This is a genomic window from Streptomyces sp. NPDC057486 (genome assembly GCF_042802415.1).
GTDB lineage: Bacteria > Actinomycetota > Actinomycetes > Streptomycetales > Streptomycetaceae > Streptomyces > Streptomyces yanii.
The window spans coordinates 1-111,988 of record NZ_JBHVEE010000009.1 but is presented as its reverse complement, the minus strand read 5'-3'; the positions used below and the strand labels follow the sequence as shown (position 1 = coordinate 111,988).

102 protein-coding genes and 7 pseudogenes (1 of these 109 cut by a window edge) are annotated in these 111,988 nt (G+C 70.0%); 50 read left to right on the top strand and 59 right to left on the bottom strand.

Annotation, left to right across the window (positions count from 1 at the left end):
* Together ACFU6I_RS07345 and ACFU6I_RS07340 are read right to left on the bottom strand one after the other, a co-directional pair.
* Window positions 1-358: the 5' portion of a hypothetical protein gene (locus ACFU6I_RS07345; protein ID WP_384362633.1), read on the bottom strand. It extends 5 nt beyond the left edge of the window; 358 of the gene's 363 nt are visible here — the first part of the coding sequence; its start codon is at window positions 356-358; the stop codon falls past the left edge of the window.
* A gap of 63 nt (window positions 359-421) precedes the next feature.
* Window positions 422-1,174, bottom strand: coding sequence for a LytTR family DNA-binding domain-containing protein (locus tag ACFU6I_RS07340; protein ID WP_345518603.1), 753 nt, complete (start codon window positions 1,172-1,174; stop codon window positions 422-424).
* Window positions 1,175-1,246: 72 nt separating this feature from the next.
* Between ACFU6I_RS07340 and ACFU6I_RS07335 the strand changes: the two genes are divergently transcribed.
* Entirely contained in the window at window positions 1,247-1,912 is a 666-nt protein-coding gene (locus tag ACFU6I_RS07335; protein ID WP_384362631.1) for an anti-sigma factor family protein, read from the top strand.
* Here the strand turns inward: ACFU6I_RS07335 and ACFU6I_RS07330 are convergent.
* The 9 genes from ACFU6I_RS07330 to ACFU6I_RS07290 form a co-directional block, all read right to left on the bottom strand.
* On the bottom strand, window positions 1,905-2,765 hold the full coding sequence (locus ACFU6I_RS07330) for an Fpg/Nei family DNA glycosylase (RefSeq protein WP_384362629.1): 861 nt from the start codon (window positions 2,763-2,765) through the stop codon (window positions 1,905-1,907). The genes ACFU6I_RS07335 and ACFU6I_RS07330 overlap by 8 nt on opposite strands.
* A 42-nt stretch (window positions 2,766-2,807) precedes the next feature.
* Window positions 2,808-3,662, bottom strand: coding sequence for an amidohydrolase family protein (locus tag ACFU6I_RS07325; RefSeq protein WP_384362627.1), 855 nt, complete (start codon window positions 3,660-3,662; stop codon window positions 2,808-2,810).
* 1 nt (window position 3,663) lies between these two features.
* Entirely contained in the window at window positions 3,664-3,975 is a 312-nt protein-coding gene (locus tag ACFU6I_RS07320; protein WP_266978273.1) for an L-rhamnose mutarotase, read from the bottom strand.
* Entirely contained in the window at window positions 3,972-4,961 is a 990-nt protein-coding gene (locus ACFU6I_RS07315; RefSeq protein ID WP_384362667.1) for an aldo/keto reductase, read from the bottom strand. Before ACFU6I_RS07315 ends, ACFU6I_RS07320 begins: the two co-directional genes overlap by 4 nt.
* Before the next feature lie 124 nt (window positions 4,962-5,085).
* Entirely contained in the window at window positions 5,086-6,492 is a 1,407-nt protein-coding gene (locus tag ACFU6I_RS07310) for a wax ester/triacylglycerol synthase family O-acyltransferase (protein ID WP_384362625.1), read from the bottom strand.
* A 160-nt stretch (window positions 6,493-6,652) separates the two neighbouring features.
* A complete protein-coding gene (locus ACFU6I_RS07305; RefSeq protein WP_384362623.1) occupies window positions 6,653-8,719 on the bottom strand; it encodes a SpoIIE family protein phosphatase in 2,067 nt (688 codons plus the stop codon).
* 110 nt (window positions 8,720-8,829) lie between these two features.
* A complete protein-coding gene (locus tag ACFU6I_RS07300) occupies window positions 8,830-9,543 on the bottom strand; it encodes an FAD:protein FMN transferase (protein WP_384362665.1) in 714 nt (237 codons plus the stop codon).
* A gap of 34 nt (window positions 9,544-9,577) precedes the next feature.
* On the bottom strand, window positions 9,578-10,018 hold the full coding sequence (locus ACFU6I_RS07295; protein ID WP_345518587.1) for an FMN-binding protein: 441 nt from the start codon (window positions 10,016-10,018) through the stop codon (window positions 9,578-9,580).
* A gap of 23 nt (window positions 10,019-10,041) precedes the next feature.
* Window positions 10,042-11,394: a ferric reductase-like transmembrane domain-containing protein gene (locus ACFU6I_RS07290; RefSeq protein WP_384362620.1), complete on the bottom strand. Its 1,353-nt coding sequence runs from the start codon at window positions 11,392-11,394 to the stop codon at window positions 10,042-10,044.
* Window positions 11,395-11,590: 196 nt separating this feature from the next.
* On the opposite strand from ACFU6I_RS07290, the gene ACFU6I_RS07285 reads away from it, so the two are divergent.
* Window positions 11,591-12,325: a response regulator transcription factor gene (locus ACFU6I_RS07285; protein WP_384362618.1), complete on the top strand. Its 735-nt coding sequence runs from the start codon at window positions 11,591-11,593 to the stop codon at window positions 12,323-12,325.
* Window positions 12,322-13,746, top strand: a complete 1,425-nt coding sequence (locus tag ACFU6I_RS07280) for a sensor histidine kinase (protein WP_384362617.1) — start codon at window positions 12,322-12,324, stop codon at window positions 13,744-13,746. Before ACFU6I_RS07285 ends, ACFU6I_RS07280 begins: the two co-directional genes overlap by 4 nt.
* Before the next feature lie 25 nt (window positions 13,747-13,771).
* Here the strand turns inward: ACFU6I_RS07280 and ACFU6I_RS07275 are convergent, their stop codons facing one another.
* Complete coding sequence (locus ACFU6I_RS07275; RefSeq protein WP_384362615.1) at window positions 13,772-14,224, bottom strand: hypothetical protein; 453 nt, start codon at window positions 14,222-14,224, stop codon at window positions 13,772-13,774.
* Window positions 14,225-14,356: 132 nt separating this feature from the next.
* Between ACFU6I_RS07275 and ACFU6I_RS07270 the strand changes: the two genes are divergently transcribed.
* From ACFU6I_RS07270 to ACFU6I_RS07260, 3 genes are read left to right on the top strand one after another with little or no spacing between them, the layout of a single operon-like run.
* The gene (locus ACFU6I_RS07270) at window positions 14,357-15,271 is read left to right on the top strand and encodes a YndJ family protein (RefSeq protein WP_384362613.1); all 915 of its coding nucleotides are present in this window, start codon (window positions 14,357-14,359) and stop codon (window positions 15,269-15,271) included.
* On the top strand, window positions 15,268-15,777 hold the full coding sequence (locus tag ACFU6I_RS07265) for a DUF1990 family protein (protein ID WP_384362611.1): 510 nt from the start codon (window positions 15,268-15,270) through the stop codon (window positions 15,775-15,777). Before ACFU6I_RS07270 ends, ACFU6I_RS07265 begins: the two co-directional genes overlap by 4 nt.
* Window positions 15,778-15,814: 37 nt before the next feature.
* On the top strand, window positions 15,815-17,251 hold the full coding sequence (locus ACFU6I_RS07260) for a lipase maturation factor family protein (protein ID WP_384362609.1): 1,437 nt from the start codon (window positions 15,815-15,817) through the stop codon (window positions 17,249-17,251).
* Window positions 17,252-17,404: 153 nt separating this feature from the next.
* Here ACFU6I_RS07260 and ACFU6I_RS07255 read toward each other — a convergent pair whose 3' ends face one another.
* Window positions 17,405-17,578, bottom strand: a complete 174-nt coding sequence (locus ACFU6I_RS07255) for a hypothetical protein (RefSeq protein WP_266978285.1) — start codon at window positions 17,576-17,578, stop codon at window positions 17,405-17,407.
* Between the two features lie 276 nt (window positions 17,579-17,854).
* On the bottom strand, window positions 17,855-19,339 hold the full coding sequence (locus ACFU6I_RS07250; RefSeq protein WP_384362607.1) for an SDR family NAD(P)-dependent oxidoreductase: 1,485 nt from the start codon (window positions 19,337-19,339) through the stop codon (window positions 17,855-17,857).
* Between the two features lie 404 nt (window positions 19,340-19,743).
* Between ACFU6I_RS07250 and ACFU6I_RS07245 the strand changes: the two genes are divergently transcribed.
* From ACFU6I_RS07245 to ACFU6I_RS07225, 5 genes are all read left to right on the top strand, one after another.
* Window positions 19,744-20,634: an RNA polymerase sigma factor SigF gene (locus ACFU6I_RS07245; protein ID WP_384362605.1), complete on the top strand. Its 891-nt coding sequence runs from the start codon at window positions 19,744-19,746 to the stop codon at window positions 20,632-20,634.
* Window positions 20,635-20,978: 344 nt separating this feature from the next.
* On the top strand, window positions 20,979-22,232 hold the full coding sequence (locus tag ACFU6I_RS07240) for a PP2C family protein-serine/threonine phosphatase (protein ID WP_384362603.1): 1,254 nt from the start codon (window positions 20,979-20,981) through the stop codon (window positions 22,230-22,232).
* On the top strand, window positions 22,225-23,853 hold the full coding sequence (locus ACFU6I_RS07235; RefSeq protein WP_384362601.1) for a CHASE3 domain-containing protein: 1,629 nt from the start codon (window positions 22,225-22,227) through the stop codon (window positions 23,851-23,853). Before ACFU6I_RS07240 ends, ACFU6I_RS07235 begins: the two co-directional genes overlap by 8 nt.
* Window positions 23,850-24,293, top strand: coding sequence for a response regulator (locus ACFU6I_RS07230; RefSeq protein ID WP_384031166.1), 444 nt, complete (start codon window positions 23,850-23,852; stop codon window positions 24,291-24,293). The genes ACFU6I_RS07235 and ACFU6I_RS07230 overlap by 4 nt, the downstream gene beginning before the upstream one ends.
* 99 nt (window positions 24,294-24,392) lie before the next feature.
* Window positions 24,393-24,848 carry an ATP-binding protein gene (locus ACFU6I_RS07225; RefSeq protein WP_384362599.1) on the top strand — a complete coding sequence of 152 codons (456 nt, stop codon included), beginning with the start codon at window positions 24,393-24,395 and terminating at the stop codon, window positions 24,846-24,848.
* Window positions 24,849-24,908: 60 nt separating this feature from the next.
* Here ACFU6I_RS07225 and ACFU6I_RS07220 read toward each other — a convergent pair whose 3' ends face one another.
* Complete coding sequence (locus ACFU6I_RS07220) at window positions 24,909-26,072, bottom strand: PP2C family protein-serine/threonine phosphatase (protein WP_384362597.1); 1,164 nt, start codon at window positions 26,070-26,072, stop codon at window positions 24,909-24,911.
* Between the two features lie 80 nt (window positions 26,073-26,152).
* On the opposite strand from ACFU6I_RS07220, the gene ACFU6I_RS07215 reads away from it, so the two are divergent.
* Together ACFU6I_RS07215 and ACFU6I_RS07210 are read left to right on the top strand one after the other, a co-directional pair.
* The gene (locus tag ACFU6I_RS07215; RefSeq protein WP_384362595.1) at window positions 26,153-26,665 is read left to right on the top strand and encodes a MarR family winged helix-turn-helix transcriptional regulator; all 513 of its coding nucleotides are present in this window, start codon (window positions 26,153-26,155) and stop codon (window positions 26,663-26,665) included.
* Window positions 26,666-26,923: 258 nt separating this feature from the next.
* A complete protein-coding gene (locus tag ACFU6I_RS07210) occupies window positions 26,924-27,256 on the top strand; it encodes an STAS domain-containing protein (RefSeq protein ID WP_384362593.1) in 333 nt (110 codons plus the stop codon).
* Window positions 27,257-27,575: 319 nt separating this feature from the next.
* On the opposite strand, the gene ACFU6I_RS07205 is transcribed toward ACFU6I_RS07210, so the two are convergent.
* Entirely contained in the window at window positions 27,576-28,310 is a 735-nt protein-coding gene (locus tag ACFU6I_RS07205; RefSeq protein ID WP_384362591.1) for a (2Fe-2S)-binding protein, read from the bottom strand.
* Window positions 28,311-28,520: 210 nt separating this feature from the next.
* Here ACFU6I_RS07205 and ACFU6I_RS07200 point away from each other — a divergent pair, with 210 nt between their 5' ends.
* Window positions 28,521-29,753 (top strand): DMT family transporter, encoded by a 1,233-nt coding sequence (locus ACFU6I_RS07200; RefSeq protein ID WP_384362589.1) that lies wholly within the window; start codon window positions 28,521-28,523, stop codon window positions 29,751-29,753.
* On the opposite strand, the gene ACFU6I_RS07195 is transcribed toward ACFU6I_RS07200, so the two are convergent.
* Complete coding sequence (locus ACFU6I_RS07195) at window positions 29,723-31,024, bottom strand: transglycosylase family protein (RefSeq protein ID WP_384362587.1); 1,302 nt, start codon at window positions 31,022-31,024, stop codon at window positions 29,723-29,725. The two genes, ACFU6I_RS07200 and ACFU6I_RS07195, sit on opposite strands and share 31 nt — an antisense overlap.
* Window positions 31,025-31,715: 691 nt before the next feature.
* Here ACFU6I_RS07195 and gndA point away from each other — a divergent pair.
* The 3 genes from gndA to ACFU6I_RS07180 all read left to right on the top strand — a co-directional run bounded on the left by gndA (window position 31,716) and on the right by ACFU6I_RS07180 (window position 35,173).
* Entirely contained in the window at window positions 31,716-33,158 is a 1,443-nt protein-coding gene (gene gndA / locus ACFU6I_RS07190; protein ID WP_384362585.1) for an NADP-dependent phosphogluconate dehydrogenase, read from the top strand.
* A 144-nt stretch (window positions 33,159-33,302) separates the two neighbouring features.
* Window positions 33,303-34,376 (top strand): Dyp-type peroxidase, encoded by a 1,074-nt coding sequence (locus ACFU6I_RS07185; RefSeq protein WP_384362583.1) that lies wholly within the window; start codon window positions 33,303-33,305, stop codon window positions 34,374-34,376.
* A complete protein-coding gene (locus ACFU6I_RS07180; protein ID WP_384362581.1) occupies window positions 34,376-35,173 on the top strand; it encodes a family 1 encapsulin nanocompartment shell protein in 798 nt (265 codons plus the stop codon). The genes ACFU6I_RS07185 and ACFU6I_RS07180 overlap by 1 nt, the downstream gene beginning before the upstream one ends.
* 28 nt (window positions 35,174-35,201) lie before the next feature.
* Here the strand turns inward: ACFU6I_RS07180 and ACFU6I_RS07175 are convergent, their stop codons facing one another.
* Window positions 35,202-36,611: a M64 family metallopeptidase gene (locus ACFU6I_RS07175; RefSeq protein WP_384362579.1), complete on the bottom strand. Its 1,410-nt coding sequence runs from the start codon at window positions 36,609-36,611 to the stop codon at window positions 35,202-35,204.
* A 256-nt stretch (window positions 36,612-36,867) separates the two neighbouring features.
* Between ACFU6I_RS07175 and ACFU6I_RS07170 the strand changes: the two genes are divergently transcribed.
* Both ACFU6I_RS07170 and ACFU6I_RS07165 read left to right on the top strand, forming a co-directional pair.
* Entirely contained in the window at window positions 36,868-38,514 is a 1,647-nt protein-coding gene (locus tag ACFU6I_RS07170) for a PucR family transcriptional regulator (protein WP_384362577.1), read from the top strand.
* 120 nt (window positions 38,515-38,634) lie between these two features.
* The gene (locus ACFU6I_RS07165) at window positions 38,635-40,017 is read left to right on the top strand and encodes a diaminopimelate decarboxylase (RefSeq protein ID WP_384362575.1); all 1,383 of its coding nucleotides are present in this window, start codon (window positions 38,635-38,637) and stop codon (window positions 40,015-40,017) included.
* 345 nt (window positions 40,018-40,362) lie between these two features.
* Here ACFU6I_RS07165 and ACFU6I_RS07160 read toward each other — a convergent pair whose 3' ends face one another.
* Genes ACFU6I_RS07160 through panD form a run of 3 tightly spaced genes read right to left on the bottom strand, consistent with a single transcriptional unit; the run spans window position 40,363 to window position 41,801 of the window.
* On the bottom strand, window positions 40,363-40,995 hold the full coding sequence (locus ACFU6I_RS07160; protein WP_384362573.1) for an arylsulfatase: 633 nt from the start codon (window positions 40,993-40,995) through the stop codon (window positions 40,363-40,365).
* The gene (locus ACFU6I_RS07155) at window positions 40,995-41,348 is read right to left on the bottom strand and encodes a GNAT family N-acetyltransferase (protein ID WP_384362571.1); all 354 of its coding nucleotides are present in this window, start codon (window positions 41,346-41,348) and stop codon (window positions 40,995-40,997) included. Before ACFU6I_RS07155 ends, ACFU6I_RS07160 begins: the two co-directional genes overlap by 1 nt.
* A gap of 27 nt (window positions 41,349-41,375) precedes the next feature.
* Window positions 41,376-41,801, bottom strand: coding sequence for an aspartate 1-decarboxylase (panD, locus tag ACFU6I_RS07150; RefSeq protein ID WP_266978321.1), 426 nt, complete (start codon window positions 41,799-41,801; stop codon window positions 41,376-41,378).
* Between the two features lie 671 nt (window positions 41,802-42,472).
* Between panD and ACFU6I_RS07145 the strand changes: the two genes are divergently transcribed.
* Window positions 42,473-44,173, top strand: a complete 1,701-nt coding sequence (locus tag ACFU6I_RS07145; RefSeq protein ID WP_384362569.1) for a GAF domain-containing protein — start codon at window positions 42,473-42,475, stop codon at window positions 44,171-44,173.
* Window positions 44,174-44,190: 17 nt separating this feature from the next.
* Here the strand turns inward: ACFU6I_RS07145 and ACFU6I_RS07140 are convergent, their stop codons facing one another.
* From ACFU6I_RS07140 to ACFU6I_RS07130, 3 genes are all read right to left on the bottom strand, one after another.
* On the bottom strand, window positions 44,191-44,334 hold the full coding sequence (locus tag ACFU6I_RS07140; protein ID WP_384362567.1) for a hypothetical protein: 144 nt from the start codon (window positions 44,332-44,334) through the stop codon (window positions 44,191-44,193).
* Between the two features lie 426 nt (window positions 44,335-44,760).
* Window positions 44,761-45,666, bottom strand: coding sequence for a universal stress protein (locus tag ACFU6I_RS07135; protein WP_384362565.1), 906 nt, complete (start codon window positions 45,664-45,666; stop codon window positions 44,761-44,763).
* Between the two features lie 160 nt (window positions 45,667-45,826).
* A complete protein-coding gene (locus ACFU6I_RS07130) occupies window positions 45,827-46,447 on the bottom strand; it encodes a hypothetical protein (RefSeq protein ID WP_384362563.1) in 621 nt (206 codons plus the stop codon).
* Between the two features lie 245 nt (window positions 46,448-46,692).
* On the opposite strand from ACFU6I_RS07130, the gene ACFU6I_RS07125 reads away from it, so the two are divergent.
* Complete coding sequence (locus ACFU6I_RS07125; protein ID WP_384362561.1) at window positions 46,693-48,411, top strand: SulP family inorganic anion transporter; 1,719 nt, start codon at window positions 46,693-46,695, stop codon at window positions 48,409-48,411.
* 93 nt (window positions 48,412-48,504) lie between these two features.
* Here the strand turns inward: ACFU6I_RS07125 and ACFU6I_RS07120 are convergent.
* Both ACFU6I_RS07120 and ACFU6I_RS07115 read right to left on the bottom strand, forming a co-directional pair.
* A pseudogene (locus ACFU6I_RS07120) lies at window positions 48,505-48,930 on the bottom strand (histidine kinase); the annotation flags it as partial.
* Between the two features lie 159 nt (window positions 48,931-49,089).
* Complete coding sequence (locus tag ACFU6I_RS07115) at window positions 49,090-49,782, bottom strand: response regulator transcription factor (protein ID WP_345514555.1); 693 nt, start codon at window positions 49,780-49,782, stop codon at window positions 49,090-49,092.
* 373 nt (window positions 49,783-50,155) lie between these two features.
* Between ACFU6I_RS07115 and ACFU6I_RS07110 the strand changes: the two genes are divergently transcribed.
* The 3 genes from ACFU6I_RS07110 to ACFU6I_RS07100 all read left to right on the top strand — a co-directional run bounded on the left by ACFU6I_RS07110 (window position 50,156) and on the right by ACFU6I_RS07100 (window position 52,165).
* Entirely contained in the window at window positions 50,156-50,554 is a 399-nt protein-coding gene (locus ACFU6I_RS07110) for a hypothetical protein (RefSeq protein WP_384362559.1), read from the top strand.
* A 196-nt stretch (window positions 50,555-50,750) separates the two neighbouring features.
* Entirely contained in the window at window positions 50,751-51,359 is a 609-nt protein-coding gene (locus ACFU6I_RS07105; protein WP_384362557.1) for a CBS domain-containing protein, read from the top strand.
* A gap of 338 nt (window positions 51,360-51,697) precedes the next feature.
* Window positions 51,698-52,165 (top strand): pyridoxamine 5'-phosphate oxidase family protein, encoded by a 468-nt coding sequence (locus tag ACFU6I_RS07100; protein WP_384362555.1) that lies wholly within the window; start codon window positions 51,698-51,700, stop codon window positions 52,163-52,165.
* Window positions 52,166-52,239: 74 nt separating this feature from the next.
* On the opposite strand, the gene ACFU6I_RS07095 is transcribed toward ACFU6I_RS07100, so the two are convergent.
* Both ACFU6I_RS07095 and ACFU6I_RS07090 read right to left on the bottom strand, forming a co-directional pair.
* Complete coding sequence (locus tag ACFU6I_RS07095; protein WP_384362553.1) at window positions 52,240-53,295, bottom strand: cytochrome D1 domain-containing protein; 1,056 nt, start codon at window positions 53,293-53,295, stop codon at window positions 52,240-52,242.
* An 85-nt stretch (window positions 53,296-53,380) separates the two neighbouring features.
* On the bottom strand, window positions 53,381-54,505 hold the full coding sequence (locus tag ACFU6I_RS07090) for a Dyp-type peroxidase (protein ID WP_384362551.1): 1,125 nt from the start codon (window positions 54,503-54,505) through the stop codon (window positions 53,381-53,383).
* A gap of 986 nt (window positions 54,506-55,491) precedes the next feature.
* Here ACFU6I_RS07090 and ACFU6I_RS07085 point away from each other — a divergent pair.
* The 5 genes from ACFU6I_RS07085 to ACFU6I_RS07065 all read left to right on the top strand — a co-directional run bounded on the left by ACFU6I_RS07085 (window position 55,492) and on the right by ACFU6I_RS07065 (window position 62,972).
* On the top strand, window positions 55,492-55,869 hold the full coding sequence (locus tag ACFU6I_RS07085) for a hypothetical protein (protein ID WP_384362549.1): 378 nt from the start codon (window positions 55,492-55,494) through the stop codon (window positions 55,867-55,869).
* A gap of 305 nt (window positions 55,870-56,174) precedes the next feature.
* On the top strand, window positions 56,175-57,212 hold the full coding sequence (locus ACFU6I_RS07080; RefSeq protein ID WP_384362663.1) for an alpha/beta fold hydrolase: 1,038 nt from the start codon (window positions 56,175-56,177) through the stop codon (window positions 57,210-57,212).
* Between the two features lie 232 nt (window positions 57,213-57,444).
* Window positions 57,445-58,875 carry a selenium-binding protein SBP56-related protein gene (locus ACFU6I_RS07075; protein ID WP_384362547.1) on the top strand — a complete coding sequence of 477 codons (1,431 nt, stop codon included), beginning with the start codon at window positions 57,445-57,447 and terminating at the stop codon, window positions 58,873-58,875.
* Between the two features lie 771 nt (window positions 58,876-59,646).
* A complete protein-coding gene (gene secY / locus ACFU6I_RS07070) occupies window positions 59,647-60,957 on the top strand; it encodes a preprotein translocase subunit SecY (protein ID WP_384362545.1) in 1,311 nt (436 codons plus the stop codon).
* Between the two features lie 140 nt (window positions 60,958-61,097).
* Window positions 61,098-62,972, top strand: a complete 1,875-nt coding sequence (locus ACFU6I_RS07065) for a glycoside hydrolase family 15 protein (protein ID WP_384362543.1) — start codon at window positions 61,098-61,100, stop codon at window positions 62,970-62,972.
* 110 nt (window positions 62,973-63,082) lie between these two features.
* Here the strand turns inward: ACFU6I_RS07065 and ACFU6I_RS07060 are convergent, their stop codons facing one another.
* Window positions 63,083-64,084 (bottom strand): helix-turn-helix domain-containing protein, encoded by a 1,002-nt coding sequence (locus ACFU6I_RS07060; RefSeq protein WP_384362541.1) that lies wholly within the window; start codon window positions 64,082-64,084, stop codon window positions 63,083-63,085.
* A 154-nt stretch (window positions 64,085-64,238) separates the two neighbouring features.
* Between ACFU6I_RS07060 and ACFU6I_RS07055 the strand changes: the two are divergent.
* The 5 genes and pseudogenes from ACFU6I_RS07055 to ACFU6I_RS07035 all read left to right on the top strand — a co-directional run.
* Window positions 64,239-64,392 (top strand): annotated as a pseudogene (locus ACFU6I_RS07055) (AraC family transcriptional regulator); the annotation flags it as partial.
* A 52-nt stretch (window positions 64,393-64,444) separates the two neighbouring features.
* On the top strand, window positions 64,445-64,861 hold the full coding sequence (locus ACFU6I_RS07050) for a VOC family protein (RefSeq protein ID WP_384362539.1): 417 nt from the start codon (window positions 64,445-64,447) through the stop codon (window positions 64,859-64,861).
* Entirely contained in the window at window positions 64,858-64,983 is a 126-nt protein-coding gene (locus tag ACFU6I_RS07045; RefSeq protein WP_384362537.1) for a hypothetical protein, read from the top strand. Before ACFU6I_RS07050 ends, ACFU6I_RS07045 begins: the two co-directional genes overlap by 4 nt.
* 250 nt (window positions 64,984-65,233) lie before the next feature.
* Window positions 65,234-67,618 carry an ATP-binding cassette domain-containing protein gene (locus ACFU6I_RS07040; RefSeq protein WP_384362535.1) on the top strand — a complete coding sequence of 795 codons (2,385 nt, stop codon included), beginning with the start codon at window positions 65,234-65,236 and terminating at the stop codon, window positions 67,616-67,618.
* A gap of 78 nt (window positions 67,619-67,696) precedes the next feature.
* Window positions 67,697-67,849: pseudogene (locus tag ACFU6I_RS07035) on the top strand (VOC family protein); the annotation flags it as partial.
* 871 nt (window positions 67,850-68,720) lie between these two features.
* On the opposite strand, the pseudogene ACFU6I_RS07030 reads toward ACFU6I_RS07035, so the two are convergent.
* From ACFU6I_RS07030 to ACFU6I_RS07005, 6 genes and pseudogenes are all read right to left on the bottom strand, one after another.
* Window positions 68,721-68,879 (bottom strand): annotated as a pseudogene (locus ACFU6I_RS07030) (transposase); the annotation flags it as partial.
* A gap of 93 nt (window positions 68,880-68,972) precedes the next feature.
* Window positions 68,973-69,335, bottom strand: a complete 363-nt coding sequence (locus tag ACFU6I_RS07025) for a DUF1330 domain-containing protein (RefSeq protein WP_384362533.1) — start codon at window positions 69,333-69,335, stop codon at window positions 68,973-68,975.
* A gap of 1,107 nt (window positions 69,336-70,442) precedes the next feature.
* Window positions 70,443-71,015: a hypothetical protein gene (locus ACFU6I_RS07020; protein ID WP_384362531.1), complete on the bottom strand. Its 573-nt coding sequence runs from the start codon at window positions 71,013-71,015 to the stop codon at window positions 70,443-70,445.
* A gap of 999 nt (window positions 71,016-72,014) precedes the next feature.
* On the bottom strand, window positions 72,015-72,692 hold the full coding sequence (locus ACFU6I_RS07015) for a hypothetical protein (protein WP_384362529.1): 678 nt from the start codon (window positions 72,690-72,692) through the stop codon (window positions 72,015-72,017).
* A gap of 204 nt (window positions 72,693-72,896) precedes the next feature.
* Window positions 72,897-73,103 carry a DUF5988 family protein gene (locus ACFU6I_RS07010; RefSeq protein ID WP_384362527.1) on the bottom strand — a complete coding sequence of 69 codons (207 nt, stop codon included), beginning with the start codon at window positions 73,101-73,103 and terminating at the stop codon, window positions 72,897-72,899.
* 317 nt (window positions 73,104-73,420) lie between these two features.
* Entirely contained in the window at window positions 73,421-74,512 is a 1,092-nt protein-coding gene (locus ACFU6I_RS07005) for a PP2C family protein-serine/threonine phosphatase (RefSeq protein WP_384362525.1), read from the bottom strand.
* A gap of 92 nt (window positions 74,513-74,604) precedes the next feature.
* Here ACFU6I_RS07005 and ACFU6I_RS07000 point away from each other — a divergent pair.
* Window positions 74,605-75,001 (top strand): annotated as a pseudogene (locus ACFU6I_RS07000) (DUF427 domain-containing protein); the annotation flags it as partial.
* A 159-nt stretch (window positions 75,002-75,160) separates the two neighbouring features.
* Here the strand turns inward: ACFU6I_RS07000 and ACFU6I_RS06995 are convergent.
* From ACFU6I_RS06995 to ACFU6I_RS06915, 17 genes are all read right to left on the bottom strand, one after another.
* The gene (locus ACFU6I_RS06995) at window positions 75,161-75,349 is read right to left on the bottom strand and encodes an antitoxin (RefSeq protein WP_384362523.1); all 189 of its coding nucleotides are present in this window, start codon (window positions 75,347-75,349) and stop codon (window positions 75,161-75,163) included.
* 94 nt (window positions 75,350-75,443) lie between these two features.
* Window positions 75,444-76,541, bottom strand: coding sequence for a hydrogenase expression/formation protein HypE (gene hypE / locus ACFU6I_RS06990; RefSeq protein ID WP_384362661.1), 1,098 nt, complete (start codon window positions 76,539-76,541; stop codon window positions 75,444-75,446).
* 13 nt (window positions 76,542-76,554) lie between these two features.
* Window positions 76,555-77,679: a hydrogenase formation protein HypD gene (hypD, locus tag ACFU6I_RS06985; RefSeq protein ID WP_384362521.1), complete on the bottom strand. Its 1,125-nt coding sequence runs from the start codon at window positions 77,677-77,679 to the stop codon at window positions 76,555-76,557.
* A complete protein-coding gene (locus ACFU6I_RS06980) occupies window positions 77,676-77,996 on the bottom strand; it encodes a HypC/HybG/HupF family hydrogenase formation chaperone (RefSeq protein WP_384362519.1) in 321 nt (106 codons plus the stop codon). The genes hypD and ACFU6I_RS06980 overlap by 4 nt, the downstream gene beginning before the upstream one ends.
* A gap of 48 nt (window positions 77,997-78,044) precedes the next feature.
* Window positions 78,045-80,450, bottom strand: coding sequence for a carbamoyltransferase HypF (gene hypF / locus ACFU6I_RS06975; protein ID WP_384362517.1), 2,406 nt, complete (start codon window positions 80,448-80,450; stop codon window positions 78,045-78,047).
* Window positions 80,447-81,355 carry a hydrogenase nickel incorporation protein HypB gene (hypB, locus tag ACFU6I_RS06970; RefSeq protein WP_384362515.1) on the bottom strand — a complete coding sequence of 303 codons (909 nt, stop codon included), beginning with the start codon at window positions 81,353-81,355 and terminating at the stop codon, window positions 80,447-80,449. Before hypB ends, hypF begins: the two co-directional genes overlap by 4 nt.
* Window positions 81,356-81,358: 3 nt before the next feature.
* The gene (hypA, locus tag ACFU6I_RS06965) at window positions 81,359-81,751 is read right to left on the bottom strand and encodes a hydrogenase maturation nickel metallochaperone HypA (protein ID WP_384362513.1); all 393 of its coding nucleotides are present in this window, start codon (window positions 81,749-81,751) and stop codon (window positions 81,359-81,361) included.
* Window positions 81,752-81,879: 128 nt separating this feature from the next.
* The gene (locus ACFU6I_RS06960) at window positions 81,880-81,984 is read right to left on the bottom strand and encodes a DUF6893 family small protein (protein WP_376336220.1); all 105 of its coding nucleotides are present in this window, start codon (window positions 81,982-81,984) and stop codon (window positions 81,880-81,882) included.
* A complete protein-coding gene (locus ACFU6I_RS06955) occupies window positions 81,981-82,550 on the bottom strand; it encodes a hydrogenase maturation protease (protein ID WP_384362511.1) in 570 nt (189 codons plus the stop codon). The genes ACFU6I_RS06960 and ACFU6I_RS06955 overlap by 4 nt, the downstream gene beginning before the upstream one ends.
* Entirely contained in the window at window positions 82,547-83,968 is a 1,422-nt protein-coding gene (locus tag ACFU6I_RS06950; RefSeq protein ID WP_384362659.1) for a hypothetical protein, read from the bottom strand. Before ACFU6I_RS06950 ends, ACFU6I_RS06955 begins: the two co-directional genes overlap by 4 nt.
* 23 nt (window positions 83,969-83,991) lie before the next feature.
* Window positions 83,992-84,702 (bottom strand): DUF6084 family protein, encoded by a 711-nt coding sequence (locus ACFU6I_RS06945; protein WP_384362509.1) that lies wholly within the window; start codon window positions 84,700-84,702, stop codon window positions 83,992-83,994.
* Window positions 84,699-85,370: a DUF5947 family protein gene (locus ACFU6I_RS06940; RefSeq protein ID WP_384362507.1), complete on the bottom strand. Its 672-nt coding sequence runs from the start codon at window positions 85,368-85,370 to the stop codon at window positions 84,699-84,701. The genes ACFU6I_RS06945 and ACFU6I_RS06940 overlap by 4 nt, the downstream gene beginning before the upstream one ends.
* Window positions 85,367-85,981, bottom strand: coding sequence for a hypothetical protein (locus tag ACFU6I_RS06935; protein WP_384362505.1), 615 nt, complete (start codon window positions 85,979-85,981; stop codon window positions 85,367-85,369). Before ACFU6I_RS06935 ends, ACFU6I_RS06940 begins: the two co-directional genes overlap by 4 nt.
* A complete protein-coding gene (locus ACFU6I_RS06930; RefSeq protein ID WP_384362657.1) occupies window positions 85,978-87,762 on the bottom strand; it encodes a nickel-dependent hydrogenase large subunit in 1,785 nt (594 codons plus the stop codon). Before ACFU6I_RS06930 ends, ACFU6I_RS06935 begins: the two co-directional genes overlap by 4 nt.
* A gap of 112 nt (window positions 87,763-87,874) precedes the next feature.
* A complete protein-coding gene (locus tag ACFU6I_RS06925; RefSeq protein ID WP_384362503.1) occupies window positions 87,875-88,960 on the bottom strand; it encodes a hydrogenase expression protein HypE in 1,086 nt (361 codons plus the stop codon).
* 59 nt (window positions 88,961-89,019) lie between these two features.
* Window positions 89,020-90,804 (bottom strand): enoyl-CoA hydratase-related protein, encoded by a 1,785-nt coding sequence (locus tag ACFU6I_RS06920; protein WP_384362501.1) that lies wholly within the window; start codon window positions 90,802-90,804, stop codon window positions 89,020-89,022.
* Window positions 90,805-90,995: 191 nt separating this feature from the next.
* A complete protein-coding gene (locus ACFU6I_RS06915) occupies window positions 90,996-91,520 on the bottom strand; it encodes a DoxX family protein (protein ID WP_384362499.1) in 525 nt (174 codons plus the stop codon).
* A gap of 207 nt (window positions 91,521-91,727) precedes the next feature.
* Here ACFU6I_RS06915 and ACFU6I_RS06910 point away from each other — a divergent pair, with 207 nt between their 5' ends.
* The 6 genes from ACFU6I_RS06910 to ACFU6I_RS06885 all read left to right on the top strand — a co-directional run bounded on the left by ACFU6I_RS06910 (window position 91,728) and on the right by ACFU6I_RS06885 (window position 97,941).
* Complete coding sequence (locus ACFU6I_RS06910; RefSeq protein ID WP_384362497.1) at window positions 91,728-93,743, top strand: FAD-dependent oxidoreductase; 2,016 nt, start codon at window positions 91,728-91,730, stop codon at window positions 93,741-93,743.
* Between the two features lie 28 nt (window positions 93,744-93,771).
* Entirely contained in the window at window positions 93,772-94,326 is a 555-nt protein-coding gene (locus ACFU6I_RS06905) for a PadR family transcriptional regulator (RefSeq protein ID WP_266978420.1), read from the top strand.
* Window positions 94,327-94,603: 277 nt separating this feature from the next.
* A complete protein-coding gene (locus ACFU6I_RS06900) occupies window positions 94,604-94,894 on the top strand; it encodes a lactococcin 972 family bacteriocin (protein ID WP_384362495.1) in 291 nt (96 codons plus the stop codon).
* 137 nt (window positions 94,895-95,031) lie between these two features.
* Window positions 95,032-97,122 carry a bacteriocin-associated integral membrane family protein gene (locus tag ACFU6I_RS06895; RefSeq protein ID WP_384362493.1) on the top strand — a complete coding sequence of 697 codons (2,091 nt, stop codon included), beginning with the start codon at window positions 95,032-95,034 and terminating at the stop codon, window positions 97,120-97,122.
* Window positions 97,123-97,150: 28 nt separating this feature from the next.
* A complete protein-coding gene (locus ACFU6I_RS06890) occupies window positions 97,151-97,819 on the top strand; it encodes an ABC transporter ATP-binding protein (RefSeq protein ID WP_384362491.1) in 669 nt (222 codons plus the stop codon).
* Window positions 97,816-97,941, top strand: a complete 126-nt coding sequence (locus ACFU6I_RS06885; protein WP_384362489.1) for a hypothetical protein — start codon at window positions 97,816-97,818, stop codon at window positions 97,939-97,941. The genes ACFU6I_RS06890 and ACFU6I_RS06885 overlap by 4 nt, the downstream gene beginning before the upstream one ends.
* A 54-nt stretch (window positions 97,942-97,995) precedes the next feature.
* Here ACFU6I_RS06885 and ACFU6I_RS06880 read toward each other — a convergent pair whose 3' ends face one another.
* Together ACFU6I_RS06880 and ACFU6I_RS06875 are read right to left on the bottom strand one after the other, a co-directional pair.
* Complete coding sequence (locus tag ACFU6I_RS06880; protein ID WP_384362487.1) at window positions 97,996-99,045, bottom strand: hypothetical protein; 1,050 nt, start codon at window positions 99,043-99,045, stop codon at window positions 97,996-97,998.
* Window positions 99,042-99,905: a phosphatase PAP2 family protein gene (locus ACFU6I_RS06875; protein ID WP_384362485.1), complete on the bottom strand. Its 864-nt coding sequence runs from the start codon at window positions 99,903-99,905 to the stop codon at window positions 99,042-99,044. Before ACFU6I_RS06875 ends, ACFU6I_RS06880 begins: the two co-directional genes overlap by 4 nt.
* A gap of 165 nt (window positions 99,906-100,070) precedes the next feature.
* Here ACFU6I_RS06875 and ACFU6I_RS06870 point away from each other — a divergent pair, with 165 nt between their 5' ends.
* The 3 genes from ACFU6I_RS06870 (at window position 100,071) to ACFU6I_RS06860 (ending at window position 102,928) form a co-directional block, all read left to right on the top strand.
* Entirely contained in the window at window positions 100,071-100,700 is a 630-nt protein-coding gene (locus tag ACFU6I_RS06870; RefSeq protein ID WP_384362483.1) for a TetR/AcrR family transcriptional regulator, read from the top strand.
* 318 nt (window positions 100,701-101,018) lie between these two features.
* Window positions 101,019-102,032 (top strand): SPFH domain-containing protein, encoded by a 1,014-nt coding sequence (locus ACFU6I_RS06865; protein ID WP_384362481.1) that lies wholly within the window; start codon window positions 101,019-101,021, stop codon window positions 102,030-102,032.
* Window positions 102,029-102,928, top strand: a complete 900-nt coding sequence (locus ACFU6I_RS06860) for a hypothetical protein (RefSeq protein WP_384362479.1) — start codon at window positions 102,029-102,031, stop codon at window positions 102,926-102,928. The genes ACFU6I_RS06865 and ACFU6I_RS06860 overlap by 4 nt, the downstream gene beginning before the upstream one ends.
* Window positions 102,929-103,731: 803 nt before the next feature.
* Here the strand turns inward: ACFU6I_RS06860 and ACFU6I_RS06855 are convergent.
* Window positions 103,732-104,049: a hypothetical protein gene (locus ACFU6I_RS06855; protein WP_384362477.1), complete on the bottom strand. Its 318-nt coding sequence runs from the start codon at window positions 104,047-104,049 to the stop codon at window positions 103,732-103,734.
* 582 nt (window positions 104,050-104,631) lie between these two features.
* On the opposite strand from ACFU6I_RS06855, the gene ACFU6I_RS06850 reads away from it, so the two are divergent.
* Entirely contained in the window at window positions 104,632-105,135 is a 504-nt protein-coding gene (locus ACFU6I_RS06850; RefSeq protein WP_384362475.1) for an NUDIX hydrolase, read from the top strand.
* Window positions 105,136-105,328: 193 nt separating this feature from the next.
* On the opposite strand, the gene ACFU6I_RS06845 is transcribed toward ACFU6I_RS06850, so the two are convergent.
* Window positions 105,329-105,505: a hypothetical protein gene (locus tag ACFU6I_RS06845; RefSeq protein ID WP_384362473.1), complete on the bottom strand. Its 177-nt coding sequence runs from the start codon at window positions 105,503-105,505 to the stop codon at window positions 105,329-105,331.
* 156 nt (window positions 105,506-105,661) lie between these two features.
* On the opposite strand from ACFU6I_RS06845, the gene ACFU6I_RS06840 reads away from it, so the two are divergent.
* Window positions 105,662-106,324 carry a response regulator transcription factor gene (locus ACFU6I_RS06840; RefSeq protein ID WP_384362655.1) on the top strand — a complete coding sequence of 221 codons (663 nt, stop codon included), beginning with the start codon at window positions 105,662-105,664 and terminating at the stop codon, window positions 106,322-106,324.
* Window positions 106,321-107,184, top strand: a pseudogene (locus tag ACFU6I_RS06835) (sensor histidine kinase); the annotation flags it as partial. The gene ACFU6I_RS06840 and the pseudogene ACFU6I_RS06835, both read left to right, overlap by 4 nt.
* Before the next feature lie 239 nt (window positions 107,185-107,423).
* Here the strand turns inward: ACFU6I_RS06835 and ACFU6I_RS06830 are convergent.
* From ACFU6I_RS06830 to ACFU6I_RS06820, 3 genes are all read right to left on the bottom strand, one after another.
* The gene (locus ACFU6I_RS06830) at window positions 107,424-107,570 is read right to left on the bottom strand and encodes a hypothetical protein (protein ID WP_384362471.1); all 147 of its coding nucleotides are present in this window, start codon (window positions 107,568-107,570) and stop codon (window positions 107,424-107,426) included.
* A gap of 100 nt (window positions 107,571-107,670) precedes the next feature.
* Window positions 107,671-108,480 carry a hypothetical protein gene (locus tag ACFU6I_RS06825; protein ID WP_384362469.1) on the bottom strand — a complete coding sequence of 270 codons (810 nt, stop codon included), beginning with the start codon at window positions 108,478-108,480 and terminating at the stop codon, window positions 107,671-107,673.
* 270 nt (window positions 108,481-108,750) lie between these two features.
* On the bottom strand, window positions 108,751-109,149 hold the full coding sequence (locus tag ACFU6I_RS06820; protein WP_384362467.1) for an HAD family hydrolase: 399 nt from the start codon (window positions 109,147-109,149) through the stop codon (window positions 108,751-108,753).
* Between the two features lie 104 nt (window positions 109,150-109,253).
* Here ACFU6I_RS06820 and ACFU6I_RS06815 point away from each other — a divergent pair.
* From ACFU6I_RS06815 to ACFU6I_RS06805, 3 genes and pseudogenes are all read left to right on the top strand, one after another.
* A pseudogene (locus ACFU6I_RS06815) lies at window positions 109,254-109,713 on the top strand (transposase); the annotation flags it as partial.
* A 196-nt stretch (window positions 109,714-109,909) separates the two neighbouring features.
* Window positions 109,910-110,908 (top strand): acetylxylan esterase, encoded by a 999-nt coding sequence (locus tag ACFU6I_RS06810; RefSeq protein WP_384362465.1) that lies wholly within the window; start codon window positions 109,910-109,912, stop codon window positions 110,906-110,908.
* 252 nt (window positions 110,909-111,160) lie between these two features.
* A complete protein-coding gene (locus tag ACFU6I_RS06805) occupies window positions 111,161-111,949 on the top strand; it encodes an IclR family transcriptional regulator (protein ID WP_384362463.1) in 789 nt (262 codons plus the stop codon).
* The last annotated feature ends 39 nt before the right edge of the window (window positions 111,950-111,988 follow it).

The following is a 111,988-nucleotide window of genomic DNA, read 5'->3' as shown; positions in this document are numbered from 1 at the left end:
GTGCGGGTCGGCCTTCCACGAGCCGGGCGAAGTCGCGCTCGTTGCGCTCGGCCCGCCGCACGTACCACCAGGCGATCAGGGTCAGCGGCGGATAGGTGGCGAAGCCGAGGACCGCCCAGACGACGGCGGCGCTGTGCAGGGCGGCGAAGACCAGCGGCAGCGTACCGGCGACGGCGGCGAGAACGGCGAACGCGGTGAGTCCGGCGCGCAGCTGGCTTCGCATCAGCGAGCGGACGTAGGCGCCGCCGAGCGCGGTCTGCTCGTCGATCTCCGACTGGGTGCGGTAGCGGGGCAGCGGGCGCACCCGCCGGGGCTCCCCCGTCACCACTTCACGCCGGGGCGTCGACTCTGCGGACATGGGCCCGGAGTGTACGCAGCCGGGGACCCCTCTGGGAAGCTTTCGGACCTGGGTAGTCCCTGGTCAGCGGCCGGTCTGCCGCATGAGCAGATCACGCAGGGCGCGGGTGTGCCGGCGGCTCACGGCAAGCGACGCGGTGCCGATGCGGACGCTCATGCTGCCCGCGTCGAGCCGCAGTTCGTCGATCCGGCCGAGGGCGACGAGATGACGTCGATGAATGCGGACGAAGCCCCGCGAGCGCCAGCGTTCCTCCAGGGTGGTGAGGGGGATCCGGACGAGGTGACTGCCGCCCGCGGTGTGCAGCCGGGCGTAGTCGCCCTGCGCCTCCGCGTACGCGATGTCGTCGATCGGGATGAACCGGATCACTCCGCCCAGTTCGACGGCTATCTGGTCGGCAGCGGTGTCCTGGAGGGAAGCGGAGCGGTCGCCGACCTGTTCGGCGACGCGGCGGACGGCTTCGGCCAGGCGTTCGCGACGGACGGGCTTGAGGACGTAATCGACGGCCTTGAGGTCGAAGGCGTGGACGGCGAACCCTTCGTGGGCGGTGACGAAGACGATGAGCGGGGGCGCCGCGAACCCGGCCAGCAGCTGGGCGACATCGAGTCCGGTGAGGCCCGCCATGTGAATGTCGAGGAAGACGACATCGATGGCGGACGGGTCGTCGGGACCGGCGTCGACGGCGCTGCCGATCCGGCGCAGCGCCTCGGTGGCCCCGGTGGCGCCTTCGGCGCTGCGGATGCGGGGGTCGGCACGCAGGAGGTAGAGCAGCTCCTCCAGGGCGGGTGCTTCGTCGTCGACGGCGAGTACGCGCAGCATGAGGCCGGAGTGTAGAGCGTGTCCGGTGGTGTTGGCTTGAGTGATTCACGGGTGCGTTCCGTACCAGACTGCATGCGCACCCCGGAACCTCATCGCCATGTCGGCGCCTATGCACTGGGCGTGCTGAGCGCTGCCGATGCCTTCCGCTTCGAGGAGCATCTGGCGCAGTGCCCGTTGTGCGAGATACGGGCGGCGGAGTTCCGCGCGGTGACTGCCGTGCTCGGCGAGTATGCCCGGCGGACGCCGCCGGGGGTGGATCCGGTGGTTCGGGCGGGTCCCGAGCTGGTGCGGCGGGCGGTGGGCGCGGTGGTGGCCGAGCGGCTCAGGAGCCGCCGCAGACGTCTGGCGCTGGTGGCCGCCGCAGTGGTCCTGGCGGTGGGCGCGCCGCTCGGGGTGATCGGCGCATCGGCTGGGCCTGCGGGAACGGTGCAGGCCCAGCGATGGGTGGCGACGGACCGGGCCACGGGGATGGCGGCCGTGGTCACGGCCGGGGCGAAGGAGTGGGGCACGGACGTCGGTCTGGAGGTGGCGCGGGTGCCGGAGGCGGGGGTGTGCGCGCTGGTGGCGGTTGGGCGGGACGGCAGCGAGGAGACGGTCACCACCTGGTCGGTGACCGGGCCGGACGAGACGCTGGTGGTGCACGGCGGGGCCGCGTTGCGTCCGGCGGCCATCGACCGTTTCGAGGTGCGTGCCGCGGACGGGCGGCAGCTGCTGGAACTCACCCGCCGCCCTATTTGAGGAGTCGGGAGAGGCGACGGTCGGCCAGTGGTCTGCCGCCGGTCTGACAGGTCGGGCAGTACTGGAGCGAGAAGTCGCTGAACGAGACCTCCCGGATGACGTCCCCGCAGACGGGGCACGGTTCGCCCGTGCGGCCGTGGACACGCAGCCCGCTCTTCTTCTCCGCCTTGAGCCTCCCGGCCGCCACTCCGCTGGAGCGTGCCACGGCGTCGCGGAGGGTGGTGCGCAGGGCCGTGTACAGCCGGGTGATGTCGTCGTCGGTGAGGCTCGCGGCGAGTGTGAACGGAGACATCCTCGCGGCGTGCAGGATCTCGTCGCTGTAGGCGTTGCCGATGCCCGCGATCAGGGACTGGTCTCGGAGGGCGCCCTTGATCCGGCGCCGTTCCCCGGCGAGCAGCGCGGCGAACGCGTCCCGGTCGAAGGAGGCGTCGAGCGGGTCGGGTCCGAGGCGGGCGATGCCGGGCACCTCGCCGGGGTCGTGCACGAGGTGCACGGCGAGGCGTTTGGTGGTGCCTGCCTCGGTGAGGTCGAAGCCGTCCCCGCCGGTGAGTACGGTACGCAGCGCCAGAGGGCCCTTGCCAGGGCGCGGCGGGGCGGCGGGGAAGCTGTCCTTCCAGTGCAGCCAGCCCGCCCGGGCCAGATGGGTGATCAGATGCAGCGGGCCGACGCCGATGTCCAGGTACTTGCCGCGCCGGGCGATGCCGGTGACCGTGCCGCCTTCCAGGGCGGTGAGCGGTGGGTCGTACGTCTTGAGCACACTGACGGCGAGCGGCAGGACGCGGGCGATCTCCTTGCCGGCCAGGTTCTCGTCGAGAAAGACCCGCAGCGCCTCGACCTCCGGTAGTTCAGGCATGGATCCCAGGATGCCGCAGCCCGCTGCGCCCTGCCACCGCCCTCAGAGGCCGTAGGTCCGCTCCGCGGTGGTCGCGAAGACCGCCGACCGCTCGTCCGCGCCCAGTCCCTCGGTGAGGGCGTGTGCGGCGTCCACGACTTCCGGGTAGCTCGCCGCGAGCCGGCAGACCGGCCAGTCGGAGCCGAACATCAGGCGGTCGGGCCCGAAGGCGTCGAGGACGGTGTCGGCGTACGGGCGGAGGTCGTCGACCGTCCAGGAGTGCAGGTCGGCCTCGGTCACCAGGCCGGAGAGTTTGCAGACGGTGTTGGGCCGGTCGGCCAGCGCCCGGACGTCTTCCGCCCAGGGGTGCAGGCTCCGGGTGGCGATGGGCGGCTTGCCCGCATGGTCGAGTACGAAGGTGAGTTCCGGCAGCAGCGCGGCGGCCCTGACGGTCGCGGGCAGCTGGTGGGGCTGGACGACCAGGTCGTAGACGAGTCCGGCGGCGGCCACGGCGGACAGTCCGCGCTGCACCTCGGGGCGCAGCAGCCACTCGGGGTCGGGTTCGCCCTGGACCTGGTGGCGGATGGCTACGAGCCGGTCGCCACCGGGGAGTTCGCGCAGGGCGGCGAGGGTGTCGGCAACGCCGGGCGCGGTGAGGTCGGTCCAGCCGACGACCCCCGCGACGAGGTCGTTGCCGTCGGCGAGGGCGAGGAACTCGGGGGTCTCCTCGGGGACGGTGACGGTCTGGACGAGGACCGTGGCGTACACCCCGGCGGCGCGGACCTCGGGCTCCAGGTCGGTCAGGGTGAAGGTGCGTCGGAGCGGGGCCAGTTCCTCGCCGGTGATCCACTCCTGGTCGCGCACCGACAGGTCCCACACGTGGTGGTGGGCGTCGACGATCCGTTGCCGGCCGGTCATGTCACAGCTCCCAGGCGACGGGGAGACCGGCTTCGGCGCCGTCCGACGAGTAGTCGTGGGCCACGTCGAGGAGTTCGTCCATCCGGGCCTGCCAGGCGACGTTGACGGGCAGCTGCTCGAGCTCGGCGAGGAGCCGGGCGTAGTCCTCGCACTCGATGACGTGGAACAGCTCGGTGCCGCTGCGCCAGATCGTCCAGGAGGTGGCGCCCGCAGCGCGGATGGCCGCGGTGAGCTCCGTGGGAACTTCGCGGTGCGCCGCCTCGTACTCCTCGATCCGGTCGGCGCGGACCTTGGTGTGCAGGGCGATTCTCATGGCCGGTGTCCGTTCTCGGTGAGCAGGCCCTCGGAGCGCAGTTCGTCCCAGAGGGCGTCGGGGATCTCGCGGGAGAGCAGGTCGGCGGCGTCGCGCATCTCGTCGGGCGAGCGGGTGCCGACGAGCACCGTGGCGACGGCGGGGTGGGCGAGCGGGTAGTGCAGGGCGGCGGCGCGCAGCGGTACGCCGTGGCCCTCGGCGACGGCCTTGATGCGCAGGGCCCGGTCGAGAAGGGTCAGCGGGGCGGCCGCGTAGTCGTAGGTCGCGCCGGGGCGCGGGTCGGCGAGCAGTCCGGAGTTGAAGACCCCGCCGACGACGACGCTGCGGCCGCGTGCAGTCGCCTCGGGCAGCAGCTCGTCGAGCGCGGACTGGTCGAGCAGGGTGTAACGCCCCGCGCAGAGGACGGTGTCCACGTCGGTGTCCCGGAGGAAGCGGGTGAGCATCGCGGTCTGGTTCATGCCCGCGCCGATGGCTCCGACGACGCCTTCCGAGCGCAGCTTCTCCAGGGCCGGGTAGGCCTCACGGAAGGCAGCTTCGGCGTGGTCGTCCGGGTCGTGCAGATAGGCGACGTCGATGCGGTCGAGACCGAGCCGTTCGAGGCTGTCCTCGATGCTGCGGCGTACGCCGTCGGCGCTGAAGTCCCAGCGGCGGCGGTGGGTGGCGGGCACGGCGAAGCCTTCGGAGAGGCCGTCGTACGAGGCGATCGGGTCGGCCGGAACGGGGTCGAGCAGCCGGCCGACCTTGGTGGAGACCACGTAGGAGTCGCGCGGCCGGTGACGCAGGGCCGCGCCCAGCCTGCGTTCGGAGAGGCCGAGCCCGTAGTGCGGTGCCGTGTCGAAGTAGCGGACGCCCTCGTCCCAGGCGGCGTCCACGGCGGCCGCGGCCTGGACGGGGTCGACCGCACGGAAGAGATTGCCGATGGCGGCGGCCCCGAAGGACAGCTCGGTCACCTCGACCGCACTGGTTCCCAGCCTGTTTCGCCGCATGCCGCTGCCGCCCTCACCGATGATCGTTAATTCCTGCACAACGAATATTCATCGGATCACTTCGACACGTCAACACCCTTGGCCCCACGAACTACCGCGCCGCCGCCAAAATCTGTCCGATCTATCAGGCCCGTTGGGAGGGTTGACCGACCGGCAGCAGGGCGAGTAGCTCACGCAACTCGTCCTCGGCGCAACGGGCCAGCCGCTCCAGGTCGGGGACCGCCTTGCCGTCGGCCACCAGGCCGATCTGCACCCGGCCGCCGTACGTGGACAGGGCGATGGCCAGTGACTGCCCGCGCGCCAGCGGCGCCATCGGGTAGACGGCCCGCAGCGGGCAGCCGCCCAGCGAGAGCGCCGAGCGTGGCAGGGGCACGCTGGTGACCAGCACGTCGAAGAGCATCCTGGCGGCGCCGCCGGCGAGCGGGGCGCCGAAGCGGTGGGCCAGTGAGGGCAGTTGATCGGCGAGCACCGCGACGGCGCCCGCACCCCGCAGCGGTCCGGCGGCCTTGTTGCGGTCCATGGCGGTGCGGACGATGCGCAGCCGCTCCCAGGGGTCGGACTCGGAGACGGGGAGCCCGAGCAGATAGGCGGAGAGCCGGTTCCCGGAGGCTGCGCCGGTGCCGGGCCTGCGCCGGGAGACCGGCACGAGGGCGCGCGGGTCGGCGACCGGCAACTGCTCGCCGCGCTCCACCATCCAGCGGCGGAGCGCTCCGGTGACGACGCCGAGCAGGACATCGTTGGTGGTCCCGCCGGCGACCCGGCGGATCCGGTGGACGACCTCGCCGTCCAACTCCGCCGTGGCCAGCCGCCGGGTGCCGCTGGAGATCGCGGTGAGTGCGGGGGCACCGCGCAGATCGAGGCGGCTGGCCCGCACGACGGAGGCACCGACCCCGAACGCCCGCGAGAGGTCCTCGATCCGGCCCAGCGCGAATCCGGCCACCTGGCGCGGCCCCGGCATCCACGAGCGGGGCGGGACGGGGCGCGCCCGACGGGCGCTCGCACCGCGGCGGGCGCGGGTTCCGAGGGAGGCGATCTCGTCGAAGATCCCGGCGCCGATGGCGACGGCGCGCATGCCGTCGGCGAGCGCGTGGTGAAGCTTGACGAGCACGGCGAAGGGCCCCTCGTCGGCGCCGGAGATGACGTACATCTCCCAGGGCGGCAGCCCCCGCTCAAGCGGCCGCTCCATCAGCTCGCCGGCGAGCCGGGTGGCCCCTGCCATGAAGCCGCCGTCCGGCGACTCGTCGTCCCGGGGCAGCAGCACACGCTGGACGTGACGGAAGACGTCGAAGTCCTTGTCGGCGAACCAGGCGGCGCCGCCGACCGGCAGCAGGACGTCCCGTACGCGCATCCGCAGCCGTGGGATCGCTGCGGCGCGGGCCCCGAGCAGCTCCACCACGGCATCCGCGGTGACGCCCGGCGCCGGGGCGGGCGCCGGCGAGAAGACGGCGAGCGCGCCGAGGTGCATGGGGTGCGCATCGGTTTCGAGGTGCCAGAAAGCCAGATCGAGAGGTGCCAGTAGTTCAGTGCCCAACGGTTCCTCATGTCATCGAAGACAAAGATTGCCGGAGTCAACGACTGCCGCAGTCGCAGTCAATCGCCCGCGATCGGTTACGGTCAAGTACATACATGTTACTTTCTGTTACTGTCGGGTAGTTCGCATCCCGCCCGTCGGCGTCAACCGTCGCCGCATGTCACTCGCGCCCCGGGACGATGAACTCGCACCACACGCACTTGCCGCTGCCGCGGGACTCCACCCCCCAGGCGTCCGCCAGCCGGTCCACCAGCATCAGCCCACGCCCGGAGACTCCGGACACCCCCGCGTCGCGAGGGCGCGGCAGCGCGCTCGACCGGTCCGCGACATCGACCCTCAGCCGCCGACCTGGCCCGGCGAGCACCCGGACGGTGACAATCGCCCCGCCGTCGGTGTGCATCAGCGCGTTGGTGATCAGTTCATCGGCGGCCAGCTCCACTTCGTCCGCCCGGACCTTCGCACCCCAGGCCCGCACCGCCGCGCGGATCATGTGCCGGGCCGAGCTCAGCGCCTCCGGATCGTTCTGCGCGACATGCTGCTGGAGCCGGCCGCCGGGCTGCGGTGCATGGGCGGCTTTGCGGCGCAGCAGCAGGACCGCCACGTCGTCCTCGCCACCCCGCTCGTCGACCGTTTCGCACAGCTGGTCGGCCAGTCTCTGGAGGTCCTGCGACCCGCCCCGGATCACGGAGGTCAGCAGCTGCACGCCCTCGTCGAGATCGGCGCCCGGCAGCTCCACCAGGCCGTCGGTGTACAGCACCATCGTCTGGTCGGGGTCCAGCTCGACGGTGCTGACCGGGTATTCGAGCCGGCCGAACTGGGCCGAGAGCCCCAGCGGCAGCCCTCCCTCGGCGGGCAGCCTGCGGCAGCTGCCGTCGAATTCGCGCAACAGCGGCTCGACATGCCCCGCCCGAACGAGCTGCACCACCCCGGTGGTCAGGTCGACCTCGGCGTAGGTGCAGGTCGCGAAGCGGTCGGTGTCGAGCTCGTGGAGGAAGGCGGAGGCGCGGGCCATGACGGTGGCCGGGCTGTGCCCCTCGGCCGCGTAGGCGCGCAGGACGATGCGCAGCTGTCCCATGACCGCCGCCGCGTCCGTGTCGTGGCCCTGGACGTCGCCGATGACGGCTCCCACCCGGCCACCGGGCAGCGGAATGACGTCGTACCAGTCGCCCCCGATGTCCCGCCCGAGTCTCGCCGAGCGGTACCTGACGGCGATCTGCGCACCGGGGACATCCGGGACCCGCCGCGGCAGCATGGCCTGCTGGAGCCCCTCGGCGAGGTCGTGCTCCTGCTCGTAGAGCATGGCCCGCTGCAGGCTCTGGGCGATGGAGCTGCCGAGGGCGACCAGCAGATTGCGTTCGTCGCCGGTGAAGCCGTCCTTGTCGCCGTAGAGGAGTCCGAGGGCGCCGATGGGGCGGGCCTGGGCGATCAGGGGCAGATAGGCGGCGGAGGTGATGCCGAGGTCACTGATGTGCGGCCACAGGATCGGGTACGAGGTGGCGAAGTCCTCGGCCGACTCGATGAAGCGGGGCGCGAGGGTGCGGACCACTTCACTCATCGGGTACGGCTCGTCCGTACGGGTGTACCGGGTGCCCGGCACGAAGGACCCCTCGGGCCCGTCGGCCACCAGATGGATGCGCCCTGCCTCGATCAACCCCATGACGAGGCTGGTGGCTCCGAGCAGGACCAGCCCCTGGGAGTGCTTGAGTACCTCGATGACGTCCCCGACAGTGCGGGCGTGGGCCAGGGCGGCAGTGGCGCCCTCCACCAGCCTCGTGCGCCGGCGCCGCTCCTCGTCCTGCTCGTGGCGGACAGTGGAATCGGCCAGCTCCTGGGTGGCGTCCCTGACTATGCCGATGATCCGCCGCGGGCGGCCGGTCCCGTCACGGCGGATGAAGCCCTGGGTGTGGGTCCAGCGCATCGTGCCGTCGCGCCGCAGGATCCGGAAGTACGCACCGTAGTTGCTCTCTCCGCTCTTGAGTGCCTGCGAGACCAGTGCATCGATGCGCACCCTCTCGTCCGGCGGCACACGGGGGGAGAGGCTCTCCGGCCGGTTGTCGTATTCATCGGCCCGCAGGTCGAACACGTCGAGCGCGGGTCGGTCCATGTGCATGAGTCCGCTGTCGAGGTCCCAGTCGAAGCTGCCCATACGGTTCAGGGCGAGGCTGAGATCCGGGTGGGCGGGCCAGTCATCCGGGAGTGACAGGGGACCCGCCACCCGATCGTCCATATGCGACACTTTGCCATCGATTGCCCGATTCCTCGAACGATCCCGTCCGACGGACGGCGGGGCGAAGCCCTTCCGTGAACAGGTACTGGACCCACGAGTGGTCGTCGCGGCTACCAGCGGAATCCGCTGGTGCGCCACTCCCGGCCGTCGGGTGTGACGGCGAGCGCCTCGTACCCGTCCAGCGACTCCAGCCAGCCGCGTGCTCCACCTCCCATGGCGAACGCAGCCGTGGCAAAGGCGTCCGTCAGGGTCAGCGCCCGCCCGACCACGGTGATCGACGCGAGGCCCAGGGCCGGTGCACCGGTGTGCGGGTCGAGGATGTGCGCGCCGCGTTCGGCCGTTCCGGAGGTGGCGACGGCCAGATCACGCCCGGTCACCACAGTGGCCAGCGCCCCGCGGCGCAGGGGGTGGGCGACACCGATCCGCCAAGGGGCGCCCGGGGCGGCCTCGCCACGCAGCTGAAGGTCGCCGCCGCCGTTCACGCAGGTGTTGTGCGCGCCGCTCTCGTACAGCAGCTGCGAGGCGGCCTCGACCGCCCACCCCTTGACCAGCCCGGAGGGATCGAGGACACCGCCGGGTGTGGCACTGAACCAGCCCCGGCTGACCCGGCTGACATCGCCGCACAGGTCCAGGACCTCACGGACCTCGGCCGGGCACGTGGTGAGCCCGGACTCACCGCGGCCGAGCCGGCTGATGGCACTGTCCGGACGGTAGGTGGAGAACACCGCGTCGACGTGGTGCAGCCCGCGCACCGCATCGTCCAGGGCGCGACGGATCGCAGGGGTGGGCCGGTCCCTGATGTCGAAGGAGAACACCGTGCCCATCACGTGCTCGACATGGCGCAGCCCGTACGCGCGATCAGCCACCGGCCCGGTCCAATGCGCTCTGCAGGGACTCCATGTAGCCCTGACTGGTGTAGCTGGCTCCGGAGACGGAGTCGATGTCCGCGCTCTGGGCGCCGAGCGCCTCCTGGGTGAGCCGGGGCAGCGCGAACGCGGCGATCTCCTGGTCGCGGCCGTTCTCATCGGGCGCCCGGAGCACCCGCACGGCGGTGAGCTTCCCCTTGACGAGGGTGGCGGCGACCTGCACCGGTCCGTACCGCGTGTCGACCGGATCGCCGTTGAACGTGCCCGTCGCGGTGGTGGCGCCGGGCGGAGCACCGGTCGACGTGCGCGGGGAGACCGTGGTCGCCGGGCGCCTGCTCGCATCGAGGAGACCGGGAGCCTGGTGCGGTTTCAGGGACAGCAGGACCACGACCAGGGCACTGGTGCCGGTGGTGGTGAGGACGGCTCGGCGCATGCTGGTTCTCCTCGGGGCGCTCATCAGAACGCGAACGACTCGTGGTGGATGCGACGGCGGGGCACTCCGGCGTCACGCAGGGCGCGGATCGCCGCCTCGGTCATGCCGGGCGGACCGCAGAGGTAGACGTCGTGCCCGGCCAGGCCGGGGACCAGACGGCTGAGAGCCGTTGCGGTCAGGGGGGCGTCCCCGTCGACGACGTAGTGGACCGTGGTGCGGCGATGAGCGGCGATGGCGTCGAGTTCGGCGCGCAGCGCCAGGTCCTCGGTCCGTCGCGCGCGGTAGACGAGGGTCACCGGTCCGGGCAGCGTCTCGAACAGGGTTCGCAGCGGAGTGATGCCGACTCCGCCGGCCAGCAGCAGCACCTGGCGGGCGGTACGACGGCGCGCGGTGAAGCTCCCGTACGGCCCCTCGGCCCAGACCCGGGTGCCGGGTGCGAGACGCGCCAGCGCGGCGCTGTGGGCGCCGCCGGCCTTGACGGTGATCCGCAGATGGCGGGGGTGGGCGGGCGCGGAGAGCGAGTACGGGTTGGCGGTCCACCACAGGCCTCGGGCGAGGAAGCGCCAGCGGAAGAACTGCCCCGGCTCGGCCCCCAGCTCGTCCAGGCGCTCGCCGGTGAGGTGTACGGAGACGACGCCGGGGGCTTCGGTGTGGACGGCGGTCACCGTCAGCCGGTGCCGCAGTCCGCGGCGTACCGGGACCACGAACCGGTACCAGACGACCAGAGCGGCGGCGCCCAGGTAGAGGGCGTACCACGCCAGCTGCGCGGGTCGGTTGCCGACGAAGTCGGCGCCGTCGGAGAGCTGGTGTCCGAACGCGAGGAAGATCGCCAGATAGGTGGCGAAGTGGAGGTAGTGCCAGGTCTCGTAGCTCATCCTGCGGCGGGCGGCGCGGGCGGAGACGGCCCCGGTGAGGAGCAGGAGCAGAAAGCCCGCGGTGCCCTTGAGGAGGTCCGGGTAGTGCAGGACCAGGACGGAGGTCTGACTCACCACGTCCGTGTGGGCGCTGACGGAGTAGCCCCAGATGACGAGAAGGGTGTGGGCCAGGACCAGGGAGACGGTCCACCGGCCGCCGGCGGCGTGCAGGCGTGCCAGCCGGTCAGTGCCGATGCTGTGGTCCAGCAGGGGGACGCGGGCCATCAGAACCACCAGGACCGCGCACGCATATCCGGCCAGCAACCCGGTGATGCGCCCGGCATTGGTCAGCCGGCCCGCCGCGCCGACGACGGCGGACGTGTCGCTCCACCACAGGGCGAGGACTGCTGCGGCCCCTGCGCAGATGACGGCGGACACAAGATGCGGAGCGACGCTGCGCTGCGGGCGGCGGTGACGTGTGCCCTGGCTCGCGTACGGCGAGGCGGGGGCTGTGGTGGTCATGGGGCTCCCCTCGTAACGGACCGCTTCGGCGGTCGACAGCGGCAAGCCTCGCAGCGCATCCTCTGCGTACCTTCTGAATGGGCGGCGGCCGCCCCGGTCCGCCGGGATTCCAGAGGGAATGCAGAGGCAACTCAGAGGGAACTCAGAGGCTCCCGGCGGCCCGCCGCCGTCCGCGCCGGGGGATGCTGGACAGATCATGGACAACCACCGCGCACAGCCGCCCCTGCACCGCCCCGACGGAGGCCCGGTGCGGGTGCTGGTCATCGACGACGAACCCGATCTGACCGAGGTGCTGGCCGGAGCACTGAGCGGCGAGGGCTGGCAGGTCCGTACGGCCGCGGACGGCGCCTCCGCCCTGGCCACGGCGCGCGAGTTCCGGCCGGACGCCGTCGTGCTGGACTGGATGCTGCCCGACATGGACGGGCTGCGCGTGCTGCGGGAGCTGCGCCGCGAGGCCCGTGAGGTGTGCGTGCTGTTCCTGACCGCCCGCGATGCGGTGGAGGACCGTATCGCCGGGATCACGGCGGGCGGCGACGACTACGTGACCAAGCCGTTCAGCCTGGAGGAGGTCCTCGCCCGGCTGCGCGGGCTGCTGCGGCGGGCGGGGATGGCCAGTGCACCGGGCCGGCACCGGCTGACGGTCGGCGAGCTCACCATGGACGAGGAGGCCAGGGAGGTTCGACGCGACGGCGCCGTCGTCGAGCTGTCCCGTACCGAGTTCGAGCTGCTGCGCTTCCTGATGCGCAATCCGCGCCGGGTGCTGTCCAAGGAACAGATCCTCGACCGGGTCTGGGCTTACGATTTCGGCGGCCGTGCCCATGTCGTCGAGCTGTACATCAGCTATCTCCGCAAGAAGATCGACGCGGGCCGCACTCCCATGATCCATACGGTGCGCGGACTGGGGTACGTCCTGAAACCGGATCCGTCATGAGGCGGCCGCCGCCGCACACGCTGCGCGGGCAGCTCACCACCGGGCTCGTCCTGCTGCTCGCCGCCGCATGTCTCGCGGTGGGACTCACCACCGCCTTCGCCCTCCAGGGCTTCCTGGTGCGCCGCCTGGACCAGCAACTGACGGCATCCGGCGGCAGGTTCCCCGCCAGCCTGGAGCACGAAGCCGCGCGGGACGCCGACAACCGCCCCGACTCGCGGGGCCAGGCCGACTCCACCTTCGGCGCCAGGCTGCTGAACGGCCGGGTGACCCAGGCCGCCGTGGTCGATGAGCAGAACGTCCGCAAGGTGCCGTTGACCGCCGACGACCGACGCACGCTCGCGGCCGTGCCCGACGACGGGGAGGGCCGGAGCGTACGGCTCTCCGCGCTCGGTGGCTACCGGATCGCGGCCGTCAGCGGCGACGACCGGGATGTGCTGATCACCGGACTGCCGCTGCACCCCGTGGAAGAGACCCTGCACCGGCTCGAAGCCGTCGAGGGGGTCGTGTTCGGCGCGGCCCTGCTCGCCACCGGGGTCGCCGGAGCCCTGTGGGTGCGGGTCTCCCTGCGCCCCCTGCGACGCGTCACGAAGCAGGCGGTCGGCGTGGCCCGGCTGCCGCTGGCCAGCGGCGAGGTCGCCATGCCCGACCCGCTGCCCGTCACCGATCCGCGCACCGAGGTCGGGCAGGTCGGCACCGCGTTGAACCGCATGCTCGGACATATCGGGGACGCGCTCGCCCGGCGGCAGGCGAGCGAGGAACGGCTGCGGCACTTCGCCGCCGACGCCAGCCACGAGCTGCGCACACCCGTCGCCAACATCCGTGGCCACGCCGAACTCGCCCTGCGCCACCACGGCCCCGTGCCCGCCGGGGTCCGGCACGCCCTGGAACGCATTCAGTCGGAGTCCGGGCGGATGAGCCACCTGGTCGACGATCTGCTGCTGCTCGCCCGCCTCGACGCGGGGCGCCCCCTCGACCACGAACCGGTCGATCTGACCCTCCTCGTCCTCGACGCGACCGACGACGCACGGGCCGCGAGCCCCGGCCACCGCTGGCTCCTCGACCTCCCCGAGGAGCCCGTGACCGTGACCGGCGACGCGCACCGTCTCCAGCAGGTGATCGGCAATCTCCTCGCCAACGCCCGGGTACACACCCCGGACGGTACGGAGGTGACGGTGCGGCTCCGGGCGGAGGCCGCCGAGGTCCGGCTGACCGTCACGGACAACGGGCCGGGCATCCCCGACGCGCTGCTGCCGGAGATCTTCGGGCGCTTCGTCCGCACCGACCCCAGCCGCTCAAGGGCCACCGGCAGCACCGGACTCGGCCTGGCCATCGTCCGCGCGGTGGTCACCGCCCACGGCGGCACGGCCGATGTCGTGAGCCGGCCGGGACACACGGCATTCCGGGTGACCCTCCCGCGCTGACCCAGGATCCTCGCCCGCCCCCTCGCTATCCCTCGTCGAAGTAGGCGTACGGCGCCACGGACACGCCCTCCGCGACGGCCCGCTCGTCGTCCTCCGATGCGGCCGGATCGAGGTCTCCCGCGCTCAGTGAGTGCATGGACCAGACGGCGAAGCCGACGTGGAAGTCGTGGCCGATGCTGGAGGGGGTGCTCGTGTATCCCTTGGCGTGGAGCTCGGCAACGACGTCATCGAGAAGTCGGTGGGTCAGCCGGACGCCGTCGTAGCGGGCTTCGGCATCGTCGATGCCGCCGTGGTGGGCGATCTCCACGAGTTCGACCGTGTCGTCCGCCGCATAGGTGATCACCAGCGTGGGCGCGGTGGCGTAGACGGCGCGGTCACCGCCGGGCCCGTGGTACGGCTGCCCCACGCGCTCCTCGACCTGGGCACGCGGATCACCGATCTTGACGAGGTCGACGCCGCGTCCGGGAATGATCTCCATGCGGGACATCCTGCCTCCTGCGGCGAGCCCGGTCACCCGCTCCCCCACCACAGCCGTCTTGAACGCGTTCAAGAAAACCTCTAGGGTCGGCACGGAAGGCTACTTGAACGCGTTCAAGGCGGGGGATGCGGCATGTCCGTACTGGTCGACACGATCGTGATGCTGGGCATGCTGGTCGTCGTACCCGCCGGTCTGCGCCTGACCGGCGCGCCCGAGCTCGACCGGATCCGCCGCCTGTGGCCGCTCTTCGCCGCACCCGGCGCCGTCTCCCTCTGGCTGCCGCGCGGCAGCCCATCGACGGCCCTCGCCGCCTGCTACGCACTCGGGGCCGCGCTCCTCGCCCTGCACGCGCCGGCCCGCCTGCTGCGTACGGTCAGGTCCACCACCACCCACCGCGCCGCACCGGCGGAAATCGCGCTGCTCACCGCCCTGGTCACGCCGTCGGTCGCCGCTCTCGCCCTGGTCGCCGAGCGCTCCGGGCACACTCTCTTCGGCTTCGGGCTCGGCATCCTCGCCCTGACCGTGCCGCACTTCCACTTCGCCGGATTCGCCGCCGCCCTGGTCTCCGGGCTCGTCTGCCGGGTCACGGACAGTCCTGGAGGCCGGTTCGCCGCGCTGAGCGTGCCGCTCGGCACCGTGCTGGTCCTCGTCGGGTACTTCATCGGGGACTGGGCGGAGCTGGCGGGGGCAGTCGTCCTGACAGCCGGGATGTGGACCGTCGCTCTGCTGACCTGGCGCACGATCCGTGGCCGCGGGCGGGACCGGGTCACCCGGCTGCTGTTCGGCACCTCGGCCGCCGTCCTCGTGGTGACCATGGTGCTCGCGCTGAGCTGGGCGCTCGGTGAGGCGACCGGACTGCCCCACCCCACACTGACCTGGATGGCCGCCACGCACGGCCTCGGCAACGCGCTGGGCTTCGCGCTCTGCTCGGTGCTCGCCTGGCAAAGGCTCCGGAACGGCGCCGGCTCCACCCGTACCGCCGCCAACCGCACCGTCCCGTTTCTCACCGACCCACTCCCCACCGACCACGGAGGCAGGACGTCATGAGCACCCTCACGTACCCGGAGGTCGGGGCCACCCGGCTCGGCCCGCTCCCCGACGGCTACCACCATCTCCACCACCGGGTCGCGGTGGGCCGCGGCCGGGCCGACCTCGAGGTGGCGGGCGCAGCCGTCACCGGCTGGCACATGCACCGCAACTCCGGCGCCCGGGTGCGGGCGTCGACGGCCCGCGCGGAGCCCGGAACCTCCGTGCAGGTGTCGATCGGGCTCGGTCCGTTCCGGTTCGCCGCCCCGTGCGAAGTCGTCTGGACCGCGTACGAGAAGGAACGCATCGGCTTCGCGTACGGGACCCGGCACAGGCACCCCGAGCGCGGCGAGGAGTGCTTCGTGGTGGAGCTGGCGGACGACGGCACGGTGTGGTTCACCGTGCTGGCGTTCTCCCGTCCGGCCCGGTGGTACAGCAGGGTTGCGGGCCCCCTCGTGCCGGTGCTCCAGCGGTGGTACGCACGCCGGCTCGGCACCACGCTGGGACGGATCGTGTCGGAGGGCTGAAGCGCCCGGTCGCTCGGCAGCGTCGATACTGGAGGTGATGGAATGGTTCACCGCAGATGGCTACTGGCTGAGCCGGCTGATCTTCCAGCGGGCTCTTGCCTGCATCTATCTGGTCGGGTTTCTCGCCGCCGCCCTCCAGTTCAGGGCGCTGATCGGCGAACGTGGCATGCTGCCCGTGCCCGAGTTCCTGCGGCGAACGGACTGGCGGCTCGCTCCCGGTCTCTTCCGGCTCCACTACTCCGACCGGTTCTTCGCGACGGTCGCCTGGACCGGCTGCGCGCTCGCGGTCGCGCTGATCGCCGGGGTGGATTCGTACGTTCCGCTCTGGGCGGCGATGCTGATGTGGCTGCTGCCCTGGGCGTTGTATCTGTCGATCGTCCAGGTCGGCCAGCTCTGGTACGCCTTCGGGTGGGAGTCGCTGCTCCTGGAGACCGGCTTCCTCGCCGTCTTTCTCGGCAACGCGGACACGGCTCCGCCGGTACTCGTGCTGTGGCTGCTGCGCTGGGTGCTGTTCCGGGTCGAGTTCGGCGCAGGGCTGATCAAGATCCGGGGGGACGAGTGCTGGCGCAAGCTGACCTGTCTGTATTTCCACCATGAGACCCAGCCGATGCCGGGACCGCTGAGCTGGTTCTTCCACCGGCTGCCCCGGCCCGTCCACCGGGTGGAGGTGGCGGCCAACCACGTCACCCAGCTCCTCGTCCCGGTACTGCTCTTCACTCCGCAGCCGGTGGCGAGTGCGGCCGCGGGGCTGATGATCGTCACCCAGTTGTGGCTGGTCCTCTCCGGGAACTTCGCCTGGCTGAACTGGGTGACCATCGCTCTCGCCCTGTCCGCCGTCGACTGGTCGCTGTTCGCCCCGCAGCCCGCGCAGTCGGCGCCGCCACTCTGGTACGAGGTGGTGGTCATCGCCGTCACCGCGCTGGTGGTCGCCCTCAGCTACCGTCCGGCGCGCAATCTGATCTCCCGCCGCCAGGTGATGAACCGCTCGTTCGACCCGTTGCATCTCGTCAACACGTACGGCGCGTTCGGCAGCATCAGCCGGGTCCGGCTGGAGATCGCGGTCGAGGGCACCGACGAGACGGTCCTCCACCCCGACACCGTCTGGCAGGAGTACGGCTTCCGCGGCAAGCCGGGCGATCCCCGGAGGCTGCCGCGCCAGTTCGCTCCCTATCACCTGCGCCTGGACTGGCTGATGTGGTTCGCGGCGCTCTCTCCCGCGTACGCCCACCCCTGGTTCGGACCGTTCCTGGAACGGCTGCTGGAGAACGACCGGGACACCCTGCGGCTGCTGCGCCACAACCCGTTCCCCGGCACCCCGCCCACGCACATCCGCGCCAGGGTCTACCGCTACCGGTACACGACCTGGCGCGAGCTGCGTGCCACCGGGAACTGGTGGCACCGCACCTATGTGCGGGAATTCATCAGACCGGTGAGCCTGGCCCCCGCCCGCATCAGCCCGACCATGCCCCCTTGAGTACCCGGGCCCCGGCCCCGCGTGGACTCCGCCCGGTGCGGTGACCGGGCCTGGACACGCCGGAGCCCCGGACTTCCGTGGTGTCGGAAGTCCGGGGCTCCCTGGCTGACGGGCGTCACGAACGCCGGGCGGGCGCGCAGCCGGGCCCGTCGATCAGTCGATGCCGGGCAGGATGTGCGGCTCGGCGAGATCGTCCTCGTAGCCGGCCAGCCGGATCGGCGCGGACCTGGCCCAGACCTCGAGGTTCTGGAGTTTCTCGGGCCGACGGGCCCGCTCTCCCTGTCGCTCTGCCGGTCGCTTCTCTTGCTTCGTCAGTTCTGGTGTCACCGCGCACTCCTTTGTGTCGCGTAACCCCGGGCGTCGCCGACACTCCGGCCTCATTACCGGACATCGACCGCCCATGTGGGGCGGGGCAGGAACAGTTCGGTCGCGGTGGCGCCGGGCGTTGGGCGGAACGGCGGCCTGGTTACAAGCCTGTCCCAGGACGGCCCGGGGAGATTTGTGGATCCCCGGGTGGCGTCCGTTCACCTCAGCCTAACCAAATGAGCGCGTTCCCGCTCGATGGAACGTGTGCGCTCAGTCACTTTCGGACAACGGATCGCTCTACCAGCCCGCCGGCGCGTAGTCCTTCAGGAAGCAGCCGAACAGGTACTCGCCCGCTTCGCCGCGCACGATCGGGTCGTAGACCCGGGCAGCACCGTCGACCAGATCGAGCGGGGCGTGGAAGCCCTCCTCGGCCAGCCGGATCTTGTCGGGGTGCGGGCGCTCGTCGGTGATCCAGCCCGTGTCGACGGCGGTCATCAGGATGCCGTCCTTCTCGAACATCTCCTGGGCGCTGGTGCGGGTGAGCATGTTCAGCGCCGCCTTGGCCATGTTGGTGTGCGGATGGCCCGCGCCCTTGTAGCCGCGGCTGAACACGCCCTCCATCGCGGAGACGTTGACCACATAGGCGCGCTTGGCCGCCGTCGCGGCCATCGCGGGACGGAGCCGGCTGATCAGGATGAACGGCGCGGTGGAGTTGCAGAGCTGGACCTCGAGCAGCTCGATCGGCTCGACCTCCTCGACCGTCTGGACCCAGCTGTTCGTGTGATGCAGGTCCGGTACGAGACCACCCGCGTCGATCGCGGTGCCCGCAGCGATCCGTTCCAGCGAGGCGGAACCGGTGACCAGGGCCAGTTCAGTGACGTCCTGGGCGCTCAGCCCCTCCTTGCGGGCGGCGGGCAGGGCGGCGACGCGGTCGACCGAGCCGCTGCCGAAGGTGCCGATGACCTCGGCCGCGGGGAGTTCACCCGCGGGCAGCGATGCGGACTCTGCGGCGAGCAGTTCGCTGTACGCCTGCGGGGAGCGGCGCACCGTCTGTGCGGCGTTGTTGATCAGGATGTCCAGCGGCCCCTCGGCGGCGACCGAGTCGGCGAGGGCGACGACCTGGGCGGGGTCGCGCAGGTCGATGCCGACGATCTTCAGCCGGTGGATCCACTCGTCACTGTCCGGCATCGCCTTGAACCGGCGGATCGCGTCGTTGGGGAAGCGGGTGGTGATGGTCGTGTGCGCGCCGTCACGCAGCAAGCGCAGCGCGATGTACATGCCGATCTTGGCCCGGCCGCCGGTGAGCAGCGCCCGGCGTCCCGTCAGGTCGGTCCGCGCGTCGCGGCGGTCCCGGTTCTCCTTGGCGCACTGCTGGCAGAGCTGGTGGTAGAAGGCATCCACTTCGACGTACCGGGTCTTGCAGATGTAGCACGAACGGGGCCGCTGAAGTATCCCGGCGATCTCGGCGCCGGCCGAGGAGGACGGCAGGACACCCTGGGTCTCGTCGTCGATGCGGTCGGCGGATCCGGTGGCGGTGGCCTCGGTGACGGCCTTGTCGTGCGCGGTCTTGGCGGCCCGGCGCTCCTGGCGGCGGCGCTGCTTCACGGTCCGGTAGATGCCGGCGGTGGCGCGGCGCACGGCGATGGCGTCGGGGTGGTCGACCTCGATGCTGTCGAGTTCGTCGAGCACGCTCAGGCAGACGGCCAGCCGCTCCGGGTCGATACCGGGACCGAACTCCTCGATACCGGGAGCGAACTCCGCGCTGTCCTCTGTCACCGTCATTGCCGTTCCTCTGTCAGTCATGCCGCCGGGATCTCTCGGCGGCCCCCGGCGCATCGCCGTAGCGGGCTCACGAGGACCGGCTGTCCACGGGGCTGAGGCCCGGCTGCGGGCTTGCGCGAAGCCGCCGCACTTCGGGCCGAACGCCCCGCTCAAGTCTGCCATGTCCGCCGCGCTGCTCCATCCGGGTGCGCGGGGCGGCGCAGCGGGCCGCTGGAGGGGACGCCATGGACCCCGGCGACGTCGGCGGTTCGGGGGCAGGACCCAGGACAGGACCGCGCACGCGCGGGGGCGACAGTGGGTGCCGTGACCGGGCCGGCAGAAGGAATTCCGGATCTTCGCGCATCACTCAGGGGAAGCGGGGCAGGCGCCGTTCGATACATCGGACGAACAGGGAGGGCGACAACATGGTGACCGCTTCGGAGCGGACCAGCGGAGCAGGAACACTGCACCAGGAGACCGGTGCGCTCACCGGTGCCGGAGCTGCTGAGCTGCCCTGGATCGAGGACACCGGAAAGGTCGCTCCGCAGGATGCGCGCCAGCTTTCCAAGCTCTTCCTCGACAGGCTCCAGGCGCTCGAAGAGGGCACGCACGAATACCAGTACGCGCGCAACACCCTCATCGAGATGAATCTCTCGCTGGTGCGCTTCGCCGCGGCCCGGTTCCGCAACCGGGCCGGTGACGACACCGAGGACATCATTCAGGTCGGCACGATCGGTCTGATCAAGGCGATCGACCGGTTCGACCTCTCCCGTGACGTCGAGTTCGCCACCTTCGCCGTGCCGTACATCGTCGGCGAGATCAAGCGCTTCTTCCGGGACACCACCTGGTCCGTGCATGTACCGCGCCGGCTCCAGGAGCTGCGTGTCGATCTCGCGAAGGCGAAGGAGCAGCTCTCGGCCGAGCTGGACCGCGACCCCACCGTCAAGGAGCTGGCCGCCCGTCTCGACCTTCCCGAGGAAGAGGTCATCGAAGGCCTCGTCGCCGCGAACGGCTACTCGGCGGGTTCCCTGGACAGTCCCTCGGCCGACACGGAGACGAGCAAGGAGCAGCGGTCGTACGCCGAGCTCCTCGGTGAGGCCGACCCCGGCATGGAGACGGTCGAGAATCTCCACACGCTGGCGCCGCTGCTGCAGAAGCTGGACGACCGCGAGCGGCGGATCGTGCAGATGCGTTTCGGACAGGAGATGACGCAGTCCCAGATCGGGGCGGAGCTCGGCGTCTCGCAGATGCATGTCTCGCGTTTGCTGGCGCGGATCGTCCAACAGTTGCGCGTGGGAATGTCCGTGGAGGCCTGACCGCGGTACGGAGCGTGAGAAGGGCCTTCGGCCATGGATCTCGCTCCGCTCGGACCGGCCGTGCGTCGCCTGCGTGGCGCGCGGCCGCCGCCGACGGTGCCCGCGCGCACCTGGGAGCCGCACGCGACTGCGGCCGTCCGCGCCGGAGCGTCCGTGGAGACGGTGGCGGAACTCACCGTGCTGACCGGGCAGACTCGTCGTGCCCGCCCGACCGTGGCGCCCCGGCGGCCGATGGACCGGACCGCCGGGTCCGCCGATGTCCGACGGCACGGCGACAGCACGCGTTCGCATATGCTGCGGGACGACCGGAAACGACCTGCGCCGACTGTGCGAGGGGGTGGAGAGTGTCTGAGCCGCGCGCAAGCGCCTCGGCACATCCTGCGGCCTCCGTCACCCTCCCGGTACAGCACGGCTCAGGACGTTCCGTATGGAATGTCGACGCCGCGATCCTGCTGGTCGAGGACGACGCCGGTGACGCCCTGCTCGTCGAGGAGATGCTCGCCGACAGCGAGTTGGAGTCCGGACTCATCTGGCGCAAGACGCTGGCCGAGGGACTGACATTCCTGCGGACCGTCAGCACTCCGGTCTGTGTGCTGCTCGATCTGCACCTTCCCGATGTGCACGGGCTTGTGGCGGTCACCCAGATCGTGGAGACGACTCCGGACGCCGCGATCGTCGTACTGACCGGACTCGCGGAGGCCGAGGCGGGCCTCACCGCCGTGGCCACCGGTGCGCAGGACTACCTCGCCAAGGATCGGCTCGATCCTCAGGCACTGTCCCGCGCCATTCGCTACGCCCTCCAGCGCAAGCAGGTCGAACGGGCCGCTGCCGCGCTGCGCGCCAATCAGCTGATGGCCCGGGAGAACGCCCGTCTGGAGCGCGGGCTGCTGCCCGTGCCGCTGCTGCGCGACCAGAGCTTCGACGCCGTCGCCCGCTACCAGCCGGGCCGGGCGCACGGTCTGCTGAGCGGCGATTTCTACGACGTGGTGCAGACCCCCGACGGCACCGTGCACGCCGTGATCGGCGATGTGTCGGGGCACGGTGCGGCGGAGGCCGCGCTCGGTGTGTGTCTGCGCGTGGCGTGGCGTACAGCGGTGCTGTGCGACACCGATCCGCTGGAACAGATACGGCTCCTGGAGGCGATTCTCGTCGCCGAGCGTTCCGACCCGCATGCCTTCGCGACGGTGACCTCGCTCGTCTTCCCGCCCCACGCCGCGCACGTCAGGGTGGTGCGGGCCGGACACCCGGGGCTTCTGGTGCGGCGCGGCACGGAGGTCGAGTGGGTGGAGCCCGAGGGCGGCATGGCGCTGGGGCTGCTTCCCGGAGCCGGCCAGTGGTCGACGACCGAACTGGCCCTCCCGAGCGACGGCGGTGTCGTGCTCTTCACCGACGGGCTCTTCGAGGGGCGCACGGGTCCGGACTCCCGGCTCGGAGAAGAGGGACTGCTCGCCATGGCGCGGCGCCTCGGGGATCTTGCCGCCCGCCCCTTCATCGACGCGCTGGTCGCCGGCGCCACCGAGGGCGCTTCGCCCTACGGCGGCCTCGCCGACGACGTCGCCGTACTGCATCTCGGCTGGAGAAAGACGCCCCATGAGTGACGCAGCGACCGGACCGGCTTCGCGCGGGCGGTGGTTCTCGCGCCTGTCGGTCCAGAACTGGGTGCATCTGATCCTGGCCGGTTTCGTGCTGGTCGTCTGCGGATGTCTGGTGGTCGGGGGGCTCGTGCTGTCCCGAATATCGGACCGGACCACCGAACTGGTGGACCGCATCCAGCCGGCCCGCTCCTCCGCCTTCCAGCTGCAGAACGCGCTGCTCGATCAGGAGACCGGGGTCCGCGGATTCGCGCTCACCGGCGACAAGACCTTTCTCGAACCCTACGAGGCAGGCAGGAGGGACGAACAGCGGAGGATCGCCCGGGTGCGAGCGGTGGTCGGTGACGAACAGCCGTTCAGCAGTGATCTGGACCGGATCGCCGAGGCTTCCGCGCGCTGGCGCGCGTTGAACGCGGAGCCGTTGATCGCTGCGGTCCGGCAGGACGGTCCGGCGGCCGACTCCTCCACCAGGATCCTGGAGAGCAAGCGGGAGTTCGACGTCCTGCGCTCGCTGTACAGCACGCAGCAGAAGCATCTCGATGCCGCCCGGGACCGGGCGCGCGCCCAGCTCAACGACGCCCGGGCCATACGCGACCGGGCCTTGATCGCCCTGGTGATCGGTTTCGCGCTGGCCGTGATCTCGCTCAGCATGCTGTTCAACCGTGTGGTGGGCCGCCCGCTGAGCGTTCTCGCCGCCGACTCGGGGAAAGTACGGGCCGGCGCATTCCGCCACCGCATAGAGGTGCACGGGCCGTCCGACGTGCGGGCGGTGGCGGCAGCCGTCGAGGACATGCGCAGTCGTCTGGTCTCGGAGCTCGACGAGGCCCAGGAACGCGAATCGCTGCTGGCCCAGCAGACCGAGGAGCTCCGTCGCTCCAATTCCGAACTTGAGCAGTTCGCCTACGTCGCCTCGCACGACCTCCAGGAGCCGCTGCGCAAGGTGGCTTCGTTCTGCCAGCTCCTGGAGAAACGGTACGGCGAGGAGCTGGACGCGCGAGGCAAGCAGTACATCGACTTCGCGGTCGACGGGGCCAAGCGGATGCAGGTGCTCATCAACGATCTGCTCACCTTCTCGCGGGTGGGCCGGGTCCACGACAGCTGGAAGTCCGTGGACTTCGACCGCTCGTTGGACCGGGCCGTGGCCAATCTCGCGCTGTCCATCGAGGAGACCGGCACCACCCTCGTCCGGGAGAATCCGCTGCCGCAGGTGACCGGAGACCCGACGACCCTCGCGATGATCTGGCAGAACCTGATCGGGAACGCGGTGAAGTTCCGCCGCCCGGAGGTCCCGTGCGTGATCACGGTCGGCTGTGTCCGGGAGGAGGACGAATGGCGTTTCACCGTGCAGGACAACGGCATCGGCATCGCCCCCGAGTTCGCGGAGAAGGTGTTCATCATCTTCCAGCGCCTGCACTCCCGCGACGAGTACGACGGCACGGGTATCGGACTCGCTCTCTGCCGCAAGATCATCGAGTTCCACGGCGGCCGGATCTGGCTGGACCCCGATTACCGCGAAGGCGCTCGCATCCACTTCTCGCTGCCGGTCGGCCCCGGTACGGCGCGCCACCCGGCGACGGATCCCGCCGTCCCCGCTCCTGGTCCCGAACTCTCCGGAGATGCCCCGTGAACACCCCGGTACAGCCCATCGAAGTCCTTCTCGTGGAGGACGACCCCGGCGACGAGCTCATGACCCGGGAGGCTTTCGAGGACAACAAGATCCGCAACACTCTCCATGTGGCACGGGACGGTCAGGAGGCCCTGGACTTCCTCTATCGCCGCGGCGACCACGTCGACGCTCCGCGCCCCGACCTGATCCTGCTCGACCTGAACCTGCCCCGGTACGACGGCCGCCAGGTCCTCGAGAAGATCAAGAACGACCCGGAGCTAGCGCTCATTCCGGTGGTCGTGCTCACCACGTCCTCCGCCGAGGAGGACATCCTGCGCAGCTACAAACTGCATGCCAACGCCTATGTCACCAAGCCGGTCGACCTGGATCAGTTCATCGCGGCCGTGCGCCAGATCGACGAGTTCTTCGTGACGGTCGTACGACTGCCGGGCCGCTCCTGACCACCCTCGTCATTCCCAGGAGTGGGATCTCATGACACGGGTAGATGAACCGCGAAGAAAAGGTCACCGACCTCCCCTGCTGCGCCCTGGCTGGAGCTCATGAACCAACACGCCCTCTCCCGGCCGGACGACCCGCATCCGGGTCACTGGCCCACCGAGGCACTGCACATCGCCGAAGTGTTCGGTGGTGAGCCGGGATGCATCGCACAGGCACGCGCACTGGCCGACCGCTTTCTGATCAGGCTCACCACGGAATGGCTGGCGGTGCTCGGCGAGCACACCCGTAACGACCTGATGCTGGCCGTGAGCGAGTTGGTCACCAACGCCGACCGGTACACCCACGGCCCCTACCTGCTGGAGCTCGAGGGCACCGCGCAGCGGATCAGCGTCACGGTCTACGACAGCAGCACGGCGCTTCCCGTCCTCTTCGCCCCCGACCCGAGCCGCCTCGGCGGTCACGGCATGGAGATAGTCGTCGCCCTGTGCGACCGCCTGACCGCCGAGCGGGTGCCGGTGGGCAAGCGCATCAGGGCCGAGTTCGAGCTCAGCAGCTGACCCGGAAGCAGCCCGGCCCCGGTCCGGTGAAGAGCCTTCAGCTCCTGCCCCGGGAGAGCCCTAAGACCTGCCGAACCAGTCGATGCACAGAACGAGGGCGTCGTCCAGCGTCTCCGAGTCCCGGTATTCGGCCAGCTCACGCAGTACGGCGCGCGGCACGGTCGCTGCCGGCAGCAACCTGGTCGCCAGGAGCGCGCGGGCCAGAGCCCGTGCCCCGTACAGCTCCCCCAGCGGCGACGCGGCCTCGTAGACGCCGTCGCTGACAAGCAGCAGCCGGTCCCCGGGCACCACCTGGAACTCCTGGACGGAGTACTGGGACTCCTCGAACATGCCGAGCGGAAGCTCCGCCTCCAAGTCGATACGGGTGACCGTTCTGCCCCTCAGCCGCCACAGCTGGGGAGAGCCGGCGTCCACGGCGCCGACCCGGCCGGTGACCAGGTCGAAGTGGAGCAGCAGGGTGGATACGTGGGCACTGCCGCGGTGCAGCCCGTAGATCGCCTGGTCCGCGAGGGATGCCTGGTCGGCGATGCCGATCCCGGCCCGTCTGGCGTTGCGCAGCGCGTTCACGGCGAGGTTGGTGAGCAGGGACGCTTGGATGCCCTCGCCCATGCCGTTGGTCACGGCGACGGTCAGCCCGTCGGCGTCGGCGGACCAGTCGAAGTTGTCGCCGTGGATGGCATAGGCGGGCTCCAGCTGGGCACCGATGGCGTACTCGGCCGCCGTGCAGGCCCGCGCGGGAAGGAGCTGCCACTGCATTTCGGCGGCGAGCGTGAGCCTGCTGACCCGACGCGCCCGGTGGTAGAGGTCGGTGTCCCGTTCCGCGACCAGGATCTCGTGGCCGAGGAGGTCGGCCACATGAGTCAGCTCGTCCACCGTCCGCGCGGTGGAGCTTTCCGCAGGCAGTCGCACGGTGAGAATGCCGAGCCGCTCCCCGCGCACCGTCACCGGGAGGTGATGATCGAGTGCCTCGTCGTGCCGGAGGGGCTGCTCGCGCGGTTCCTGGCTGCCGAAGGCCCTGCCCTCCGGACTGTTGTGCATCGACAGGGCATCGCCGGGGCCGTCGACCGGGTCGACGGGCTTGAGTACGGTCATGCCGTAGTCGGCGAGCAGAAGCTGGACGTGGAGCGCACCGTACTCCCTCCGGAGCGCTTCGCGGACCGTCTCCACCAAGGCGTGCGGTGCCGCTGCCCGCACCGCTCTTTCGATGTCCGGGCGGGCGTTCACGGTCTCTCGGGCTTTCTTCGAGCGGCGCCGGGGCCGGTTCCGGGCTGACAGACGGGTGCGCAGGGTGAAAGAGTGGACAGATGCCCCGCCCCACCGGTCATCCGCGCCCCCTTGAGCAGGTGTCCGCGGATGTCTGTTCCGCCTCCGAGTTGCTGGAGGTGTTGTGGTCGCGGGGGCAGGAGTCGGCGGACCTCGGCACGGTCTCGCCCTCCCAGCTGCGGGCACTGCTCGTGATCGAGCAGCAGGAGGGCAGCAATCTCCGGTCGCTCGGTGAGGCGCTCGGTTCGCGCGCGCCCTCGGTGAGCCGGCTCTGCGACCGCATGGAGGCCATGGGCCTGATCCGGCGGGAGCCCAGTGCCACCAGCCGCCGGGAGGTCGAGCTCCGGCTGACCAAGCAGGGCCGCACCCTGCTGGAGGAGTACCGGGCGATCCGGACCCGGGAGTTCGCCGCGGTCCTGGGACGCATGCCGTCGGCCGCCGTGGCGGCCCTCGCGGAAGGCCTCGCCGCGTTCAACACGGCCGCTGCCGAGCGGATCGGGGGGGACGGCGGTCCGACTACCCGGCTGCGCGACGATGTCGCGGAGAGCGCCTAGCTTCATCCGGCCCCTGTCCTGGGCGTAACCGAGCCGCACCCGACGTGGATGCGGTCGTTGTTGATCAACTGGAAATAGATTGTTACCCAGGGAGAATGTTGTCAAGCGGCAACTATCCCTTCTATCGTTTGGCGGGTATCCCACGCCGCAAGCCGGGGCGGATCGCTACCGAGCCGTCCGCCCACGACGGCCGTCCCCGTTCACCGAGTGCATCCCGAGGTGCCTTCCGTGCTTCCACCGCCCAGCGGAGACAAAGTCATGCGAATCGTCCCACGCCGGGAGCGGGGAGCCCTGATACTCGCCTTGACGGGTGATCTCGACATCGACAACATCGGCGTTCTCGGTAAGGCGCTGGAGAACGCGGCACAGGATGGGCAGGCTCCGGTCGTCGTCGAGCTCTCCGCCGTGTCGTTCGCGGACTCCACGACGGTGAACATGCTGCTCCACGGGCAGTCCTTGCTGGGCACCCGGATGCGGCTGGCCACGCCGTCCCCGTTCATGGCGCGGCTCATCGGTGTGCTCGGTCTGGACAGCGCGTTGCCGGTCTTCGACACCGTTGCGGAGGCCATCGACCCTCCACTGCCCACCTGACTCCGGCAACGGCGGACGCCCGCCCTCCCGTGCGCGAAGGGGGCGGGCGTCCGGGCTTCGTCGAGGGGTTCGACGCGAACACTCCGGCCCGCCCGGAGGGGGCGGACCGGAGCACGGCCAAGGGTCAGGGCGTGGGGCATCCCGCCACGACCGGGTTCGAGGAGGCCGGTTCGACTGTCCAGGTACATGACAAGTCCGATTGGAGGGCCCCGAGCAGGACGCCGTTCCGATGTCCGGCATGCCTGCAGACCGGTCCACATCGGCTCGTGGACGGCCTGCGACGCCGTCACGACGTCTCAGTCGGCGCGTGCTGTTTCGATCACCGGGGGGCGGGATCCGGTGAGGGTCCCGGCCGACGGTCGAGGACGCAGTCCCCGCAGAGGCCCCCGCCCGGGCACCGGTAGTAGAGACAGCAGCTGCGTCTACGGAACGCGGAGGTGTGCGGGGAGCCGGTGGTGCGCAGGTCCGGGTGGTCGAAGAGTTCGGCGACCAGGGCGCGGGCCCGTTGGGCGACGTCCGGGCGGTGGTGGGTCCGCGCCCAGGCGATCAGTTCACGGAGCGCTCCGGCCAGGGCCGATCCCGCGTTGCCCCACAGCAGCCGCGGAGCAAGGTGTCCGTCCTGTCGGACCGCCTCCGCCAGCGGCACGAGATGGCCGAACTGGACGACCTCGCGGATCCGCTCCGCGGTGCCGGGCAGCGTGGCGACCGGCTCGTGCCACAGGTCGTCGGGGGCGGGGCGCCGCGGGTCCCAGTGGAGCGTGCCGGGGGACAGATCGGGAAAGCTGCCCGCGACGGCCGCCGGCCCCAGGGCCGTCGACCAGAGACGGGCGGCCAGGCCCAGGTGAGCGACGGACGCGGCAACTCTGCGCTCGGAAGTACGGAGCGCGGCGGCGACCACGTCGATACGGGCTGTGAGCGATGCCGTCTCCCCCGCGTACAGCCGGGCCAGCGGGCGGTGTGCACCGCCGGGCACCGGTGTGCTGCGCAGAGCGAAGAAGCCGCCCACCGGGGCCACGTCCGACTGCTCCGTGCTCTGTTCCTGCGCGGGTTCCATCGATCACTCCTGGTGACGTCGCGGGCATCCCGGGTCCCACGGCTCGCCGTTCACCGTATCGCTGCGGGATGATCGGCCTGAGGCCCGTCGGGAGGAGGACTACCGTCGGGAGGAGGACACGCGGACCACTGCCGTACTACCAAAGCAGTACGTCGGATCGCAGTCTCAAGGACGACGACTCGGCGGCTTTGAAGGGCCATCGTGGTGCACATGAGTTTCCTCGCACTGTCGGTGCTGCTGTCACTGGTCTCCGCGGTCGCATACGCGGCCGGGGCAATCGTCCAGGAGCGCGTCGCCACGGCCGGAGACGGCCGCTCGCTCACCCCTCTGCGCAACCGCGTGTGGTGGGTGGCGGTGGCGTTGAACGGTGTGGGTGCGGTGCTGCACGTGCTGGCACTGGCGTACGGCCCCCTCAGCCTGGTGCAGCCGCTCGGTGCGCTGACCATCGTCTTCGCCCTGCCGATGGCCGCCCTCTTCGTGCGCAGGCGGGCCGGGGCGACTGCCTGGCGCGGCGCCATCATGGCGACGGTCGGCCTGGCGGGCCTGCTCGCGCTCACCGGCAGCGGCGATTCGCACACGCTGGACGGGCCGGAGCAGTTCATGCTCGCGACCGTGACGTTCGGTGCGGTGGCGCTGCTCCTCGTGGTCTCGAAGGGCATGCAGAAGCCGGTGGTACGGAGCGTGGTGCTGGCCGGGGCGGCGGGTGTCGCGTTCGGTATCGCCTCCGTGTTCACGAAGACGGTGGCGATGGAGTGGACGTCGGGTCTGGTGGGCGCGGGACTGCCCTCACTCCTGGTGATCGCGGCGCTGGCCGGGTCCGGGCTGTTGCTGTCCCAGGCCGCGTACCGTGGCGCCGGCCTCACCGCTCCGCTCGCGACGGTGACCGTCGTGAACCCGGTGATCGCGGCGGCGGTCGGCATCACGCTGTTCGGGGAGCAGTTCCGGTACGGCACGGAGGGCACGGTGCTGGCGCTCGCGTGCGGCGTGGTGGCCGCAGGTGGGCTGATCATGCTGACGACGGAGCGGATGAGCGCGGAGCAGCGGGTGGAGGAGCAGCGGATCCGGGCGATCGGCGCGGATGTGTCGGAGGTGGATGCCGGGGCTGCCACGGAGGACATCATCGAGGATGCCGAGGAGGGCGTGGAGAGCACCGTTGGTGCGGTCGCGCTCGCGGGCGCACCGGCCGTGGATCGGCCGCAGGCGGAACCCGCCCGGGTCACACCCGCCGTGTCCGACCCGGCGGCTGCCGAATCCTTCTCGTCGCTGCTCACGCCCCCGGCGACGGTGGCGCTGGGGAGTCGTCGGGCGGGGTGGATCGAGTTCGGCCCCGCACCGCGGCCCCGCACCGTTTCGGGACGACGTGGCCCGGCGGCCGCCGGACCGGCTGACTCCGCGCAGCGGCCCGGCAGCGTTCAGACGCTGACGCCGCCCGCCCTGAGGTAGGTCACGGGGTCGATGTCGGAGCCGTAGCCCGGGCCGGTGCGAATCTCGAAGTGCAGGTGCGGTCCGGTGACATTGCCCGTGGAGCCCGAGCGGGCGATGCGCTGACCACCGCTGATGTGCTGGCCCTCGCGCACATGGAGCGCGGACAGGTGCGCGTACTGGCTGTACTTGCCGTCGCTGTGCCGGATGACGATCTGGTACCCGTACGCTCCCGCCCAGCCCGCCGACACGACCGTGCCGGAGGCAACCGCCTTGACCGAGGTGCCGGTGGGGACGGGGAAGTCTATGCCCGTGTGATAGCCACTGGCCCAGGAGCCTGCCTGGTGGTACGAGGTGCCGATACGGGTCGCCGCCACCGGGGCGGTGAGCCCGGAGTGCTTCTCGGCCCGCTCGGTCTTCCTGGGCTGGGGCTTTGCGGCCTGGCGCGGCTTCGGCTCCGTCGTGCGGTGCGGTTTCGCCGCCTGGTGCTGCGGTTCCGCCTGTTCGTGCTTCGGCTCCGCCTGCCGACGCGGCTTCTTCTTCTGCTGCGGTCCGGTGGACGCGCCCGGCCCGAGGCCGGCCTTCGAAGCGGCCTTCGGGGTCCGGTCCGCGTCCAGGGTGAGCCGCTGGCCGGGGAAGATCAGGTCCGGGTCGTCGCCGACCACCGTGCGGTTGGCCGCGTAGAGATGCCGCCAGCCGCCTCTCACGTGCTCGGTCGACGCAATCACGGAGAGCGAGTCGCCACGCGCAACGGTGTACGACTCACGCTTGCCGGGCACCGTGGTCGGCGTGACGGGTGCGGGTGCCTTCTCGGCCTTCGGTTGCGCCTTCCTCGGGGTGGGAGTCCCCTTCGAGGAGGTGTCGACGGGGCCGCCGGTCCGCTCCGCCTGCGGCTTGACGTCGGGGGCGTCACCGCCCCGTGTCAGGCCGGCCCGGGTGGAGCAGGTCGGCCAGGCACCGGGGCCCTGCGCCTCCAGTACCTTCTCCGCGACGGCTATCTGCTGTTCCCTGGTGGCCAGATCGGCGCGTGGCGCGTAGGCGGTGCCGCCGTAGGCCGCCCAGGTCGACCGGGTGATTTGCAGCCCGCCGAAGTATCCGTTGCCCGAGTTGATGTGCCAGTTGTTGGTGGACTCGCAGGCGGCGACCTTCTCCCAGATATCCGTCGACGCGGCGCCCGCCGAGGCGGCGCTGATGAGCGGGAGCGCGATGCCCGCACCGCCTGCCGTGACCGTCAGCGAGGCACGGTTGATGCGGCTGGGCCGGTATTTGCGGTGCCGTCCGTTCGCGGCCATGACTAGGCTCCCCCACTGGCTGTAGGACACGTCGCAAGCGGCCAACTTATGGGCAGGCAAAGGGTGATGACAAGGGCTCAGCCGCCTACCCACCCGTCACGCACGGAACGCGTGCACCTCGGATCGCCGTTCATCGACAGGGGCGATGCCGGCAGAAGTCGCTGGATCCCGGACGCGGGAGGGCGCGCCAGGAGAACAGGGGCACTGCCCTGGCGCAGGGCGGCGACCGCAGGGACAACTCCATGACAACGAAGGCCTGCACAGCGACAGTCGAGCCCCGCGCGGCTCCCCGGCGCAGGCCCTCGGGGCGACGGCGACGCCCCGGGGACGGGCCGGGCTCCCTGCCCGGACGGCGCGGAGGCCTCCGGGTCCGCGCCGACAGGTCGCCGGCGTAGGCGGCGCACGGCTCCGGGAGGCGAGCCGGCGCGGCGCACGGGTGACACTGCGGGCCCGGCGGTCGGGGCCGCCGACGCGGCGACGGGCTCATGCCCGTCGCCCGGACGGCAGAAGAACCTGCGCCGCGCCGAGGATCCCTGTTCCACCGGCCCGGTCCGGTCGGCTCCTCACCTGCCCGTACGGGCGTTCCGCTGCGGCGGCGGGAACGGAGCGCGGCGAGGTGAACAGGCCATGCCCGCGTCCCGTATCCATACTGGTCATCCCGGCATCCTCGACAGATTGCAGGAGCACACAGATGAGCGGCACTGCGCAGATCGGCGTCACTGGACTCGCGGTGATGGGCCGTAATCTCGCCCGGAACTTCGCCCGCAACGGCTTCACGGTCGCGGTGCACAATCGTACGTCCGCAAGGACCGATGCCCTGGTCAAGGACTTCGGCGACGAGGGCACCTTCGTCGCCGCACGCACACCCGAGGAATTCGTGGCGGCGCTGGAGCGGCCGCGTCGGCTGGTCATCATGGTGAAGGCGGGCGATCCGACCGACGCCGTGATCCAGGAGTTCGCCCCACTGCTCGAGGAGGGTGACGTCATCATCGACGGTGGCAATGCCCACTTCGAGGACACTCGCCGCCGCGAGAAGGAGCTGCGGGGGCGCGGGATCCACTTCGTCGGTGTCGGCATCTCGGGCGGCGAGGAGGGCGCGCTGAACGGGCCGAGCATCATGCCCGGCGGCTCCACCCAGTCGTACGAATCCCTGGGGCCGCTGCTGGAGAAGATCGCCGCAAAGGCGAAGGACGGCACCCCGTGCACCATGCACATCGGCCCCGACGGCGCCGGGCATTTCGTGAAGATGGTCCACAACGGCATCGAGTACGCGGACATGCAGCTGATCGCCGAGGCGTACGACCTGCTGCGCCGGGTGGCCGGCTACTCCCCCGCGCAGATCGCCGAGACATTCCGCAGCTGGAACACCGGGCGCCTGGACTCGTACCTGATCGAGATCACCGCCGAGGTCCTCGCCCATACGGACGCGGCGACGGGGAAGCCCTTCGTCGACATCGTGCAGGACCGCGCCGAGCAGAAGGGCACGGGCCGCTGGACGGTGCAGATCGCGCTGGATCTGGGGGTGCCGGTCTCCGGTATCGCGGAGGCGGTGTTCGCCCGTTCTCTGTCGGGCCACGTGGATCTCCGCGAGGCCGCACGGGAGTTGCCGGGGCCGTCGGCCGTTCCCCTGACCGGGGCAGGAGCGGCAGCCTTCGCCGACCAGGTCGAACAGGCGCTGTACGCCTCCAAGATCGTCTCCTACACGCAGGGGTTCCACCAGATCCGGGCGGGCGGCGAGGCGTACGACTGGAACATCGATCTCGGTGGGGTGGCGGCGATCTGGCGGGCCGGATGCATCATCCGGGCCGCATTCCTGGACCGGATCCGCGCGGCGTACGACGCGCGACCGGGGCTGGTGAGCCTCCTCTCCGACCAGCAGTTCGCCGCCGAGATCGGTGCGGCGCAGGACGACTGGCGGGCGGTGGTCGCCGAGGCGGCACGCCAAGGGGTGCCGACCCCCGGATTCGCCGCCGCGCTCTCGTACTACGACGGGGTGCGTGCCGACCGGCTGCCCGCGGCGCTCACACAGGGGCAGCGGGACTTCTTCGGAGCGCACACCTATCGGCGTACCGACCGTGACGGATCGTTCCACACGCTCTGGGGCGGCGACCGGTCGGAGGTCTCCACCGGCTGACGGCGGCGGTCGGTCGCCCGGTCGGGGCACCCCGGGGTGCGGCGGGGCCGTACGTATGCGTAAGTAGCAGCGAGTACCGTCGGCTTCCCTCACCACCGGGACGCCCCCGCCGAGCTGTCGCCACCACCCACTCGGAGCCTCCGCATGCCCGACGCCGTCCCGGACCCGGCCGCCGCCCAGCCCGTCGTCACGCCGCTGACCACCGCCGCCCTGATCCTGGTCGCCACGATCGAACCCGGTGGTGAGAGCGCCGTACGCGAGGTACTGCCGGACCTTGCGGCGTTCGCCCGTTCCATCGACTTCCGGGTGCCGGACGCCGGACTGGCCTGCGTGACCGGCTTCGGCTCGGACGCCTGGGACCGGCTGTTCGCGGGGCCCCGGCCGGCCTCGCTCCATCCGTTCCAGGAGCTGCACGGCGCACGCCATCACGCCCCCGCCACACCGGGCGATCTACTGCTCCACGTCCGGGGCGAGCGGATGGACGCGTGTTACGAGTGGGCCGCCCGCCTGCTCGACCGGCTCGGCGGGGCGGTGACGGTCGTCGACGAGACGCAGGGGTTCCGGTACTTCGACCACCGGGACCTGCTCGGTTTCGTCGACGGGACGGAGAACCCCGTCGGCGCCGGTGCACGGACGGCGGCGCTGGTGGGCCCCGCAGCCGACCCCGCCTTCGCGGGCGGCAGCTATGTCATCGTCCAGAAGTACCTCCACGACCTGGCGTCCTGGAACACGCTGAGCACGGAGGAGCAGGAGCGTGTCATCGGCCGCACCAAGCAGGACGACGTCGAGCTGCCCGACGACGTCAAACCCCCCAGCTCCCATGTCGCGTTGAACACCCTCACCGCACCGGACGGCACCGCGCGCGAGATCCTGCGCGCCAACATGCCGTTCGGCAGTTTCGAACAGGGGGATTTCGGCACGTACTTCATCGGTTATGCCGCCGATCCGGACGTGACCGAACAGATGCTCCGCAATATGTTCCTCGGAAATCCGCCCGGCACGTACGACCGCATTCTCGACTTCTCGACTGCCGTCACCGGCACCCTCTTCTACGCCCCCAGCGCCGACTTCTTCGACGCCCCGCCGCCGTCCCCCGTCCTGTCCGGGACCGAGTCCCTGTCGCAGCCGGCGTCCGCGCCGGTGGCACGGACCACGGTTCCGACGGATGCGCGGGACGGTTCGCTGCATATCGGCAGCCTGCAAGAAAGCGCCCAGTGATGAACAACCTCCACCGCGAACTCGCCCCCGTCACGGAAGCCGCCTGGGACCAGATCGAGGAGGAGGCCCGGCGCACCTTCAGCCGTCACCTGGCGGGCCGCCGCGTCATCGATGTGACGGGTCCGGAGGGACCGTCGCTCTCGGCGGTCGGTGACGGGCATCTGCGGGACATCGACCCGCCGACGCCGGATGTCATCGCCCGGGCCCGTACCTCGGTGCCGGTGATCGAGTGGCGGGTGCCGTTCACGGTGACCCGGGCCGCCGTGGACGATGTGGAGCGCGGCTCCGACGACAGTGACTGGCAGCCCGTCAAGGACGCCGCCCGGACCTGTGCGTTCGCCGAGGACATGGCCGTCATCGACGGGTATGCGGCGGCCGGGATCACCGGCCTGCGCGACGGTTCCTCGCACGCTCCGCTGCCGCTGCCCGCCGACGCGCGCGACTATCCGACCACGGTGAGCCAGGCACTGACCCAGCTGCGGCTGGCCGGTGTGGACGGGCCGTACCGGCTGCTGCTCGGCGCCGACGCGTTCACCGAGGCGACCGAGACGTCCGACCACGGCTATCCGGTGGCCACGCATCTCGCTCGGCTGCTGGACGACCAGATCCTCTGGGCACCCGCCGTCGCGGGCGGTGTGCTGCTGTCCACCCGCGGCGGCGATTTCGAACTGCGCCTGGGCCAGGATCTCTCCATCGGCTATCGGGACCACGACGCGACGCACATCCGGCTCTACTTCCACCAGTCGTTCACGTTCCGGATGCTGACGCCGGAAGCCGTGGTCCCGATCATCGCCTGACGGCCTGGGCCGGGTCCGCGGCTGCTGCCTACCGGTGCCCGGCCGCCTCGACGGTCCAGGTGAGCGTGTCGGTGGCCAGGGCGCGGACCGCGGGGTCGCGGATGGCGTCCGTACGGTCCACGGCCTCGGCGGTCACCCGGTGACCGCGGCCGTCCGCGCGCACGCCGAGCGAGGCAGGGGTGACGGCGGTGCGGCCGCGGGCGGAGACCTTCTCGACACCGTCGACGTACCAGCGCAGATCCGTCCGCGCGAGACCGGCCGCCGGGCCGGACCCGCTTCCTTGGCCATCAGTGCTTCCCAGGTCGGCGAGGGTGACCCGGATCAGCTTGCCGTGCGTGATCGCGGCGCTCGTGTCGAGGGTGCTGCTCAGTGCGTTGCCCGCGCGGTAGAACCCGGCGATCATCGCCTCGCGTCCCGGCAGGTTGAACTCCGTGCTGGACAGCTCACGCATGAGCGAGGTCGAGGTCGGCCGGTAGATGCCGAGCGGATAGTAGGCGCTGCCTTCGTACGTGCCGACCGTCGAACCCGTCGGGTCGCTCTCGCCCAGCCAGCGGTACCACTTGGCGCGCTTCTCGGCGAGCTGCGCGGGGGTGTATGTGGTCGAGTTGGGTCCGTCGGTCTCGCCGCCGGTCCAGGTGCCGTACGAGGGGTACGTGTACTCGTCGTCCAGGAGGCCCACCGAGTGGCCGATCTCATGAACGGCGATCATGCTCGACTTGGCGTTGTCGGAGGAGAGCGTGGACACGCCACCGAAGGGATAACCCTCGTCCTGCAGACCGGAGTAGCCCGCTCCGCCGTACTTGGTGGAGTTGGCGATGACGACGACAAGGTCGGCGGCGGGCGCCTCGGCCGCGTACGAGGCCACCTTGTCGATGTCGGCACAGACGAGGCGCTCGATGTTCCCGCACCAGAAGTAGCTGGAGAGCGCGGTGTCCTTGACGATGTCGGCGCCGGGGTCGCCGCTGATGCCGGACTCGTTGGAGACGGCGTCGACGGTCCAGACGTTGAACAGGTCCCGGTAGCTCCGGTACGGCTCGACGGCGGTGATGTCGGCCCACTTGGCGGTGGCATCCGCGTGGAAATCGGCCTGCTGATCGGCCGTGTAGCCATCACCGATGATCACGACGTCGAGCCGGTCGCCGGTCGAGCCGGTCACTTGCTGCCTGCCGACCGCGCCGTCCAGGGCGGCCTCGGCGGCACTCAGGGACGCGCCCGTGCTCCGGCCGCTCTTCCTGGGTGCGGTGGCCGGGACCTCGACGGTCCTTCCTGCGCCTCCCGGTTCCGGGAAGTACTCGACGCGATGACTGCCCTTGCCGTCGCCCCCGGTCGGGGCGGCCGCCGCGGGGGCGACAGCGGCAGCGGTCGCTGCGAGCAGGCCGGCAACGGCAAGCGCCGCCACCGATCCGGTGGTTCGGCGCGTGGCCGGGCGTATGCGCATGTACAACTCCTTGAGGGGCTCCGACGTCGAGCGGACGCGCAGCGGTGTGCGATCAGCTGCTAATCAGCGAATTAAATCGACTTAGGTCGACGCTTAACCTAGGGGTGGAAGAAGCACGGAACAAGACCCGGAAACCGAGCGGCTGGTGATCGAATCCGGTCAATCGCCGCTCATGGAGCCCGGATCGGGCACCCCTCGCCGACCGGACACCGGGCGCACTCCTGCCATCGGCCGGCCGCTCGTATGCTCGGTGCCCATGACGAGGCGCGACGTGCCCGAGCCGGAGCGGGAGCCGCAATCCGGGGTCACGCTCCACGAGATCCTGGCCTTCGACGACAGCGGCACACTCCGCCTGTTGCTCGCGCCCACCGACCACGTCGTCGGCGTCCGCGGTGTGGCCGTCGGTGACGAGGGGCAGGCACAGCCACTCGACCGGCGCATCGTGCTGGCCGTCGGCCCGCCGGCCTCCTCCGCCTCTGCGGCGGGCCCGGTTCGTGAGGCCGCCCGGCGCGGCGCCTGCGCCGTGGTGGTCCGCGATACGGAAGGGGTGCCCGCGGCGCCCGAAGTACTGGCCGCCGCCGAGGAGTCGGGCATCGCCCTGCTCGCCCGTGCGGCCTGGGCCGACTGGACCGACACCGCGACCCTGCTGCGTTCCGCGCTCTCCTACGCCGAGGCGGGCCGGACCGGGGAGACGGCCGCCACGAGGGACACCTCAGCCGGCGGGCTGGCAGCGCTCGCCTCAGCCATCGCCGAGAACACCGGAGGCTCCATCACCATCGAGGACACCCGCTTCCGGGTGCTGGCCCACTCCGCCACCCGCCCCGAGGCCGACGGGGTCCGCCGGTCCACGATCCTCGGCGGCAGGGTTCCGGAGTGGCGGGTCGCCGAACTCCGGCGCAGCGGAATCCTCCGTGCCCTGTGGACCTCCCGGGACGTCATCCACCGGGCCGCCGAAGGCGACAGCCCCGAGCGTCTGATCATCGCGGTCCGCAGTGGCTCCGAAGTACTCGGCTCCATCTGGGCGGCCAGGGACGGGCGCGCGCTGTCCGCGCAAGCAGCGGATGCGCTGCGGCGCGGAGCGGAGGTCGCCGCCCCTCACCTGGTGCAGCACCGGCTGCGCGAGAGCGGGGCCGTGCGCCGGAGGAACCATGCGCTGCGCGGTCTGCTGTACGGACGTGGGGACCGGCGCACCCACGCCTGGTCGCTGGGGCTGCCACCGGACGCGCCGTGCGCGGTCCTGGTGGCCGAACGCGACGGCGCGGCAGGGGCGTCGGGCGACCGCGTCCTGGACGTACTCGCCCTGCAGGCATCCTCGTACCACTCCTCGGCGCGCGTGCTGCGCGAGAGGGACCGACTGCTGGTGCTGCTGCCCGTCGAGCGCGGCCAGGACAGGGAAGTGCTGCGTCTTGCACGTGAGTTGGACGCACTCGCCGTGTCGATGCCCGGCTCCGCCCCGGTCCGGGTCGGGGCTGGTCCCGTCGTGCCCACCGCCCTGCGGGCCGCCGCTTCCTGCGACGAGGCGGCGCTGGTCGTACGGGTGCTGCGCAACCGCGCCGCGAACGGCGGGGAGCCTGAGCCCCTGCGGTACGCCGGGGCGGCCGAAGTCGGTGCCTCCCTGGACGTCCTGCGGGTCCTGGACGCCGTACGGCCGATCTGGGAAGCGGGCAGCGGGCCGGTGCACGACCTCGTACGGTCCGACCTGGCGACCGGGGGCGAGTTGGTCCGCTCACTCGCCGCCTACTTCGACGCGTCGGGCGACGTCGGCCGGGCCGCCCAAAAGCTCGTCCTGCACCCCAACACCCTGCGCTACCGGCTGCGCCGCGCCCGGGAGCGGTACGGCGTCGATCTCGACGACCCCGACACCCGGCTGCTCATCACCCTCGCCGTCCGGCTGAGCGGCTAGGTTGAGGACTGTCCCGTAATCCCCGATTCGTACGGTCGTTGGCCCTGCGGCCAAGGTCCGGCGCCGATCCTGTTCTGCTCGACAGAGACCTGTGGGGCCCCCATCACCGACTCTCGCCCTATGCCTCTCACCCCGCCCGCTCCGGGCCCTTCGCCCTCCGCGCGTGTCGCCGCCGCGGTCCGCCACGCCGTCGGCACCGGGCTGCTCGGCGAGGGCCGGCCCGTCGCCGGGTTCATCGACACCGACGGGGTGCGCGCCTCGGTCGCCGCCCTCCATGGCTCGTTCACCGACACGCCCGCCACCGTGCTGCACACCTTCGCCGCCAAGGCCGCGTCCCTCGTCCCCGTGCTGAGGCTGCTCGCCGACTGCGGCATGGGATGCGAGGTCGCCAGCCCCGGTGAGCTGAGGCTCGCCCTGGACGCCGGATTCGCACCCTCGACGATCGTCCTCGACTCCCCCGCCAAGACGCGCGACGAGATCCGTCAGGCGCTCGCGCTCGGTGTGGCACTCAATGCCGACGGCCTCGACGAGGTGCGGCGCATCGCCTCGCTGCGGCCCCGGAACTCGGTCTCCGTCATCGGGCTGCGCATCAACCCACAGGTGGGCGGAGGCTCCATCAGCGCGATGAGCACTGCGACGCCGACCTCCAAGTTCGGCGTGGCGCTGCACGACCCCGGCGCGCGCGAGAGTGTCGTCCGGGCATTCGCCGAACACTCCTGGCTGACCCGCCTGCATGCCCATGTCGGCTCCCAGGGCTGTTCGTTGGACCTGATCGCGACCGGGGTCGCGCAGACGTACCGACTCGCCGAGGAGATCAACGAGACCCTCGGCGCCCGGCAGGTCACCAGCATCGACCTCGGCGGCGGACTGCCCGTCAACTTCGAGGACGACTCCGTACGGCCCACCTTTTCCGCCTATGTGGCGGCGCTGCGCGCAGCGGCGCCGGGGCTCTTCGACGGCCGGTACGGGCTGGTCACGGAGTTCGGCCGGTCGCTGCTCGCCAAGAACGGCTTCATCGGGGCACTGGTGGAGTACACGAAGGACGCGGGCTCCCGCCGTATCGCGCTCACCCACGCGGGCGCGCAGATCGCCACCCGTACCGTGTTCATGCCCGAGTCCTGGCCGCTGCGGGTCGGGGCGTTCGACGCCGAGGGGCGCCCCAAGGACGGTCCGCCGCTGGTCCAGGACATCGCGGGACCGTGCTGTTTCGCCGGGGACGTCGTCGCGCACGCCAGGGAACTGCCGGAACTGCGGGAGGGCGACTTCGTGGTGCTGTACGACACCGGCGCGTACTACTTCTCGACCCCCTGGTCGTACAACAGTCTGCCGAGGCCCGCCGTCTACGGTTTCAGCACGACCGGCGCCGGGAGCGACAGCTCGGGCGGGGAGACCGTGCGATTCGCGCCGGTGCGTGACGCCCAGTCGCTGGAGTCGATCGCCGAGGAGAGCGGGGCGGGACACGCCGACTCCCTCCTCGGAATCGGCCCCCATCACACCGAGTAGCCGTCCGGCCCTGACGCGTCATCCGGCGGGGTGGGGCGTGGGCTCCGGCTCCGGTACCGGCTCAGGGTTGGGCGACGGCGGCTGGGGAATCGGGTCCGGCGACGGACCGGGCGGCACCGGACCGGGTACCGGCGGGGCAGGTGTCGGCTCCGGCAGCGGCGAGGGCGGTCCGGGCATGGGTCCGGGTGTCGGCGCCGGCGGCACGGGGTCGGGATACGGGTTGGTCATCTCGGGCTCCAAAGTGCGGGGGGATCTCGTGTCCACCGTCTCCCGGAGCAGCTGCCCGCGCCTGCCGAGACCATACGTCCGGGTTCCGTGCCACCGGACGAGAACCCGGACGGCGGGTCAGTGTGCCGCCGCGGCCGCGGCGGCGAGCCCGGGCCGGGGACTGGAGAGGACCGGAATCCGCGTGGCCGTCCGGGTGACGGCATCGGCCATGGACGCCTGGGCCAGCACGATCACATCGGCATCCGCCACCCGGTCGGCGGCAGCGGCCACCAGCTCCAGATAGCCGTCACGGTCGCCGACTTCGAACCGCGCCCATGCCCCCTCGACCAGCACCGTACGGATGTCCGCGGCCCGATCACCCGCCTCCTCGGCCAGCAGGGCCAGGGTCGGTGCCAGGGTGTCCGCAAGCGCGGCAAGGACCACGACGCGGCCGCGGCCGACGGCGTCCGCCGCCATCGGCCGGTCGACGCGCAGGACAGGGACGCCGAGCGCCGCCGCGGCGGACTCGGCGACCCCACCGATCGTCGAACAGGTACAGAGCACGGCGCTCGCGCCTTCGGCGACGGCGCCCGCGAGCAGGGCCTGGATCTCCCCCTGCACCGCTTCGGGCCCCGCATCCCGGGCTCGGGCGAGCAGATCCTCGTACACGAGGTGGCGCAGGGCGAGGCCGGGGTGATCGGTGTCGCGCAGCGCCTCGAAGACCGGGACGTGGACCGGGGAGGTGTGCAGAAGCGCGAGTGTCCCGGGCATCAGGACAGCTCCGGGTGGGTCTTCAGCTGCTCCTTCGCCCGCTCCACCAGCTCGGCCGGGGCCACAGGGGCCTGCTCGGGATGGTTCAGGGCCCACTTCGCCGCGTACGAGCAGAGCGGGACGACAGGCACGCCCTCGCGGTCCGCCATGGCGTAGAACTCCTGGACCAGGGCTCCGGCGTAGCCCTTGCCCCGGTGCTCCGATTCGACGACGGTGTGCACGGCGACGAGTGCCGCGGGGGCACCGTCCATCACGAAATACGCGATGACTCCGGCGGCCACGTCGTCGACGAGACCGAGAAGATTGCCGTTCTCCCGGTCGTCGAAGAATTCGAGCGCGGTGTTCTCAACCATGACGGGGACTCCCTGGCGGTGGAACGGTCAGTTGGTGGCGGGCACGGCGTACGGGCTGCGCTCGGTGGCGGTTCCCGGCACGGGCGCGGAGGCGTCTGCGCCGAGCGCGACGATCCGGTTGTCCGCGTCGACGTGGACGATGCTCGGGGTCAGCGTGCGGGCCTCGGCGTCGTCGACCTGCGCGTAGCTGATCAGGATCACGAGGTCGCCGGGGTGGACGAGGTGGGCGGCGGCGCCGTTGATACCGATGACGCCGGAGCCGCGTTCGCCCTCGATGACGTACGTCTCCAGTCGGGCACCGTTGTCGATGTCGACGATGTGCACGAGCTCGCCGGGCAGAAGATCCGCGGCTTCCATGAGTGCGGCATCCACGGTGACGGAACCGACGTAGTGCAGGTCGGCCTGAGTCACGGTGGCACGATGGATCTTGGACTTGAACATGGTACGCATCATCGAGGTACTCCTGGATCTAGGCTCCCTGCCTGCGTTTTTGCAGGTCAAGGGCAGTTTCCTTACCCTACAAGCAGTCGCGTTTCCGGCCGGCTCCCCCCGGGCTCCCAAGGACCGATACCGACCGATCGACGACCTTCTGACGCACCATCAGGTGGGGTCGGAGGTCATCCGCGGACTACCGGCGTCCGTCCCACCGCGACGACGGCGCCAGCTTACGCAACCACGGGGACAGGGCGATCGTGGCGATCGTAGGTGGCGAAGAAGTTCTTCGGCAGCCGGGCCCCGCCCAGGCCCGACGTCTGAAATCAGCGGTGCCGGAGGGTCGTTGAACTCTTCGTGGAGGAGGCCGGCAGCACACGGATCGGCAGCCACCACCGAGACTCGCCCGTCTGTCGGGGGTCTGATGGATGTCACCCGACTCCCCCTTGCACGACGTCGGCCCGGGCGCCCTGAACTACGGCTCCGAGCCACGTCACAGCCGAGGTCATCGGGCCCGGCATGGGACGATCACCCGTCTGCCCACCCTTCCTGAGACCTGCCCCCGCCGCTCTCCAGGGTGCCGTCGAACGGGTTCGGCCCGTCGGGCATCCTTGGGAAGGGCCAGCGAGACGGCAAAGGGAGCTGTAGTGGACGAGCGCGCGCAGGATTCGCGTGAGGTGGAGACATCCGGGATGTCTCCACAGCTGCGGCTGGATGCACTGCTGGAGGACCTGCAGCAGCAGGTGACGCAGGTTCGAGGGGCCCGGGACCGGGTCCACACGCTGCTGGACGCGGTGCTGGCGGTCGGCTCCGACCTGGACCTGGAAGTGGTGCTGCACCGCATCGTGGAGTCGGCGGTCACCCTGGTCGACGCCCAATACGGGGCGCTCGGCGTCTTGGGCGAGGAAGGCACGATCAAGCAGTTCGTCACGGTCGGCATCGACGAGGAGGCCATCGCCCGGATCGGGCACTACCCGCGCGGCGAGGGCATCCTCGGGCAGCTCATCCGTCACCCGGAACCGCTGCGCCTGGCGAACCTGGCCCAGCATCCGGCGTCCGTCGGCTTCCCGTCCGGGCATCCGCCGATGACCAGCTTCCTCGGCGCCCCCATCCGGGTCCGCGACCAGGTCTTCGGCAACCTGTACCTGACCAACAAGCAGAGCGGAGCGGAGTTCGACACCGACGACGAGGCGGTGCTGCGGACCCTGGCCGCGGCGGCCGGTGTGGCGATCGACAACGCCCGGCTGTACGAGGATGCGGACCGCCGGCAGCGGTGGCTGGCGGCCAGCAACGAGCTGACGCGTAGCCTGCTGTCCGGTGCGGAGCCCGCAGCGGTGCTGGAGTCCGTCACCGCCACCGTGCGGGAGATGGCCGGTGCGGACCTGGTCACCTTGGGGGTGCCGGTCGGTGACCGCGGCGAGTTGGTCATCGAGGCTGCCTCGGGAGTGTTGGCCGAGGAGGTCCGCGGGCTGTTGCTGCCCGCCGCGGGGCTGGCTGCGAAGGTCTTCACGTCCGGGGAGAGGATCGCCAGTGATGCCGTGAGCGCCGACCCGCGCGCCGAGGGTGGCAGCGCCTCGGTGGTGGAGCTGGGGCCGGCGTTCTTCGTACCGCTCGGCACCCGGGAGCACGTCCGCGGGGTGCTGCAGGTCGCGAACGTACCGGGCAGCGCTTTCTTCACGGACGCCGTTGTCGACATGGTCACCGGGTTCGGCAACCAGGCCGCGTTGGCCTTGGACGTCGCCGAGCACCGGCGGGACACGGAGCGCATGCTCGTGCTCAATGACCGCGACAGGATCGCCCGGGACCTGCATGACCTGGTCATCCAGCGGCTGTTCGCCGGCGCGCTGTCGCTGCAGTCCACGCTGGGCCGAGTGGCCGACCGACCTCAGGTCGGCGAGCGGATCCAGCGGGTGGTGAACGACCTGGATGACACCATCAAGATCATCCGTTCCACCATCTACGGCCTGCGCGAACACGATCGGACCCGTCGCGGCAGCGGGCTGCGCGCCCAGCTGGTGGCAGCCACTGAACGGGCCACCGAATCGCTTGCCTTTGCCCCGGCTCTACGCATGACCGGCTTGCTGGACACGGCCGTCTCCGCCGAACAGGCCGAACAGTTGCTCGCCGTGCTCGGCGAGGCCCTGTCCAACGCCGCTCGGCACGCGCAGGCCACCAGCGTCGACGTCAGCGTCGAGGTCACCGGCACCGCCCTGCAACTGCGCGTGGCCGACAACGGCCGCGGGATCGACCCGGCGGTCAGCCGCCGCAGCGGCCTGGCCAACCTCTGCAGGCGCGCGGAGGAGATGGGCGGAACGTTCGGCCTGTCGTCGAACGAACCGAGTGGCACCGTCGTCGAGTGGGTCGTCCCGCTCCTCGAGGATGTGGTTGCGTAGCAGGTCGAGGGTCTCGATCAGGCGGTCCGGCCAGGGGGATCGGCCAGGAACTGTCCCTCGGCCTCGGCCGGCACGGCGTCGATACGGCGGTGTTCGGTCTCCAGCGCGGCGATGACCGCGCAGGTGCTGCCCGCATGCAACCGCGGATGCGGGCAGCTCACTGCGTCGCCGAACGTCGCCGGCCCTGATTCCCCGTCCTGTGGGCCTTGGTTGTGTGCTTTCTGCCGCCTCGGCGGTCGGACGTTTCAGCCCTCGGCGTGGATGTCGGTGTGGCACAGCCCGGAGGCCTCGACGCGGACCTAGGGTGTGTGTCGGAAGTCCCGCCTGCCCCGCGACGCCCGGCACGCACACTCGCTGCGTTGTCGGGGTCGTCCAAGTACGTCCAGTACGAGGACGACCCTCCGCCTTGCGATCGCACGCACCGGACGCCGCCGGGCCCACCCTTCGGGCGGACGGCGGCACTTCCGACACACGCCCTAGCCGGGGCCGGGCTCGGGGTCGGGGCGCTCCTCGATGACCAGGGGCTCGCCGAAGGCCCGTACGACTGCTGCCTTCATGGTCCCTTCTTCTCTTTCTGCAGTGGCTCGTCAGTCGTGTGCGACGACGGCGACGGGGGCCGTCGCGTGATGCAGGACGGCGTGGGTGACGGTGCCGATGTGGGCGCCGATGGAAGAGCGGCGGATGCGTCGGCCGACGACGAGCAGAGAGGCCTCTCGAGACGCGTCGATCAGCAGGCTGGACGGGCTGCCGTAGCGGGACTCCGCCACGACCTCGACGTCGGGGAACTTCTGCCGCCAGGGGCCCAGTTCCTCGGTCAGGACGGTGGAGTCGACCTCCGCCGACTCCCGCTGGACCGCGGCCTCCAGAGCCATGCCGTAGGCGTAGTAGGGCGGCGGGTTCCAGCCGTGCACGACGCGCAGCGGCACGTTCCGGCGCGTGGCGGCGTCGAAGGCGAACCCGATCAGCGCCTCGTCGGGGCTGCCGACGTCGAGTCCGAGGACGACGGGCCGGAAGGGGGCGGCGGTGGACGGGATGCCGGCCTTGTCCATCTCGTGCTCGTCGGTGTCCTGCTCTCCGGCGCGGACCAGGACGACGGGTCGCTCGGTGGACGCCACGACTGCGTGGCCGACCGAGCCGACCAGGAACCCGCCGAGTCCGCCCAGGCCGCGAGAGCCGAGGACGAGAAGTTCGGCGTCCTGCGCGGCGCGGGCCAGGGCCTCGGCGGGCCGTCCGGTGGCGTGTTCGGTGGTCACCTCGACGCCGGGGTGGCGCAGCCTTAGCCCTTCGGCGGCCTGGCGCGGCACCCTCTCGGTCCAGTGCTGATGGGTCTCGACGCCGAGGAGCGGGGCCTGGGCCATCGGCTCCGGTACCGGTTCCCAGACCTGGACGAGCCTCACCGGTAGTCCGCGCAGCTTCGCCTCACGGGCAGCCCATTCGGCGGCAGCACGGCTCTCGGGCGAGCCGTCGAGACCTACGGTAATGGGACGGGACATGATCTCCACCTCCTGAATCGGGGCCCGAAGGGACCCGATTCCAGCGTCGTGTTCAGGGGGTTTTCGGGGCAGGGGCCGCTGGTCCTTCAGCCGGGCCGACGGGCCTGTGCGGTGCTTGGTGCGACAGTTCCCGAACAAGCGGCCGTCGCGCCGTGGGCTTTCAGCGCAGCCAGGTGTGGTCGCGGACGACCGGGAGCCGCGCCCACAGCCGGCCCAGGCCCCAGGTGGCACCCGCGCCCGCGGCCGCCACGGCGATCAGCGTCACCGCGTAGATGACGTGGTAGTCGGCGAAGGGATTTGTCGACATGCTCGGGGACCCGTCCGACAGGTGCTTGGCCGGCGGCCACTCGGCGATCCACATCGACGCCATCATCGCCGTGCCCGCCACCGCCGCCGGCCGCAGAGCCACGCCGGCCACGAGGGCCACGCCGATGCCGAGCAGGCCCAGCATGAACAGCCAGTCCGCCCAGGCGTCACCGGCCCAGGAGTGGAACGTCGACTCCATCGGCCCGGCGGCAACGGAACCGAGGAAGCCCCTCGTCGGCGACCCGCCCTCGATCCAGCCCTTGCCGGACGCGGTCGCGTAGCCGAAGCCGAAAGTCTTGTCCAGGAACGCCCACAGGAAGACGAAGCCGGTGAGCAGACGCAGGGACGCCAGCGCGTGGGCCCCCGCGGCGTGGGTGTCGGTGCGTGCCGACACGGCGATCGCGGAGCCGGTGCGGTTCCTGCGGTAAAACAGGTGGGAGCCCGGGCTTCGGTGAGGGTCCTCGTGCACGGCCATGGCGGTGATCCCTTCGGGGATGTCCGGTCGTTGTCCTGACGCACCTCACTCTTGTCGCGGGCACCGCGCGCCGCCGGATGCCGAAGGTCCGCGGCCGTTGGGCTGAAGGTCCCTTTCCACGGGGCCTGTTGGAGCGAACGCGTTGTGCACGGTACGCGTGGGACCTTGCGGGTATCTCGTGGACCGCGCCCCCCGGCTGGAAGGATGGCGGTGCTCCGGTGGTTCCTGAAGGCGAAGGGCGGCTCATGACCGGCGGTTCGGACGGGCACATTCCCGGGTGGCACCGCCTGGTGCCCGGCCTCGCCGGGCTTCTCGGCTATCGGCGTGCGTGGCTGAAGGGCGACCTGCTGGCCGGAGTGACCGTGGCGGCCTACCTCGTGCCGCAGGTCATGGCGTACGCGGGTGTGGCCGGGCTGCCGCCGGTCGCCGGGCTGTGGGCGATCCTGCCGGCCCTGGCGCTGTACACGCTGTTCGGATCCTCGCGCCTGCTGTCGGTCGGTCCCGAGTCGACGACCGCCATCATGACGGCCGCCGTGGTCGGCCCGCTCGCCGCGGGGAACTCCGGGCGCTACGCCTCGCTGGCGGCCGGCCTCGCGGCCACGGTCGGGCTGTTGTGCCTCGTGGCGCGGATGGTGCGGCTGGGCTTTCTCGCGGACCTGCTCTCCCGTCCCGTCCTGATCGGCTACCTCTCGGGCGTGGCCCTGATCATGATGGTGGACCAGGTGCCCAAACTCACCGGGGTGACCGCGACCAGCTCCGAGTTCTTCCCTCAACTGTGGTCGTACATCAGCCATCTTGACGAGGCGCACCCGAACACCGTCGTCTTCTCGGCCGCCACGCTCGCCTTCCTCTTCCTGGTGGCCCGTTACGTCCGTGCGCTGCCCGGGCCGCTGCTCACCATGGTCCTCGGTACGGCGGCCGTAGTGGCCTTCGACCTCGACGACCGGTACGGCATCAAGGTGATCGGCACGGTCCCCTCGGGGCTGCCGGACCTCGCCCTGCCCGACCTGAGCGAGCTGCCGCAGCTGGTGCTGCCCGCCCTCGGCGTGCTCCTGGTCGCGTACACCGACTTCATCCTCACCGGACGGGCGTTCACCGACCACGCGGCAGATGGGCCCGGGGTCGACGCCAACCAGGAGTTCCTCGCCCTGGGCGCGGCCAACCTGGGTGCCGCTGCCCTGCACGGCTTCCCGGTGAGCAGCAGCGCCAGCCGCACCGCCCTCGCCTCCTCGGCAGGCGGCCGCAGCCAGGCGTACTCCCTGGTCGCCGGGGCGGCGGTGCTGGCCGTCCTGCTCTTCCTCAGTCCGCTGCTGACCCGGACCCCCGCCGCCGTGCTGGGCGCGCTCGTCGTCTACGCCGCCGTGCGGATGATCGACCTGGCGGGCTTCCGCCGCCTGGCGTCCTTCCGCCGCCGCGAACTGCTGCTCGCGCTCGGCTGCCTGGCCGGGGTGCTCGCCCTGGACATCCTGTACGGCGTGATCGTGGCTGTGGGCCTGTCGGTGGCCGAGTTGCTGACCCGGGTGGCCCGCCCGCACGACGCGGTGGAGGGCCTGGTGCCCGGCGTGGCGGGCATGCACGACGTGGACGACTACCCCCAGGCGCGTACGATCCCCGGTCTGCTGGTCTACCGCTACGACTCGCCGCTGTTCTTCGCCAACGCGGAAAACTTCCGGTGCCGTGCACTGGCCGCGGTCGCCCAACAGGCCGGTCCCGTCCACTGGTTCGTCCTCAACACCGAGGCGAACGTGGAGGTCGACATCACCGCCCTCGACGCGGTCGACGAACTGCGCCGCGAACTGAGCGGCCGCGGCATCGTGTTCGCCCTCGCCCGGGTCAAGCAGGACCTGCTGGACGACCTGGAGGCGTACGGTCTCGCGGGCTCGGTCGGGACGGATCTCATCTTCCCGACGCTGCCGACGGCCGTTGCCGCCTACCGTCGGTGGCTCGAGGCCCGGCCAGGCTGACTCCGGTCGCAGTACCCACGGCCGTGGGCCCGTCGACCCGCTTCACGGCAACGGGTCCCGTTCGACAGTGGGAGGGCAGGCACCGCATCCGGTGCCGTACGAAGCCGGGTGCGCGGAGAGCTTGGGCAACCGCAGCGGCTCGGGGTGGTGGATCACCTCGCCCAGGATGCCATGGCCCTGCGGATAGGGACCGATCCGGGCGATCTGCTCCTCGCTCACACCGACCGTGAGGAACTCCGACAGCCGCGTGCCGTCCGGGCCGATCACGCCCAGGGCCGCGTACTCCGCCTCGACCAGGACCGCGGCGGCTTCCACGATGCTGCGCAGCGCCTGCTGCAGGTCGAGCTCACGGCCGACCGAGAGGACCGCTTCCAGCAGGCTGTGCACGCGGTCGCGGGTGCCACGGGCCGTGTCCAGGCGGGCCTGCAACTCCTCCAGCAGCTCATCCAGCCGCAAGTGCGGCAGCCGGACCCGGGCACCCTCGGGGCCCTCGCCGGCGACTCCTCCAAAGCCCCTCACCCTGCTGACGGCCGATCATCCTCGTCGGGGCCACGCTATCGGCCCGCGGCAGACGGCGGTATCAGAGGAGAGCGGTATGAGATCGGACTGGCTGCCGGTGGAGAAAGGCATGCCAGGTGGTGCGGGCAGCGGCGATTACCGGTCCTTCCCCCCGGGACTTCAGCGCCCTTCCTGCCTCTGCCGGTCCTGGACCTGGGTGGCTATGACCGCGGCCTGGATACGACGCTCCACGCCGAGCTTGGCGAGCAGGCGGGAGATGTGGTTCTTCACCGTCTTCTCGGCGAGGTACAGCCGCTGGCCGATCTGGCGGTTGGTGAGGCCCTCGCCGATCAGGGCGAGGATCTCCCGCTCCCGCTCGGTCAGACCGAGCAGGGCGTCCGGCTCCTCTTCCTGCTGCTGCCCACCCCGAAGACGGGCCATCAGCCTGGTGGTGGCGCTCGGATCCAACAGGGACTGGCCGCGGGCCACGGTGCGTACTGCGGACACCAGGTCTGATCCTTGGATCTGCTTCAGAACGTATCCGGACGCGCCCGCCATGATCGAGTCCAGCAGCGCCTCCTCGTCGTCGAAGGAGGTCAGCATCAGGCAGGCCAGCTCCGGCATGCGCGAGCGCAGCTCCCGGCACACGGTCACGCCCTCACCGTCGGGCAGCCGGACGTCCAGGACCGCCACGTGCGGGCGCAGTGCGGGGACGCGCACCAGGGCCTGCTCCACGGTGCCGGCCTCGCCGATCACATCGATGTCCGGCTCGTCGTTCAGCAGGTCGCGCACTCCACGTCGTACCACCTCGTGGTCGTCCAGCAGGAAGACCCGGATCGGGCTGTCGGGGCCGGGCTGCTTGCTGTCCGCCATCACTTGCTCCCTGGTTCCGCGTTACTCGTCGATGTCCACTTGGACCGTATCGGTCTCCGTACCGGGATCCTTTCGGGATCCGGGCCGAAGGACCAGGGCCGGTCGGCCCTGTTTCCACAGAGTCTCCCGCAGCCGGAAGCCGTAGTGCCGTAGTGCCGTGCGGGGACGAAATGGCGAGCCGGACGTCCACGTCGAGGACCACGCCCCTGGCGGCTCCCGGCAGCCGGTCGGCCCCACACTGCCGAAGGGCGAGTCCGGCGGCCCTGCCGGGAGAGGCCCTGTGGCCCCGTTCCTGGGGCCTGACAGCCCTGGGCCCACGCCGGTCCTCGCAGAAGTCTGAAGCCGCTGCCCAACGATCGAAGGAGCGGAGCAGATGACTGCGAAGGACACCGGCACCCACGTCACCTCCACCGTCGCAGTACAGGTGCGAGCGGAAGGCGATGTGGACGAAGGGGCACTCGCGTACGTTCGGACCAAGGTCGACACGGCTCTCAACCGGCCCGGAGTTCCAGACGTCAGCGGCGGGGTGAGGATCGCGAAGGCAGCGGCGCACCACGTCGAGGTGCCCTGGACTGCCAGGGCCGAGCTCGTCGTGGCGAACACTCTTGTGGTCGTGCACGCCCAGGAGGCAACGGCACATGAACTGGCGGACCGGTTGCAGGACCGCCTCCGCAGCCAGATGACTCGGGTCCTGCACCGCAAGGAGGCGGCCCGCAGGTCGGCCACTCCCCCACCGTGGCGTGGTGGCCAGGCCGTCATCCGGCGGGATTAGAGTCTCCCGGCCCTCCGGTGCGAGGCGGGTCGGTCCTCCACCAGGTACATCTGGGCCCTGCGCCGCGGCGCAGGGTGGCTGCGAGGCTGAAGGGGCGGCGAGGCGGCCGGCAGGTGCCTTGAGGTGGAGGCACCGTCACCGAGCGGGGAGCAAGGCCTGCCCGCGTCCCGCTCGCACCGTGAAGGAGGGAAGCGCCATGAAGACACGCACCGTCGGCGAAGTCATGACCGGCGAGGTCGTCTGCGCAAGCCGGCAGACGCCGTTGGACGACGTGGTGCGATTGCTGGATCGGCACCGTATCCGCGCACTGCCGGTCGTCGACCACGACGACAAGGTGGTCGGGGTGGTCTCCGGCGCCGATCTCGCGCACGGCTGTGTGGGCACGACCGCGGGAGAGCTGATGACGACCCCGGCGGTCACCATCCATCCGGAGCAACGTGTTTCGGACGCCGCACGACTGATGGAACGTCAGAACGTCGACCGTCTGCCCGTGGTGGATGAGGAGGACCGCCTCATCGGTATCGCCACCCGCCGCGACCTGCTGCGGGTCTTCCTGCGTACGGACGAGGAGATCCGTCAGCAGGTGGTGGAGAAGGTCCTGGTCAGCGCGCTGGGCGTGCCACCCAGCGCCGTCGCCGTTTCCGTCCGGGACGGCATGGTCGTGCTGGAGGGACGCCTTCACCACCGTAGTGACGTCCCTCTGGCCGTTCGGTCGACCTGGCGTTTGGAAGGCGTCGTCGGTGTGGTCAGCAGGCTCGGGTTCGACATCGACGACTGCCGCCCTGCGCAGCCGACCACGCACTGAATCGTCCTGAGCCGGCCACCCGAGCGGCGCAGGTCACGCCGCCCGGGAGTGGGGTGGGCAGGGCCGACCGGACGCGCACGAGGGCCGAACGGCCCTGGCACGAGGAGCTCCGGTGCGGTTCCAATGACCTGATCGAGCCTGCCCGTGGGGCCCACTTCACCCGGGTGCCACGGACAGGCAGCCGTCCACGGCTCGACTCGAAAGGGACGACTTGCATGCCTTGGAGGAGCTGAGCGGCGAGCCCCGGCCGTCATCACGGCGACCGGTCACGCGACACCATCCACGCGTCGGCCGACGACGCACAACAGTGAGCAACGAAAACCGTACGGAAGCCTGCCATGACCATGGACCACGCCCGGACCCTTCCTGCCGGACCGCGCCGGAGCGTCGAGCTCGACAGTGACGAAGCCTTGCGGCTGCTGGGCAGCGTGTCCTTCGGAAGGATCGTCTTCACTCGTCACGCGCTGCCGACCATCCGCCCGGTGAACCACGTACTGGACAACGGCGACATCGTCATCCGCACTCACGAGGGCGCGGCGCTGACCTCTCGCGCGCGGCAGACCGACGGCCAGGGCGTGGTCGTCGCCTACGAGGCCGATGCCATCGACCCGGACATGCACCTCGGCTGGAGCGTGATGGTCACCGGTTACGCCCACCTGGTGACCGAGCCGGGTGAACTGGCCCACTACCGCGCACTGCTCAACCCCTGGGTGAACCAGACCATGGACTATGCGGTCCGCATCCGCCCGGACCTGATCACCGGCATCCGGCTCACCGCCGACGGAACCCATCGTCCGGGTACATGAGTCAGCCCGTCTCTCGCACGGTGAAGGGAATGACGCTCCATGCTGAGCCCACCGGCAGCCAGTGCATCGTCGGCTCAGCTCACGGCGACCCCGTAGGGGCCGGCGCCGAGGGTGACAGTGGCGACGACCTTGTGGGACGCCGGGTCGATGACCGTGAGGGTGCCCGCTCCCTGGTTCGTGACGTAGACAGCGCGGGGGGTGACCTCCAGGTTGAACGGGTCGGTGCCGGGAGGGCCCAGGGCGATGGTTGCCGAGACGCGGTTCTTGCCGGTGTCGATCACGGATACGTTGCCCGGGCCGAGAACGGCCGAGTAGGCGAAGCGGCCGTCGGGCCCCACAGCCACGTCAAAGGGACCCTCGCCCACCTGTACGGCAGTCGCCTTGCCGGTACGGATTGCGACGGCAAGGACCTGCTTTCCCACTTCGTCGGCGACGTAGGCCGACTGGCCGTCCGGGGTGAGGGCTACGCCCACCGGGGAGCGCCCCGCAGGAAGTTTCCGCGCGACCCGGCGCGTGCGGGTGTCGATGACCGACAGGTTGCCCGACCCGGCGTTCGCCACGTAGGCGCTGCCACCGTCACGACTGAACGCCACGTTCACCGGAGATTTTCCGACCGGGATGGTCGCGGCCACCCGACTGGTTCGGGTGTCGATCAGCGAGACGGTGTTGGACCTGCCGTTGGTGACATAGAGGGACCTGCCGTCGGGGCTGAGGCCGACACCGGTGGGGCCCTTCCCGACCGGAACGGTTCTGACGATCTTGTTGCTCCGGGTGTCGAGGACCGACACCCGGGCAGAGCCGCTGTTGGCGATGTACACGTGCTTGCCGTCCTTGGTGACCGCGAGGCCTCCCGGCGCCACACCGGCCGGCACGGTTGCGACGACCTCGTAGGTTCGGGCGTCGATCACCGAAAGTGTGTTGTCCTGCTGGTTCGTGACATACACGCGGCCACTGGCGCCGGCAACGGGCGCAGTCGGCGCAATCGGCGCGGGAGCCGATTCCTTCTTGACCGAGGGGGTGGGCGTACAGGAGATCAGCAGGATCCCCATGCTCACGGCGAGTGCCGACCGGAGCGTCCTGCCGGGTCGCCGGCGGCCGCTGCCGGCTCGGGTCCGCAGGGCAGAGAACATCTCGCCTCCTGTGCGCAGTGCGATGGTTCGGTCCGAACCGGGCGACATCCTGCCGACGGCTGCCCGGCGGCGGGATCGGATGAGGTCAGGTCAGGAGCCGGCGGGCGTAGTAGTCCTTCTCGTCCTGGACGCCCGGAAGTGCGAAGAAGTAGCCCCCGCCCCGTGGGCTGATGAACGGCACCAGTGCTTCGCCTTCCAGCCGGGTCTGCATGGCGGTGTAGGTCTTGAGTCGTTGCTGGAAGCAGACGAACGCATGCCCCATGTCGAGTTCCGGCAGGTTGGGGCTCCGGTCGTAGTCGTAACTGCGACGCAGGATGGTGCTCGTCGCCGCGGTCTGCGGAGTCTGGGGATTGGCAAGACGGATGTGAGAGTTCAGCGGGGTGATCAGGCCCTGCGGGTCGTTGGTGTAGACGGGGTCGAAGAATTCCGGGGCGTTCTCGCCGACGGCGTACATGGGTGCGCCGCTCGCCTTGCGGCGGCCGAAGATCCGCTCCTGTTGGGCGACGGGCACCTTCTGCCATGCCTCGATGAAGAAATGCACGATACGCACCACGTGGTACGTGCCACCCGCGGTCCAGGCCGGTTCGGCGCTCTTCGGCTGGACCCAGACCACCTGATTCATCTGGGCGCCGTCGGAGACGGACGGGTTGGAGATGCCGTCCTTGAAGCCGAACCAGTCGCGGCGGACACCGACCGGACGCTCCGGATTGCGCTGGCCGTCGATGCGCCAGCGCAGCTTCATCGCGGACTTGGTATGCGTCAGGATGTCGAGCAGTGCGTGCACCGTCGTGTCGCGGTGATCAGCGCAGATCTGGATCAGCAGGTCCCCCTGGCTCAGCGCGGGGTCCAGGTCGTCATGGCGGAAGGGAGTCATCGTGACGAGTTGGTGCGGCTTGCGCGACTTGAGTCCGTAACGGTCGTCGAAGAGGGACGCGCCCACTGCGACCGTCAGGGTGAGACCATCCGCCACGACCGTGGGTCCCAGGATGCCGTTGTCCGTCGGCGGTGCGGTCGGGGACGCCTTCGGTGGTCTGCCGCCCGCCGTGAGGAAACGGGCTCGCGAGGTCAGCGTGCGGAACAGCTCGGTGAGTTTTGCTCGGCTCGATGCGGTCACGTCGAACGAGACGAAAATCGCGTCCTGCTGGGGCAGAGTGGCGATGCCTGCCTGGTGATAGCCATGGAACGGGATCACACGAGATGCCGGTCCCATCTTGGGAACAGCCACTGTGTCGGCGTACGCCGCACCGCTGCCCAAGGCCACCGCGCCGGCCGCTCCGGCCAGGCTCGCGGCGGCACCGTGAAGAAACGACCGCCTGGCAAACGCACTCGCCGGACACCCTTCGCCGCTCCACCCTTCATCCGGGGTCGTGAATGTCTCGTCAGCCATCGTTCCCCTCAGGCAGGAGCCAGGTGGCAAGCCGCACGCTCTTGCCGCGATCGGATTCCGTGGCCCGGCCCGGCCCAGCAGAGGACGCCCCTAAGGGCTGCCCCAACCGGCGCTTGAAGGACCTTCAGTTTCATAACTGTCCACAAAACGGAATATATGCGACATCCTTGCTCGCGCCACTGGGAAGTGTGGCTCGAAGTAAGGGGTTTGGATCGCGTACTGAGGCGTCGGCCGTACCCGCGCGCTGTCACTGTGAGGCAGGCAGCGCGGCGACTTCTCGACGACCGGATCGCAGACCGTCGGCCGTCCCGCAGAGCTCCCCCGGACGGCTGACGGGCAGACCGGTGACTTCCGGAAACAGCTCAGTCGCGCCCGCAGGGACGGCTTGAGCTCCTTGAGTCGGGCCGGCAGACCGTTGACGAAGGGGGCTGCGGCGTCCGCCCCGTCGTGGTCTCGCCGGAGGGCGCCCCGGAAATTCGATGGGCGTGTCCGAGTCGGCATCAGGTGTGCTCCAGGTGCCGCATCCCAGCCGTCCGAAATGCCTCCTGACGTGATGAAGACCGGATTCGTGCGGCAGCCGTGGCGGCCTGCCTGGCCACCTCGATGTCTTTCGCCCCGGTCGTCGAGACCGTGGAGGCCACCGGACCGACCCGGACACCTGCAATGCCGTCAGATCGTGACGCCCAACCGCCCGTGCGGCGCGTATGCGTCGCACGTGAGACTCACGGCTGTCCCGTAATCCCTGCTCGAAGCCAGGCCCTGTGCTGAACAGCCCAACACCACAAGTGCGAGTTCCGTATCCTTATCTGATGGCCTCAGACCCACTCGCCGTGGGCGCCCTCGCCTTCATAGGAACCGGATTGGTCACGGCCACGGGGTTCCGGCAATGGCGGCGAACCCGGATTCGAGACGCGCGGGAGAATTTTCGCACTCAGCGAGTGGAGGCCCTGAGGAAGGTTCGGGAAGCACTATCCGATCTTGAGGAAGAACAACGTACGTCCATCCTCGGCCATCCCGCCTCAGTCGCCGCCGGATCAAGCAGAATCACCCAGGTAAATCTCCTCCTTCTCAGGAATTCTCCGTTTCTTCGTCCGGACGAGCAGGAGTGGGCACAGTCCTTCGCGCATCACGTGATGGAGATCGACACCCCGGTCCGGCAGCAGTACGCGAAGGTCAGCCCGATGTGACCTGGTGGGCCGGTACTGAACTACAGCCCCGCGAGTCAAGCATCGTGGCCATGGCCGCGCAGGAGCTCGTGAAACTGCGCGCCACCACCGAGCGACCGACGGGCTCGGCGGTACGGACTCGGCCCGCCATCCGGCCCTGACCTCGACACATGCCCGAACAGGTCTCCGTTGCTCCCCAGTCTCTTGAGCGACTGCCGGGGATGGTCGCTTCCCGTCCCGGCAAAAAGGTCATTCACCCGCCACGTCCGTTTTGACCACTCGTTTGTCATGCGTGAGCGTATAAAAGCCTTCACAGAAAGGTGACGATCATCGACAGGCGGACATTTTCCAAGATTCTCGCCGTGGGGACAGCCGGAGCCTCGCTGTCGGCGCTCACGGCGACATCGGCCTCGGCACCCGACCGGGAAAAGTCGACGGTGCACCCCGTGGGTAGGCCGGGGAACACGTCTTTCGGCACACTGAAGCAGATCAATGCCGGGGTCCTGAACATCGGGTACGCCGAGGCCGGTCCCGCCAAGGGTCCCGCGGTCATTCTCCTGCACGGCTGGCCCTACGACATTCACAGTTATGTCGATGTGGCGCCCTTGCTGGCCGCACGGGGTTACCGAGTGATCGTCCCGTATCTGCGCGGCCATGGCACGACGCGCTTCCTCTCGCGGAAGACGTTCCTGAATGCCCAGCAGTCGGTGTTCGCCCTCGACCTCATCGCGCTGATGGATGCGCTGAAGATCGGGAAGGCGATCCTGGCAGGCTTCGACTGGGGGTCACGGACGGCTGACATCATCGCGGCTCTCTGGCCCGAACGCTGCAAGGCGCTGGTCTCGGTGAGCGGCTATCTGATCACCAACCGCGAGCGCAACAAGAAGCCGCTGCCGCCGGAGGTCGAGTGGGCGTGGTGGTATCAGTACTATTTCGCCACAGAAAGGGGTCGGCTCGGCCTTGCGAAGTACACGCATGATTTCGCGAGACTGATCTGGAAGAACGTCTCCCCGACGTGGCATTTCGACGACGCAACGTTCGACCGCACTGCGGCGGCCTTCGACAATCCGGATTGGGTCCCCATCGTGATCCATAACTATCGCTGGCGCCTCGGCCTGGCCAAGGGCGATCCCCGATACGACGGTCTCGAAGAACGACTTGCCCAGAGCCCCGTCATCACGCTGCCCACGATGACCCTTGACGGTGAGTTGGATCCCTTCACTCCCCCCGGGGATGGCACCAGTTATCGCAGCCACTTCACCGGCCCGTACGCCCACCGGACCCTCAAGGGCATCGGCCACAACGTGCCGCAGGAAGCCCCGAAGGCCTTTGCCGAAGCGGTCGTCGAAGTCGACGGTTTGTGATCGCGCCTCCTTGCACTCGGCGCCGCCGCTCTCGGGCGTGCCGGAGGCGAGGCACGCGCCGAGGCCGGCCCGCGCCGCCACGCTGCCGCCTTGGCAGTGCTTCGGGGCTGTGAAACGCTGATTCAACGGCATCAATGTCCGGCGTCTGCACATCGATCTCGAACGGGTGAGCCCGACTGCCTGTCGGGAGCCCCCCCCAGGTCCAGGCTCCCGTTCGGGAGAAGGAACAGCCATGACGACGACCGATCACGCTCATGACCGCGACGACCACAGGGACCCCACCTTGTACCGCACTCCGGCGGACGCCGTCGCCGCACCCCCGGAGAAGCTCGCCTACGTCGTCGGTTTCGACCCGACCGCACAGCGCGCGGACGCGTTGTTCACCGTCGGCACCGACCCCGAATCCCCCGAATACGGCCGTGTGATCTCCCACGCCGAGCTGCCCGATCCGGGCAACGAACTGCACCACTTCGGCTGGAACGCCTGCTCGAGCGCGCTGGCGCATGCCGGTCATCATCACGCTGCGCGGCGCTACCTCATCGTCCCGGGACTGCGCTCTTCCCGGCTGCACGTCTTCGACACCGGCCCCGATCCCGCCCACCCCCACCTGGTCAAGGTGGTCGAGCCCGAGGAGTTGGCCGCCAAGGCCGGATATTCGCGTCCCCACACACTCCACTGTGGCCCCGACGGAATGTTCCTGTCCTGCCTGGGCGGCGCGGACGGTGCGGACGGGCCTGGCGGCGTCGCGCTGCTGGACCACGAAAGCTTCGAAGTGCTGCGCGCCTGGGAGAGCGACCGCGGACCGCAGCGGCTCGCCTACGACGTCTGGTGGCATCTGCGCCAGAACATCGCCGTGACCAGTGAGTGGGGGAGCCCTTCGATGGTCGAGGACGGCCTTGTGCCCGAACTGCTGCTGGGTCGCCAGTACGGCCACTCACTGCACTTCTGGGAGCTGGACTCCGGCCGGCACCTGCAGCGCGTCGATCTGGGGGATGAGAACCAGATGGTGCTGGAGCTGCGTCCCGCGCACGACCCCGAGGCAACGTGGGGGTTCGCAAACACCGTGATCGACGTAGAGGATCTGTCGGCGTCCGTGTGGTTGTGGAACCGGGAGGGCGAGGACTTCGTGGTCCGCAAGGTGATCACCATCCCTGCCGAGCCTGCGCAAACGGCGGACCTGCCCCCGGCGCTGCAGCCGTTCGGCGCCTTGCCCCCGTTCATCACCGACATCGACCTGTCGGTGGACGACCAGTGGCTGTACGTATCCGCATGGGGAACCGGCGAGCTGCTCCAGTACGACGTGAGCGACCCGTTCCGTCCGAGGCAGACCTCGTCCGTGCGTCTTGGCGGCGTCGTCGGCCGACAGCCGTTTCCCACCGAGCCGGATATTCCGCTGACCGGCGGAGCGCAGATGGTCGAGCTCAGCCGCGACGGGCGGCGCGTGTATCTGACGAACTCCTTGTACTCCGCCTGGGACGCGCAGCTCTATCCCGCGGGCATCGACCCGTGGATGGTCAAACTCGACGCCGACCCCTCGCACGGCGGGCTCTCCGTCGACAGCCGCTTCTTCCCGCACGGCCAGGATTTCCTCGGCTTGCGCGTGCACCAGACGCGCCTGCAAGGCGGCGACGCCTCCTCGGATTCGTACTGCTACCGCCGCTGACCACTCAAGCTCCGCCGGCGCCCGCGGCGGTTGCCGCCCGGGGTTACGAAGAGAGCCATCAAAGACCTGGTCGTCCGACTGCGGGGCAGCGCGCGCCCGGCAGGTGCAGCCCATCGAACGGGCCCAGCCCTGCTCGGACAGCATGGGCACAGCTCGGACGGCGGTTTCCGTTCTCATCCCAGGGGGACCGGCCGAATTCGTGAAGGCCGAGATCGGAGTGGCCACCTCGCCTCACCGCTGAATCGCAGCGTCTCAGCCGTTCGTACCAAAGCCTGCGAGCCATTCGCAGGAGTTCCGGGCGCAGACGGATCAGGCGATCCACCGACACGGGGAGCCCACATCGTTGCCCTGGCGGAACCCTCGGTGTGGGGTCGTGGGACTCCTGGAACACTTCAGCGACTCGGACGTGACGACCGCCCGGTCGAAGAAGATCCGCACCGTCTCGAAGGTCGCCGAGCTCCCGGAGGCTGCACGGCACAGAGTGATATCCGGTCCGGGGCGATCGCGTACGCAGTCCGGTCGAGTTGCGCTCTTCGATGTGCAACCTCGTGCTGCAGCGCTGCGTGACTTTGAGGTTGTTCGTTGGCTTATGCACGTCGAGTTCGACTCAAGTGGTGACGACTTTGTGATCGTGGCACGCTTCGCACTACGGGACAGCCCTCAGCGCAGCCATATGTTCCGACGAGGCGTTCCCCGGTCGGAAATTGCCGATACGGCCGTCCCTCGACACGATCATCTCTGACTCGCCGGCGCAGAGGCGAAGGAGGCATCTTGCCCACCGCGATCGTCCGTGTATTCCGGACGCCCGAACTGCGCAACAAGGTGCTCTTCACGCTCGGCATGATCGTCCTGTACCGCTTCGGGGCTCACATCCCGATCCCCGGCGTGAACTACGGGAACGTCCAGGCCTGCGTCAATGCAGCGCAGGCCGGCAGCAGCCGTCTCCTCGGCCTGTTGAATCTGTTCAGCGGCGGGGCACTGCTACATATCGCGGTGTTCGCACTCGGCATCCTGCCGTACATCACAGCGAGCATCATTCTTCAGTTGCTGACCGTCGTCATCCCGAAGTTGGAAGCGCTCAAAAAAGAGGGCGCAGCGGGGCAGGCGAAGATCACCCAGTACACGCGCTATCTCACGGTCGCGCTCGCCGTACTGCAGGGCACAGGCCTGGTCGCAACCGCCCGGAGCGGCGTCCTGTTCAGCGGCTGCCCGGTCGCCTCGAACATCGTGCCGGACAAGTCGATCTTCATGACCGCCGTCATGGTGCTCACCATCGCCGCAGGTACAGCCTGCGTGATGTGGCTGGGCGAGCTGATCACGGACCGCGGTGTGGGCAACGGCATGTCGATCCTGGTGTTCGTCTCGACCGCGGCAACCTTGCCCGGCACGCTGTGGGCCATCAAACAGAACGGCAAGATCGCCGGTGGCTGGGTCAACTTCGGCAGCGTCATCGCCGTCGGATTCGTCATGGTGGGCTTGGTCGTCTTCGTCGAGCAGGCCCAGCGTCGCATCCCGGTGCAGTACACAAAGCGGGTGATCGGCCGGAAATCCTACGGTCACGCATCCACATACATCCCCATGAAAGTCAACCAGGCAGGCGTGATTCCGGTAATTTTCGCGTCGTCGCTGCTGTACATTCCACAGCTCATTGCACAGTTCTCCAGTTCGACCTCGGGATGGAAGGCGTGGATCGAACGCAACTTCGTCGTGGGGGACGACCCCTACTACGTAATCGCCTATTTCCTGTTGACGGTCTTCTTTGCATTCTTTTACGTGTCGATCACGTTCAACCCCGAGGAAGTCGCAGACAACATGACGAAATACGGTGGCTTCATCCCGGGAATCCGAGCCGGCCGACCCACCGCCCAGTACCTGGGCTATGTCCTCAACAGGATGACATGGCCGGGAGCTCTCTATCTTGGGGTGATCGCACTGGTGCCAACAGTCGCCTTTGCGAGTTATGGCGGTGCCAGCAGCCTCAGCGGAACAAGCATCCTCATCATCGTGGGTGTGGGTCTGGAAACGGTGAAGCAGATCAACAGCCAGCTCCAGCAGCATGATTACGAGGGATTCCTCCGCTGATTCCCGAACCTCCTTTCCCGCTCCCCCGCATTCCAGGACGCATGGTTCTCATATCAGGGGTCGGGCTACGGCAGGACAGGCGTCACCACTCAAGCCGGTGAATAATGAGACAGGAAGAGGCGCGTCGTCGCTGCGCAGAGGTGAGGAGCGACCCGGGAGAAGTTCGTGCGACTCGGCCGCCTCCGGGTGAGAGGACCATTGTGAGTGACCAGGCCATCTCCGACTACGCGCTGCTTTCCGACTGCCAGACCGCCGCTCTGGTCAGCAAGGAGGGATCGGTCGACTGGCTGTGCCTGCCCCACTTCGACGCCAGTTCGGTACTCGGCCGGATCCTGGGGCCCGAGGCAGGACACTGGTCCCTCCGACCGGCCGACACCTTCACCGCCGAGCGACGCTACCTGGAACGCACCATGGTGCTGGAGAGCGAATTCGCCACGCCCGCGGGCACGGTGACCCTGACCGACGCCCTTGCCTCGGGCTTGACCGAGCGAGGGCATGAGCTGGGGCAGAATGCCCCCCATCTGCTCCTGCGCGTACTCACGTGCACCGAGGGCACAGTCCGAATCACCGGTGAGTTCGCACCCCGACCCGAGTTCGGTCTGGTCAGGCCCCTCCTCATCCCCATCGACGGTGGACTGCGATGCCACGGAGGACCGAACACGCTAGGACTGTCCTCGCCTGTTCCGTTCATCGTTTCCGACGCGGCACGCTGCCATTTCACGATGCACGCGGGCGAACAAGTGGCTTTCGCGCTCCAGCACGTCCCGGCAGGCGGCATCCCGACCATGTGGAGCCAGGGCGAGATCCTCAGGCACCTCGATGACACCGTTGCCGGGTGGCGCTCGTGGTGCGCACTTCATCAGAGCTACCGCGGCCCGTGGCACGAGCTGGTCCATCACAGCGGTCGAGTCCTCCAGGCGCTGACCTTTCAACCGACCGGCGCGATAGTCGCAGCGCCGACCACCTCGCTGCCCGAGGAAGTCGGCGGCGTGCGGAACTGGGACTATCGCTACGCCTGGGTCCGCGACGCATCGCTCACCCTTGACGCGCTGTGGGTGGCTGCCTGCCCGGACGAAGCCGAGGCGTTCTTCCGCTGGATGGCACAGGCGGCCGCAAGAGCGCCGGGTTACTGTCGTGAACTCCAGATCATGTTCGGCATTCGCGGTGAACCGGATCTGTCCGAACGCGAATTGCCGCATCTGCCCGGATGGCGAGGCAGCCGTCCGGTACGGGTGGGCAACGCGGCATGGCAGCAGCGCCAGCTCGACGTGTACGGCGAACTGCTGTCAGCTGCCCACCGGTTGCGCGAACACCTGCCGCAACTGGACGCTCCCACGAAGGCGTTCCTGGCCGACGTCGCCGACTCTGCCGCCGCACGCTGGCGCGAACCGGACCAAGGAATCTGGGAGATGCGTGGCGGGCCACAGCACTTCCTCTACTCAAAGCTCATGTGCTGGGTCGCGCTCGACCGTGGACTGGCCCTCGCGGAGGAGCTTTCCGCCACGGACCGGGTACCTGCCTGGACAGCAGCAAGACAGGAGATCCGGGCGGCGATCGAGGAGAACGGCTGGAGCGAGAAGGCGGGCGCCTACACCCAGGCATTCGGCTCGGACGTGCTCGACGCATCGGTACTGATGATGCCCATCATGGGCTTCGTCCGTGCCGACGCACCACGGATGCGAACCACGATCGACACCATCCGCGATCGGCTCACCGATCCAGAAGGCTTCGTCTATCGCTACCAGGTCGCGGATGACGGGTTGCCCGGCCGTGAGGGATGCTTCCTCCTGTGCACCTTCTGGCTCGCCGAGGCCATGGCCCTGGCGGGGGACGTGACTGCCGCCCGTGACCTTTTCGACCAGGCTGTTTCCTGTGCGAACGACGTCGGGTTGCTCGCCGAAGAGATCGATACCGGCAGCGGTGAGATGCTCGGCAACTTCCCCCAGGCACTCAGCCACATCGGTCTGGTCAACGCCGCGTGGGCGATCTCAGAAGCCGAATCGGCAGCCGACTGAACAGTCTCCCGGACCCTCACGCCCACGTCTGCTCACACGTTGCTTCGTCCTGCGGTGTCGGCAGGCCAAGGGGCGGGGGATGCGCGCTCATATGGACTTCCCTGGGGGCGCTACATCCAGTTCCGGCGGGCGGCCTGCCACGCCAGCTGCATCCGTGTGGTCGCGCCCGCGACGGCCATCATGGCCTGGATGCGTCGCTGCACGGTGCGTCGGCTCAGCCCCATCTGGCTGGCTATGGCCTTGTCGGCCACACCTGCGACAAGGAGTGACAGCAGCTGACGATCCGTCGCCGACAGCTCGTGTCCACGAGCGGCCCCGTCCGTGCCGTCGACCGTTCCCGACTCACTCACGTGCAACGGTACGGCGTCCACCCAGTAGCGCTCGAACAGGGCGACCAGGGCCTCCAGGAGGTTGCTCCCGCGGACCAATGCCGTGGTCGGCTCTTCGGAGCTCCCACCGGGGCCGCCCGGCACCAGGGGACAGATGGCAATGGACCGGTCGGCAACGGCCAGTCTCAGCGGAAGGTGCGGGACCGCACGGGCCATCTCCCCCGCTCGTACGCCGTCGGCAACGTTGTCAACAGCACCGGGGTCGTCGAAGAACGCCCGTTCGTACAGGACGCGGTAACGCACGCCCCGGGCGAGAGCGTCGAACTCGGCCTGGTTGCTTCCCGAGGGCATGGCCACGTACTGCGCCTTGCAGAACCACAGCATCTCGTGGCGCGTACTGTCCTGGATCTGGCGCAGATGCTGGCGCAACCCTTCGGCGCCGGTGATGACTTCGATCAGCTGGTCGGGGTCCCTTCGACGCCTGGTACGCCGGTACGTCTCCAGCAGATCGGTGACCGCCGCGCGGGCCTGGTCGAGGGAGTCGGACTGCCTCTGGAGGTGCGGCAACAACGCGACGTCCGGAGGGTTGGCGACGAAGCTGCGGGGCGTGCGGTCCGTCCCGCTGGCCAGCCCTTTGGCTTTGAGCGCCGCGAGCACGCGCTCGACTTCCAACGGCACCAGACCGGATTGCTTCGCAATGTCGTCAGCCGACGCGGTGGGCATCGTCACGAGAGTCCGGTAAACGGCTTCCTCAGCCGGGGTGAGACCCGCTGCCTCCAGCATCGTGTTCCTTTCCGCCCCTGCTGACGGCGTACAGGGTGAGAGGAGGAGTATGCCGGAAGCGCCCGACAACCGTGCCTTGCCGGAAGGGGATCGACAACAGGCAACCGCACTATACGCCTGACCCGGGTCCCATCGGGCCAGGTCCTGCCGCCGTACGGACGTCTGCTTCGCAGTCGGTTGTACATCGCCGGGGTCGTTCAGCCTCTCGCTCCACCGAACCGGTCGGCGAGAGCCCGAGCGCGTACCAGACCTGCTGCCATGACGAGGGCGCCGCCCTCCCGGCCGGTGTCGCCCAGATCCACACGTGACCGGTCAGGAATGGAGAAGCGAAACCCGGCCCCCATCCGTAGCGTGAAACGCATGGACATCAACCTTTCACAGTGCTTCATCGCCGTCGACGACCACGACAAGGCGCTCGCCTTCTACCGGGACGTTCTCGGCCTGGAGGTGCGCAACGACGTCGGGTTCGAGGGGATGCGCTGGGTGACCGTCGGCTCGCCCTCGCAGCCGGACGTGGAGATCGTTCTCGAGCCGCCGCTCGCGGACCCGAATGCCTCGCCCGAGGACAAGAAGGCCATGGCGGAACTGCTGGCGAAGGGCCTGCTGCGCGGTGTCATCTTCAGGACCGACGACTGCGACGCCACCTTCGAACGCATCCGCGCCGCGGGTGGCGAGGTGCTGCAGGAGCCGATCGACCAGCCGTACGGCGTCCGCGACTGCGCCTTCCGCGATCCCTCCGGCACCATGCTGCGCTTCAGCCAGCCTCGCAGGCAGTGAGCTCCGGTCCCACGGACCGGGAGCCACCCGGCCGACGAACCCCGCGCCGCAGCCCGGCCCCGCGCGAGGTGAACGAGATCCCCGACCGCGAGCCGATGCGCGACGGCCGCTGGTTGCTCTGACGCCTCCGCCGGGCGCGCCGCGGGACCGGGTACCGAAGGCTTCATGGGCCGAAGCGGCGTGGCTGCCTTGGTTCTTGCGCCGAGCGCGCCCCCGGCCGACACCGCCGATCTGGTAGACAGCGGACCGTTGCCGCAACCGCGCCGACGAAGGAGAACCGGGAGTACTCCTCGAAGCTGGTCAGATCGAGCCAGGTGACGCCGACGGAGACCGCGAAGGCGGCCCCACCCAACAGATGGAGACACGATAAGCATGGCCAAGAGGACGGACACGCAGTCGACTGCGCTGCACGGTGCCGACAGCCACGATCTGATCCGCGTGCACGGCGCGCGCGAGAACAACCTCAAGGACGTCAGCATCGAGATCCCGAAGCGCCGGCTGACGGTGTTCACCGGCGTCTCCGGCTCGGGCAAGAGCTCTCTGGTGTTCGACACGATCGCCGCGGAGTCGCAGCGGCTGATCAACGAGACCTACAGCGCCTTCGTGCAGGGCTTCATGCCGACGCTGGCGCGGCCCGAGGTCGACGTACTCGAAGGGCTGACGACCGCGATCATCGTCGACCAGCAGCGGATGGGTTCCGACCCCCGCTCCACCGTCGGCACCGCCACCGACGCCAACGCGATGCTGCGCATCCTCTTCAGCCGACTCGGCAAACCGCACATCGGCCCGCCCAGCGCATACGCCTTCAACGTTCCCTCGGTCCGGGCGAGCGGTGCGATCACCGTCGAGCGCGGTGCCAAGAAGGCGGTGAAAGCGACCTTCACCCGCACCGGCGGCATGTGTACGTGCTGCGAGGGCCGGGGCACGGTCTCCGACATCGACCTCACGCAGCTCTACGACGACTCCAAGTCGATCGCCGAGGGCGCGTTCACCATCCCCGGCTGGAAATCGGACAGCTTCTGGACTGTGCGGGTCTACGCCGAGTCGGGCCTCCTCGACCCGAACAAGCCGATCTGCAAGTTCACCAAGAAGGAGATGCAGGACTTCCTCTACCGGGAGCCGACCAAGGTGAAGGTCGAGGGCGTGAACCTCACCTACGAGGGGCTGATCCCCAAGATCCAGAAATCGTTCCTGTCCAAGGACAAGGAGTCGATGCAGCCGCACATCCGGGCGTTCGTGGAGCGGGCGGTCACTTTCACCACCTGTCCCGAGTGCGACGGCACCCGGCTCAGCGAGGGGGCCCGGTCGTCGAAGATCAAGCGGATCAGCATCGCCGATGCCTGCGCGATGCAGATCAGCGACCTGGCCGAATGGGTCAGCAGCCTCGACGACCCGTCGGTGGCGCCGTTGCTCACCGCCCTGCGGCACACCCTCGACTCGTTCGTGGAGATCGGCCTCGGCTACCTCTCGCTCGACCGGCCGTCGGGCACGCTGTCGGGCGGCGAGGCGCAGCGCGTCAAGATGATCCGCCACCTCGGCTCCTCGCTCACCGACGTCACCTACGTCTTCGACGAGCCCACCATCGGCATGCACCCCCATGACATCCAGCGGATGAACGGCCTGCTGCTGCGGCTGCGGGACAAGGGCAACACGGTGCTTGTCGTGGAGCACAAGCCGGAGACGATCGCGATCGCCGACCACGTCGTCGATCTCGGCCCCGGCGCCGGTACCGCGGGCGGCACCGTCTGCTTCGAGGGCACCGTCGAGGGGTTGCGGGCCGGCAACACCATCACCGGCCGCCATCTCGACGACCGGGCCGCCCTCAAGGACACGGTGCGGACGCCCACCGGAACGCTGGAGATCCGCGGCGCGACAGCACACAACCTGCGCGACGTCGACGTCGACATCCCGCTCGGGGTGCTCGCCGTCGTCACCGGTGTCGCGGGCTCCGGAAAGAGCTCGCTCGTGCACGGGTCGATCCCCGCCGGCGCGGGTGTGGTGTCGATCGACCAGAGTGCGATCCGCGGCTCGCGGCGGAGCAACCCGGCGACATACACCGGACTGCTCGACCCGATCCGTAAGGCCTTCGCGAAGGCCAACGGCGTGAAGCCGGCGCTGTTCAGCGCCAATTCCGAGGGCGCCTGCCCCAACTGCAACGGCGCCGGCGTCATCTACACCGACCTGGCGATGATGGCCGGCGTCGCCACCACCTGCGAGGAGTGCGAGGGGAAGCGGTACCAGGCATCGGTGCTGGAGTACCACCTCGGCGGCCGCGACATCAGCGAGGTGCTGGCGATGTCGGTGACCGAGGCCGATGAGTTCTTCGGCACCGGCGAGGCGCACACGCCGACCGCGCACCGCATCCTCGGCCGGCTCGCCGACGTCGGGCTCGGTTACCTCAACCTCGGCCAGCCACTCACCACGCTGTCCGGCGGCGAGCGGCAGCGGCTCAAGTTGGCCACCCGCATGGCCGACAAGGGCGGCATCTACGTCCTCGACGAGCCGACCACCGGCCTGCACCTCGCCGACGTCGAGCAACTGCTCGGCCTGCTCGACCGGCTCGTCGACTCCGGCAAGTCGGTCATCGTCGTCGAGCACCACCAGGCGGTCATGGCGCACGCCGACTGGATCATCGACCTCGGTCCCGGCGCCGGCCACGACGGCGGCCGGATCGTCTTCGAGGGCACACCCGCCGACCTCGTCGCCGCCCGCCGCACCCTCACCGCCGAGCACCTCGCGGCCTACGTCGGCAACTGACCGAGACTCTCCCGGACGCCGTGAGACGAGTTCTCTCCTCTGTTCGAACTCGCCCCACTCGGTGTCCGACAACGACGCTTCAGGACCGATGACTGCCACGCCACCTTCGAGCGCATCCGCGCCGTGGGTGGCGAGGCGCTGCGGGAGCCGATCGACCGGCCGTACAGCGTCCGCGACTGCGCCTTCCGCGATCCCTCCAGCGCGATGCTGCGCTTCAGCAGGCCTCGCAGGCGGTCGACTCCGGCCCCGCGAACCGGGCGCTCCGACAATGCGGCAAGGTGCCGTGGCCGACGCCGTGTGTCCGCCGGGAATGACGGGCCATCCCTCATCACCGGCCCTCTTGTCCGCGCCGCGGGCCCGGCAGACGGACTCTTCCGGAACGCTCTGGCGAACCGGCAAGGTGACGTCCGTCCGGAAACCCGGAACCCGGAGGAAGAGGAACGGAAAAAATGATGCCGGGCCACGCGAAGAGATAAGGCTCAGCCAAGTAGCGCCAGGTTTCATGGCTGCCGGCATAGGCGGCTCGAGCAAATCCCCAAGGGGCCCCTCCGCCACCCGTTGGCCACCGATGCTCCGCTGTGGAGAAAGTCTCACACTCTCCATCTGCATGAGTCTTCCTGGAATTTCGCATACGGGAATTACTGCTCCAGCGATCACGTCTACCGTAGATTGCGAGAAAGCACTCCAGCAGGGTCGTCATTTCACGTACTCCTCACCCGGGATCGCTTCTCACCTCATCGGTGCATCACGGATCACTACAGCGGTGAAGCGGCACACCCTCCAAGCAAACCCCTCAGACGGACGGCAGCGACGGCGCCGAACAAGCCGCAACTTCCGGTGAGCCCGTGGATCGGTGCGGTTACGCAACATGGGCGGCCATGCGGGACCTTGAATTTCGGCACCACACATCCATCGTCGCACTCAACCCGCCACATTTCGCGCTCCAAATGCAGCGCACCCCGCAGGCAGGGATGTCGTCAATGCAGAAGCGAATCGACGTGGGTCCACCCTCTGGGCCGGCACCGCCGGGGCGTCGAGCGGTCGACGGCCCGGCTCGTCGGCTGCCGTCGTCTCCGTCACCGCTGTGAACGCAACGCCGACCCCTTGGCGGACGGCCCCCGGGGGCCGGGCATACGGGGCGGGACTGTGCGACGCGGGAAACCGTCCGAACGCGTCCGGCGCGGCACCTGCACCGGCAGATCCTTCAGCAGGAAGCCCGGTGGGGTTCGTCGTATCCGGCGTCCACCACGATCAGGACGTCAACGCCCAGGTGCCGAGACCATCGAGATCGGCGTGCGGCCGGGGTAGCGCAGGTGAACCGCCCGTCTCTCGGCCCAGTCCGGCACCGGCCGGATCAGCTGCCGCACTCGGCGGCCGCAATCGTCGCACGGAGCTGCTGCGCGTAGCCGGCAGCCGTGAAGTCCGAGCTGACGCCGTCGACCAGGACCAGATCACTGATGGTCCGGTCCGTGCGCAGATGCATGATCTTCTGATACTCCGGCGAGTTGTACCACGCCTGCGCCGTCTCCATGTCGGGGAACTCGATCAGCACCACCGAGCCCGGCCAGGCACCTTCGAGTACCTGCACCTCGCCGTCAATTGCGAGCCACTTGCCTCCGTAATGCGCCGTGGTGGCCTCGACCTGTTCCAGATATTCCAGATTCTCCTCCTCCGGCACGCCGGGGATGCGCAGGTGATTGACCAGATACGTCGACATGGATACCTCTCCTCGTGGCGATGTCCGACACCGGAGGCGCCGGATGCCCAGAGCACCACGCCCCGACCGGTCCCGGCGTGCCCCCTCCGCGGCAAGACCGTCATTGCAACGCACGGACGGCGACCGGAAGGACCGGCCGATCCGTGCGACACCGTGCCCTTCCTCTTCCAGTCTGCTCTCGAACGCCTGGGAAGCACCGCCCGGCAGTGGGAGCGCCGACAGGAGCGGGTCGCGAGCGTACGTCTCCTGCGGGAAGTGGCAGTGCTCGCCGACGACGGAAAACTCGGTCCCCTGATCGACCCGCGGCGTCACCCTCCCCACGACCGCGGAGACCCACCGGCCGTGGAGGGCGGCTCCGCGAGGGGCAAGGTCGTCATCGGCCCCGAAATCCTGGTGATGCAGGTCCAGTTGCGATCGAGAGCCTCGTCGTCATGGGCCGGGTGCGCAGCACGGTGGCGGCTGCGCGACCGACGGCCACGAGCCCGCGGCAATCACCGATCGCGCCGGCGGGCTCCTGGCCTGCGGGTTTCTCGAACCGGCCGGCGCCTCAGGCATGTGGTGCCTGTTCGAAGCCGAGACGCCGGCCGGTCCCAAGGGGAGCAGGCCCACCGGGACGCGGCATCCCGCTCTGCCGACACGACCCGCGACGGCGCGCCTGCTCGTTCTGTGGGCCCTCATTACGCCTCACCGGAAACCTCGCAGCCGGTTTCGCGAGGCTTCAGCGGTCCGAGTCCGCCCGGCGTGACATGGGGCACTCGGTCAGGTTTGTTCGGCCGATCTTCGTGGGCCCGCGTTATCCGGCGCGGCACCTCGCCGCGTTGTCGCAATCGCCCACGTACACCCAGTACGAGGACGATCCTCCACCGTGCGATGCACCGCACCGTACGCCGCAGGCTGATCCACGAAGATCGACCGGAGAGGACCTCACGCCTGGCATGACGAGGCGGATGCATACGGCACCGAGCGCGGTTCGCGCAAGTGTGCGCCGGTCGGGGACCGGATATCCGCCGAGGGGTGTCCTTCGTGCGGGAAACCCCGGCCCGATTCCGACGGGCCGGGGTTTCCATGTCATGCAGACCCTGCTCTACCAGCTGTGGAGGTGGCCCCTCACCACTCCCTGTCGTAGTGGTCCCGGACCACCCGGAAGCTGCCGACGACACCGTTTTTGACGAACACGCCACCGCGGATGTGCTGACGGGTGAAGACACCGTTGCTGGTGCTCCAGGGACCGACCGTCGCAACCGGGGAACCGTTGTCGCAGGTCGCCCCGCGGAAGAACTCAACGGTCCGGCGGCTTTCGTTACGGATGTTGAAGCTCCGGGCGCCCAGACCGCTCACCACCGTGATGCAGCCGTCCTCACCACGAGCCGAGTAGGAGCGCTCGTTGATGAAGATCCGGCCCTCCTCCTTGTAGCCGAAACCACCACGCTCGTTGCCACCACCGTAGCCGCCGCCACCGTAGCCGCCCTCGTTCCCCTTGCCCTCGTTCCCCTTGCCCCCGTTGCCACCGTTGCCACCGCCTTCACCACCGAGCGGAGCCGCGTCGGGGGCGGCCTGCTGAACAGACGGAGCGGCCTGGGGGGACCCGGTTGCCGAGGCGTAGGTGATGCCGGTGGTGGCGAGGACCGCTGCGCCCGCTACAGCGGCGGTAACGGCGAAAGTACGCGTACGCGTGGCCATGTCACTTCTCCCTGCTCTCAGAGACGCCGGCTGGGCAGCCGACCTGTGACGAACGTACTGACAGCCTGATTATCTGTCATATCGGGCATATCGAAGGCATGGCACCAGAGAGCCAACCGGGTGTACGCACGGCATGGATCGCACGGCGAGTTCAGATCTGACGCTTCGTCAAAAAGTAAGAAAACATGGCTATCTGGCACATGATTAGGCTTTACGGGCGACATCCTGACGCCCGCTCACCCTGTCGGCAGCACGCCGCCGGACTCCGGCACACAGAAAACCCTGACCCCCGGCACGCTGAAAGGCCGTCATCAGCGTCCACCGCGCAGCGTGGAATCCTGCGGCGACCGATCGCGTCCCCTCCCGCACCAAGACCGCGACAGCACGCCGAGCACGCCCTGCCGGAGCCGGCCATCGCGGCTTTCTCACGACTCGGCGCGCCGACGGCGCGGTGCCAATCCGGCCGCAGCCCCGTCCGGGCCATCGGCACCATGCCCGTACAGCGGTTTTCGGTACGCCCACGACGACAACGCGTCGGGTCACCTGCCGGACACCACGTGGGCTTGAGGCGTGGCGACCTGCGGCATGCGGTGCCAGGGCAACCTCCGGGCCGTCCGCAGACACCCCGCATCACCACGGGCAGGCATCGCCGGGGCGGTCTGGGCGGCACCCCTGCCGCAGGATCACCTCATGGACCGTGGCGCCCGAGGAGACCCGGAATTCGCCGGCGGAACAGGGATCAAGGCCGGCGGTACGCGCCCGGAGCGCCTTGGGGCGGATGCATCGCGCGTGAGACCAGGCGCTCCTGAGGTGCGCCGGCTGCACGGCGTTCTTCCGGGGTGCCGTCTTCGGTCACAGCCTGCCCGCCCCAGCACCGCGCAGTCCGCCCCCTCATCCGGCTGACGACATGACCGGAGAGTCGCTCCCTACGGGCGGAGGCCGTCGAACGTGATGTTCCGATGAGGAGCACCCACAGGCCCCTGGGGGCCGGGACCACCGTCAGGACGCATCCGCGGCATCGGGCCCGGTGGTGCCACTGACCACGAGAATGTAGCCGCTGACGACCAGGGACCAGGCCGGGAAGACCAGCTCCGCCCAGGCGATGTCGGGCACCACGAAGAGCAGCGCCAGGGCGACGAGGAGGCCCAGAAGGGTGAGCCACCGCGGAAAGACCCCGAGGCGATGCCCCAAGGTCGATGTCGTGAGCGTGAACACCGCAGCCATCCGCATCGCGTAGTCCGTCAGCATCGTGTACGCGAAGTGGCGACCGAAGTCCCAGGACGGCAGCCCCGGGTCGTTCCCGGACGGGACTCCGACGGACAGCACGCCTGCCGCTGCCGCGGCCGCCCCGAACAACGAGGCCACGAAGATCAGCCCGCTGCCCAGAAAAACGGTGGTGACGAACTTGTCCTCCGCCTGCTCGACGTGGGAGCGCAGCACTCCCACGAACCACAGAAAGAAGATGCCCGCGAAGGGGACGAGGGCGAGCGCCGTCCTTACCGCACTCCGGCGCGACGGATCGTTGAATCCTTCAGCGGTGACCGCGCCCTCGTCCTCGGGGATCGCCAGCCGGATCAGGATGATGGCGGCCGCGAGCAGCACCGCGAAGACAACTCCGGCCAGCCCGGCCGCCCGCGGAGTCTGCAGCGCCTGCCCCTTCCTCCCTCGTGGCTCCATGAGCGCTCGCTTCCTCTCCCTGGGGGACCCTGGGACCAGCAAGCAGCCGCCCGCCCGGTCACGCCACCGGAAGGCGGCCGAACGGCATATCCCGGCGGACTCGTCGACAGTGCGGGAGCCTGGCGGGAGATGCGCACGCGTCGGTCGGACGGACAGTGCGTACGTATCGGACGAGCGGGCGGGAAGCCCGTACCGGTGTGGCGCCTATCCCGGGATTTCCGTGCGTTCCCACCATTCGTAGATGGGCAATTGACCCTCGGCGGTCTCCTGGTGACGCGTCGTTGCCTTGAAGTGCTCGTACCCACCGCGGAACGGGATCTTGAGGTCCGGCACGGGTGTGGTGAGGGGAACGATCCGGTCGGGAAGGTCGTCGGGGCCGCCCTCGAGGACTGCCTTCGCTGCATTGGTCATGACGAAAGTCTCCCCGGACAGGGGTCCGGCTCCTCCGTGACGCGCCGAAAGGCCCGCTCCGCGTCCCCTGCCGGTATCTCGGCAGCAGCCCCGGGTGGCGGAGAGGGACCCGGTGGCGCCCGGAGGACGGGCTCCGGCGCTCGCCCAGCAGAGGCGACGCCGGTCGACGGCGGTTCCTCGGCCTCCATGGATTCGCCGCAACGCGACGCGCCCCTGGGCGCCCCCGACCTGCGGAAGCGCGGCAACATGTCGGCCGGCCTCGGACGGGGACTTCGGCAGTCCCTGGTCGCCGGTCCGCGGCCCGCCGAAGACCCACGTCACGCGTGCGGGCGGTGCAGGGCCAGAAGCGCCTGGTCGTCCTGGCGTCCGCCGCCCGCATGACGTCGTACGTCGCGGACCAGTGCGTCGAGGGTCTGTGACGGCGTGGCGGATGCTCCGGTGCGCGTGCCGCACCGGAGCAGGATGGGCAGTCGGGTGGCAGCGTCGTAGAACGTGCCCGCGGCATCCCTGGCTTCGGTGATTCCGTCCGTGTAGCAGAGCAGGGTCGATCCGGGCGGGAACGAGAAGCTGTCGATGGGGAAGCCCCAGTCGCCCAGCGTGATCATCCCGAGGGGCGGCGCCTCCTGCGAGGGTTCGAGGACCGTGGCCGTCCCCTGCGGGTCGAGGAGCAGCGGCGGTGGATGGCCACGGTTCACCACTCGCACGACGTTCAGATCGGTGGAGAACTCCGCGACCAGAGCGGTGGTGAAGCCCTCCTGCTGCTCCAGGCCCCCGCGCCGTCCCCCCTCGCGCACCAGCGCACGCTCCAGCGCGAGCACGAGCTCACGGAGGTCCTCGGCCTCGTCCGCGGCGTACCGGAAGGCGCCGATGTCGGCGCAGACGGCGTTCACCGCACCCAGCCCCTTGCCGCGCACGTCCCCGACCATGAGGCGGGTGCCGTGCGGGGTGCTCTGTACGACGTACAGATCACCACCGATCATGGCCTCGTTCTCGGCGGGCACATAGCGTGCGGCGATCTCCAGACCGTCCAGCCGTGACGGTGGGCGGGGCAGAACGGCGCGCTGTGCCACGGCCGCAATGTGGAGTGCGCGCCTGGTTCTGGCGTTCTGACGGTGCAGAGTGCGGTTGATGAGGACGGCGAGCACGGTGACGGCGAGAAGAGTGACCTGATTGGCGACGCCGCGGTGCCAGCCGAAGGTGCCGTCGACCCTCGTCAGTCCGGCGTGCACCACCATCGACACGAGGCCCACGGCGACAATGCCCCCGGGCATCAGCAGCGGAGCGGCCGAGACCGGCGCTGCCATCAACAGCGGGGCGGACGTCACATTGGGCGGTGTCGCCAGGTCGGTCACCACAGCCAGCACGATGACACCGACAGGGATCCACGGGGCTCTGCTCTGCTGCACCACTCCCCCACGTTCCACGGAAGGCGCGCGCGCCGCATCCCGGACGGCGCGAAATGTGTCCCGTGCACACGGGGCATGGCCACCTCCGGACGGCCCCGTACTCGCGCGTGGACGCGCTCCGCAGCTCTCGGCACCTGCAGATCGAGATCGACGGAACTCCGGTCGCGGACACACGCGGCCCGGTGCTCCTCTTCGAGACACTCCTGCCCGTCCGCTACTACATCCCCCGCGAGGACGTCCGCCTCGATCTGTTCACCCCGACCGGCCTGCGTACGGGATGCCCGTACAAGGGGACGGCCGAGTACTGGTCCCTGACCGACACGGACAGCGGCGCACCAGCACAATGCCGCATGGAGCTACCCCGACCCCATCCCGGCCGCGGTGGCGGTCAAGAACCTCATCGCGTTCTACGACGAGGCCGTCGACATCATCGTGGACGGCGGGCGGATGGAACGCCCGGCCAACGGCTTCACCCGGCGCCCGGGCCCGTGAGGACGCGCCGCATCGGGCTCGTGCGAGCCCGGTGCGGCGTCGTCGCCCCGGAGTCGGTGCCCGCGCACGACTCGTACGCATCCTCCAACGGCAGCGGGAACGGGATGTAAAGGATCACCGTCGGGCGTCCGCGCGATCCACAGGAGCACGGCGGCGTGGTCAGGGCTGCGGCGGCCGGTCCTGCTCCGAACCGAGCTCGTCCTTGAGCTTGTCCTGGGCCGTGTCGACCTGGCCGGTGTACCTGCCCTGCGTCTTGGTGTCGATGGCGTCACCCGCCTTGTCGATGCCCTTTCCCGCCTGGTCCTCGTGGCCCTTCAGCATGTGCTTGATCTTGTCCATCATGGACATGGGTGGTCCTCCTCAGCGAGTCGCCCCCACCTCTCCAGGGTCGCCACACGACGCCGCTCTCGCATCCGCGCGAGCGGCCCGCAGAACCGTCGGATCAGCAGATCCGCGGCAGCTGCTCCCCGATCGGCAGGTCGACCACACGCGTCCCACCGAGCCCGGTGCGGGCCACGACCATGCCGGGATGCGCCTCCACGGCCTCGCCGATCACGGTCGCCTCCGCTCCCAGCGGATGCGCCCGCATCGCCTCCAGAACGGCTTCGGCGTGCTCACGGGGGACGAACGCGACGAGTTTGCCCTCGTTGGCCACGTACATCGGGTCCAGGCCCAGGACGGCGCAGGCGTTGGCCACGGCCGGCGGGACCGGAACGTTGCGCTCCTGAATGACGACACCGGTGCCCGAGGCCACCGCGATCTCATTGAGTGCCGCGGCCAGTCCGCCACGTGTGGGGTCGCGCAGGACATGGAGGTCGGGGGTGACCGCGAGCATGGTCTCCACCAGCCCGCCCAGGGCCGCGCAGTCGCTCTCGATCTCCACGCCGAACTCGAGGCCCTCGCGCACACTCATGATCGCCACGCCGTGCACGCCGATCGCACCGCTGGCGATCACGACATCGCCGGGGACCACTCGCTGGGGACGCAGATCGACGCCGGCCGGGACGAGGCCGATCCCGGCGGTGTTGATGAAGATGCCGTCGCCGTGACCGGCGTCCACGACCTTGGTGTCGCCGGTCGCCACCTCGACGCCCGCTCTGCGCGCCGCCGTGCCCAGCGCGTTGGCCACGCGTGCGACGACCGAGAGCTCGACGCCCTCCTCCAGGATGAAACCGCAGGAGAGATAGGCGGCCCGGGCTCCGCTCATGGCCAGGTCGTTGACCGTGCCGTTGACCGCGAGGTCACCGATGCTGCCGCCGGGGAAGAACAGCGGCCGCACGACGTACGAGTCCGTGGAGAAGGCCAGCCGTGCGCCGCCCAGCGACACCACGGCGGAGTCGGCCAGTTGCGCGAGCACGTCGCCCCCGTAGGCGGGCGCGAAGACGTGCTGGACCAGTTCGGCCGAGAGTGCGCCACCGCCGCCGTGGCCCATCACCACTCGCGGCTGGTCGCGCAGGGGTGCGGGGCAGGTCCATGCCGTGAGGTCGAGTACGGGCGCCTCGCCGGGGACGCCCGCGGTGGCGGTGACCGTGGTGTTCAGTGCTTCGGTGGTCTCAGGCAACGGGGCTCGTCTCCCTGGGTGCGGTCCTGATGTCCAGGCGCCGGTAGAGGTAGTACGCGGCGCAGGCGCCCTCGCTGGAGACCATGGTGGCCCCGAGCGGGTTGCGCGGGGTGCAGGTGGTGCCGAACGCCTCGCACTCGTGGGGCTTCAGCAGTCCTTGCAGGACCTCACCGCTGCGGCATTCGGCGGGCTCCTCGGTGGCGATGCCGGTGACGGAGAAGCGGTACTCGGCGTCGTAGTCCCGGTAGCGGGTGGAAAGCCGCCAGCCGCTGTCGGGGATGGTGCCGATGCCGCGCCAGGCGCGGTCGGTGACTTCGAAGACGTCCTCCAGCATGGTGAGCGCCGCCGGGTTCCCGTCCGGGTGCACGGCGCGGGGGTACGCGTTCTCCACGGTGTGCTCACCGCGCTCCAGCTGCAGGACGGTCCGCCGTACGCCTTCGAGGATGTCCAGCGGCTCGAAACCGGTGACCACGATGGGGACCTGGAACCGTTCGGCCAGCTCCGGGTACTCCCGCATGCCCATCACGCTGCACACGTGGCCGGCGGCGAGGAACCCCTGCACCCGGCAGCTCGGGGACTGCATGATCGCCTCGATGGCCGGGGGGACCCGCACATGGGACACCAGCAGGCTGAAGTTCGGAATGCCGAGCCTGCGCGCCTGATAAACCGTCATGGCGTTCGGCGGTGCGGTGGTCTCGAATCCGATCCCGAAGAAGACCACCTCACGGTCGGGGTTCTGCTGGGCGACTTTCAAGGCGTCGAGCGGCGAGTACACGATCCGCACGTCGCCGCCCTCGCTGCGGACCCGGAACAGGTCACGGCCGGTTCCGGGAACCCGGAGCATGTCCCCGAACGAGCAGAAGATCACCTCGGGGCGGGAGGCGATCTCCAGCGCCTTGTCGATGACCTCCAACGGCGTGACGCAGACGGGACAGCCCGGACCATGGATCAGTTCGATCCGGTCCGGAAGGAGTTGGTCGATGCCGTGCCGGATGATGGTGTGCGTCTGTCCGCCGCAGACCTCCATCAGCGCCCACGGACGGGTCACGATGGAGTGGATGTCGTCGAGCAGCCGACGCGCCAGGTCCGGGTTCTGGAACTCTTCGATGTACTTCACCGCTGAACCTCCTGCGGTACGTCGTCGCCACCGGTCGGGGACGTACCGCCGGCCTCTGCGGCCAGTTCCCACGGATCTCCGAACTCCTCCTGCAGCAGACCGAGTTCGGCGAAGAGGTCGAGCGTCTTCCGTGCCGACTCCTCGTCGAGTCGCTGCAGGGCGAACCCCACATGGACAATGGCGTATTCACCGACCTGGAGGTCCGGCAGATATTCCAGGCACACCTCCTTGACCACACCGCCGAAGTCGACGGTGGCCATCCGGGTGCCGTCACGTTCCTCGATGTCCATCACTCTGCCGGGTACCGCCAGACACATGGCTGCTCCTTGCTGTGGGGGCGTTGCCCGGCTCTGCCGGGCTGGACGTCAGTCGGCGGCGCCGGTGTGCGCCGCTCCGGTGCGGGCGGCCACCATGAGCTGGCCGAGCGCCAGTCCGCCGTCGTTCGGGGGGACTTCCCGGTGGCGCAGGACGGTGAAGTCGTTCTCGCCCAACGTCCTGGCGCACAGGGAGGAGAGAAGGGTGTTGGCGAACACGCCTCCGGTCAGGGCGACTTCGTGCAGGCCGTGCTGTTCGCGGGCCGCGGTGCACACGTGGAGCACAAGACTCGCGACAGCCGCGTGGAAGCGTGCGGCGACAAGCGTCGGCGCCGTACCGGCGCGCACGTCGTCGACGACGGCTGCCACCACCGGCGACGAGTCCATGATCAACTGCTGGCCGTCGGCCGTGCCCGCCGGGCGCAGGGCGAAGCCGTAACCGGGTCCGGGGTCCGCGGCGGCGCCGACCGCGGCGGCCTCCAGTTCGACGGCGGCCTGGGCTTCGTACCCGGCCCGGTGACAGACGCCCGCCAGCGAGGAGACGGCGTCGAACAGCCGGCCCATGCTGGAGGTGGGGACACAGTTGAGGTTCCGCTCCAACTGCCGCAGCAGCACCCGTCGTTCGTGCGGCGGGCAGGCTGCCGTGCAGGGCAGGTCGTCCGTCCGGCCGATGCCTGCCGCGTAGAGATGAGCGAGCGCCATCCGGTAGGGCCGGTGCACGGTGGCGTCGCCGCCGGGCAGCGGAACGTACGCGAGGTGCGCGAAGCGGTGGTACGTCTCGTAGTCGGCCAGCATGACCTCGCCACCCCACACCGCGCCGTCGTCCCCGTAACCGGTGCCGTCGAACGCGACGCCGATGACTCGGCGGCTGCCGTCCCTTCTGTGCTCGGCCATCGCGGCCGCGATATGAGCGTGGTGGTGCTGTACGCGGACGACCGGCCGCCCGTCGGCCCGGCGCAGGGCCCACTGGCCGGTGCGGTAGCGGGGATGCCGGTCGGTGGCCAGGATGGTGGGCCGCACTCCGGTGATGGTCTCCACGTGCTGTTCGGCGCGTTCGAAGGCGTCCTGGGTGGCGAGGTCGTCCATGTCGCCGACATGGGCGGACAGCCAGGCTCTGTGGTCCTCGGCGAGGCAGAAGGTGTTCTTCAGGTCGCCACCGGTGGCGAGGGTCGCGGGTACCGGGTGCGGCAGGGCGAGCGGCAGCGGTGCATAGCCTCGTGAGCGCCGCACGATCAGCCGTTCCCCGTCGCAGACGCGTACGACGGAGTCGTCGCACGGCACATGGATCGGGCGGTCGTGCATGAGCCAGCCGTCGGCGAGGTGGGCCAGTCGTTCCAGCGCCTCGTCGTCGTCCGTGACGATCGGTTCACCGGCCACGTTGCCGCTGGTCATGACCAGAAGGCGCGGTCCCGGCGGGTCACCGGGAAGGCCCAGCAGGAGGTGGTGCAGCGGGGTGTACGGGAGCATGACACCGAGGTCGGGACTGCCCGGGGCGGCCGCGTCGGACGGCCATGGAGTACCGGGGCCCGGGCGGGCGTCGGTGCGGCGCCGCAGGAGGACGACGGGCCGGACGGCGCCGATGAGCAGGGCACGCTCCTCGGCGCCCAGCTGCACGAGGTGCGCGATGTCGTCGATGCCGCGGGCCATCATGGCGAACGGCTTGTCGCCGCGGGCCTTGCGGCGGCGCAGCAGGGACACCGCGGCGGAGTTCTCGGCATCGCACGCGAGGTGGTAGCCGCCGAGTCCCTTGATCGCGAGGACAGCGCCGTCGGACAGCAGTCGGCGGGCCTCCGCGACCGGGTCGAGTCCGGTTGCGGGCTGTGCGGGCAGTGTTCGGTCCGGCTGTCCCACGAGCAGTCGCAGCCGGGGGCCGCAGTCGGGGCAGGCGACCGGCTGTGCGTGGAAGCGCCGGTCGGCGGGGTCGGCGTACTCACGGGCGCAGGCGGCGCACATCGGGAAGCGGGCCATGGTCGTGTGCGCGCGGTCGTACGGCACTCCGGTGACGATGGTGAAGCGGGGCCCGCAGTGCGTACAGGTGATGAAGGGGTGGCGGTGGCGCCGGTCGGCCGGATCGGCCAGTTCGGTGAGGCAGTCGGCGCAGGTGGCCACGTCCGGGGAGACCAGTGTGCGGGCCGGTCCGCCGGTCCGGGAGTCCTCGATGCTGAAGCGGGATCCGCCGGCGGCGGGGACTTCCCTGTGGTCGACGGAGTCCACCAGGGCGAGAGGTGGGGCGTCCGCGGCGATCCGGTCGCAGAACAGGGCCACCGCGGCCGGGGCGCCCTCGACCTCGGCGACAACGCCTTCGGTGGTGTTGGTGACGTGCCCGGCAAGCCCGAGCCCGGTGGCGCGGGCGTACAGGTAGGGCCGGAAGCCCACCCCCTGCACGACGCCGCGGACCACGACCCGCCGCCTCTGCACGGCCCCGGCGACGGCGGTCCCGGGCTGTGGGGTCGTCACGGGCGGTGCTGCGCCGCGGAGGCGGGTGCCGTCGTCACGACGAGCGGCTCGTCGGGGTGCGCGTGGGCGTGCGGACCGGTGTGCGGGTGATCGTGGGTTCCGACGTCCGGATGCGTGTGCGTGTGCACACCCGTATGCGTGTGGCTGTGGGTGTGCTGGCCTCCGTGCGTGCGGTGGTCCTGGTTGCTGTGCGTATGCGGGTGCCGGTGGGACGGGTGCTGTCGGGCCATCACCGGTGTGTGGACGGGGGCGCCTTCCCCGGCGGCCAGGGCCCGGTCGAGCAGCGTGCCGACCCCCTCACCGCGGCGGGCGGCGGTGAGCACCACGTCCACACCGGGGTTGACCTGCTCGACATGGGCACGGAATGCGGCCTCGTCGAATCCGACGGCCTGCGCAAGGTCGGTCTTGGTGACCACGACGAGCTGGGCCAGTCCGAACGCGGTGGGGTACTTCAGCGGCTTGTCCTCGCCTTCCGTCACGGAGGCGAGGACGACCCTGAGCGTTTCCCCGAGGTCGTACGAGGCGGGGCAGACCAGGTTGCCGACGTTCTCGACGAAGAGGATCCGGGTCCCGTCGGGGAGCCAGTCGTCGATGTGGCGGCCCAGCATCCCGGCCTCCAGATGGCAGAGTCCGTCGGTCAGCACCTGTTTGACCGGGGCTCCGGACCGGGCCAGGCGGACCGCGTCGTTCTCGGTGGCGAGGTCGGCGGTGAGCGCGGCGACCGGCACTCCCCTCTCCCGGGCCCGGCCGAGTTCGCCTTCCAGCAGTTCTGTCTTGCCGCTGCCGGGGCTGGAGAGCAGGTTGACGACGGTGGTGCCGCGTGCCGTGAGCACGGCTCGCAGGTTGTTCGCCGTCGCGTCGTTCTTGGCGAGTACCGCCTGCTGCAGGTCGACTTCACGGCACATCGTTCAGCGCTCCTGGGAGATCGGTTCGCGGGCGTGTTCGTGTTCGGGTCCGTCCTGCCAGTGCGCGCTGACGATCTGCAGCTCGCGCCCCGACAGGAGTTCGGCGGTCGGCTCGCCGCAGGCCGGACAGCACAGGCGGGGCGGCATGCCGACCGCCCATTCGTCCGCGCAGGGCTCGCACCGCGCGCGGGCCACCACGGGTTCGACGACGAGTTCGGCGCCTTCCAGAACGGTCCCGGCGCAGGCGAGTCCGAAGCAGAAGGACAGGGCGTCGGGAACGACTCCGGCCAGTTCGCCGACCTGGAGCCGGACGGACCCGACCGAGGCGGCTCCGGCTGCCTGAGCCGCCTCCTCGACCTGGTCGACGACGGCCATGGCGATCGACATCTCGTGCATTGCATCTCCGTCCTGCCGTGCGTCATTACAGCGGCGGGTGACGGGGGCGGGCGGACCGGCTCGCCGGTACCCGTACGGCACATGCACCATTCGGTGCAGCAGGGGCGGGGACCGGGCGGCGGGCGCCGTCACATGCAGCGCATCCGCAGATAACGCTTGACGTCGGGCAGGACCTGCGCGGCGAGGGCGACGAGGGCGGCGGCGGTCAGGCCGCAGATGAGGGTCTTCTTCATGGGTGGGTTCCTTCTGCTCGGTTCATGGCGGGTCCGGCCGCCGCACGCTGGGCGGCGGCGCCGTGGTCTTCTTCCCGTACGAGGTCCAGGACCATCCGTACGGCCTGTGGCACTGCTGCGGCCACCGGAGTGCTCAGCCCGATCCCTTCGTCGACGTTGTCGGGTTCGCAACCGACGACGAGCGTGCGCCTCGGCGGTACGGCCCCGGTGCCGGCGCACAGGGTTCCGAGCAGTGCCAGGACTGCGTCGGGGGTCATCCGGTGGCCGTCGAGCAGTGCGTTCTGCGGCTCGACTGCGCCGGGTTCGTCGACCTCGATCAGGTACAGGGTTCCCGGGGTGCCGCCGCGCTCGGTTGCGTCGATCAGGACGAGCGTGTCGTATCCGTCGAGGAGCTGGTAGGCGAGGTGGACGCCCCGTACGCCGATGTCGACCACCTCGAGATGGTTCGGGAGACGGTGCGAGGACAGTGCGCGCACCGTCTCGACGCCGAAGCCGTCGTCGCCGAGGAAGATGTTCCCGATCCCGGCGACCAGGGTTCTCGGACGTTCCTGCGCGGGGGCGTTCACGCATCCTCCAGGGGGGCGATCTCGTCCGGCTGGAAATACAGGAAGCGCCCCTGCTCACGGCGGATGTCCGCGCCCGGGTCGCCTTCGACCGTGACCGCGAGGTGCACTCCGCCGTCGACGTCGTGGAGCACTGCTTCGACCTGTGCGCTGCGGCCCTTGAGGAACAGGTCCTGGGCATCGGTACGCCGCAGTCCCGGTCGTAGGAGGACGCGGCTGCCCACGCCCACGGACCGGCCGTCCACCAGGATGCGATCCCGGGCCGGGTCGGCGGTGTCGTCGCTCGCGGGGTCCCACCACGGGGTGTCGGGGCGGAGCACGCCGCGGGCGTCGATGAGGTCCGCGCCGTCCGGGAGGGGGTCCTGCGCGGCGGGCGGTGACGTGTCGGGTCCGGTGATCTCGCGCAGGGCCCGCACCGCGCCGTGCAGCCGCTCCAGGACCTCGGGGGGCATCGATTCGGCCAGGTCGACGACCGCGGCCGCCCGGGCGTCGGTGCCGCGGGCCTCGCGCTTCTCCTGGTCGGTCAGGGTCGCCGTGCGCAGGGCGAGGATCTCGTCGATCTCGGTGGCGTCGTACAGCGCTCCGGGGCTCTCGGGGGCGATGGCCGGATGGTCCTCCAGGATGATCGGGGACGACAGCATCAGTTCCCCGCGCCCGGGTTCCCCGGCGAGCACCGGCCAGGTGTGCAGGTTGCGGCAGTCCGCGACCGCGCCCTTCGCCCACTCGGGCGGGTCCGTCATCGACAGGAACGAGCCCGCGCTGAGACCCATCAGGAGGTGGGCGGCGACCAGCGACCGCGGGAGCGCGGCGTCCCGATCGGCCGCGGCTGAGTCGGGCGTCCAGGTGCTGGTGTTCTCCACCACGGCGGTGAGCCTCATGACCCGGTAGGGGCCGTCGAGTTCGCGGGCGGACAGCCGCACCACGCCGCTGATCTCCTCGCAGCGGCGGACCAGGCGGCCCAGCGTCCGCCCGTCCGCGTCCAGGACGGGTTCGGTCTCCTCGCGGGCGGGCCTGGTGAAGTGGACGGTGACACCGTCCCCGGCCAGTTCGCTGACGTCCACGACCACTTCGACCCGTTCCTCTGCGCCCTCGTCCCAGGGGACCAGCACCCGGTCGGCGAGGTCGAGTTCAGCCACGGTCGCGAACGTGCCGTCGTCGCGGGCCTGTTGCACCGTGCGCCGTTGGGCGTGCAGAAACCGTGCTTCGACGGCGAGCGTCGCGCCGGGCTTCGGCTCCATCAGGCACTCGGTGTGCTGGAAGTCGTGCTCCTCGCGGTCGGCGCCCCAGCCGGGCGGCACGAGCACCCCGAACTGCCAACGGAGCCGGTTCTTGGCCGCGGAGGCCCGGTACGGGTAGAGCACATAGCCCTCGAAGAGGACGGTGTCGGCCACCTGCCGTGCGATGGCGAACCGGGTCTCCATTGCGGGCGTGAGGAGGGATGAGGTCACGGCGCAGTCCTCTCGGTGACCCGGGGCAGTACGGCCCGGTGCACGGGGCGCTCAGGGGACTGCGGAGGTGGAGCACCTGCGGCTCCGGCCAGGTCGATCAGGGCCTGGACGGTCGCCTCCCAGGACGGCAGGGCCTGCCGCGAGCGGAAGGCGAGCAGGGCGTTCATGGTGTCGCGCGGCAGCCGGATCCAGCCGCAGCCCGGGAAGTGCTGCTCGATCATGTCCTTCCACACCGCCACCGGCATCCGGAAGGGCGCCTCGCGGTCCCAGGGAATCGGCTCGACGTGGAAGCCGCCGTCCCCGGTGAAGGCGGTGCCGGAGAAGAGCAGGAGGAGCGGCACCTCACCGTCCCGGAGCGCGTCGAAGTACCGGGTCGCGGCGATGTCCAGGTCGTAGGTGCAGGGCACGACGAGGTCCACCTCGGTCTCCGTGGTGAAGGACGGAACCGTGAGGGAGACCTGCGCGAACTGCAGCGGCTGGAGCGTATTTCCCCAGCGTGAGCGGTCGCCGAAGAGGTCGTGCAGTCCGTCTGCCTCGCCCGGCTCGTAACCGCGCCGGGCCGGTTCAATACGGATCTGGCAGCGCAGCGCGAGGGCGTGCACCCGCGCTTCCGCGGACGCGGTGATGCGCAGCCGGAAGACCAGCGTGGGGCCCGCCGCGTACGGGTCGGCGCGGACTCCGGCGCAGGTGAAGGCGAATTCCGTCACCGCGGGTGCCCCTTCTCCTGGGTCCGGGCGCGTCCCTCGACGTGCGCGAAGAACGCCTGGAGATCGGCCCTGGCCTCGGCGCCGCCGTCGAAGCCCTGCCACAGCAGGCGCATGCGTCCCACCAGTTCGTAACAGATGTCGATCGGTACGAGGTAGCACTCGGCCCGGCCCTCCGTGCGACGCATCAGCAGGGCCTCGACGTCGGGTTCGAGGAGGGCGGCGAGGCGACTGGCGCCGAGCACGGTCTGCCAGGTCTCCGGATCGAGTTCGCTCTCGGTGGCTCCGGCCGGGCTCGGGTAGAGCGCGACCAGCCGGTCCAGCGCCGCGTTGCGGAAGAAGAACGCGACGCCGACCGGGATCTGCAGAAGCTCCCACGCACCGTCGTCGAGACGGTGGTCCGCATCGGACAGATAGCGGTCCGGGACCGTTCTGAAGCGTCCGTGGGCTGCGCCGGGCCGCTCGAACAGCAGGGCGCACGGGGTGCACGCACAGGCCAGCGCGCGCTTCTCGGTGTCCACGAGATGCCGGTGACCGCCCTCGGTCACGGGCACGCCGCACAGCTCGCACCGTTCCTGCCGGGGTTCCGGCGGCGCGGCGAATCTGCGCAGGCCTCGGGCGCGGGCAACGGGCGCCGGGCGACCCTCGGCCCTGGTCGGGGGGGCGCTCATGGTGCCGTCGCGGCAACAGTCGCCCCGGCACCGGCAGTTCCGGCCGGCGGACGGGTGGAAATCTGGAGCAGGGGCGGCTCCCGGTCGATGGTCACCGACTCCATGACCACCTGCTCCACCTCCGGTACGAAGCACGCCAGCGCGTCCTCGACGCTGCGCTGCGTCGCCGCGCCCGTGCTCGGGCAGCCGCAGCCACCGCCGTCGCCGGCCCCGGCCGACGAGCGCAGCCGCAGGATCCCGGTCTCCTCGTCGAAGCCGACGACCTCGACGGGGTCGCGTACGGAGTCCAGGGCGCGCGTGATCCGTGTGCCGGTGTCCTCCGGGTGCAGATCGTGCAGGGCGAGCAGGCTCGACACGAGTTCGTCGTCGAGGAGCGCGGCGAGCGGCCCGTCGCCGGTTCCGCGGTCCGCGGTGGTGCCGAGGCGGCCGACGATCCGGGCCAGGCCTGCGCCGTAGAAGTCCATCAGGACCCGTACCAACTCCTCTGCCGCGGCGCACACTTCCCGGTCGCCGGTGGTGCTCAGGCGGTCGAGCAGGTCCTCGACCCGCTGCCCGGCCTCCACGGCGTCGAGGGCCCTCGGGGGTGCGACGACCTTCGCTGCGGCGCTCATCCGGCCAGTCCGCTCAGCCCGGTGGGCACATGCATCTGCTGGACGGTCTTGCCGCCGCCCACGTACATGTGGACGCCGCACGGCAGACAGGGGTCGAAGCTGCGGACGGTCCGCATGATGTCGATGCCCTTGAAGTTCTCCGGGGAGTTCTCCTCGAAGATCGGCGTGTTCTGCACCGCGTCCTCGTAGGGGCCGGGGGTACCGAACGTGTCCCGCGTGCTGGCGTTCCACGGGGTGGGCGGGTAGGGGTGGTAGTTGGCGATCTTGCCGTCCCTGATCACCATGTGATGGGAGAGCACACCGCGTACGGCCTCCGTGAAGCCGACGCCGATGCTCTCGTCCGGCACGTCGAACTTCTCCCAGGTCTGGGTGCGTCCGGCGCGGACCTCCTCGAGCCCCTTCTCGGCGCAGTGCAGCGCGATGGCGGCGGCGTACGCCTGGAAGTAGGTGCGGGCGCGGTTGCGTTCCAGCGCGTTGCTCCACTTCGGGATCTTCCACTCGAAGGTGGTCTCGGGCTTGGTCATCGTGCGCGGCAGGTTGATGACGACGCTGTGGCCGGTCGCCTTCACATAGCCGACATCGACGAGCCCGGACAACGCGGTGGACCAGAGGCGGGCGAGGGGGCCGCCACCGGTGTCCAGGGGCAGGTGATCCTTGCCGTCGAACCAGCGGGGCGACATCACCCAGCTGTACTTGTCGTCGAAGTTCCGCTTCTGCGGGGCGGGGATCGTGTGCTGGTTCCACGGGTGGCGGGGGTCCACCGGGTTGCCCAGCGGGTCATGGGTGACGAACTGTTCCTTGCCCTCCCAGTCGTCGTAGTACGAACTGCCGAGCAGGATCCGGATGCCGAGGTTGATCTCGGTGAGGTCGTTGGTGACCAGTTTGCCGTCCACGATCACACCGGGGGTGACGAACATCTTCCGTCCCCAGTCGGTCATGTTGGCGTACGTGAAGTCGCAGTGTTCGGGGTCGTTGAGCGCTCCCCAACAGCCGAGCAGCACCCGCCGGCGGCCGACCTCCTCGTACCCGGGCAGTGCCTCGTAGAAGAAGTCGAACAGGTCGTCGTGCAGGGGAACGACCCGCTTCATGAACTCCACGTACCGCATGAGGCGGCTGAGGTAGTCCGTGAAGAGCTGGACGGACGCGACCGTTCCGACGCCGCCCGGGTAGAGCGTGGAGGGGTGCACATGGCGCCCTTCCATCAGGCAGAACATCTCCCGCGTGTAGCGGCTCACTTGAAGAGCCTCGCGGTAGAACTCTCCCTCGATCGGGTTGAGGGAGCGCATGATGTCCGCGATCGTGCGGTAACCGTGCTCCCCGGCGTGCGGCGCCTCGGTGCGCTCGGCGAGCTCCATGACTCCGGGGTTGGTCTCGCGGACCATCTTCTCGCAGTAGTCGACCCCGACCAGGTTCTCCTGGAAGATGTTGTGGTCGAACATGTACTCCGCCGACTCGCCCAGGTTGATGATCCACTCACCGAGGTTCGGCGGCTTCACCCCGTAGGCCATGTTCTGCGTGTACACGGAACATGTGGCGTGGTTGTCGCCGCAGATCCCGCAGATGCGGCTGGTGATGAAGTGGGCGTCCCGGGGATCCTTGCCCCGCATGAAGACGCTGTAGCCACGGAAGACCGACGAGGTGCTGTAGCACTCCGCGACCTGCTTCTGCTTGAAGTCGATCTTCGTGTGGATGCCGAGACTGCCTACGATCCGGGTGATCGGATCCCAGGCCATCTCGACGAGGCCACTGCCGTCGCCGGCCGCCTTCGTCGTGGGTGCCATTGTGTGTGCCATGACCCTTCTGGGGAGTGGGAGTTGATGGAGGAGGGAGCGGGGCGGAAACGGGACGTTCACCGATCGCGGGGTACGGGGCACCCGGCGGACGCCGCGCCCGTCACCGGGGCGATCGGTATCCGGTGGTCAGCTTGGAGCCCTTGTGACGCCACCTCGGCTCCTTGTCCACGGTCTTCGCCGTGATCGACCGGAGCCTGCGGACCACCGCCCCGTACGCTTCGCTGGCGGCGCTGGAGACCTTGCCGCCGGGCGGTTCGTCCATGAACGGCATGAACTTGTCGGGGAATCCGGGCATGGTGCAGGCGATACAGATGCCGCCGACGTTCGGGCAGCCGCCGATGCCGTTCATCCAGCCGCGCTTGGGTACGTTGCACTTGACGACGGGACCCCAGCAGCCCAGCTTGACCAGGCATTTCGGCGAGTCGTAGGTGGTGGCGAACTCGCCCTGCTCGTAGTAACCGCCCCGGTCGCACCCCTCGTGCACGGTGGCTCCGAAGAGCCAGGCCGGGCGCAGCTTGTCGTCCAGCGGAATCATCGGCGCGGATCCCACCGCCTGGTAGAGCAGGTAGGTAAGGGTCTCCGAGAAGTTGTCCGGTTGGATCGGGCAGCCGGGCACGCACACGATCGGGATACCGGCCTTCGAGGTCCAGTCCCAGCCCAGGTAGTCGGGTACGCCCATGGCGCCGGTCGGGTTGCCGGCCATCGCATGGATGCCGCCGTAGGTGGCGCAGGTGCCGATGGCGACGACCGCCAGGGCCTTCGGCGCCAGCCGGTCGATCCACTCACTGGTGGTGATCGGCTGGCCGGTCTCGGGGTTGTCGCCGAAGCCGCACCAGTAACCCTCCTGCTTGATCGACTCATTGGGGATGGATCCCTCGATGACCAGCACGAAGGGATCGAGCTCGCCGCGTTCGCCCTTGAAGAACCATTCGATGAAGGTGTCCGCGCCGCCCACCGGACCGCTGTCGAAGTCGATCAGGGGCCAGTGGACCTGGATCTTGGGCAGCCCGGGCAGCACACCGAGCACGATCTCCTCGATGCTGGGCTGCATCGCCGCGGTCAGCGACACCGAGTCGCCGTCACAGCTCAGCCCCGCATTGATCCAGAGGATGTGGATCGGGGACTCCTCGTCGGCGGCCGCACCTTCTGCCCGGGCGCCGACCGTGTTCGGTGTTGCTGCACCCATGGGGATGCCTCCTTGGAGAGCTCTGCGATGAATGCCCGCTTTTCGGCCTTCGTGTCCAGCTAACCGTCAGCCGGTCCGGGTGCGACGGCGAGCGCCGCCGTTGCGGTGACATTGCGGTCCCGGTCGGCGGAAGGATCTGCCGTGCGCGCGCCGGGAACGTCGGTGCCGATGTGGTGCGGCGTCCGGACCGGGGGTTCCTTGCGCACGAAGGCGCGGCGCAGCAAGTGGTACGGCGCATCCGGGTCGAAGAAGATGGACCGCATCGCGGCCAGTTCCTCCTGCCGGTGGACGGCCAGCGGCTTGACCGCCTCCTGGCGCTCCAGCGTCGTCTTCTTCCGGGCGATCCGTGCCTGTACGTCGGTCGACGAGGCCAGCCGGACGGCCGGCCGGAGAGCCTCGCCCGGGAAGTCCTGGGGCCGGCAGGCGATCGTCCGGTCCACCAGGCCGAGCCGTTCGGCGGCTTCGGCACCGAGCGGCAGCGCCTCATGGACGAGCCGTTCGGCAACCTCGGGGCCCACTCGGTGCGGCAGAGTGCGCGTCCAGTACTCCGAGCCGGACAATCCCATCAGCCGGTAGTGCGGATTCAGGACCGATCCCTTGCGGCACCAGACCTCGTCGGCGGCCAGGGCGAGCATTGCTCCCCCGGCGGCGGCGTTGCCGCCCACGGCAGCGATCACCAGCCGGTCGTCGGTGGTCAGCACCGCCTGCACCAGGTCGTTGATGGCGTTGATGTTGGCCCAGGACTCCTCGGCGGGGTCGGCCGCCGCCTCGATGACGTTCAGGTGGATGCCGTTGGAGAAGAAGTCCCGGCCGCCGCCCAGCACCAGGACCGACGTGGGCCGGGAGCACGCCGCCCGGTAGGCGTCCAGGAGGCGTGTGCAGTGCGTGGTGCTCATGGCGCCGCCGGGGAACGAGAACGTGAGATGTCCGACGGCACCGGTCTCCTCGTAGCGGATGTCGGTCCAGGTTCCGCGGCGCTCGCGCGCGTCCGGCGGAACCGGGTCATCGGGCAGCGGAGGCAGTCGGTCGCCGAGCGCCAGGACGGCGGGGAGTTTGAACGGGGCGGGCTCTCCCGGCCGCCGCCTGGCGCGCAGTTCCGGGATCCACACGGCGCCGTCGGCGGTCGCCCGGCAGACCGCGTCGGCCCGCGTGGCGAGCAGCTCGCCGGGGCGGCCGCGCAGCCGGTCCTCGGGGTGTCCCCCGTGCAGGAACCACTCGCCGCCGAGCAGTTCGTCGAGCACACCGGGGGACGAGTCGGCCGCCCGCAGCTTGCGCAGCACGGTCTCCGTGGAGTCGGACCGCCAGTCGATCCGCCGGAGTTGCTGGCGAAAGTACGGTCGGGTGCCGCCCGTGGCCCGTGTGCCGTCCTGGGGCCGGGGTCTGTACGTTCCCGAGGCGAACCGGTCGACGGCGAGCAGCACAGCCGTCAGCGCCGCGTCGGAGACCTCGTTGCGGTACAGGTCGCTCTTGCCGACCTGCGGTACGGAGAACCCGACCGACGCCCAGACGTCTCCGGCGTCCATCTCCTCGTCGGCCTGCAGAACCGTCACACCCCAGCGGGTGACGCCCTCGTGGATCGCCCAGTCGAGCGAGGACGGACCGCGGTCGCCCACGGGTCCGGGATGGACGATGAGGCACGTGTGCGCCGACCACACGTCTCGCGGGATGGCCGTCCTGAGCATCGGGGCGACGATCAGTTCGGGTGCGAACCGTCGGACCGCGTCCCGCAGATGGTCGTCGGAGAGCGCGAGTTCGACCGCCACGCCGTGGCCGCGGTCCCGCAGCTCGGCATGGACGCGCTGAGTGAGGCTGTTGAAGGCACTCGCGACGAGCAGGATGTGCACGGCGGACTCCCAGCGGTTCTGCGGCTCCCGGCCGGAGCAGGCCAGCCCGGCTGCAAGCCTCGGACACGCGGAACGGGCGCCGTGGGCGCCGGGGCGGCGAAGTCACTCGAAAGGGAACGTCCTGCGGCCACTCGACGGCCGGGACACGGGTCATGGGAGCGCATCGGGGCCGCCCCGCTCGGCCCGTCGGCTCAGGCCTCGTCGGCGCCCTTGCTCTGCCCCCTGGCCCGCCTCCCGACCACCGCGGCGGCCGCGGCGGCGCTGCCCGCGAAGGCGAGCGCGACCATCCACGGCTGGTTGAACACATGCCAGGTGACATGGTCGAGCGAGTAACGGCCGGGGCCGGTCAGTCCGATCGCCGCGGCGGTGAAACCGAGGAACGCCGGGTATTCGTACCCGCCGCCCTGCGCGAAGAAGCCCGCGGGCGCGTGCACGGCGACGGCGCCCGCCATGGCGCCCGCCGCCGCCGCGCCGGCGGCGGGCGTGGCGAGGCCGAGGGCCAGCAGGGCACCGCCGCCCGCCTCGCCGAGTCCGGCGGCGAGGGCGCTGTGCTTGGGCGGGTGGAAGCCCATGGCCTCCATGCCCGCGGTGGTTCCTTCGATGCCCCCGCCGCCGAACCAGCCGAACAGCTTCTGGGTGCCGTGCGCGGCCAGGACCGCGCCGGTGCCGACGCGCAGGACAAGAAGGCCGAGGTCACGCCGGTTGACGCAGGTCATGGGGGTCTCCATGGAGTAGTGGGTGCGGTCCGGGTCACGGATCCACTCTCCGCGCCTCGACGGGTGGACGTACCCCGGTACTACTCCGTCCGGGGGACGGCGCCGGGTGGTCGGTCCGGTGCGACGAACGCCATTATGCAACTTGTTGCACAATGGCGTTCCGGTGGTCTACAACTGGCGCAACGACACTGCGCGAGGAGCCGCCGGATGACCCCGTACCCGAATCTGCTGAGCCCGCTCGACCTCGGGTTCACCACCCTTCCCAACCGGGTGCTGATGGGGTCGATGCATGTCGGTCTGGAAGAGGCCGAGCGCGGCTTCGAGCGGATGGCGGCTTTCTACGCCGCCCGCGCCCGCGGCGGAGTCGGGCTCATGGTCACCGGGGGCATCGCGCCGAACGACCGGGCCCGCCCTTATCCCGGCGGCGCCAAGCTGACCACCGATGCGGAGGCCGAGCAGCACGCCCAGGTCACCGCCGCCGTGCATGCGGCGGGCGGCCGGATCGCGATGCAGATCCTCCACTTCGGCCGGTACGCGCACCATCCGGATCTGGTGGCGCCGAGTGCGATCCAGGCCCCCATCAGCCCCTTCACCCCGCACGCCCTGACGGACACCGAGGTCGAGGAGACCATCGAGGACTTCGTGCGGACCGCCGAACTGGCACGGCGGGCAGGCTACGACGGTGTCGAGATCATGGGCTCCGAGGGCTATCTGATCAATGAGTTCATCGCCGCCGAAACCAACCACCGCACCGACCGCTGGGGCGGCTCGTACGAGAACCGCATCCGGTTCCCCGTGGAGATCGTGCGCCGGGTCCGCGAGCGGGTCGGCAGCGACTTCATCCTGATCTACCGGCTCTCGATGCTGGACCTGGTGCCCGGCGGCTCCTCACTGGAGGAGGTCGTGCAGCTCGCCCGGGAGATCGAGGCGGCCGGGGCCACGATCATCAACACTGGCATCGGCTGGCACGAGGCCCGCATCCCCACCATCGCGACGTCCGTGCCGCGCGGTGCGTACACCTGGGTCACCGAGAAGGTGCGCGGGGCCGTCTCCGTACCGCTGGTGACCAGCAACCGGATCAACACCCCCGAGGTCGCCGAGGAGATCCTCGCCTCGGGGCGGGCGGACATGGTGTCCATGGCCCGGCCGTTCCTCGCCGACCCGGACTTCGTCGCCAAGGCGAGCGCGGGACGTGCCGACGCGATCAACACCTGTATCGGCTGCAACCAGGCGTGCCTGGACCACACGTTCAGCGGAAGGATCACCTCCTGCCTGGTCAATCCGCGCGCCTGCCACGAGACCGAACTCACGTTGTCGCCGACCCGGACCCGTAAGCGCGTCGCCGTCGTCGGCGCAGGTCCCGCCGGGCTCGCGTGCGCCGTGTCGGCGTCGGAGCGCGGGCACGAGGTGACGCTGTTCGACGCGGCCGACGAGATCGGCGGCCAGCTGAATGTGGCACGCCGGATCCCCGGCAAGGAGGAGTTCGACGAGACGCTGCGCTACTTCCGCACCCGGCTCGCGGAGCAGCAGGTCGAGGTCCGGCTCGGTACGAAGGCGACGCCGGACACGCTCGACGGCTTCGACGAGATCGTCCTCGCCACCGGCGTCACCCCCCGCTCCCCCGCGATCCCGGGCCTGGACCACCCCAGCGTGGTCAGCTACCTCGACGTCCTGCGCGACGGGGCGCGCGTCGGACAGCGGGTCGCGATCATCGGTGCGGGCGGGATCGGCTTCGACGTCGCCGAATTCCTGACGGACGGCGGCGATGCGGCGAGCCTCGACCCGGAGGTGTTCTTCCGGCACTGGGGGGTCGACACCGCGTACCGGGAGCGTGGTGGCCTGCGCCTCCCCGAGCGCCCGAAGCCGCCGCGCACCGTACATCTCCTGCAGCGCAAGACGAGCAAGGTGGGCGCCGGACTGGGCAGAACGACCGGCTGGATCCACCGTACGGAGCTGCGGCACCGAGGCGTCACGATGATCGCCGGCGCCACGTACGACCGCATCGACGACGACGGTCTGCACCTGACGGTCGACGGCGAGCAGCATCTCCTGCCGGTGGACACGGTGGTGCTCTGCGCCGGTCAGGAGCCTCGGCGCGAACTGCACGAGGAGCTGGTTGCCGCGGGCCGTACGCCGCACCTGATCGGCGGCGCCGACGTGGCCGCCGAACTGGATGCCAAGCGGGCCATCCGCCAGGGGACGGAGCTCGCGGCAGCCCTGTGACGCCCGGGCCGTCCCTAGGATGCTCTCCATGTCACTCCCGCACGCGATCCTCACCGCCCTGCTCGAAAAGCCGTCGTCGGGGCTGGAGCTGACCCGCAGGTTCGACCGGTCGATCGGCTACTTCTGGTCGTCCACGCACCAGCAGATCTATCGCGAGCTGGGAAAGCTGGAGCAGGCCGGGCAGATCAGGGCCCTGCCGTCGGCGCAGCCGGCCCGTGGGCAGAAGAAGGAGTACGAGGTCCTGCCGGCCGGCCGCGCGGCACTGTCCGCGTGGGTGGCACTCAGGGAGGACCCGAAGCAGATCCGCGATCCGCTGCTGCTGCGGATGCGCGCGGCGGCGGTGGTCGGTGCACCGGGCCTGGACGCGGAACTACGTCGCCACCTGGAGCTGCACCGGAAGCAGCTGGCCGAGTATCTGGCGATCGAGGAGCGGGACTTCCCGCCGGAGCGGAACTCGGAGGAGGACCGGCTGCGGCATCTCGTACTCCGCGGCGGCATCGATCTGGAGAACTTCTGGATCGGCTGGCTGACACGGGCTCTGGACGGGATCCCGGCCACCGGGTCGAGCCCGTCGGCGGGGTAGGGGGATCTCCCCCGCGCCTTTGGGGTCACGGGGGAGATCGAGGAGGAAACAAGCCACCGGATGCCCCTCGGCGCCGCTCCTCGCGGCCGCCGCCCCGGCACCCTGAGCGCCTGCTCCGTGCCGGCCCCGCGCCGTGCGGACGCCGCTCCGGCACGTTCCGGCCAACCGCGAGGCTGGCCTAAAAATGATCTTGCTACGGGCGCGACGATCTTGGATCGTTCTCATGGTCATGTCATCTACGTGATCATGACTTCCGCATACGAATTGAGGATCAACTATGAAGATCAAGAGTGGCCTGAAGGCCGGTATAGCCGCCGGTGCCCTGGTCATCGCGGCTGCCACCCCGGCACTGGCGACCATCACCTACCCGGCGGAGGGTGGCACCTGGGACCACGGGGCCGGAACGGCGATCGTGTGGTCGGACTACTACCACGGGAGCAAGTGCCACGGCTCGACCGCCGTCGGTAAGTACATCGACAGTGACGAGGCGGCCAAGGGCAGCTGGTCCTTCGCACAGGCCAACGTGGCCCTGTCGGGGAACAAGGCCTACTACAACACCAGCTGCTGATGCGGGTGGGCCTGACCGCCTGCTGACCATGAGGTGAGCGGGTCGCCCGCGGACGCAGACGCTACGTCTCGCGCGGACGGCCCGTTGCCTGTCTGCTCTGCCCTCCCGGAGCCGCGCTCCCCAATCTCGGGTCGTTCATGCTGCACCGAAGTATCAAGTTCGTCCACGCCGCTGTGCTGGTGTTCTCCGCCGTACTCGCCTTTCTGTTCATCCGAGACCTCGACGGGCGCTGGGCCATGGGGCATTCAGCTGTCGTATGGGTGACGGATTCGAACGGTGCGACCAGCGGTGCACACGTCACCCGCGTGCTGACGGAATTCGCCGATTCCCACCGGGCGACGATCGCCCGTGAGACGCCCGATCTCAAGGCGCCGTACAGTCGTCGACACCTCTATCTCACCGCCGGCGGGCCCCGCTCCGACTGGCTGCGCGATGGCTACCCCGCGTTCGACCGCGACTTCGGCACCGATGTGCACCCCATCGCCGAACTCGGCAATCGTGATGCCCGCGGCTACTACTACGTCTTCGGACCGGACCAAGCTGCCGGCGAACTCGTCCAGGTCCTGACGGGCCTCGGATTCGAGGCCGCGGTCTACCACCCCTACTCCATCGACCAGTTGACTCCGGTCTACAGCGGCAGCGCTCTTCTCCGTTCCTTCTTCGTCGTCGCCCTGGCCGTCGTGACGATGACAGGTGCCGGCGTCATGCTCAGTGCCAAGACGTACGGGGTCCAACGGCTGCAGGGCAGAGGCTTCGGGCGGATACTCCTGCGGGACCTCCGTCAGCTGGCCATCTTCTGGATGGCCGCCCTGTTGGCCGTGACCGCCCTGGCCCTCCTGCTGCTGGCCTGGTACAACGGGCTGGCCTGGATCGGGACCTTCGCTCTCGTCGCCCTGGGGTTCGCCGCCGGGCTGGGCCTCATCGCCCTGGCGGCCCACGCGATCGTCCTCCAGCTGACCTTCCAGACCGAGCTGCTGCGCGCCCTCAAGGGTGAACTGCCCACACGTACCGCTTCGGTGAGCACCTACCTCGTACGGATTCCTGCCCTGCTGCTCGCGGTGGGTATCACCGGTGACGTCGTCCTGGCGGGCCAGAACATCATGGCCCGTGAATCAAGCATCGAGACCTACCGCGAGATCGGGGACACGACAGCGCTCGCTCTCAACGGCAGTGTCGCAAGCGAGAACGGCTTGAACGCGCTCACCGAGCAAGTGGGGGGCTGGCTGCGCCAGGCGGACAGAGACGGACAGATTCTTGTCGTCGGACACCGGCATTTCCGGAATTCGGGCAATCGGGCCGCACTCCCCGACCGTGATCTTCTTCTGGTCAACGAGTCCTACCTCGCCGCGCAGCCGGTCCGCGACACGGGCGGCCGGCGTCTGCCCGGGACAACAGCCGACCGCACCCGGATACGGCTGCTGGTGCCCGAGGGTCTGAGCAGGTACACCGACCGGCTCGCCGCCATGGTCCCGGAGACGTTGAACCCGAGCGAACCGGGCAAGGTCCCCAGCAAGCAGGTATCCGCTCTCAGTATCGAGGACGGTCAGCGTCTCTTCACCTACAATCCCCGAGGTCGGCTGCAGAGCAGGACCAACCCCGATGCGGACGAGTCCTTCGTACAAGATCCGGTTCTCATCGTCTTTCCCGACGGGTCCCCGTACATGAGCGACCGCGGGTACATGTCCTATGCCTCCCAGCAGAGTCTCGTCTTCAAGGACCCGGACGATGTCACGGCCGGAATCGCGAAGCACCATCTGGAGACCTACGTCACCGGCATGAGCCCGGTCGGCCAGAACGCCGCCCTCAACCTCCGGGATCTCGTCGCGGACTTCAGGCTTCAGCTCTTCAACCTGGCGGTGGCGATATCGGTCCTGCTCATTACGGGCGTCGGGGCGTGCATCGTCCACGCCCGGAAGAACGCACAGAACATCTTTGCCCGGCACATCAGCGGCTGGCGGTTCACCGTCACCCACCGCTCCCTCCTGGCCTTGGAGGGTGTCCTGGCCGTCCTGCTCGCTGTCTGGATGCCGTTCCAGATATGGCGGGAGAACCAGCAGAACCTGGAGCGTGCGGCCATGGGAGCGGCGCGGCCCACTGCCCCCATCGAGATCACCGGCCTCGACCTCACCGCCAATGCCCTGCTCGTCGCCGTCGAGGTCACGGCGGTTGTCGTGGCACTGGCGGTCTTCCACCGCCGGATCGTCAAGGAAGGAGCGGCAGAAGCATGACACCGTACCGTTCTCCCGGAGCCAGCGCATGATCAAGATCGAAAACCTCAGCAAGTCCTACGGCCCCCGCACTCTCTGGTCCGGCCTCGACTTCACCGTCCAGCGCGGTCAGTTGCTTGCGCTGGTCGGCCCGAGTGGCTCCGGCAAGTCGACCCTGCTCAATTGCTTCGGGCTTCTCGACAGCCCCAGTTCGGGAGCGATCCGCCACGAGGGCAAGGACATCACGGGCTTCGGCCCGGGCGCCGCCCGGCGGTACCGGCGCGATGTCCTCGGCTATCTCTTCCAGAACTACGCCCTGATCGAGAACGCGACTGTCGCCGCCAACCTCGAAGTGGCCATGAAGCCGCGCAGGAAACGGGGGAACTCCCCGACCGTCGCCGACGCCCTCGAACGTGTCGGGCTGAACGGCCGCGAGAAGGAACAGGTCCACAGACTCAGCGGCGGCGAACAGCAGCGCGTTGCGCTGGCCCGCCTCATCGTCAAACAACCGGCCCTCGTGCTGGCCGACGAACCCACCGGCGCACTCGACCACGACAACACCACCCTGGTGGTGGACATTCTCCGCACGATGAGTGATGACGGCTGCGCCGTGGTCATCGCCACGCACAACGACGCTGTCCGAGACCGCTGCGACACCGTACTGACTGTCGGAAGCACGACGGAACCGGAGTCCGTCAAGAAAAAGGAGCACGCATGAAGATCCGTCTCACCTGGGCTGTCCCGCTCGGAATAGTCGTCCTTGCCGCCATCGCGGTCTTCGCCGTCTACGGCACGCATGCATTCACCGTCGCCGGGCGGCTCGCAGAGACGGTCTTCTGACGGCACACGACCCCGGTACGCGTGTGGGGGCGAGGTGTTCAAGGGCCCGCAGCCCTATGCCCGCCTCCCGGACCCTGGGGTGGGCACGGCGTCTGCCGCCGCCCACCCCGGTTGGTTCGGAGCCGGGCGCCCATCCTGTGAGCTCCTCCTCAGGGCTGTCCTGCCTGGTTCCGGACGCAGCGTCAGCTGATCCGTCGTCCGGGCACTGCCGATCACGACCCGCGACGGCACACTCGGCGCACGCTCCGACTCGATCCTGGCCCGGTACGCCGACGCCGTCGTCCCCTCCTGCGCCCGGCTGAGCAGTATGACTCCCCGCACCGCCGCCGCCGACCCCAGCAGCGCCGGGACCAGCGCGATCGTCCCGCCCTGGAGGCGTTCGCCGAGCAGCGCCAGACCTATCGTCGCGGCGGCAACGGGGTTGGCGAGGGTCACGACCGCGAGCGGCGCACCGAGACCACCCTGGTAGGCGGTCTGCGAGAGCAGCAGGCCTCCCATCGCAAAGGCCGAGACGAGCAGCGCCACTGTCACCAGGCGCCAGCTGAACACCGGGCCGGTGTGGTCCGTGACCGCCACCGTCAGTGTCTGGGTGAGCGCCGAGGCGACACCCGACGTGATGCCGGACGCCGCAGCGTGCCTCAGTCCGGGGCGGGCCCCGGGTCGGCTGAGTCCGGCGACGACCGCCATGGTCGCCGCACCGACCGCGAGCGCCTCGACCAGGCTCAGCGTCTCGTGCGGTGCGGAGCCGCCCGCTGTCAGCAGCAGGGCGCCCAGGCCGAGCAGGGTGAGGATCGTGCCGCGCCATTCGGTCCCGGTCACCCGGCGCCCGGCGGCGCGCGCACCCAACGGCACGGCGGCGACCAGCGTCAGCGCGCCCAGCGGTTGGACGAGGGTGAGGGGCCCGTACTTCAGCGCCGCGACATGCAGCAGCGCGCCACCGGCGTTGAGTCCGACCGCCGACCACCACGCCCCGCGCCCGAGCATCCGGAGCACCCCGGTGCCCGGATCGGTGCGTCCGGCGAGCCGGGCCTGAGCCACCGCCGCCGAGGCGTACGCGGCGGCGGAGACCAGGGAGAGGGCGACGGCGATCAGCGTGGCGTTCATGGTCGGCCCCCGGACGACGAGGCGTACGCCTGGGAGGCGGCCGGGTCGGGAACACGGGACATCGGCAGCGCGGCACGGGCGAGTTCCGGCTCGCCCCCCGCGCCGGAGGGCCACGGCAGATGCCGTCGGACCGGCTCCGTCCGCTGGAGTCGCAGCGTCGCGAGAGCGACGGCCAGCAGCGCGCTGACGACGATCGAGTCGAGCCAGTAGTGGTTGGCGGTGCCGACTATGACCAGCAGGGTGACGAGCGGGTGCAGCAGCCACAGCCACCGCCACCGCGAGCGCGTCGCGACGATCAGTCCGACGGCGACCATCAGCGCCCAGCCGAAGTGCAGCGAGGGCATCGCGGCGAACTGGTTCGCCATCGAGTCGGTCGCCGGGGTGTCTCCGTACACCGTCGGCCCGTACACCTGACCGGTGTCGACGAGTCCGGCGGCGGCCAGCATCCGCGGCGGGGCGAGCGGGAACAGCAGGTGGAGCGCGAGCGCGGCGCCGGTGAGCACGGCGAGGATCCGGCGCGACCAGACGTAATGGCGGGGGCGACGCCAGTACAGCCAGGCCAGGAAGAGCAGCGTGGCCGGGAAGTGCACGGTCGCGTAGTAGGTGTTCGCCAGGCGGATCAGCGTCTCGCTGTGCAGCAGCGCGCCCTGCACTGCGCCCTCGCCCGGCAGGTGGACCGCGCGTTCGAAGTCCCAGACGTGTCCGGCGTTGCGGTACGCCTCCTCGACGTGACCGTTCGCGGCCTGCCGCCCGAACTTGTAGATCACGAAGAGCCCTACGACAAGAAGGAGCTCGCGGACGAGGGGCGGTCGGGCAGAAGTGTCCGGCTCCCGATCTGCGGGCTCGCTGCGGGCGTACATCACCCGGTGCCCCTTTGCTGACGAAGCGCTGTTACGACGGCATGGTCCAGTCCATGCCGTATCGATACGCCAGTGTACCGATACGTTCGCGTATCGGTACACGCGCGTTTCGGTACACTGGCGTATCGGAAGACCTCGTCGCACCGTCGCAGAGAGGGAACGCACATGTCGTCGCACGATTCCGTGCAGGAACAGGCCCACACTCCGCGCCGCTCGAAGATCACGCCGGAGCGGGCGCAGGAGTTCTACACGGCCGTGCTCGACCTGCTCAGGGAGAGCGGATACGAATCGCTCACCATGGAGGGGGTCGCTTCCCGCACCCGGTGCGGGAAGTCCACGCTCTACCGACAGTGGGGCTCCAAGACCGAGCTGGTCGTCGCGGCGCTGCACAGCACCCGACGGATGGCGCTCTCGCACATCGACACGGGCTCGCTCGCCGGTGACCTGCGCGAGGCGGCCCAGGCCATCGGCGCGGGCTCCGGACGCGACACCCCACTGATGCACGCACTGAGCCATGCCGCGCTGCAGAGCCCGGAACTGCTCTGCGCGCTGCGCGAGGCGCTGATCGTGCCGGAACTCGCAGCCCTCGACGCCATGCTCCAGCGAGCCATGGAGCGTGGTGAGATCCCCAGGGACAACCCCGCGGCGGAGTTCGTCTCCGCGCAGCTGCTGGGCGTGATGCGGGCCAGGCCGCTACTGGAGGCGAAGATCGCCGATGCGGCGTATCTCACCCGCTTCGTGGAGAGCGCCATTTTCCCCGCACTGGGACTGGACCCGGCCGACACCGGGTCCTGATGAACGTGGGCCGTCGTCCGAGCGGATGACGAGGGTCCGCCTGCGCCGCACCGTGGGGACGGGGGCGGCGCACCGTCCGGCCGGCCGGTGACTTCTTCGGGAGTCACCGGCCGCCCGTGCTCCCGGGACTCCACGGGATAGGCCCTGTCGCCACAGCGGCGGTCGGGCCGAGTGCATGGGCGCCAACCCCCTTGCCGCGGATCCCGGCGCGGCACCGACGACCGGGCGCGCGTGCGCCCGGCCGACCGTTCTCGTCCTCTTGACGATATCAGCCGACCCTCCTTATCGTCCCTGTGACGACAATGAAGGGGTTCCGACATGGCCGACATCACCGAGCGGTTCGGCTGGCGCCATCTGCGCTCCGCACCCACCGCCCACATCCGCCACCACAACCGCGGCCGGCTCACGCACGACGGACCGGGACTGAGCTTCTGGTATCGGTCGCTGCACGCCGCACTCTCCGAAGTGCCGATCAACGACCGCGAGTTGGCGATGGCCTTCCACGCACGCACGTCCGACTTCCAGGACGTCACCGTGCAGGCCACCGTGACGTACCGGATCAGCGACCCCGCCGAGGCTGCCGCCCGGCTCGACTTCTCCGTCGACCCCGACACCGGCGTCTGGCGCGGTGCGCCGTTGGAGCAGATCGCCACCCTCCTCACCGAGACCGCCCAGCAGCACACACTCGACGTACTGGCCCGCACCCCGCTGGCCGGCGCGCTGGTCGACGGGGTCGCGGCGGTACGGGAACGGGTCGCCGAGGGACTGGCCGCCGAGCCACGGCTGCCGGCCACCGGCATCGATGTGGTGGCGGTGCGCGTCGTCGCGATCCGCCCGGAGGCAGAGGTGGAGCGCGCACTGCGCACCCCGGCCCGGGAGCAGATCCAGCAGGAGGCCGACCGGGCGACGTACGAGCGCCGGGCGGTGGCCGTCGAGCGCGAGCGGACCATCGCGGAGAACGAGCTGGCCAGCCAGATCGAACTCGCTCGCCGCGAGGAGCAGTTGGTCGAGCAGCGCGGTACCAATACCCGGCGCGAGGCGGAGGAGAATGCGGCAGCCGACGGGGTACGCGCAGAGGCCGAGGCGGCGCGCAAGGTGCGGCTCGCCCGCGCCGAGGCAGAGGCCGCACGCGCGGTCGGTGCCGCGCGCGCCGAGTCGCAGGCGGCCTGGTTGCGGGTGCACGGCGAAGTGAACGCCTCGACGCTGCACGCCCTGGCCGCCACCCGGCTCGCCGAGAACCTGCCGCGCATCGACAGCCTCACGCTCTCCCCCGATGTCCTCACCGACCTGCTCGCCAGGCTCGGCCGGCCCGGGCCGGAGACACGCGCGTGAGCCTCGCCCCGCGCGCGGTGCTCGTGCACCGCACCACCGAGTACGAGGAGTTGCTCGCCCGGCACGGCACACACGGCCAGGCCGCGTTCTTCCTGTCCACCCGCGGTCGCTCCATCGAGGAGGTGGCGCGGCGGCACGGGCGGACGCAGCAGGCCCTCGCCGATGTGGCGGCGGCCGTACCGCTCCAGTGGCGCCGGTCGCGGGTCGAGCGCGCGGATCTCGACCGCTTCCTCTTCGGTCCGGAGGACGTGATGGTCGTGGTCGGACAGGACGGGCTGGTCGCCAACGTCGCCAAATATCTCTCCGGCCAGCCTGTCGTGGGCATCGACACCGATCCCGGACGCAATCCGGGCGTACTGGTGCGCCACCGCCCGGGCGATGCGGCCGCGCTGGTCCGGGCAGCCGCATCGCCCGGCGCGACAACGGACGATCTCACCATGGTCGAGGCCGTCGCCGACGACACCCAGCGCCTCCTCGCCCTCAATGAGATCTATCTGGGCCCGCCCGGCCACCAGACGGCGCGATACCGTCTCGGCCCCGACGCCCCGGACTCCCCCGCCGAACCACAGGCTTCCTCCGGCGTCCTGGTAGGCACCGGTACCGGCTCCACAGGCTGGCTGCGCTCACTGTGGCAGGAGCGCGGAAGCGCACTGTCGCTGCCGCGTCCGACCGACCACCGGCTGGTCTGGTTCGTACGTGAAGCGTGGCCTTCGCCCACGACCGGTACCTCGCTGGTGTCGGGCGAACTGAGGCGCCAACAGCGGCTGCGCCTCACGGTCGAGTCGGACCGGGTAGTGGCCTTCGGTGACGGAATGGAGTCCGACGCACTGGAATTGACGTGGGGTCAGACGGTGCGTCTCGGCATCGCGGCCACCTCGCTGCGGCTGACGGTCTGAGCACGCACCGTCCACTCTCGGTGACGCCCCATGGCCAGAATCATCTTCCGCGCAGGTGCCCGGCCAAGTTGCCGGGATTGAGATGGATCGCGCTTCCCGCCGCACCGCTGTGTGCCTGCGCCTTCATGACGTCCCTCTCCATCACGAAATCCTCAAGGCCGCCACCGGAGCACTACTGGGCACCCAGCACTACACCGTTCCTCCCATTCCTTCCATCATGCCCCCTCCTCCCATTGCGCCCATCTTCCCCATCGATCCCGTCTCTCCCGTTCCACCCGTCCGCCCCGTTGTTGCCCGGCGGGCCGACGGGGCCGTGCGGACCGGAGCGGCCCGGCGGGCCGGACGGGCCAACCTCGACGCTTTGCGCCTGAAGGTCGACGTTCCGTGCCCGCATGTCGTCGATCTGCATTTGATGGGCGACAAGCGCGCCCGACTGCCCGACAAGCACGGTGATCAGCGCGGCGCCCAGCACGAGGGGGCGCCGCTTACGCAGTACTTCGTTTACGCTTCTCACGTTACCCCTCACGCTAAGTGACGGCAGTGTAGATGACGAGGAGTCAGGCAAGGCGGCCCTCCTCGTCGCGTGTCCATCCCAGAGCGACCCGAAGGCCGCAAGCCTGTCGATCGCCGCACGGAGGCGCTGAAGTCCGCCATCGAGGCAGGGCCCAGGAGGAGCTCGCGGACTCGTTCCCGACGCGCGGCATACACACCCGTCCACGGCGGGCGCTGCTTCCGCGGTTCGTCGCGTATCGGCCGCAACTGCGACGGCCCCGTCCTTGACGTCCCCATTGCGGCCCTGGAGCTCAACCGTGGCCCTCGGGGGCGGATGGCGCCGGGTTGGCAACAGCATCTTGCCCGTCCTTGCCGTCCTTGCCGTCCTTGCCGTCCCTCCCGGGCCTCCCGTCCGTTCCAGGCCTTCCGTCCGTGCCGTTCCTCCCATCCGTCCCGTTCTTGCCTGCCGGGCCGATGGGGCCGGGCGGACCGGATGGACCCGGCGGGCCGGAGGGGCCGACCACGACGCGTTGCGCCTGGAGGTCGACGTGCCGGGCCCGCAGATTGTCGATCTGCATGTCCTGGGCGACAAGCGCAGCCGACTGCGCGACCAGCGTAGTGATCAGCACCGCACGGAGCACAAGGGGGCGCCGAGGTCTACGCAGCATTTCGTTTACACTTCTCACATCATCCCTCACGCTGTGTGACGGTGAAAGTGTAGATGCCCAGCCGCCGGAGAAGGTGGACCTCCTCGCGTGCCTGTTCCGGGCCGATCAAGAAGGCCCCGAGTCGGTGGATCACCGCACGGAGGCGCTGGAACTTCGGCTTGGAAGAAGAGGACGAGCCCCTTGGGGGCCGTCCGTCTCGCCTTCCGTCCCGGAGCGTGGTGGTGAACCGGTTGGTGTTCGGGGGTCGCGGGCTCGGCGGGTGAACCGTCGTACACGGATGCCGTGCCTCTCGGGCGCATGAAGCAGCGGGCCTCTCGGAGATCATCTCCCCCTGCGTGTGGCTGCGCTTCCGGTTCCCTCTCAGCTTCCGCGAGGTCGAGGAACCGATGGGTCGATACGGAGGAAGCAGCACCTCGCCGGACTCCATGACGATGGCGGTCGCGGAACGATGCCCGCAGTGGCCAGTGCTGACGAAGTCGTGGATCCTGGACCGCCGCACCCGCCGCACACCGAGTGCGGAGGCCCAGCCCCTCGAGGAGCACCATGAACGCCGGTCCCCCGGAGAACCCCACACGCAACACCCGTCCGCCCGTCGCCCAAGCGGCACTTGGCGTGGGCGTCATCGTGCAGGACGAACAGGGGCGCATCCTGCTCGGCAGGCACCACGGCGGCACCTGGGAGCTGCCGGGCGGGAAGGTCGACCCGACACACGAGTCGATCGCCGCCGCCGCCGTGCGTGAGCTCCGCGAGGAGACGGGTCTCGATGTTCCCGAGGACCGGGTGAGGGTCTTCGCGATGCTCCACGACGTGGTTGCCGACATCAACCGCGTGACCATGGCCGCCGTCGTGACGGTGCGGGACGCGGACCCGCGGGTGACCGAACCCCATCTGATCAGCGCCTGGCAGTGGACCGGACTCGATGCCCTGCCGGGACCGCTCTTCGACCCTTCGGCACAGATCCTTACGGCCTGGCGCCCCGATCTGAACGTCGACCATCCCCCCGCGCACCGCCTGGACATCAGGACCGCCACCGGAGACACTTCGTGACCTGAGGGCTGTCCCGTGATCCCTGGCGGGCGCACGACGCCGGCTACGACACCTCGCTGCGCTGCCGAAATGCCCGAATATGTCCCGTACGAGGACGGTCCTCCGCCGTGCCATGCACCGCATCTGACGCCGCGCGCCGTTCCGCCAGGGATTTCGGGACAGCCCGCAGGCCCATTGACCATTCGCCCGGGAGTCATGGATCAGCGGGGGCCTGGCGGCGGGCGGTGAAGACGGCCATGCCGAGGGCGAGCAGGGGGAAGCCCAGCCGTGCGAGCCACGCCGTGATCAGACGTCGCCACACGGCGCCCGCGCGCCGGCTCCACGCGGCTGCCGACGCCGCGGCGCCCCAGCACCCGTCGCGGATCACCACACTGCGATGACACGGCCACCGTCCGGAAACCGACGGCCACGGCCACGGCCACGACGGAGCATGAGCCTGCCTCTTTCGTCTACAGTCCTGTAGACGAAAGTGCCGCGACCGGGCTGTGGGCCCCGACCGGAGCACTCGACTGCCGTGACGGAACTTCTGCAACGCCGCGTCCTGGTCGTCGAGGACGACCACGGGCTGCGCGACGTGCTCGCCCGCGGACTGCGCGAGGAGAACTTCGCCGTCGTGACCGCAGCCAGCGGAGCCGGCGCCCTGCGCACCCTCGACGATCGAGTGGATGCCGTCGTACTCGACATCGGCCTGCCCGACTCGGACGGCCGGGACGTGTGCCAGGCCATGCGTTCGGCGGGGCTGCAGGCCCCGGTGGTTTTCCTCACCGCACACGACACGCTCACTGACCGGCTCTCGGGCTTCTCGGCGGGCGGCGACGACTACCTCGCCAAACCCTTCCACCTGGCCGAGCTGGCCGCCCGGATCCGCGCTGCGCTGCGCCGCGTCGGAACGGACCCCGTGGTCGAGCTGGCGGAGCTCCGGCTCGATCCCGTACGCCACCTCCTGGAGGTGCGCGGCAAGCCGGTGGCGCTCACTCCCACCGAGTTCCGCCTGCTGGCCGCACTGATGGCGGCGCCCGGAACCACCGTACGCAGACGGGAACTGCTGCGCGCGGGCTGGCCCGACGGGGCTCAGGTCAGCGACAACACGCTCGACCAGTACCTGACCCGGCTGCGCCGGAAGCTGCGCAAGGCGAACAGCCCGCAGGAGATCAGCACGGTACGAGGAGTCGGGTACCGCCTCATATGAGGCGGCTCCGCGTCATCGGACGCCTCCGCACCGCGCTGCCCCGCACCCTGCGGGGACGCCTCGCCCTGCTCGCCCTCGCCTCCGCCACCGCCTGGGTCGCCGCGCTCACCGTCGCGTTCAACATCGTCCTCGCCGGACGGCTGAGCAGCCAGGCCACCGACCTGCTGCAGACACGTGCCGCGGCGGTGGCCGCCACCGTCGAAGCGCGGCCGGACGGCAGGATCGTCGTCCACGAACCGGCCGACGACCGTGCCCTGGATGTCGGCACGTGGATCTACCGCGGCAGCACGGCCGTCGAACGGCCGAGCGCGCCCGCCGCGCTCCAGCGGCAGGCGGACGGGCTCACCGGCCGGGGGAGCCGATACCAGGAGTCGGGCGGCAGGAACGCCTCCCGGCTCTACGCCCTGCCGGTGCGCGCAGGCCACCGGCAGACCGGCACCGTCGTCGTCGCCGTCTCCCTCGACCCGTACCGCAGCACCGCCCGCGCCGCACTCGCCGGTTCGGCAGTCCTCGGGCTGCTGCTCCTGGCCGGGGTGTATCTGCTCACCCGCACCATCGTCGGACGAGCCCTGCAGCCCGTCACCGAGATGAGTACCCGGGCGGCTCGCTGGAGTGAGCTCGGCGCCGCGGAACGCTTCGGCGCCGGCCACCGCCCGGACGAGCTCGCCTCGCTCGCCACCAACCTCGACGAGCTCCTGGACCGGCTGGCCGCCGTACTGCGCCACGAACAGCTGCGGACCGCCGAGCTCTCGCACGAGCTGCGCACCCCGCTGGCCCGCATCGTGGCCGAGACCGACTGGCTCACCGCCCGGCCACGGGACACGGACGGGCAGCACGCCTCCCACGAGGCGATCGCTGCCGCCGCCACGAGCATGCGGCACATCTGCGACACCCTGCTGTCCGAAGCCCGCGCCCGCACCGAGCAGCCGCCCGGCCGCTGCCGACTGCCCGAATGGGCCCATCACGTGGCCGAGCAGTATGCGCAGCAGCACCCCGACGCCCCGCCGCTGTCCGTACGGGGCGGCGCCGCCGTCACCGCAGGGGTCTCCCCCGCGCTCGTGGAACGCATGCTCATGCCGCTGCTCGACAATGCCCGCCGTTACGCCGCCACCGCCATCACCCTGACGTACGCCCAGGCCCCGTCCGGTGTCGAGCTCGCGGTGACCGACGACGGCCCGGGTGTGCCCGCGGGTCCGGCCCGGAGATCTTCGAGCCGGGCCGCCGCGCCGACCCGGACGACGGTCATGACGGGGCCGGTCTCGGCCTTGCCCTGGCCCGGCGGCTGGCCCGCGCGTCCGGCGGCGACATCGAGTGGGATCCGACCGCCGCCGGAGCACGGTTCGTGGTCAGCCTTCCGACGGGCTGACGGGAGCGGGGGTCGCGTCCCGTCGGGTCACCGTCAGATAGCTGACCAGGGCCAGGATCAGGACAAGGAAGATCGCGCTGGTGCCGACCGTACCGAGACCGAGACCTCCGTCGGCGCGCGCCTGGGAGAGATAGTCGCCGAACGAGGCGCCCAGCGGGCGGGTGAGGATGTACGCGATCCAGAACGCCGGGACGGCGGCGAGGCCGAGCCCGTAGTGGGCGGCGGCCACGGCCGCGATGAGCACGGTGAACAGCACTGCGGACACCCAGTACCCGAGGTCCATCCGCTCCGCCGTGAGGTCGCCCGCCGAGGTGCCGAGAGCGAATGTGAAGAGGATCGCCGCCCAGTAGAACGCCTCGCGGCGGACCGTGTGAATGGAGTGGATGGAGAGCGTCCGCTCGCTCCCGTACCAGGTGGCGAACACTGCGACGAGCACCACGGCGAAGACGGCTGTCGTCGTCTCCAGCGCCACTCCGAAGTTGTCCGTGAGGTTGTCGCTCACCAGCGTGCCGACCACGCTGATCAGCACCACGGCGAGCCAGTAGAGCCCGGGGACGTACTTCTTGGCCCGGAACTGGAACCAGAGTGTGCCGATCAGCAGCACGGCTATGACCAGCGACGTGTTCGTCAGCCCCAGACCGAGGTTCTCATTGAGGAGGTCGGCGGCGGTCTCGCCCACCGTCGTGCACAGGACCTTGATCACCCAGAAGTACACCGTGACTTCGGGGACCTTGTTCAGCGTCTGCCGAGCCCCGGCGCGTACCGGAAACGCGGCTGTTTCGTTCGTCATGACCGGTGAGGCTGGCACAGCGAACCTGAACACATCCTGACTGCTTCTCCGCAGTCGGCTTCGAGCGCGACCTCGGTAACCTCGCCGCCGCCGACCTGGGCCGGATCACCCAGGCCGTCGAGCGCAAGCTCAAGATGCTGCGGTACCGGCCCCACGTCATCGACGGCTGTCTCGCCGGCACCGGTCCGGCCCTGTACGGCTGACCCGAGCCGGGCCACCGCAATTCCGTCGCCGCGCTGCGACCGACCCAGGAGGACCGTGCCGGATGTGTCAGAAGAAATGCAGGAGTTCCGTCAGGGAGGTTATGGAAGGCACGTCCGAGACGGCCGTGTCGCGGCAAAGCGCACGTCCTGCATAGCCGAGTCGGACAGCCGCGGCGACCAAGTCCGGATCGTCATCGACGAACAGGCACTGCGCAGGAGCGAGGTCCAGCGCGGCGCTGGCGTGGTGGTACATGCGCGGGTCCGGCTTGTTGCAGCCGAGGACGGTGGAGATTGCATACGCCTCGAAGAACCGGCCGATCCCGAGTCCGGCGTGGAGGTCGGGCAAATCGGGCCAGGCATCCGACACCACGGCCATCCGCACCCCTCGCCGGCTCAGTTCCTCCAGGGTCTCCTCGACGTCCGGGTACGTCTCCAGGAACACCGTCGGGGGCACTTCGCGGCGCAAGTCGGCGAGGAGTTGCGCGCCCGCTGGTCGACCCCCGTCGAGCCGGACACCAGCACCCCACCCGCGCCGGTCGGACCGACATCACGAATTCAAGTTCAGTAGCCGCGACCTGTTGCGAGGCGCAGGTGAATCACCGTATTGTCTCGCAGGCGATGATCATCGCGACGGGGATTCCGCCGGCGGGCACCGCGAGGTCCTCGGGCTGATGGTCGGCGACAGCGAGTCGAAGCTGTTTTGCACCGAGTTCCTGCGCCGTCTGCGGGCCCGCGGCCCGGACCACGTCCACCTGGTGATCTGCGACTCGCACAGAGGCCTGGTGGCCGCGACCATCCGCACGATCCTCGCCCGGGCCGTCCGCAATCAGCTGGACGTGGTGGGCGACATGCTCGCACGGCAGTTTTCCCCTCGGTCAAGGCCATGCTGCTGGAGGCAGCCGGAGACATCACAGCGTTCGCGTACTTCCCACCCGCGCACTGGAAGAAGATCTGGTCGACGAATCCACCGGAGCGCCTGAACCGGGAGAGCAAACGACGGACCGACATCGTCCAGGTCTTTCCCCAACCCCGCCGCCCCTGAACCGACTCGCCGCCGCCCTGATCGAAGCAGCTGCCGTGACCACACCGCCCAGAGGGACGTAACGGTTGCGTCGGCAGGTCAAGCCCGTACCGGGGGCTCAGCGCCGGCAGGACAGGGCACGTCATGTCGAGAGCTGTTCCGGAAGGGCGTGCTGGTCACTTCGCACACCGAACAAGGAGAGATCTTGCCCACCCATCCGCTCACGTCAGACGGCAGTGAACTCGGCTCGCTTCAGCATGATTTGCCGTTCGACCCCACCTACGGCTACGACCTGCCGCGCCTCCTTGCGGTGGGGGCTCCGCCGGGGCCGGACGGCTTCGCCGACTTCTGGCAGGAGCGCTACGCGAGTGCGCTACGCGTCGACCCGGCGCCTCGGATCGAGGGACCTTGGGCCACGGTGGACGGTGTGCGGGTCGCCGACGTCTCGTACACATCCGCCGACGGCGTCCGTATCGGCGGGTGGCTGACCGTTCCTGCCGATGGCCGCGTTACGCAGGGCTGTGTGGCAACACACGGATACGGAGGCCGGGCGGCCCCGGACCCCTGGCAACCCCCGCCGGCGACTGCGACGATCTGGCCCTGCCTGCGCGGGCTCGGAACGCGGAGCCTGCTGCCCGGCGTTCCCTCGAACTCGGCGGGGCACGTTCTGCACGGCATCGGCGCCCGGGAGTCGTACCTCATCGGCGGGTGCGTGGCGGATGTCTGGTGTGCGGCCACCGCACTGCTGCGGCTGGTACCGGAGGCTGCCGGGCGGCTGACGTACCTGGGCACGAGTTTCGGCGGCGGCATCGGGGCGTTGGCGCTCCCCTGGGACGACCGCTTCCATGCCGCCGGCCTTACGGTGCCGACCTTCGGAAACCATCCGCTCCGGGTGACACTGCCGTGCACGGGCAGCGGAGAGTCGGTGCGTACGCGGCTCGCCGAGGACCCCTCGGTGCTGGACGTCCTGGCGTACTTCGACGCCGCGACAGCGGCCCGGCACCTTCACATCCCAGTGCACGTGGGTGCCGCCCTGTTCGATCCGGCGGTACCCCCACCGGGGCAGTTCGCGGTGCACAACGCACTGGCCGGGCCGCGCGAACTCTTCGTTCTGCGGGCGGGGCACTTCGACCACCCGGACGAGCGGGCCGAAACGGCGGCCCTGGAAGAGGTCCAGCGACGCTTTCTGTCGGGGGCGGACTGAGTGGTGGTATCGCGCCCTGCCGCTTGACCGCCTCCCGCGCGGAAGCGGTTGCGGCGCTCAGCACAGTCGGCGTGACAGCGGTGAGGGGCGGCTCGGACCGCCCGGTGAATGCCGGCAGTTCCGCGACGTCACCCGTGTCCGGGGCGGGTGACGTCGCGGAACTGCCACTGTCGCTGATTTCAGGTACGGGCGTCGATCATGCGCGATATGCTGATGCAGATTGTGCAAGCGATTTGCAAAACGAGGAGGGTCATGGCTACGCGGGCGACTGATGTCGGGACGAACCAGAGCGTCGAACGAGCGGTCTCGGTGCTGCGCGCACTCGACTCCGGTCGGGCCGAACTCCGTGTCTCCGACGTCGCCGAGCTCACCGGGCTGGGCTCGTCGACCACCTCTCGCCTGCTGTCCACCCTGGAACGCCTCGACATGGTCGAACGCGATCCGGTCAGCAACCTCTACCGGCTCAGCCTCGGCCTCCTCCCCCTCGCCGCCACCGCCACCAACCGCCACCCCGTGCACCGGGCCGCCCGCATGGTGCTCCAGGACCTCGCCACCCGCACCGGGCTCGGGGCCAACGTGGCCGTACGCCGCGGTGCCGAGCTGATGTTCCTGTGCAATTTCGAGGGCATGCGCGCCCCCAAGTCCTATACGCAGGCCGGACACACCGCCCCGCTGCACGCCACGAGCATCGGCAAGTGTCTGCTCACCGGTCTCGCCCCCAAGGAGCGTCGCAAACTGCTGGGGGAACCTCTCGACGCGCACACCGAGTACACGACCACCAGTCACGACCTCCTCGACACCGAGATCGACACTGTCCGGCGCACCGGTTACGCCGTCGAGGCCGAGGAACGCGCCCTGGGCCGCGCGTCCCTGGCCGCGCCCGTCCGCGACGCTTCGGGGGACGTCGTCGCCGCCATCTCCCTGTGGGGCCCGACCTCGCTGCTCGGGGACCGCTCCGATACGGAGGGGCAGCGCCTCGCCCTCGTACGCGAGGTCATCGAGGCCGCCGACGCCATCAGTCAGGCACTCGGCGCGCTCTGACATACAGGGCGAAGGGGTCCGGTGGAGGCTGATCAGCCT

Coding starts and splice junctions, on each gene's coding strand:
- ACFU6I_RS07060 (WP_384362541.1), bottom strand. CDS start 64,084: ATGCTGGAGGCAGCGGGTCTCACCCCGGCTGAGGAAGCCGTTTACCGG.
- ACFU6I_RS07245 (WP_384362605.1), top strand. CDS start 19,744: ATGGTGACCGCTTCGGAGCGGACCAGCGGAGCAGGAACACTGCACCAG.
- gndA (WP_384362585.1), top strand. CDS start 31,716: ATGAGCGGCACTGCGCAGATCGGCGTCACTGGACTCGCGGTGATGGGC.
- ACFU6I_RS07215 (WP_384362595.1), top strand. CDS start 26,153: ATGCCCCGCCCCACCGGTCATCCGCGCCCCCTTGAGCAGGTGTCCGCG.
- ACFU6I_RS06980 (WP_384362519.1), bottom strand. CDS start 77,996: ATGTGTCTGGCGGTACCCGGCAGAGTGATGGACATCGAGGAACGTGAC.
- ACFU6I_RS07340 (WP_345518603.1), bottom strand. CDS start 1,174: ATGCTGCGCGTACTCGCCGTCGACGACGAAGCACCCGCCCTGGAGGAG.
- ACFU6I_RS07015 (WP_384362529.1), bottom strand. CDS start 72,692: ATGGAGCCACGAGGGAGGAAGGGGCAGGCGCTGCAGACTCCGCGGGCG.
- ACFU6I_RS06930 (WP_384362657.1), bottom strand. CDS start 87,762: ATGGCACCCACGACGAAGGCGGCCGGCGACGGCAGTGGCCTCGTCGAG.
- ACFU6I_RS07040 (WP_384362535.1), top strand. CDS start 65,234: ATGGCCAAGAGGACGGACACGCAGTCGACTGCGCTGCACGGTGCCGAC.
- ACFU6I_RS07285 (WP_384362618.1), top strand. CDS start 11,591: ATGGACAACCACCGCGCACAGCCGCCCCTGCACCGCCCCGACGGAGGC.
- hypA (WP_384362513.1), bottom strand. CDS start 81,751: ATGCACGAGATGTCGATCGCCATGGCCGTCGTCGACCAGGTCGAGGAG.
- ACFU6I_RS07300 (WP_384362665.1), bottom strand. CDS start 9,543: ATGGGCACGGTGTTCTCCTTCGACATCAGGGACCGGCCCACCCCTGCG.
- ACFU6I_RS07270 (WP_384362613.1), top strand. CDS start 14,357: ATGTCCGTACTGGTCGACACGATCGTGATGCTGGGCATGCTGGTCGTC.
- ACFU6I_RS07175 (WP_384362579.1), bottom strand. CDS start 36,611: ATGCGCATACGCCCGGCCACGCGCCGAACCACCGGATCGGTGGCGGCG.
- ACFU6I_RS06895 (WP_384362493.1), top strand. CDS start 95,032: ATGCTGCACCGAAGTATCAAGTTCGTCCACGCCGCTGTGCTGGTGTTC.
- ACFU6I_RS06875 (WP_384362485.1), bottom strand. CDS start 99,905: ATGTACGCCCGCAGCGAGCCCGCAGATCGGGAGCCGGACACTTCTGCC.
- ACFU6I_RS07195 (WP_384362587.1), bottom strand. CDS start 31,024: ATGGCCGCGAACGGACGGCACCGCAAATACCGGCCCAGCCGCATCAAC.
- ACFU6I_RS07010 (WP_384362527.1), bottom strand. CDS start 73,103: ATGACCAATGCAGCGAAGGCAGTCCTCGAGGGCGGCCCCGACGACCTT.
- ACFU6I_RS06805 (WP_384362463.1), top strand. CDS start 111,161: ATGGCTACGCGGGCGACTGATGTCGGGACGAACCAGAGCGTCGAACGA.
- ACFU6I_RS07100 (WP_384362555.1), top strand. CDS start 51,698: ATGACCATGGACCACGCCCGGACCCTTCCTGCCGGACCGCGCCGGAGC.
- ACFU6I_RS07290 (WP_384362620.1), bottom strand. CDS start 11,394: ATGACCACCACAGCCCCCGCCTCGCCGTACGCGAGCCAGGGCACACGT.
- ACFU6I_RS06940 (WP_384362507.1), bottom strand. CDS start 85,370: ATGAGCGCCCCCCCGACCAGGGCCGAGGGTCGCCCGGCGCCCGTTGCC.
- ACFU6I_RS06900 (WP_384362495.1), top strand. CDS start 94,604: ATGAAGATCAAGAGTGGCCTGAAGGCCGGTATAGCCGCCGGTGCCCTG.
- ACFU6I_RS06905 (WP_266978420.1), top strand. CDS start 93,772: ATGTCACTCCCGCACGCGATCCTCACCGCCCTGCTCGAAAAGCCGTCG.
- ACFU6I_RS06995 (WP_384362523.1), bottom strand. CDS start 75,349: ATGTCCATGATGGACAAGATCAAGCACATGCTGAAGGGCCACGAGGAC.
- ACFU6I_RS07025 (WP_384362533.1), bottom strand. CDS start 69,335: ATGTCGACGTATCTGGTCAATCACCTGCGCATCCCCGGCGTGCCGGAG.
- ACFU6I_RS07235 (WP_384362601.1), top strand. CDS start 22,225: ATGAGTGACGCAGCGACCGGACCGGCTTCGCGCGGGCGGTGGTTCTCG.
- ACFU6I_RS06960 (WP_376336220.1), bottom strand. CDS start 81,984: ATGAAGAAGACCCTCATCTGCGGCCTGACCGCCGCCGCCCTCGTCGCC.
- ACFU6I_RS07130 (WP_384362563.1), bottom strand. CDS start 46,447: ATGGCCGTGCACGAGGACCCTCACCGAAGCCCGGGCTCCCACCTGTTT.
- ACFU6I_RS06915 (WP_384362499.1), bottom strand. CDS start 91,520: ATGACCTGCGTCAACCGGCGTGACCTCGGCCTTCTTGTCCTGCGCGTC.
- ACFU6I_RS07095 (WP_384362553.1), bottom strand. CDS start 53,295: ATGTTCTCTGCCCTGCGGACCCGAGCCGGCAGCGGCCGCCGGCGACCC.
- ACFU6I_RS06865 (WP_384362481.1), top strand. CDS start 101,019: ATGGCCGACATCACCGAGCGGTTCGGCTGGCGCCATCTGCGCTCCGCA.
- ACFU6I_RS07135 (WP_384362565.1), bottom strand. CDS start 45,666: ATGTCCCGTCCCATTACCGTAGGTCTCGACGGCTCGCCCGAGAGCCGT.
- ACFU6I_RS07165 (WP_384362575.1), top strand. CDS start 38,635: ATGCCTCTCACCCCGCCCGCTCCGGGCCCTTCGCCCTCCGCGCGTGTC.
- ACFU6I_RS06885 (WP_384362489.1), top strand. CDS start 97,816: ATGAAGATCCGTCTCACCTGGGCTGTCCCGCTCGGAATAGTCGTCCTT.
- ACFU6I_RS07205 (WP_384362591.1), bottom strand. CDS start 28,310: ATGGAACCCGCGCAGGAACAGAGCACGGAGCAGTCGGACGTGGCCCCG.
- ACFU6I_RS06880 (WP_384362487.1), bottom strand. CDS start 99,045: ATGAACGCCACGCTGATCGCCGTCGCCCTCTCCCTGGTCTCCGCCGCC.
- ACFU6I_RS06850 (WP_384362475.1), top strand. CDS start 104,632: ATGAACGCCGGTCCCCCGGAGAACCCCACACGCAACACCCGTCCGCCC.
- ACFU6I_RS06870 (WP_384362483.1), top strand. CDS start 100,071: ATGTCGTCGCACGATTCCGTGCAGGAACAGGCCCACACTCCGCGCCGC.
- hypB (WP_384362515.1), bottom strand. CDS start 81,355: ATGTGCCGTGAAGTCGACCTGCAGCAGGCGGTACTCGCCAAGAACGAC.
- ACFU6I_RS07265 (WP_384362611.1), top strand. CDS start 15,268: ATGAGCACCCTCACGTACCCGGAGGTCGGGGCCACCCGGCTCGGCCCG.
- ACFU6I_RS06935 (WP_384362505.1), bottom strand. CDS start 85,981: ATGAGCGCCGCAGCGAAGGTCGTCGCACCCCCGAGGGCCCTCGACGCC.
- ACFU6I_RS07090 (WP_384362551.1), bottom strand. CDS start 54,505: ATGGGACCGGCATCTCGTGTGATCCCGTTCCATGGCTATCACCAGGCA.
- ACFU6I_RS07085 (WP_384362549.1), top strand. CDS start 55,492: ATGGCCTCAGACCCACTCGCCGTGGGCGCCCTCGCCTTCATAGGAACC.
- ACFU6I_RS07315 (WP_384362667.1), bottom strand. CDS start 4,961: ATGCGGCGAAACAGGCTGGGAACCAGTGCGGTCGAGGTGACCGAGCTG.
- ACFU6I_RS06925 (WP_384362503.1), bottom strand. CDS start 88,960: ATGGGTGCAGCAACACCGAACACGGTCGGCGCCCGGGCAGAAGGTGCG.
- ACFU6I_RS07180 (WP_384362581.1), top strand. CDS start 34,376: ATGAACAACCTCCACCGCGAACTCGCCCCCGTCACGGAAGCCGCCTGG.
- ACFU6I_RS07200 (WP_384362589.1), top strand. CDS start 28,521: ATGAGTTTCCTCGCACTGTCGGTGCTGCTGTCACTGGTCTCCGCGGTC.
- ACFU6I_RS06910 (WP_384362497.1), top strand. CDS start 91,728: ATGACCCCGTACCCGAATCTGCTGAGCCCGCTCGACCTCGGGTTCACC.
- ACFU6I_RS07330 (WP_384362629.1), bottom strand. CDS start 2,765: ATGCCTGAACTACCGGAGGTCGAGGCGCTGCGGGTCTTTCTCGACGAG.
- ACFU6I_RS07280 (WP_384362617.1), top strand. CDS start 12,322: ATGAGGCGGCCGCCGCCGCACACGCTGCGCGGGCAGCTCACCACCGGG.
- ACFU6I_RS07275 (WP_384362615.1), bottom strand. CDS start 14,224: ATGGAGATCATTCCCGGACGCGGCGTCGACCTCGTCAAGATCGGTGAT.
- ACFU6I_RS07185 (WP_384362583.1), top strand. CDS start 33,303: ATGCCCGACGCCGTCCCGGACCCGGCCGCCGCCCAGCCCGTCGTCACG.
- ACFU6I_RS06825 (WP_384362469.1), bottom strand. CDS start 108,480: ATGACGAACGAAACAGCCGCGTTTCCGGTACGCGCCGGGGCTCGGCAG.
- ACFU6I_RS07260 (WP_384362609.1), top strand. CDS start 15,815: ATGGAATGGTTCACCGCAGATGGCTACTGGCTGAGCCGGCTGATCTTC.
- ACFU6I_RS07145 (WP_384362569.1), top strand. CDS start 42,473: ATGTCTCCACAGCTGCGGCTGGATGCACTGCTGGAGGACCTGCAGCAG.
- ACFU6I_RS07325 (WP_384362627.1), bottom strand. CDS start 3,662: ATGACCGGCCGGCAACGGATCGTCGACGCCCACCACCACGTGTGGGAC.
- panD (WP_266978321.1), bottom strand. CDS start 41,801: ATGATGCGTACCATGTTCAAGTCCAAGATCCATCGTGCCACCGTGACT.
- ACFU6I_RS07110 (WP_384362559.1), top strand. CDS start 50,156: ATGACTGCGAAGGACACCGGCACCCACGTCACCTCCACCGTCGCAGTA.
- ACFU6I_RS07320 (WP_266978273.1), bottom strand. CDS start 3,975: ATGAGAATCGCCCTGCACACCAAGGTCCGCGCCGACCGGATCGAGGAG.
- ACFU6I_RS07250 (WP_384362607.1), bottom strand. CDS start 19,339: ATGACGGTGACAGAGGACAGCGCGGAGTTCGCTCCCGGTATCGAGGAG.
- ACFU6I_RS07305 (WP_384362623.1), bottom strand. CDS start 8,719: ATGGACGATCGGGTGGCGGGTCCCCTGTCACTCCCGGATGACTGGCCC.
- ACFU6I_RS06830 (WP_384362471.1), bottom strand. CDS start 107,570: ATGACCGTCGTCCGGGTCGGCGCGGCGGCCCGGCTCGAAGATCTCCGG.
- ACFU6I_RS07160 (WP_384362573.1), bottom strand. CDS start 40,995: ATGCCCGGGACACTCGCGCTTCTGCACACCTCCCCGGTCCACGTCCCG.
- ACFU6I_RS07335 (WP_384362631.1), top strand. CDS start 1,247: ATGCGCACCCCGGAACCTCATCGCCATGTCGGCGCCTATGCACTGGGC.
- ACFU6I_RS06890 (WP_384362491.1), top strand. CDS start 97,151: ATGATCAAGATCGAAAACCTCAGCAAGTCCTACGGCCCCCGCACTCTC.
- ACFU6I_RS07225 (WP_384362599.1), top strand. CDS start 24,393: ATGAACCAACACGCCCTCTCCCGGCCGGACGACCCGCATCCGGGTCAC.
- ACFU6I_RS07155 (WP_384362571.1), bottom strand. CDS start 41,348: ATGGTTGAGAACACCGCGCTCGAATTCTTCGACGACCGGGAGAACGGC.
- ACFU6I_RS07050 (WP_384362539.1), top strand. CDS start 64,445: ATGGACATCAACCTTTCACAGTGCTTCATCGCCGTCGACGACCACGAC.
- ACFU6I_RS07105 (WP_384362557.1), top strand. CDS start 50,751: ATGAAGACACGCACCGTCGGCGAAGTCATGACCGGCGAGGTCGTCTGC.
- ACFU6I_RS07075 (WP_384362547.1), top strand. CDS start 57,445: ATGACGACGACCGATCACGCTCATGACCGCGACGACCACAGGGACCCC.
- ACFU6I_RS07125 (WP_384362561.1), top strand. CDS start 46,693: ATGACCGGCGGTTCGGACGGGCACATTCCCGGGTGGCACCGCCTGGTG.
- ACFU6I_RS07170 (WP_384362577.1), top strand. CDS start 36,868: ATGACGAGGCGCGACGTGCCCGAGCCGGAGCGGGAGCCGCAATCCGGG.
- ACFU6I_RS07115 (WP_345514555.1), bottom strand. CDS start 49,782: ATGGCGGACAGCAAGCAGCCCGGCCCCGACAGCCCGATCCGGGTCTTC.
- ACFU6I_RS07210 (WP_384362593.1), top strand. CDS start 26,924: ATGCGAATCGTCCCACGCCGGGAGCGGGGAGCCCTGATACTCGCCTTG.
- ACFU6I_RS06950 (WP_384362659.1), bottom strand. CDS start 83,968: ATGGAGACCCGGTTCGCCATCGCACGGCAGGTGGCCGACACCGTCCTC.
- ACFU6I_RS07020 (WP_384362531.1), bottom strand. CDS start 71,015: ATGGCCACGCGTACGCGTACTTTCGCCGTTACCGCCGCTGTAGCGGGC.
- ACFU6I_RS07295 (WP_345518587.1), bottom strand. CDS start 10,018: ATGCGCCGAGCCGTCCTCACCACCACCGGCACCAGTGCCCTGGTCGTG.